Source organism: Micromonospora sp. DT43, from assembly GCF_049841645.1.
GTDB lineage: Bacteria > Actinomycetota > Actinomycetes > Mycobacteriales > Micromonosporaceae > Micromonospora.
The window spans coordinates 717,492-811,950 of sequence record NZ_JBNCKR010000002.1 but is presented as its reverse complement, the minus strand read 5'-3'; the positions used below and the strand labels follow the sequence as shown (position 1 = coordinate 811,950).

The window sequence follows — 94,459 nt, the reverse complement described above, 5'->3', positions numbered from 1 at the left end:
CACGGGCGATTGGCGCAGTGGGAGCGCGCTTCCTTGACACGGAAGAGGTCACTGGTTCAAACCCAGTATCGCCCACCAGCTGGACAAGTAGGTTGAAAGGCCCGTTACCGAATCTCCGGTAGCGGGCCTTCGTCTATTCGGTCGTAGCCCACCGGCCGTCTACTCGCCAGCGCGGAGCACCTCGCTCAGCCGGTCGCGCCGCCGCAGCGCCGACTCGACAGGTACGACAGTGCCGGCCGCCGCCAACAGCGCCACGCTCAGCAGGCCGAGCAGCCACCACGGCAGGACCGGGCCCGGGTCGGCGGCTTGGCCGGTGACCAGCCGCAGAGCGAGTGGGCCGAGCAGCAGGCGTGCGAGCAGGGCCCCGAGGAGCGGGCCGCACACGGCGGCGACCACGGCCGGCGGCAGCAGCTCTCCGGCGGCGACCCAGCGGGCGTCGCGTGGCCGGAGGCCCAGGGTCCGCAGCCGGGTCAGGGTCTGCCACCGCTCCGACGCGCCCGCGGCGGCGGCGAGCGCGAGGCCGAGCAGCCCCAGCGCCAGCAGCACCGCGGCGGCCGTCCACGTGAGCCGCAGCAGCCCCTTGGTCAGCGGCGCCATCCGCTGCCCCCGCAGGACGTCCGCGCGCAGCACGACGTCGGCAGCGACGTCGCTGTTCGACACGGCCCCAGCCGCGCCGGGGCCGCTCACCCAGACGGTGTTCGGAACGGCGGGCAGCCCGGCGTCGGCGAGGGCTGCGGCGTCCACGATGACGACGTCGCCGGCACCGCCGACGGAGGGAGCGGTACCGACCGCGGCGAGCTGGATCGCCGGGCCGTCGTCCCGGAGTAGCTGCAACCGCGTACCGGTGCGCAGCTCGCCGTCGCTCGATCGGACCAGCGCCGGGATCTCCCCGGTACCGGGACCGGGTGCCGTGAGCCGGGCCAGCGCCGGCGCGTCGGGCAACGGGGTGGTGGCCAGCAGGCGCTGAAACGCGCCGGCGTCCACGATGACCAGGCGTGGGGCGAGCGGTGTCGATTCGGTGAAGACGCGCGCCGAGTCGGTCACCCGGGCGGCGACGACCTGGTTTACCCCCGGAGCGGCAGCGATGCGCTCGGCGAGTGCGGGCGTGGTGGCGTCGGCGTCGGCGCTGACGTCGAGGCGGGCGTCGGCGCCGACGGTGCTCCACGCGCCGTCGGCCAGTCCTCGGGTGACGGTTGCGCCGAGGATGAGCGCGAACGACGCGAGCGCCGTGCTGCTCACCAGAGTCAGCAGCGGCAGCGCGCGCCCGGCCGTGGTCGCTGCCCGGGCGGCGCCGAACACGGCCAGCGGGCGGCGCGAACGCAGGGCCTGTCGGAGCGCGAACCGCGTACCGAGGGGCAGCAGCCGGAGCAGGACGAGCGCACCGACGAGCGTGCCCAGAGTGAGGGCGCTGATCGGCAGGATCAGGTCGCCGGTCAGCTCACCGGTCTCGCCGTCGGGGGCGACGGGCAGGAGCCCGCGCTGGTGCAGTGCGCCGAAGGCGGCGACCGCGGCGATTCCGACGGCGGCCTCCACTGCCGCGCGGCGCAGCTGGCCGGTGACCCGGATCCAACGCCGAGCGGCCGGGTTGGCGGGTTGACGCCGGTCGCGACTCGCGCGGGCGGCGACGAGGGTGCCGAACGCCGGCCCGGCGACGGCACCGGCCAGGATCACGGGAACGGCCCAGGTCCAGGAGACGCCCGGAGCGGCTGCGCCAGCTAGCGCGAGCCCGACGGCGGCGGCCGACAGGGACAGCACCGCGGACTCGACGAGCAGTTCCGCGCCGACGTCAGGTAGCGCCGCTCCACGCTGCCGGGCGGCGATCAGGGCCGGGGAACGGCGGCGGACCAGCAGGTCGGCGGCGAGCAGCAGGACCAGCACCGTGGCGGCCAGCACCCCGGTGAGCAGGACGGCGGCCTGTGTGAGAACGGCGCTGATCCGGGCACGGGCGTCGCGCAGCGCCGTGTCCAGCTGCGATTCCCACTTCAGGGACTCGTTGCGGTCGCCCGAGGATCCGGAGGTCGCCTTGAGCTTGACCACCTGACTGGCGAGCTCCGCGGTGGTGTCCCAGGTCAGCGCCTCGGGCCGCGGGGCGAAGTGGACGGTGCGCCGCAGTTGGTCCTGATCGACGGCGAGTCGGGCGTCCGGTAACGACTCACGCGACAGCAGGCCGCCGTAGCGGGTGGTCCCCACGCCGTCGACGCCGGGCAGGGGGCTCAGGAGCGACGGGGCGAGCCGCCAGGCGGGGTCGGCGCTGTCCGCGGGTCGGTAGATCCCGCTGACCCGGACGTCCTTGTCGCGTCCCCGTCCGTCGCTTAAAGGGATCCGATCGCCGGTTCCGAGGTGGAGTGCGGCGGCGTCCGCCTCGGAGAGGCCGATCTGCACCGGCCAGGGCGGTCCGCCGTAGGGCGTCTCGACGTACTCGTCGGGGCGAGTGGCGCCGGGTGCGCTGCCGGCGACCCAGGTCACGGCCGGGCCACCGAGGTCACTGGCGAGGTAGGTGAACTGGAAGGTACGCGGCGCGTTGCCGTCGGTGATGTGCAGGATCGGGCCGTCGACGACGGCGATGGGCGGGAGGAGCGTGGCGTCCAGGTCCGGTCCGAGCGCGTGGGACGCCCGGGCACGGAAGGTGTCGACGTCGTCGGCGAGGCGGGGTGCGCGGACCCGCCCGCCGGTCGGGCCGTCGTCGCGTTCCCAGTCGGCGTGCACGAGGACGTTCGAGTCCTGGCCGGCGCGGCGGACCGTGTCCTGGACGGCGTTGTCGGCGGCGGCGCGGAGCAGCGCCGGCGCGGCTCCGGCGAGCAGCGCCACGGCCGCGATGACGGCGGCGGTGAGCAGCAGCGGCCCGGCGTCGGTTCGGCCCCGGCCGCGGATGCTGGGCCAGTGCGGCGCCGGCCATCGGCGGGTCAGCCACCGTTTCACGGCGCCACCCGCAGGTGCGCGGCGTCGGCCCGGCGGACCTGCACGGTCACCACGACGGTGACCGCCAGCAGGCATCCGACCAGCAGTACGGCGAGCAGTGCGGCCTCGGCCGGCCACGGCCAGTGCGGTTGGGCGGCCGGGACGGGCGCGGCGCCGCTGTCGGAGCGCACGAGCAGGGGAGCGACGATGCGGGTGGCGAGGGCGCCGACTGCCGCGCCCGTCGCGAGGAGGGGCAGCAGTACGCCGGCGTGCTGGCCGAGCAGGACGGCCCGGATGCCGCGCCGGGACATCCCCAGGCCGCGTAGCCGCGCCACCTCGACGGCGCGGAGCTGTAGATCGCAGGTGACGTGCAGGACGACACCGGCGAGCAGCAGCAGGGCCGCGGCCGGGACGATAAGCCGGAGCGCGATCGGCAGCCCTGCGCGCAGTGGGCCGCTGGTGAGGCGGGCGGTCTCCGCCTCGCGGGCCGCGACGCTGCCCAGGTGCAGGGCGGTGGCCCGCTCGGCGGCGCCGCCGGCGGGGTGACCGACCCACCAGGCGTCGACCGGGAAGGTCAGGTCGCCGGTGACGGCGCGTGCGCGGGACAGTGTGTCCAGGTCGGCCAGGACGGCGACGGCGCCGGGGGCGGACGGTACGGCCGGCACGACCTCGGTGACGACGATCGGGACGGGCGTGATGCCGACCGTGACGCTGAGCTGGCTGCCACGGTGGGCACCGACCTCGCTGGCGAAGCGGGCGGAGACGGCGACGGGCACCGGGCCGGGGTCGGGGAAGGCGGTGGCGACAATGGTCCGGGCGGCGTCCTCGGCGCCGCCGAGGTCGACTGTCGCGGCCATCCGCAGCGCGGTTCCCGCGGGCGTGGCGGACAGGCCGACGATCAGGTCGCTCACCTTGGTCGGGACCGGGGGCGCGGACGTGGCGGTCCAGGCCGATCCGTCGGGGGACCTCTCGGTCGACAGCGTGGGCGGCACGGTGAGTGTGACGGCTACGGCGACGGGTGCGCCGATCGCGTCGGAGGTGACCGGCAGGGCGACCGCCACGAGGCGCTGCCCGTCAGCAGTCGCGCAGGCCGGTAGGCGGACCTCCTGGCCGTCGAGCGGTACGGCGGGACCGGTGCAGGTCGTGCGGAGGCCGCTGGCGTCCTGCAGCAGCAGCCGGGGTGTCACGGCGAGCGGGGTGTCGCTGGCGGCGGTCCCGCTCAGGACGAGTGGGGCGTCGGCCGGAATGGCGATGCCGGTGACCGGGGTACGTGGTGCCAGCGTGGCGCCCACGGCCGACCATCCGCGGTCGCCGTCCAACCGCCCCCGTAGCAGCGCGTCGGCGCGGGTGGTGTCGACGGCGACGAGGCGCGGCGGTTCGCCGGCGGTGCCGAGCCACTGACCGACTGTGGTGCCACGGTTGAGGGCCGGACTCACCGCCCCCGCGGTGGCGGCGCTGACGTTCGCGCCTTCGCCGGCCACCGGCGCCGTGCCGAGGGTGAGTGCCAGATCGGTGCCGACGGAGAGCGCGGCCTGGTCGCGCTGCGACTGGTGCCACGTGTCGTCGAAGGCGAGGCCGAAGGTTCCGGCCGCGCAGGCCAGCCCGACGAGCAGCCCGGCGGCGACCGCCTGGGGCCGGCGGGCGCTCTCGGCGACCGCCAGCGGAAGCGCCAGCCCGCGGGCGCGGTACGCCAGCCGGTCGACGCCGCGCAGGGCGGGCAGTACGACCCGGAGCGCCAGGGCGGCGCCCGCGGTGAGCAGCAGCGCCGGCGCGAGCACCCGAACCGCGTCGGCGCGCGGGCTGGCGGCGGTGGGCTGTGCGTACAGCTGCCACCATCCGGCGGCGGCGAACACCGCGAGCATCAGGTCGGCACCGGAGCGGGCCAGTAGTTCGCGGCGGGTGCGTCGGTCGCCGGGTGCCGGGACGGTCCGGATCGCCAGGACGGCGAGGACGGCGGCGAGCGCCAGCGCGCCGCCGGTGACCGCGAGGACCTGGACACCGGTGATCGCCGGCGCGACGGTCAGGCCGGCGCCGTCCAGCGGTGGCAGGTGGGTCAGACCGGCGTGCAGGGCCGACGAGGCCGGAATCGCGAGCGTGGCGGCGACGGCGGTGACGAGCCCGGCCTCGAGTGTGGCGGTCGCGGCGAGTTGGCGACGGCTGGTGCCCAGGGCGGAGCGCAGGGCGGTCTCGTCGGCGCGGATGCCCGCGGTCAGCCGGCCGGCGAGGACGAGCGCCGTCGCGGTCAGGACACTGCCGAGGGCGGCGATGGCGAGCACGACGGCGGCGGTGACGTGCCGTTGGTCGTCGGCGGATCGCAGGGTCGCCGGCAGGTCGGAGGCGACACGTGCGAGCTGGACGCGGTCGCCGAGGGTGCCGGCCAGCCGGCGGTCGGCACCGTCGACCGCCCCGGCGACGGTCTCCAGGTCGCGGCGGTGGGGGTCGGACAGGTCCGGATGGGCGGTGATCTCCATCCGGTCGACTGTGGAATCGGTGGTGACCAGGTCGGCGAGGTCGACGAGGAACGGGCCGTAGGCGTTTACCGGTTGCAGGAAGCGGCCGTCCCGGTAGCCGATGGCGGAGCCGGCCGCGGCCAGGGGATCGCGGTCCCAGCCGCGCCCCGGCAGCGGCCGCACCACACCGACGACTGTCACGTCGACGGCCGGGACGGGGGCGTGGGCCAGTTCGGTGCCGAGGCGCACCCGGCGGCCGGGGGTGAGGCCGAGCAGGTGGGCGGTGGACTCCAGCAGCACCGCGTCGCCCGGGTGCTGTGGCCAGCGCCCGGTGACCAGCTCGGCGCGGGTCGGCAGGTCGTCCAGCCCGGACAGGTACGCCTGGGGCGCAACGGTGGTGCCCGGGGCGAGCGCGGGCGGCAGCGCCCGCAGCACCGTTGACGCCCGTGCGCTTGTCGTCACCGGGAACGGTGCGAGCGCGGAGGCCACGACGGTGCGGGTGTCGGCGGCGACGGACGCCGCGTCCCCACCCTCGACGGTTCCGGTGTAGACGGTCACGTCGACGGCGGCGGGGGCGGCGCGGGCCATGGCGACCTCCAGCGCCCGCTCGGCGGTGCGGGTGCTCAGCAGGGTGCAGGTGCCCAGCAGGGTCGCGCCGATCGTGACGACCCCGAGGAGGGCTGCCAGCAACGGCCACTGTGCGCGGGTACGCCGGCTGACCAGCCTCAGCATCGTCGCGTCACCGGGCGTCCGGCAGAGGCTCGCGCGGCTGCCCGGCAGCCTGCTCGTCGAGGTGCCCGTCGTGGATGCGGATCACCCGGTCGGCCAGGGCCATCATCACCGCGTCGTGCGTCGACACCACGACTGTGACACCTTCGGATTCCACTATCCCGCGCAGCAGGGCCATCACCGACAGGCCGGTCTCGGCATCCAGTTGCCCGGTCGGCTCGTCGGCGAGCAGGAGCTGGGGCGAGGCGGCCAGCGCGCGGGCGATCGCCACCCGCTGCTGCTGGCCGCCGGACAGCTCGGTCGGCCGCTGCCGGGCGTGGTCGGCCAGGCCGATCAGCTCCAGCAGCAACTCGACCCGCCGCTCGCGCTCGGCCGGGGCGACGCGGGCCAGCCGCAGCGGGGCGGCCACGTTCTCCGCGGCCGACAGCACCGGGATCAACCCGAAGCTCTGGAAGACGTACGACACCTTCTCGCGCCGCAGCCGGGACAGGCCGTCCTCGTCGAGCGCGGTGACGTCGGTGTCGCCGACGTGCACGGTGCCGGCGTCCGGGCGGTCCAGGCCGCCGAGAACGTTGAGCAGGGTGGTCTTGCCCGAGCCGGACCGGCCGACGAGCGCCACCATGGAACCGGCGGCCACGTCGAACGACACGCCGCGCAGGGCATGGACGACTGTCGGCCCGGTGCGGAAGCGCCTGTGCACACCGCGTACGCGAAGCAGCGGCTCGCCGCTCATTCGCCGCTTCCCGAGTCGGGGTGGATCGTGATGTGGTCGGTTTCCAGGGCCAGCCGGACCCGTCGGGTCAGGGCCAGCGCCTGGCGGAAGTCTCGGGGTACCTGGACGCGCCCGGCCCTGTCCATCACGGCGTACTCCTCGGCGATCGTGTGCGTGTCGCCCTCCGCGTCGGTGGTGGTGCGGCGCAACACCTCGCTGCTGGTGCGCCCGTCCCTGATCGCGACGGTCCGTTCGACCTGGCCGCTGACCTCCGGGTCGTGGGTGACCACGACAACTGTGACTCCGTAGCGCCGGTTGACGTCCCGGAGCACGCCGAAGACCTCCGCGGACGTGGCGGCGTCCAGCTCGCCGGTCGGCTCGTCGGCGAGCAGGATCCGCGGCTGGTTGGCCAGCGCCACCGCGATCGCGACCCGCATCTGCTGCCCGCCGGAGAGTTGCCCGGGACGCCGATCGGCACAGTCGGCGACGCCGAGGCTGTCCAGCAGCTCGGCCGCGCGCTCCCGGCGCTCCTCCTTCGCGGTACGGGCCGCCGTCATGGGCAGGTCCACCATCTCCCGTGCGGTCAGGTAGGGGATCAGGTTGCTTGCCGTCTGCTGCCGTACGAACCCGACGGTGCGCCGCCGGTAGTCCACCCGGTCCGCGCGGGACATGGCCAGCAGATTCCACCTGTCGACGCGGACCCGCCCGGCGGTGGGGGAGTCGATGCCGGCCAGGATGGAGAGCAGCGTCGACTTGCCCGACCCGGAGGCGCCGACGATGGCGACCAGCTCGCCGCTCTCCACGGCCAGGTCCAGGCCCTGCAACGCCTGCACCTCGATCGAACCGGTCTGGTAGATCCGCACCAGGTTTTCGCAGACGATGAGCGCGTCCCGGCCGAACTCGGGCGCCCGCGCGGTGGGTTGCGGCAGGGACAGCGGTGTACGGGACATTCCCTCTCCGTCCGCATGCGTCAGCGGCCTTGATTGCCGTGCTGACGCAGATTGAAGCAGCTTCGCGTATCGGCGGCTCCGTCGACCATGCCCCTGCCGGCTTTCCTGCATCCTGGGCGAGGGTCTGGCGGCGCAGGGGACGGCGCCGCCCGGGTACCGGGGTCGCCCGGTCGACGTCTACGCGGTCGCCGAGAGCAGAGCCTCCGCGAGGTCGGTGCGGGCGCTGAGCAGCGTCCGGCCCCGACGGTGTGTCACCACCAGACCGGCCGCGCGCAACGCGGTGAGGTGCTGGGAGACGCCGCCGGGTGACATCCCGCTGCGCCGGGCCAGCTCGGTGGTGCTCACCGGCCCGGTCAGTTCGGCGAGCAGCCGGGCCCGTCCGCGTCCGAGGACGGCGGCCAGCGCGTCCGGGACGCCGTTCGGCCGCTCCCAGAGGGTGCCCAGTCCGCGGGCGGGGTAGGCGAGCTGCGGCGCGTCCCCGGTGGACACGCTCAGCACCGACGGCCAGACGAATACCGACGGGACCAGCACCAGGCCCGGACCGTCCGCGACGTCCGGGGCCAGGCAGTGCCGCTGCGCGACGAGCAGGGTGTCGCCCTCCCACCGGACCTGCCGGTGCAGGTCGTTGAGGAGAACCGCCGCGCCGTCCTTGGCGAGCAGGCGCGCGCGTGCGGTCACGTCGGCGTCGAGCAGCAGCCGCAGCCGTGGCCAGTGCGGGGCCAGGGCGATCCGCCAGTACGTCTCGATCTCCGCACTCAGCCGGCGCAGCCCGGCCGGCGGGTCGGCGTACAGGGCGGAGAGCGCAGGCGTGCGCTCGCCCGGGTACAGGTCCAGGTGTGCCCGGACGGTGTCGGCCGGGGTGGCGCGCAGGGCGGCCAGTTCGGCGGCCAGGTCCGGGATGAGGCCGACGGGCGGCGGGGTGAGGAAGTCGGCCAGGTAGCCCGGCGGGGCCGGCACCAGCTGCCAGAGCAGTGCGTCGTCCTCCTCGATCACTCCCGTCTCGGCCAGCGGTTGTCGTACCCGGCGGACCCAGGGCAGGTGGACGGCGTGGTCCCCGGGGTCGCGCAGCACCCGGACGCTCGCGACGACCTCCCACAGGCAGGAGACGGCGAACCGGATGCGGGCGACGGCGCCCGCCGACATGCTGATGGCGACCACGGCACTCCCGTTGGTTTCAGCTGGCGCTAAAACATTACCGGCGGCCGCGGGGCTGGCCGAGACTTGCCGCGTGAGCGAACACCACACCCGAGCCGAACTCTTCCGATCCCTGCACACCCCCGGGTCGCCCCTGGTCCTGGTCAACGCCTGGGACGCCGCGAGCGCCCGCGTCGTGGCGGCCTCCGGCGTCCGCGCGGTGGCCACCACCAGCGCCGGCGTCGCCTGGAGTCTCGGTGCGCCCGACGGTGACATTCTTGGCCGCGACGCGGCCGTGGACCTGGTCCGCCGGATAACCGTCTCGGTGTCGCTGCCGGTCACCGCGGACATCGAATCCGGGTACGGGGAGACACCGGCGGAGGTCGGCGTGACCACCCGAGCCGTGCTCGACGCCGGCGCCGTCGGCGTGAACATCGAGGACTCCCACCGTACGGACGGCCCGCCGCTGCGCGACGTGCCCGACCAGTGCGCCCGCATCGGCGCGGCGCGGGGCGCGGCCGACGCGGCGGGTCTGCCGCTCTTCGTCAACGCCCGGATCGACACGTTCCTCAGTGGCGCCGGGGGCATCGACGAGACGGTGGCCCGGGCCGCCGCCTATCTCGCCGCCGGCGCGGACGGCATCTTCGTGCCCGGCGTGGTCGACCCGGTGACCATCCGCGCGCTGGTGCAGGCGGTGCCGGCGCCGCTGAACGTCCTCGCCGGGCCGGGTGCGCCGGCGGTGGGGGAACTGGCCCGACTGGGGGTGGCGCGGGTGAGCCTCGGCTCGTCGATTGCGCAGGCCGCGTACGCGGTCGCCCGCCGGGCGGCGGACGAGGCCCTCGGCACGGGCACGTACGGCGCACTGGCCGACGCCCTCGACTACGGCACGCTCAACGCCCTCATGCGCTGAACGGGCGGGCCAGGTCGGGCTCGGAGCCGGCGCCTCCCGTGGCGCGCGGGGGGCCAGGAAGACGACGGGCCGGCCGCCTCTGTCGAGGTGGCCGGCCCGCGTTCGCGTGCTTCGCCAGTTCCGTCGGCGGTGGCCCATGCTCGTGTCACAGCGGCGGGGCGATGTCCCGCCGCTCCTCGACCCGGCGGTACTCCACCGGCTCCTCGACCCGGCGGTACTCCACCGGCTGCTCGGTGGCGACGGGAACCGCCTGGCGACGGCGACCCCAGATCAGCGTGGTCATGATCAGGCCGAGCACGCCGGCCCCCATCAGGATCCAGCCGACCACGTCGAGGTTGATGCCGCCGACGTTCGCGTCGAGGGCGAAGGTGAGGATCGCGCCGAGCGCGATCAGGAAGATGCTGGTGCCGATACCCACGACAGCCTCCTTCGGGGGGTGTGGTGCGCTGTCGAGAGCTCTCAGTACCCCGGCGGCGACCTGCGCAATCAGCGCGGTCCAGGGTCGCGTGCCCGCCGATCTTGGCATCGGGTAGAGTTTGCCGCGTCGCCGACGTTCGTCGGGGACGTGCGGACGTAGCGCAGCTGGTAGCGCATCACCTTGCCAAGGTGAGGGTCGCGGGTTCGAATCCCGTCGTCCGCTCGCGATCCGCCTCGACGGGCCCGAGTGCCCGGGTCGGGCGGAAACCACGGGCGATTGGCGCAGTGGGAGCGCGCTTCCTTGACACGGAAGAGGTCACTGGTTCAAACCCAGTATCGCCCACCAGGGACAACGGCTCGTCATCGACATCGGTGGCGGGCCGTTCGCGTGTGACACCGCTCGGACGCCCGCCAGCAATACCGGTGGCGGGGCGGTGCCGCTCGTTGCGACACTCGGTCCCGTGCGAGAGCCGGACCGCTTCCGAGCCGCCGTACGCCTCTGGGCGGCTGGCGGTCCCGATGCGGCGACCGCTGCCGGCGTGGCCCGCGAACTGGCCACCGGCCTGCGCGCCGTCGTGCTCGTCGAGGGGGTCAGCGACCAGCGCGCGGTGGAGGCGCTGGCGGAGCGACGGCGTCGCGACCTGGCCGCCGAGGGTGTGTGCGTGGTGCCGCTCGGAGGGGCGATGAGCGTCGGTCGGTACCTGCGGCTCTTCGGGGCGCACGGCCTCGCCGTGCGCGTACGAGGGCTGTGCGACGAGGCCGAGGAGGGCTTCTTCCGACGGGGCCTGGAGCAGGCGGGGTTCGGCGTCGGCCTGACCCGGTCGGCGATGGAGGTGCTCGGCTTCCAGGTGTGCGTGACCGACCTGGAGGACGAACTGATCCGGGCGCTCGGCAGCGACGGCGTCGAACGGGTCATCGCGGAGCAGGGCGACCTGGCCCGGTTGCGGGTCTTCCAGAACCAGCCCGCCCAGCGTGGACGGTCGCTCGAGCGGCAACTGCGTCGCTTCCTGGGCACGATGAGTGGCCGTAAGGCCCGGTACGCGGGGGCGCTCGTGCGGGCTCTCGAGCCGGGCGCCGTGCCCCGCCCGCTGGACCGGCTGCTCGCCGGCTGACGGCCCGAACCCGGCTGACCGCCCGAACTCGGCTGACCGCCCGAACTCGGCTGACCGGCCGAACCCGGCCGACGGCCCGAACCCGGCTGACTGGCCGAACCCGGCTGTGCGATGGGCCTCGCCCCCTGGATTCTGCCGAGGGCAGATCCGCTCGCGGTGAACAGGAGCACCGCCCGCCGCCCCGATCCGGCAGGGTGGAGCACATGAGACTGCTGGTGTTGGGCGGTACGGGTTTCGTCGGCGGCGCGACGGTCACCGAGGCGGTACGCCGGGGCTGGTCGGTGACGGTGTTCAACCGGGGGCTGCACGGGTCGGTCCCACCCGGCGTACACCGGTTGCGGGGTGATCGGACCACGCCCGACGGCCTGGCCGCGCTGGCCGGCGGCGAGTGGGACGTGGTGGTGGACACCTGGGACGGCGCGCCGCGCGCCGCCCGCGACGCGGCCCGCGCGCTTGTCGACGGGGTCGGGCACTTCGTTTACGTGTCGAGCGGTTCGGTCTACGCCGACCCGGTGGTGCCGGGCTCGGACGAGGCAGCGCCGGTGGCCGACGGCGATCCGGACGCTGTCGACGGCGACTACCAGCACCTCAAGGCCGGGGCGGAGCGGGCGGTGCGGGAGGTCTTCGGGAACCGTGCGCTGATCGCCCGGGCCGGGCTGATCCTCGGTCCGGGGGAGGACATCGGCCGGCTGCCCTGGTGGCTGAACCGGATCGCGCGGGGCGGCGACGTACTCGCCCCCGGCCCGGCCGAGTTGCCGATCCAGTGCATCGACGTGCGCGACCTGGCCAGCTGGATGCTGGACCAGGGCGAGCGGGGGCAGGGCGGCACGTTCAACGCGATCAGCCGTCCCGGGCACTCCACGATGGGCGAACTGCTCGACGAGTGCGTGACGGTCACCGGTTCCGACGCCCGGCTGCGGTGGACCGACCCCGAGCCGATCCTCGCCGCCGGCGTGGAGCCGTGGAACGACCTGCCGATCTGGTTGCCGCTCGGGCATCCGTACCGCTGGCTGCTGGAGCGGGACACCAGCCGGGCCCACGCGGCGGGGTTGACCTGTCGGCCGGTGGCCGACACGGTGGCCGACACGTGGCGGTGGCTGCGGGAGGTCGGGGCCGTCCCGCCGCGCGCCGGCAGACCCGGCCGCGGTTCGGTCGGCCTGGACCCGGCCCGGGAGGCCGCGCTGCTCGCCGCCGCCGAGCCGGCGAGCTGAGCTCATCGAGGATCCGCAGGCGGTCAGCCGCGGCGCGCCGGGTGGTCCAGCACCTCGTCGACCGCCCGGCGTGGGGTCGGCCGGCCCGGCTGGCCGTACCCGATCCGCAGCACCATCTGCGGCGTGCCGAACCGCCCCAGCGACAGCCGCAACTGCTCCCGCGCGGTGGGCACCTCGATCGGCTGGGACAGCATCGACACGCCGAGCCCGGCGTCGGTGGCGGTGAGCAGTACCCGTTGCAGGGCCTGGCCGGCGACCACCTGGTCCACGGCCGTGTTACCCAGGGAGCCGAGCACCCCCACCAGCGGTTCGGGCTCGAAGTCCCGCCCCGGCGCCCGGTCGCGCCCGCCGAAGCCACGCATCGGCAGCACGTCCTGCGGCTCGTGCCCGGGGCCGCCGGCCGAGGCGGGTACGCCATCGGGTGTGGGCTCGTGGCGTAACCACCACTGGCGTTCCGCCCGGTAGGCGGGGTCGCGCTCCAGCACCCGGTGCGCGCTGCGGGCGATCTCGCCGAACGCCGTCACCGCGCTCACCCCGATCAACAACTCCAGCCAGCACTGCTCGGCGCGGGCCGCCTCGGCGAGGTGCCACCGCGCGTCGGCCGGCACCGGGTCCGGCCAGAACGGCAGCCGGTTGCTGAACCGTCGGGGGATGGCCGCGTGCAGGCTCTGCTCGGCGGGGGTGGGCCGGCGCGGGATGTCCGGCACCAGCCGGGCCAGCAGACCCGGCTCGGCCGGGTCCGGGCGCAGTCGTACCCGGGCGGGGACGCCGGTCACGGCCAGCGCGAGCCGCAGGTTGAACAGGGCCGCCCCGCAGGCGATCCGTACGCCCCAGCCGCTCGGGTCGGTCGCCGGCAGGCGCCGGGTCGGGTCGGCCAGCACGTCGATCCCGCCCTCGCGCAGCCGCAGCCGCCACGGCTGGGAGTTGTGCAACGACGGTGCCCGCACCGCGTCTCCGGCGGCGGCCCACAGCTGATCCGCGGTGTAGCCGATGTCCATGGCGGTGCTCCCTTCCCGGGTGTACTGGCGCGATGCTGCCGCCATCCCCACCGTCCCCCGCCAGGGGAATGTCGAGCAGGGCCGGACGTCCCGACCCGCCGGGCCCGACCGCCCCTGCCTGCGAATCCAGCCCGGCGCAGTCCAGTCGGTGAGGGGGTCCGCTTCGGGTCGGGACCTTCGGCCCGTGCGCCTGGGCCAGTGGCGCGGGTAGAAACGAGTAATGATCCGCGTCTTCCTCCTCGACGACCACGAGGTCGTCCGCCGTGGCCTGGCCGACCTGCTGCAGAGCAGCGGCGACATCGAGGTGGTCGGCGAGTCCGGCTCCGCGCAGGAGGCGTCTCGCCGCATTCCGGCGCTGCGGCCCGACGTCGCGATCCTCGACGCCCGGCTGCCCGACGGCAACGGCATCGACGTGTGCCGCGACATGCGGGCCGTCGACTCGTCCATCAAGGGCCTGATCCTCACCTCGTACGAGGACGACGAGGCGCTGTTCGCCGCGATCATGGCGGGGGCCGCCGGGTACGTGCTCAAGCAGATCCGCGGCACCGACCTGGTCGACGCGGTGCGACGGGTGGCGGCCGGGCAGTCCCTGCTGGACCCGGCGATCACCACCCGGGTGCTGGAACGCATCCGCAACGGCGTCGAACAGCCGCGTGAGCTGAAGTCGCTCACCGAGCAGGAACGGCGGATCCTGGAGTACGTGGCGGAAGGGCTGACCAACCGGGAGATCGCCGGAAAGATGTTCCTGGCGGAGAAGACCGTGAAGAACTACGTCTCCAGCGTCCTGGCGAAGCTCGGCCTGGAGCGTCGCACCCAGGCCGCCGTCCTGGCCACCCGCCTGCTCGGCAAGACCACCTGAGCCACCCCCGTCAGTCGCGCAGCGGCACCGACCAGCACAGCTCGGTGCCACGTGGCCGCACCGGGCGGATCGTGAACGCGCCGCCCAGGCGGTCGGCCCGTTCCCGCAGGTTGATCAGGCCACCCCGGGCGGCGGCCTGGTCGCAGCCCACCCCGTCGTCGGTGACCGTCACGCTGACCTGCCCGCCGTCGACGCGTACGGCCACGTCGACGTGGGTGGCCTGCGCGTGGCGGACCGTGTTGGACAGCGCCTCGCGCAGCACGGCGGTGAGATCCGGACGGATGGCGTCCGGCACCGCGCTGTCCACCGGGCCGGTCACCTCCAGGTGCGGCTTGAAGCCCAGCGACTCGGCGGCCACCTCGATCGCCTCGCTGATCTCGGTACGCAGCGCGGCGGTCATCGGTGTACGCAGCTCGAAGATGGTCCGCCGGATGTCGCGGATGGTCGCGTCGAGGTCGTCGACGGCCGCGTTGATCCGCTTGGCCACCTCGGGGCGGGCCACCGGCGCGGCGCTCTGCAGTTGCAGGCCGGTGGCGAAGAGCCGCTGAATCACCACGTCGTGCAGGTCACGGGCGATCCGTTCGCGGTCCTCCAGGACCACCAGCAACTCCCGCTCCTCCTGGCCGCGGGCCCGTTCCATCGCCAGTGCCGCCTGCCCGGCGAAGCTGCCGAGCAGCGCCACGTCCTCGTCGCTGGCGTTGCCGCCACGCTCCGGCCGGTGGGCCACGATCAGCACGCCGTGCAGCGTCTCGGCGGTGGCCAGCGGTGAGATGATCGCCGGCCCGGTGTGCAGCAGCGCCGGCCACGGTGCGGCGTGCGCCAGGTCGTCCACCTGGTCGTGCCGGCCCTCGGCCAGGGCCGCCCCGAAGCTGGTGTCGGCGGCCGGCAGGACCGTGCCGACCAGCGCCCGGACCCGTTCGTCCGCGCCGTCGACCACCTCCACGGTGAACTCCGCCGTGTCGGCGTCGTACAGCAGCACCAGAGCCAGCTCCGCCTCGGCGACCTCCCGGGCCCGGCGGGCGACGAGCGCCAGCGCGTCGGTGCGGCGGACCTCGCCGAGCAGCACCGTGGTGATCTCGGCGGTCGCGGCGAGCCAGCGTTCGCGACGGTGGGCCAGCGCGTACAGGCGTGCGTTCTCGATGGCCACGCCGGCAGCGGCCGCGAGCGCGACGACGATCTCCTCGTCGTCCTCGGTGAACTGCGCGCCCCCCTGCTTCTCGGCCAGGTAGAGGTTGCCGAACACCTGCTCCCGGATGAGCACCGGCACGCCCAGGAAGCTGTGCATCGGCGGGTGGTTGGCGGGGAAGCCGTAGGAGCGCGGGTGCTGGGTGATGTCGGGCATGCGCAGCGGGCGGGGCTCGTCGATGAGCAGGCCGAGCACGCCCCGCCCGTGCGGCAGGTCGCCGATCTGCGCGTGTTGCTCAGCGGTGATGCCGTGCACGATGAAGTCGTGCAGCAGCCGGTCCGGGCCGACGACGCCCAGCGCGCCGTACCGGGCGCCGACCAGCTCGCAGGCCGCCTGCACGATGCGTCGCAGGGTGGTACGCAGATCCAGGTTGGTGCCGATGCCGACCACCGCGTCGAGCAGCGCCCGCAGCCGCTCCCGGCTGGTCATCACCTCGCCGACCCTGTCCAGCATCTCCTGGAGCAACTCGTCGAGGCGGACCCGCGACAGCGGGCTCAGCCCGAGCGACGGCGTCACCGGGGATTCCGGGCGGGGCTGCGGGACGCTGCTGGTCACCGCGCGATGGTATCGCTGGCGCCTCTGTTCACCAGATCCGTCAGCGCACCGCGGAGGTGTCGACGACCTGTTCCGCGTCGAGCCGCGGGGTGTGCGGCGGGCCCGCGTGCGCCGGGTCCGCGATACCCAGGCGCAGCACGATGTACGGGAAGCCGATCCCGGCGAGCATCTGACGCAGGGTCTGCCGGGTGCCCGGGACCTCCACCACCGCGCTGAGCGGCACCACCGACACGCCGAGTCGGGTCGCGGTAAGCCAGGCGGCGGAGAGCGCCTCACCGGCGCGCAGCCAGCTGTCCCGTTCGTCCTCGTCGCCGTGCAGCAGCGCGTACACCGCCGCGCGGTCGTGACCGGGGCCGACCGGCAGGCTGCCGGCGCGGCCGAAGTCACGGGCCGGCACTGTGGTCTGCGGCGGCTGCGCGGGCAGCACCTCGGCTGGCAGGCCGGTGCCGGTGCCGGCCCGGCTGGTCCAGTACGCCAGCTCGGCGCGCAACTCGGGATCCTCGGCCTCGATCGTGTCGGCGTGCCCGGCCGTTGCGGCCAGCTCCAGTACCTGGTCGCGGTCGAGAATCTGGAGCCGGCCGCCCTCGGCGGTGACCGCCCGGGCGATCTGGCCGATCGCGTCGGTCGGCACCGGCTCGTCGCTGACCGGCCGCCGGTCGGTGTGCCGCACCGACATGCACTGCACCATCCGCATGGCGTCCGGGTCGGCCTCGGTTCGGCTCAGGTCGGTCAGCCTGGCCAGCAGGTCGGTGTCGCCCGGGTCGGGCAGGCGCTGCACCACCGTGCGCCAGCCCTCGGCGGCGAGCGCCAGGCGGGCGTGGTGCAGGGCCGTGCCGCAGCTGATCGCCAGCAGCCGCCCCTCCGGGTCGCCGGCCGTGAGCTGCCGGTCGGCGACGGTCCGTAGCTCCAGCGCGTCGGGGAGCACCCGCCACCGCCACGGCTGCGTGTTGTGCACCGACGGGGCGTGGCCGGCCGTGGCGGCGGCCGCCGCCAGCGCCGCGGTCAGCTGACTGTCCTGACTCATGGTCACCCTTCCTTGTCCGCCATCGTGCTCGGCGGCGGTCGCGAGGTACGTCGTCGATCCATCCTGCGGCTCCGGCGCGCACGGCGCAGGGGAGCGCGGCTCCGGACCGGCCGGTTTCAGCGTTCCCGAACCACCGCGACAGGGCAGCCGGCGTGCTGGATCACCTGCTGGCTGACCGAGCCCAGCAGCATCCCCGCCAGGCCACCCCGGCCGCGGCTGCCGACCACCACCAGCTGCGTCGACCGGCTCGCCTCGATGAGCAGCGCCGCCGGGCTGCCTCCGACCACGTCGACGGTCATGCTCAGCTCGGGATACGTCCGCCGCCACGGCTCCAGCGTCTCCTGCACGGCCGCCTGCTCGTCCGGCACGCCGGCCGCCCCGCCGGGGCCGGGCGTCCACGCGTGCAGCACGCGTAGCGGCACCCGCCGCTGCGCCGCCCGTTCCGCAGCGAAGCCGAGCGCCACCAGCGACGGCTCCGAACCGTCCACACCGACCGCCACTGGGGCGTCCGGCCCGCCTGCCGTTCCGTCGCGGACCACCACGACCGGGCAGTGTGCGTGCGCGGCGACGGCCACCGCCGTCGACCCGGCCAGCAGCCCGCCGAACCCGCCGTGGCCGCGGCTGCCGAGCACCAGCAGCCCCGCGTCGGCGGAGCGCTCCTGCAACACCAGGGCGGGCGGCCCGTCGTACACCTCGCTGGTGATCGTCACGCCGGGATGCGCGGCGGAGGCGTCCGCCGCGGCCTTGCGGACCAGGTCGTCGGCCTGCCGCCGGGCGGTGTCGTCCGGCCAGACGCCGGGCGCCACGCCCGGACCGACCCAACTGGCCACCGTCAGCCATTCGAAGACGTACGCCAGCCGCACCGGCTGGCCGCTGCGCTCGGCCTCGGCCAGCGCCCAGTCCAGGGCCACCGACGCGTCGGTGGACCCGTCGTAGCCGACCAGGATCTCCGCGTCCCGCACGTCGTCCTCCTCAGGGGTTGGTCGGGTCGGTCTCGCGGACCCAGCGCCACTCGGCGACCCGGGGGTCGTCCTCGCCGTGCTCGCGGGTGTAGTCGCGGGCGGCCTGGCGGGCGTCGACCATCTGCTGGCGCAGGTGCGCGGCACGGGCGCCCAGGCCGGGCACCCGGTCGATGACGTCGATGACCAGGTGGAACCGGTCCAGGTCGTTGAGCATCACCATGTCGAACGGGGTGGTGGTGGTGCCCTCCTCCTTGTAGCCGCGCACGTGCAGGTTGTCGTGGTTGGAGCGGCGGTAGGTGAGGCGGTGGATCAGCCACGGGTAGCCGTGGTAGGCGAAGATGACCGGCCGGTCCGCGGTGAAGATGGTGTCGAACTCGTTGTCCGGCAGGCCGTGCGGGTGCTCGGTGTCCGGCTGCAGACGCATCAGGTCGACCACGTTCACCAGTCGCACCTTCAGCTCGGGCAGGTGCTCGCGCAGCAGCTCGGTGGCGGCCAGCGTCTCCAGGGTGGGCACGTCGCCGCAGCAGGCCAGGACGACGTCCGGTTCGCTGCCGCCGTCGCTGCTGGCCCACTCCCAGATGCCCAGCCCCCGGCGGGTGTGCTGGATCGCCTCGTCCATCGTCAGCCAGTTCGGCGACGGCTGCTTGCCGGCCACCACCACGTTTATGTAGTGCCTGCTGCGCAGGCAGTGGTCCATCGTGGAGAGCAGGGTGTTGGCGTCCGGTGGCAGGTAGACCCGCACCACCTCGGCCTTCTTGTTGACCACGTGGTCGATGAAGCCCGGGTCCTGGTGCGAGAAGCCGTTGTGGTCCTGGCGCCACACGTGGCTGGACAGCAGGTAGTTCAGCGAGGCGAGCGGCTGCCGCCAGGGGATCGCCCGGGTCACCTTCAACCACTTGGCGTGCTGGTTGAGCATCGAGTCGACGATGTGGATGAACGCCTCGTAGCTGGTGAACACGCCGTGCCGGCCGGTCAGCAGGTAACCCTCCAGCCAGCCCTGGCACAGGTGCTCGGAGAGCACCTCCATGACCCGCCCGTCGGGGGAGAGGTGGTCGTCGCCGGGGACCGTGGCGCCCATCCAGGCCCGGTCGGTCACCTCGAAGGCGGCGCCCAACCGGTTGGACGCGACCTCGTCCGGGCCGAACAGTCGAAACGACTGCGGGTTGGCGGTGATCACGTCGCGGATCCACGGGCCGAGTACCCCTGTCGCGCCGGCCATCGGCTGACCCGGCTCCGGGACGTCCACGCCGTAGTCGCGGAAGTCGGGCAGGGTCAGGTCACGCAGGACCACTCCGCCGTTGGTGACCGGGTTGGCGCTCATGCGCCGGTCGCCGCGTGGTGGCAGCGTCCGCAGCTCGTCGACAGGCGCGCCGGTGGCGTCGAACAGCTCCTCCGGCCGGTAGCTGCGCAGCCATACTTCCAGCTCGGCCAGGTGCGCGGGGTTGTCGCGGACGCCCGACAGGGGCACCTGGTGCGCCCGGTACGTGCCCTCCACCTGGGTGCCGTCGACCTCGCGGGGGCCCGTCCAGCCCTTCGGTGTCCGCAGCACGATCATCGGCCAGCGGGGCCGCTCGACGACGCCTGTGGAGCGCGCCCGGCGCTGGATCGCGGCGATCTCGTCAAGCGCCCGGTCCATCGTGGCGGCGAGCGTGCGGTGCACCACGGCCGGATCGTCACCGGACACCACGTACGGCTGGTAGCCGGAGCCCCGCAGGATGCCGAGCAGGTCCGCCTCGGGGATCCGGGACAGCACGGTCGGGTTGGCGATCTTGTAACCGTTGAGGTGCAGGATGGGCAGCACCGCGCCGTCGCGGGCCGGATTGAGGAACACGGTGGAGAGCCAGCTGCCGGCCAGCGGCCCGGTCTCCGCCTCACCGTCGCCGACCACGCAGGCCACCACGAGGTCCGGGTGGTCGAACGCGGCGCCGTAGGCGTGGCTCAGGGCGTACCCCAGCTCGCCGCCCTCGTGGATCGAGCCCGGCACGTCCGCCGCGACGTGGCTGGGGATGCCGCCGGGAAAGGAGAACTGTCGGAACAGCCGGGCCATCCCGGCCTCGTCGCGGGCCACGTCGTGGTAGCGCTCGGACCAGGTGCCCTCCAGCCAGGTGTTGGCCACGATGGCCGGGCCGCCGTGCCCGGGGCCGGTGACCAGCATGGCGTTGAGGTCGCGGGCGACGATCACCCGGTTGAGGTGGGCGTAGATCAGGTTGAGCCCCGGACTGGTGCCCCAGTGCCCGAGCAGCCGGGGCTTGATGTCCTCGGGGGTCAGCGGCTCGCGCAGCAGGGGATTGCCCAGCAGGTAGATCTGCCCGACGGTGAGGTAGTTCGCGGCACGCCAGTAGGCGTCCAACCGCCGCAGCTCGTCGTCGGTGAGTGCGCGGTGCACGTCGAGAGCGGTGTCCATGATGCTGCCTCTCGCGGGTAGGGGGTGGATGTCCGGCGTCCAGCATCGCCGCTGCCGACGCGGCGGGTCAGGGCCGTTGGTCCCGGGCGGGGCGGGCGTCGGGCCCGGTGAGCGGCATCTCGGCCAGGCCGCGTACGACCACCACCGGGGCGGGGGAGTGGTAGAGCAGGGACTGGGCGACCGCGCCGAGCATGGCTCGTCCCGGTTCGTCGCCCCGGGCGGCGACCACCGCCAGCTGGGCCGACCGGGACGTGTCGACGAGCACCTGCCCGGGGTCACCGCGGACGACCCGGCACTCGGTGGGAACCCCGGTGTGCCGGTCGGCGTGGCGGGCCAGGGCCTCACTGAGCTGTTCGGCGACCGCGTCGGTGTCCTCGTCGCTCTCCACCACCCGTAGCGCCACGAGGCGGGCGTCGCGCCGGAAGGCGCACTCCACGGCCCAGCGCAGGGCGAGGTGGGAGCTGGGTGAGCCGTCCACCCCGACCAGGACCGGGCCCTGCGGCGGCGGTTCGCGGCGGACCACCAGCAGCGGGCAGTCGGCCCGCGCGGCCAACTGGACGGCGGCAGTCTCGGCCGGGACGCACTGGCCGCTGCCGGCCATTCCGCTGTCGCCGACCGCCAGCAGGAAGGCCGTCTCGGAACGGCGGATGAGGGTGGGCAGCAGGCCGCTCTCGACGATCTCGGCTCGCACGGTCAGACCCGGTTCGACCTGGTGGGCAAGCTGGGCGGCTCGGGTGATCAGGCTCTCGGCCCGGTCCCGGGGCGCGGCGACGGTGTCCGCCGTGAAGGCCGCGTGCCAGTCGAAGGTGTGCACCACGTGCAGGGGCCGGCCGTGCCCGGCGGCCTCCTGCGCGGCCTGCTCCACGACCGGAAGGTCACCGTCCGAGCCGAGGCCGACAAGCACCTCCGCGTCGGCGGATGCCGCCATCCGATATCACCTCCCGGGCGTCGCGCCCGGCACGACCGCGCTCTCTCCTGACCGAGGGTAGTCGCGTGGGCCTGGCGGCGGGCCGGTTCGGGCCGCAGCCTTCGGTGGTCGGGCGCACCAGGGGTTCGTCAACAAAGGTTGACAAAAGTGGGGCTGTCAACGTATGTTGACGACATGAGTCAGGCGACGGAACTCGCGGCGGCAGCCGGCAGCACCGACCCCCGGGTCGGGCTGCGCGCCGTCCGCGCGCTGCGCCGGCTGCTCGAGCGACTCGAGGTGGTCCAGGTGGACAACGCCCGCCGACAGGGCTGGTCCTGGCAGGAGATCGCCGACGCGCTCGAGGTCAGCCGGCAGGCGGTGCACAAGAAACACGCTGGGCGACCGGCGGTCAACTCATCCTGGGAGGCGTGATGTTCGAACGGTTCACCGACCGGGCGCGCGGCGTGGTGCGGCAGGCGCTGGAGGAGGCGCGGGCCGAGGGCCAGCGGCCGGTCGGCACCGAGCACCTGCTGCTCGCCCTCCTCGCCGACGAGGCCGGCCTGGCCAGCCGGGTGCTCACCGACGCCGGGGTGCGCGCCGACGACCTGCGCGAACGGGTCCGGCGGCACACCAGCGGCCCAGGCGCCGGGCTCGGCGACGCGGACGCGGAGGCGCTGCGCGAGATCGGCATCGACCTGGCCGCCATCGTGGCCCGCATCGAAGAGTCCTTCGGCCCCGACGCGCTGCGCGAGGCCGTGCCGGCGCCGCGCCGCCGCTGGAGGCGTCGACGCTACCTGGGCGGGCCGTTCTCGCCCCGGTCCAAGAAGGCGCTGGAGCTGTCGCTGCGGGAGGCGCTGCGACTGCGCCACAAGCACATCGGCACCGAGCACATCCTGCTCGGGGTGCTGCGTGAGGGCCACGGGCTCGGCGCGCTGGTGCTCACCGAAGCGGGCATCGACCTCGACGATCTGCGCCGACGGGTGGAGAGCGCGCTGCGCGCGGCGGCGTGACGGACACGTACGCGTTGAAACCTGTCTGTGGCACTTCCGACGCCGGCCGGGCACCGGGTCGCTGAAGGCGGCCCGGTGCTGCACACTGGCGCCGTGGATGCTGGACAGGACAGGCGCCCCTCAGGTGGCGACGGCGGGCTGCGCTCCGCCGTGGTGGTCAACCCGTCGAAGGTCGACGATCTCGACGAGCTGCGCCGCACCGTGCACGACGCCCTGACCTCCGCCGGCTGGCCCGAGCCGCAGTGGTTCGAGACCACCGTCGACGACCCGGGTCGGGGCCAGACCGAGCAGGCCGTCAAGGCGGGCGTCGACCTGGTCTTCGCCTGCGGCGGCGACGGCACCGTGATGTCCTGCGTCAGCGGGCTCGTCGGCACCGACGTGGCCCTCGCCGTGCTGCCGCAGGGCACCGGCAACCTGCTCGCCGCCAACCTGGGCCTCTCCACCGACCTCGCGGCGGGGCTCCAGGTCGCCGTCGAACGCGGCCGCCGGCTGCTCGACGTCGGCGCGGTGGAGAACCAGTACTTCACAGTCATGGCCGGCATGGGCTTCGACGCCAAGATGCTCGAAGCCACAAACGAGACCACCAAGGCCCGTATCGGCTGGCCGGCGTACGTCGTGGGCGCCGCCAAGCACCTGCGGGACCGGCCGATGCGGGTGCAGATCCGCATCGACGACCGCCCGCCGGTGCGCCGACGTGCCCGCTCCGTGCTGATCGCCAACGTCGGCCGGCTCCAGGGCGGCGTCCGCCTGCTCACCGAGGCCGAACCGGACGACGGCTGGCTCGACGTCGCCGTGCTCACCCCGCGCAACCTGCGGCACTGGCTCGCGCTCGGCTGGGCGGTGGTCCGCCGCAACGGCCAGGTGCCGCAGATGGAGGTCTTCCGCGGCCGCCGCGTGATGGTCACCAGCAACCGGGCCCAGCCCCGGGAGCTGGACGGCGACCTCATCGCGCCGAATCGACACCTGCGGGCCGAGATCCGGCCCAAGGCGCTCTGGCTCTGCGTCCCGCAGCCCGAGGACGCCCCCGACCTGGCCGTCGACGCGCAGGGCGCCGGGGAGCGGGGCGAGCAGCTGATCGAGGAAGCACGCCGTGAGTAGCACCCGGATCGTGCCGGAGACCCGGCTGATGGCCAACGAGGAGCTGTCCGCCGACGACGCCTGGCACACACTGCGCCGCAAGGGCAGCTGGCACCTGCTGCGCGACGCGTTCATCCGGTTCCGCTACGGCGACGGCTTCAGCCACTCGCGGGCCTTCGCGTTGCAGCTCTGCCTCGCCGTGGTGCCGTTCCTGATCGCCCTCACCGGTCTGATCAGCGAGCTGGGTGTCGAGGAGGGCGGCCAGGTGGTCGCCGACACCGTGCTGGCGCTCACCCCCGGCCAGAGCGCGCAGGTGGTCGGCGAGCTGCTCGGCGAGGGCGAACGCGTCGAGGACGCCGGAGAGTTGGCGCTCACCCTCGGTCTGCTCACCGGGCTGGTCGCGCTGACCACCACGATGGCCCAGATCGAGCGGGGCGCCAACCGCATCTACGGGGTCGAACGGGACCGCCCGGCGTTGCGGAAATACCTGCGGGCGGCCGTGCTGGCCGTCACCGCCGGCCTGCCCGCGCTGGCCGGCTTCCTGATCCTCGTCGGTGGCGGGGCGATGGGCGACTCGGTCCGCAGGCACTACGAGTGGGGTGATGTCGCCAACGGCATCTGGGACGTGGTCCGCTTCCCGCTGAGCCTCGGGCTGACAGTGCTCGCCGTGGCCGTGCTGTTCCGACACGCGCCACGCCGCAACCAGCCCGGCCTGTCCTGGCTGTTCTTCGGCGCGGGCATCGCCACGGCCCTGTGGTGGCTGGCCAGCCTGCTGCTCGCCGCGTACGTGCGGTTCAGCGACGGCTTCGGCCAGACCTACGGCGCGCTCACCGGCATGATGGCACTGCTGCTCTGGGCCAACCTCACAGGCATGGCGCTCTTCGGCGGGCTGGCCTTCGCCGCCCAACTGGAGGCGCTGCGCATCGGCGCGGAGGAGCCGGCGCAGCCCGACCTGTGGGAGCCCGAGGCCGACCGCGTCGAGCTCGTCGACACCGGGGACATGACGGCGCTCTGAGCGCCGCCGGGTGTACGCCTGACCCGGATCGGGTACAGCGCCTCGCCAGGTACGACAAGGGAGGTGCGGGGTGACCGCGGTCAAAGAGGTGGCTCGGCGTCCGATAGGTCATTTCGCCGAACGGAGCATCGTCGGCCTGGTGGCCGTCACCGGCGCCGGGGTGGCCTTCGGGCTGTTGTTGTTACTCGTCCGGGTGCGGTGGAGCCCGTTGCAGGACGCCGACCACTCGGTCGCCGAGTGGTTCAACTCGCTGGTGGCCCCGCACCACCCGCTGGTGACCGTGCTCCAGGCGGTGACCGACCTGGGCGGCCGGCCGATCCTCATCTGGCTGGTCACCATCGCGGTGGTCGGGCTGCTGATCCGACGGCAGCCCCGGCTGGCCGTCTACCTGATCATCACCGGGGTCGGTGGGCTGATCCTCGACCCGTCGCTCAAGACCCTCGTCGGCCGGCTCCGCCCGGTGGTGGACATCCCGGTCGCCAGCGCGCCGGGCAACAGTTTCCCGAGCGGGCACGCGCTCGGCTCGTTCGTCGCGTACGGGGCGCTGCTGCTGGTGTTCCTGCCGGCGATGGCGCCGCGCTGGCGCAAGCCCGCGATCGTCGGCGTCGGCGTGCTGGTGGCGCTGATCGGGCTGACCCGGATCGCGCTGGGCGTGCACTTCGTCTCCGACGTGCTGGCCGGCTGGCTGCTCGGCGCCGTGTGGCTGGGCGTGACCGCGTACGCCTTCCGGCTGTGGCGGCGCGAGCGCGGACGGCCGGTGCCGCCGCTGAGCGAGGGGCTGGAGCCGGAGGCGGGGCACGACATCGCCCCCGCACCGGCCGAGGAGCACGTGCTGGGGCACCCTCGCTCGGCGGTGGCCGAGCTGCTGGTCGGCTGGGTGCTGGTGTTCGGTGCGCTCTACGGCTTCGGCACGTACGTCAGCTACTACGCCAAGGGCACCTTCTTCGACACCCTCGACACCGACGTTCCCCGCTGGTTCGCCGACCGGCACACCGACGTGCTGACCGACGTGAGCTGGTGGTGGAGCAAGTTCGGTGACACCCACGCGATCCTGCTCATCTCGCTGGTGTTCTGCCCGCTGGTGCTGGCGGTGTGGCGGCGGTGGCGGCCGGTGCTGTTCGTGGCGCTGGCGATGGTGGGTGAGCTGACCCTCTTCCTCGCCTCGGCGCGGGCGATCGACAGGCCACGGCCCCCGGTGGAGAACCTGGACGGGCAGATGCCCACCTCCTCGTTCCCGTCCGGGCACATCGCGGCGACGATCTGCGTCTGGCTGGCGATCACCCTCATCGTTTTCCCGCGTACCGACCGCTGGTGGCGGTGGCTCTTCGTGGCGCTGGCGGTGATCATGCCGGCCGGGGTGGCCACCTCACGGATGTACCGGGGGATGCACCACCCGACCGACTTCATGGGCGCGATCCTGCTCTCCGCCCTCTGGATCGGGCTGCTCTACCTCGTGATCCGCCCGAACGCCGATCTGAAGGAGGGCAACCAGCCGGCCATCGAGTCGGAGGACGTGGACACCCTCGACGACGAGCTGGCGCGCGCCGGCCGAGCCGACTGAGCGCCGTCGTGCTGCGGGTGCTGACCTGGAACATCCGCACCGGCGGCCGGGACCGTGGCGGCGCCGACCGACTGGATCAGGTGGTCCAGGTCGTCAACCAGCAGGCGCCGGACGTGCTGGTCCTGCAGGAACTGCGCGGCTTCGACTCCGACGCGCTGATGGCAGGCGTGGCGGGCCGGGTGGGGATGACGCCCCACCTGGCCCGGTCCTGCTTCGGGCAGCCGGTGGCGGTGCTGGTCCGGCCGCCGTACCAGGTCCTCGCCGCGGGGGCGCTGCGCCGGCCGTTCCACCACGCCGCCGCCCGCGTCGTGGTGTCCACCCCGGCCGGCCCCCTCACGGTGCTCGGCACCCACCTCTACCCGTACTCCGGGGGACGCCGGCGGATGGAGGTCGACTGGCTGGTGGCGGCGACGCGCCGCGCCCCGGGGCCGCTGACGCTGCTCGCCGGTGACCTCAACTCGCTCGACCCGACCGTCGACCACACCGAGCGGCTGGCCGGCATGCCGGCCCTGTACCGGCGACGGCACCTGCGTCGGGGCGGCCGCGGCGTGGACACCCGGGCGATCGCCCGGTTGCTCGCCGCCGACCTCGTCGACCTGTGGCCGTCGTCGAACGTCGGAGCGCCGGAGGCCGACGGCCTGACCGTGCCCACCCGGTTCGGCGGTGCCGAGTTCGCCGGGATGCGGCTGGACTACCTGCTCGGCACCCCCGCCGTGGCCGAGCGCGTGCGGGGCTGCCGGGTGATCCGCGGCGCGGCCGCGGACACGGCCTCCGACCACTATCCGCTGCTCGCCACGCTCGACCTGGGCTGACGCCTCCAGCCCGGACGTTGCCGACCACAACGGTTGGCGCGGTCCGGTTACCGTGCCCACCGTGACCGACCGCCCCACCGTTCGCGCGCCGCTGCCCACGCCGCGACCCGAGCACCCGATCGCGCCGACAGTGGCGCGTCCGGTCTGCGACCTGTCGGCCCCGCACACGGCGGAGCCGGCCGCCGTCGCGCTCCCGCTGGTCGCGGCCGTCGCGCGTGGTGTGGCGCTGGTCGTGGTGCTGCCGGTACGCCTGCTCTGGGAGCTGATCGCGGCGGCCGGCCGGCTCGTGTACCGGAGTCTGCTCAGCCCTGCCGGCCGGTTCCTGCGCCGCTGGCTGCTGTCCCCGCTGGCCTGGGCGGTGCACCGACTGCTCTGGCTCCCGCTGGTCTGGGGAGCGCGCAACCTGCTCTGGCTTCCGCTGCGGTGGGCGGCCCGTACTCTCGTCTGGCTTCCGTTGGTCTGGCTGGGACGAGGGCTCGCCTGGGTGGCCAACAACCTGATCTGGCGTCCGCTGGTGTGGCTGGCGTACGCGGTGGCCTGGGCGGCCCGCACGCTGGTGTGGGCACCGCTGGTCTGGCTCGGCGGGGTACTGGCCGCGGTGGGATCGGCGCTGGGGCGGGCGGTCCGCTGGCTGGTCTGGGCACCGCTGCTCTGGTTGGCCCGGGTGGTGCTCCGTCCGCCTCTGGTCGGGCTGGGGCGCGTTCTGGTCTGGCTCGTCGATCACCTGGTGGTGCGGCCGGCGCGGTGGCTGGGCGCGGCACTTCGACCCGCCGGCCGGCTGGTGTGGCGGGGTGTCGGCATGCTCGCCGGGGCGCTCGGCGTCGCTCTCGTCGGCCTGGTCCGAGGCATCTGGTGGGTCGTCGTGCGGGTCGGCCGGTTGGTCGTCGCCGCGCTTGTCGGCGCCTGGTGGACGGCCGGCTGGCTGCTGCGGCTGCTCCACCGATCGGTGCTGCGTCCGCTCGGGCGAGGGCTGCGCTGGTTGTGGCGGCACACCGTCCGCCCGCTGGTACGGGGTGTCCGCTGGGCCTGGTCGGCCACGGTCGTGCCGGCGGCACACGCCGTGCGGGCGCTCTGGCGGGCCACCGTCGCACCCTCGGCGCGATGGATCCGGCGCTCGGTGCTCGATCCGGCCCGGCTGGCCTCCCACGAGGTGCTCGGCGCGCTGGGCCTGCGTCGCTGACCACCGAGTCGCCCAGGTGCGGACGGCTCAGAGCACGACGTTGAGCAGGACTGTCAGCACCACCGAGGCGACGATCGAGAAGAGGATCATCAGGAGGCAGCCGAGGCCGCCGCCGAGGGGCCGGATCTCCGTGTTGCCGAAGCGCATGGGTGTCACCTGTTCACGAGAGTCGGGGCAGGGAGCTGGCGGATCGCGTCCGCGACCGCCGTCGGGGCGGTGGTCACCACGTTGTGCGCGGCCCGGGGGACGACAGTCAGGCCGGCGTCCGGCACCAGCCGGGCCACCTCGGCCCGCCACGCGGCCGGCACGACCGGATCACGGGCGCCCGTGACGACCACTGTCGGCGCCGTGATCCGGACCAGGTCGGCCTCGATCGCGTTGTGCACCGAGTGCGACAACGTCGCCAGGACCCGCCAGGGTCGCGCGTTCCAGACGTCGCGGGCCAGGATCGGCGCCTGCAACGGCGACTCGCGCAGGACGTCCACCAGCCATCTGCCGAACTGGGCCCGCCGGGACCGGGCGGCCGGGTCGGTGGTCGGCCCGGCCAGCACCAGCGCGCGTACCGCCTCCGGGTGGTTGGCGGCGAGCGCGGCGGCCACCTCGGCGCCGAACGAGTGCCCGAGCAGGCAGACCGGCGGCAACCCGTACGCGGCCAGCCAGGCGGCCAGGTGCGCGGCGTGCCGGCGCACGTCGTACGCGTTGCGGGGGTGCGCTGTCAGACCGAAGCCGGGCAGGTCCGGTGCGTACACCTGATGGGTTTCGGCGAGCGCGACGGCCAGCGGGGTGAGGTAGCGGTGCGAGACCGCCAGGCCGTGCACCAGCACCACGGGTGGGGCGCCGGTGCCGGGGTCCGGCCCACGCCGGGTGTGGGTGCGCAGCCCGTCGACAAGCCGCCACTCGCTGGTCAGGCCGGCGGCCGGCCGGGGAGCGGCCATGGCGAGCCGCAGCTCGGCCGGCCCGAATCGTCCGGCGGGCGTCAACCTCACAGCTGGCGCAGCCGGGGCAGCAGCTGCTCCTGGGCCCAGTCCAGGAACATCGGCTGGGTCTCGCCGCCGACCTGGACGATCGCCACGTGCGTGAAGCCGGCGTCGACGAACTTGCGGAACGCCTCGACATGCGCGTCCACGTCCGGGCCGCAGGAGATTCCCTCGGCGACGTCCTCCTCGCGGACGAACTGGGTGGCGGCGGCGAAGGCATCCGGGTCGGGCAGGTCGGCGTTGACCTTCCAACCCATGCCGAACCAGCGGAACTGGTCGTGCACGATCTTGCGGCACTCGGCCTCGTCCGGGCCGTAGCAGATGGCCACCTGCCCGTAGCGGGGTTGGCCGACGCCGCCGGCGTCGTCGTACATCTCGATGATGTGCCGGTCGGGCTCGGTGGAGACGAGACCGTTGCCGTACTCGGCGGCCAGGGTGGCGGACTGCCGGCCGGAGGCGGCGATGGCCATCGGCACCGGCCGCTCGGGGCGGTCCCAGATGTAGGCGTCGGGCACGTCGAAGTGGTTGCCGGAGAAGGTCAACGTCTCACCGTTGAGCAACGGCCGGATGATCTGCAGCGCCTCCTCGAACATCTCGTGGCGCTGCTGCACGTGCGGCCAGCCGCCGACGACGTGCTCGTTGAGGTTCTCCCCGGCGCCCAGACCGAGGGTGAACCGCCCGTCCGAGAGCGCCCCGATGGTGCTGGCCTTCTGCGCGACCACGGCCGGGTGGTAGCGGCGGATCGGGCAGGTCACGAAGGACATCAGCTCCGCGCGGGTGGTGGCGTGCGCGACCGCGCCGAGCACCGACCAGGCGTACGGGGAGTGGCCCTGGGCGTCGAGCCAGGGAGAGTAGTGGTCAGAGATCACCAGCTGGTCGAAGCCTGCCGCCTCGGCCCGCACCGCGTGGTCCACCAGTTGCTTCGGACCGGCCTGCTCGCACATCAGGGTGTAGCCGACGCTCACCATCCTGGTATCTCCTTCTCGCCGACGGTTCGTCCCGAGATACCCAGGTCAGCTGCGGTCAACCCTCACGTCCGGTTCGGCTGGCCGATCCTTGACGGATGTCGGCGACCCGCCTACGGTCGTCTTAACCGGTTAAGACCTACGGTCTGGCGCACATCCTGTGGTGGGGATGACCGCCCCGTGACGGCCCGCGTCCGCGCGGGCCGTCACGGCTGTCTGCGGCCCTGACCGAGCTACTGAACCGGTTGCGATGACTGGTCCATCCACCTACGCTGATGCGAGCGTCGCTGGGAGTCGGGCGGCGGTTGTCGGGCTGCAGCCGCCTTCCCCTGTCAGTCCCACCCCTGTCGGGCATCGGGGGTCCTCCCTGAGGAAGGCCATGAAGACTCGACTCTCCGCCGCCGGCGCGGCCCTGCTCGCGCTGCTCCTCACCGTGCTGGCGTTCGGCCAGCCGGCGCACGCCGCGGCCGGCTTCTCCGTCGCGGGCGGCAAGCTGTACGACGCCAACGGCACCGAATTCGTCATGCGCGGGGTGAACCACGCCCACACCTGGTATCCGCAGCAGACCAGATCGTTCGCCGACGTCAAGGCACTCGGCGCGAACACCGTGCGGGTGGTGCTCGCCAGCGGCGACCGGTGGACCCGCAACACCAACGCCGACGTCGCCAACGTCATCTCGCTGTGCAGGGCCAACCGGTTGATCTGCGTGCTGGAGGTGCACGACACCACCGGCTACGGCGAGCAGAGCGGCGCGATCACGCTGGACCGGGCCGTCGACTACTGGCTCAGCCTCGCCGACGTCCTCGCCGGCCAGGAACGCTACGTCATCGTCAACATCGGCAACGAGCCGTACGGCAACCAGAACTACGGCTCGTGGGCCACCGACAACGCCAATGCCATCAAGCGGCTGCGGGCCGGTGGGCTGACCCACACCATCATGGTGGACGCCCCGAACTGGGGGCAGGACTGGTCGTTCACGATGCGGGACAACGCGGCGTCGGTCTTCGCCGCGGACCCGGCCCGCAACACGGTCTTCTCCATCCACATGTACGGCGTTTTCGACACAGCCGCCGAGATCAGCGACTATCTGGGCCGTTTCCGTGCGGCCGGTCTGCCCATCGTGGTCGGCGAGTTCGGCTTCAACCACTCCGACGGAGACCCGGACGAGGACACCATCCTCGCGTACAGCCAGGCCAACGGGATCGGCTGGCTGGGCTGGTCGTGGAGCGGCAACGGGGGTGGCGTGGAGTATCTCGACATGGCCACCGCGTTCAACCCCGCCAACCTGACCAGTTGGGGGCAGCGGATCTTCAACGGCACCAACGGCATCCGGCAGACCGCCCGCGAGGCCAGCGTCTTCGGCGGCACCACGCCGCCGACCACGCCGCCTCCCACGACGCCCCCGCCGACCACGCCCCCGCCGACCACGCCTCCGCCGACCACGCCTCCGCCGACCACGCCTCCGCCGACCACGCCCCCGCCCGTCGGTGGCTGCACGGCCAGGTACACCGTGCTCAACCAGTGGCAGGGCGGCTTCCAGGCCGAGGTACGGGTGACCGCCGGCGCGACGGCGATCGCCGGCTGGACCGCGCGGTGGACCCTCGCCAACGGCCAGAGCGTCACGCAGTCCTGGAACGCGACGGTGACCAGCAGCGGATCCACTGTCACCGCGCGCAACGTGGACCACAACGGGCGACTGGCGGCCGGCGCAACGGCGAGCTTCGGCTTCCTCGGCGGCTGGTCCGGCACCAACCCCACGCCTCAGGTGAGCTGCACCGCCAGCTGACAGAACCCCGGCGGGGTGGCCGGGTTCGCACGGACCCGGCCACCCCGCCGGTCAGAGCAGGGTCAGACATAGCTCATGTTGAATGGATTTGGCAAGACCTGGTGTTGTGGGATCCTCCACATTTCGCAGGGCAGTGGGCCACGTGATTGATCCCTAAGGTGAGGATGCGGTCGCTTTCCGGTAACCGCTCAGCCCGCAGGGGCCACGGGGGTCCTAGATGTACGACTGTGCACAGTCGTGCCCACGATCGACGGGCACGACCCGTTTCACCGCGCCCGGAGCCAGTGCGCCCGATCCCGGGAGCCGGCCAGATGAGCGTGGCACGGCGTGTCCTCGCCGCGCTGCGACGCACGTCGTCACCGACACCGGAACGCGCCGCGCGGCGTCCCTGCATTTCGGTCCAGAAGGGATCATTGGTGTCATCGTCTTATAGGCGGCGAGCAGCCCAGGCGGCTCTGCTCACGGCAACCCTGGGGGCGGGGCTTCTCCATGCCTCGTCGGCTCAGGCCGTGACCGGAGGTACGCCAGTCACCGACGGGTCGTTCGGCTTCGTCGCCAAGGTCGACGTCGGGTCGACGGAGCGTTCGTGCAGCGGTTCGCTTGTCGACCCCTGGTGGGTGCTGACCGCCAAGACCTGCTTCAGCTTCGATGGTCAGGCCGTGGTCGCGGGCAAGCCCACCAAGCAGACGACTGTCACCGTCGGGCGACCCAACCTCACCGCCTCGACGGGCGCGGTCGTCTCCGCCTACCGGATCGTGCCGCACCCCGACCGTGACCTCGTTCTCGTGCGGCTGTCCCAGCGGGTCGACGTGACCCCGGTGGCGTTGGGCGCCGCACCGGCGGTGGGCGAGCAGCTCACCGGTGCCGGCTACGGCCGTACCGCCAGTGCCTGGGTTCCCGACCAGTTGCACAGCGGTTCGTTCGGTGTAGCGGCGGTCGGGGCGTCCACCCTCAACATCCTGGGTAGCGGGCAGACCGGAATCTGCCGCGGCGACCTCGGCGGCCCCACGGTCCGTGTGGTGAGCGGCAAACCGCAACTCGTCGGGGTGCACCACAGCTCGTGGCAGGGCGGGTGCCTCGGTGAGACGGAGACCCGCCGCGACGCGGTGGACAGCCGGGTCGACGACCTTGCCTCGTGGTTCGCCGCCACCATGCCGCAGGGCCCGGCGACCGATGCGTACGAGGACATCAACTTCCTCTACACCTACGACGCGGGGGAGACCGCCCCGATCACGTTCCCGGCGACCTCGACGGGCGGGTTCTCGGGCCCGATCGGTTCGTGGAAGAGCACCGAGAAGCGGTACAACCGCGACCGGATCAAGGTGTTCAACAACGACTTCGACGGTGACGGCATCAAGGACCTTGTCGCGCTGTCGACCGACGCCAGCGGCAACTTCGCCATCGACACGTTCATCACCCAGGCCGACGGCAAGTACGCCGCGCCGCTGCGTTCCTGGACGGCAGTGCCCACCTGGGGTCACCTGTCCAGCATGAAGATGGCCTCCGGTGACTTCAACGGCGATGGCCGTGCCGACCTGACCGCCTTCTACGGCTACAACCTCGGCGACGGCGACGAGGCGTGGATCAACTGGATCGCCCGTCCGGACGGCGGCTTCGACGCCCCGGTTGGAGTGTGGCGGGCGTCCACCTTCGGCGACTGGAAAAGCGTGTCGGTCTTCGCCGGGGACGCCAACGGGGACGGCCGGGACGACGTCAGCCTCTTCTACCAGTACGGGCCCAATGCCTCGCTGTCCATGGCGATCATCACCTGGCCGGGTCAGACCGACGGCAAGTTCGGCGAACCGTACTACTCCTGGACCACGCCGCAGGACAAGAAGTTCGGCTCGCTCTCGTCGATGAAGCTGATGGATGGCGACTTCAACGGCGACGGTCGCGATGACGTGACGGTTCTCTACAACTACGGCGGCAGCAGCACCGCTCTGCACACCTGGACCGCCGCGGCGGACGGGAAGTTCAACGCACCGGTGAGGACCTGGGGGTCGACCACCTACGGTGAGTTCGGCAGCATGAAGCTGGCCGCCGGTGACTACAACGGCGACAAGCGCGACGACCTGGCCGTGCTGTACAAGTACCCCGACGAGGGGCTTGAGCTGCGCACCTTCACCTCGACCGTAAGCGGGGGCTTCAACCCGCCGTTCGCGTCCTGGCTGAACCGACCGCGCACCTTCGGTTGGTGGTCGAACATGCGTTTCGACGGCGAATGATCATCTCTGTGTGACAGCGGATCCCCCGCCTCTGGAAGAAAGGAGGCGGGGGATCCGCTCAGTGCTCCCCGGTCAGGTTCACGATGACCACCCCCGTGATGATCAGAGCGATGCCGGCGAGCTTGACCAGCCCGACCGACTCGCCCAGGAACACCGCGCCGATCGCCACGATCGCCGCGGTGCCCAGACCCGACCAGAGGGCGTACGCGACACCGACCGGTATCTCCTTGACGGCCTGGGCCAGCAGGAGGAACGCCAGCGCATACCCGGTCAGGCATCCCAGCGTCGGCCAGAGGCGGGTGAATCCGGCGGTGCTCTTGATCAGGCTGGTCGCCAGAACCTCGGCGAGGATGGCGATCCCCAGCAGCACGTACGCCATGCGGCTCCCTCGTCGTTGATGATCGCGTCGGACAGTAAATCTTGGACACTTTCCGTTCCGTGGGCGGGCCGTGTGAACGGAAACTGTCCAAGATTGCCAGCTTCGGCCAGTCGGCCCTGTCGTTACGGGAGGTCGGCCGGTTCGGCCGCTAGTCGGACGGCTCGCATGGTGAGGTAGCGCTGTTCGGGAAGGCTGCTGGTGCGCGCGGCGGCGGACCGGTAGTCCGCGATCGCCCGCTCCCGGTCGCCGGCCATCTCGTACAGGTGCGCGCGGGCGGCGGCGAGCCGGTGGTGCCCCGCCAGCCGGGGATCGGCGTCCAGCGCGTCGAGGGCTGTGAGGCCGGCTGCCGGTCCGTGCACCATGGCGGTCGCCACGGCCCGGTTGAGTGCCACCACGGGGGTGCCGGCGAGTCGTTCCAGCACCTCGTACAGCGCCAGGATCTGCGGCCAGTCGGTCGCCGCGGTGCTCGGCGCCTCGTCATGCAGGGCGGCGATGGCGGCCTGCACCTGGTACGGGCCGACCGGGCCGCGCGGCAGCGCCCGGGTGACGAGTGCGATGCCCTCGGCGATCGCCACGGCGTCCCAGCGACCCCGGTCCTGGTCGGCCAGGGAGATCAGCTCGCCGGAGGGGCCGGTCCGCGCCGAGCTGCGCGCCTCGGTGAGCAGCAGCAACGCCAGCAGCCCGGCCGTCTCGCTGTCGTCGGGCAGTTGCGTGTGCAGCGCGCGGGTCAGCCGGATCGCCTCGGCCGCCAGGTCGACGCGGCGCAGGGCCGGGCCGGCGGTGCTGGTGTGCCCCTCGGTGAAGATCAGGTAGAGCACCTGCCGGACGGCGGCCAGCCGGTCGGCCCGCTCCGCCTCCTCGGGCATCCGAAACGGCAGTCCGGACGTGCGGATGCGCTGCTTGGCCCGGCTGATCCGCTGGGCCATTGTCGCCTCGGGCACCAGGAACGCGCGGGCTATCTCGGCGGTGGTGAGTCCGCCGACCGCGCGCAGGGTCAACGCGACAGCCGATGCGGGGGCGAGCGCCGGGTGACAGCACAGGAAGAGCAGGACCAGGGCGTCGTCCCGCTCGGCTGTCAACTCCTCGTCCGCTGCCGGCGCGTACTGCCTGTCGTCGGGATCCCGGCGGGCGGCCAGGTCCTCCCGGCGGCGGCGGGCCTGCTCGCCGCGGATCAGCTCGATCATCCGGCGGTAGCCGACCTGGATCAGCCAACCGCGCGGGTTGGCCGGCAGCCCTTCCGCCGGCCACTGGGTGGCGGCGGCGAGCAGCGCCTCCTGGACGGCGTCCTCGGCGGTGGCGAAGTCACCGAACCGGCGGGCGAGCACGCCGAGGACCTGCGGCGCCAACTCGCGCAGCAGGTCCTCGATGCGGGGATCGGTGGTCAGCCCCTCACAACTCCTCGGTGGGCGCGCACATCACCGGGTGCACCTCGATCGGCATGTTCAGCGGCCGGCCGCCGGGGCCGGGCGCGGTGGAGATGTACGCGGCCAGCTCCACCGCCCGCTGCGGACTGTCGCAGTCGACGATCCAGAAGCCGGCGAGGAACTCCTTGGTCTCGGCGAACGGCCCCTCCGTGACCACAGGCGTTCCGCCGTCGCCGGCGCGCACGATCCGCGCCTGCTGTGGACCACCGAGACCCTCCGCGCCGACCCACTCGCCGGCGGCGGTGAGCTTGTCGTTGACCTCGCCCATGAACGCGATGTGGGCCCGGACCTCGTCCGGGGTCCAGGTGTCGATGCTCGGGAAGTCGGTCCCGCTGGCGCTGAACTGCATCAGCAGCATGTACTTCATGGTTCGCCCCTCACCTCCGCGCACCGTCCTCGGTGCTCTCACCCTGAGGTAGAAGCACGCGGCGCAGTTCTCGACACTCCGGCAAAAGAATTTCTAGCCGACCGCGTCGACCTCCAGCACCAGGCTCTGCTCCGGGTGCAACGCGGGCAGCTGCACACCCACCCGGGCCAGCGCCGCCCCGCTGAGCGTGACACCGGAGGCCAGCCACGGTGGCGCGGACCGTTCGATTGTCGCCGGGGCGGGTACGTCCGCCACCTGTCGCACCCGGTACCGCCGGGCCGGGTCGAGGCCGGGCAGTCGTACCGCGCCGGGGACCTGCGCCACCGAGGTGGTCAGCCGGGTCACCGCGTACACCGCTCGGGTGTTGTCGTGATCGATCACGCCGTGCGCCCAGACGGCCGGGTCCGGGTGGTCGACCCGGACCACCCGCCCGGCGTGCAGCAGTGGGCGCAGCCGCTTGTGCAGCGCCACCCAGGCGGCCAGCTCGGTCTGCTCGGCGGCGCTGATCGAGGCGATGTCCCACTCGATGCCGTGGTGGCCGAACAGCGCGGTGGCCGCCCGGAAGCCCAGGTCGTGCACACGGTGGGTGGTGTGCGAGCGCTCCGGGCCGATGTGCGTGCCGATCAGCTCCGGTGGCAGCAACAGACCGGTCCAGCGTTGGATGCTGAGCCGTTCCAGGGCGTCGTTGCAGTCGCTGGCCCAGACCCGGTCGGTGCGGGCCAGGATGGCCAGGTCCACGCGGGCGCCGCCGGACGAACAGCTCTCGATCTCCACGTCGGGATGGCGGCGGCGTAGCTCGTCGAGGAGGCGGTAGACCGCCAGGGTCTGCCCGTGCACCCCCGGGTGGCCGTGGTGCCCGGCCTCGGTGAGGTCCCGGTTCTGGTCCCACTTGAGGTAGCTGATGCCGGGATGCTCGGTGAGCAGCGCGTCGAGCCGGTCCCGCACGTGGTCGTACGCCTCCGGGCGGCCCAGGTCGAGCACCTGCTGGTTACGCCAGGCCGGGGGGAGCCGTCCCGGCACGGCCAACACCCAGTCGGGGTGCGCGCGGAACAGGTCGGAGTCGGGGTTGACCATCTCCGGCTCCACCCACAGCCCGAACTGCAGGCCCCGGCCGGTCACGTGGTCGATGAGCGGTTGCAGACCGTCGGGCCAGACGCCCTCGTCGACGTACCAGTCGCCGAGGCCGGCGGTGTCGTCGCGCCGACCGCGAAACCAACCGTCGTCGAGCACGAACCGCTCCACACCGATCTGCGCGGCCCGGTCGGCGAGGGCCCGCAGCCGGTCCAGATCGTGGTCGAAGTAGACGGCCTCCCAGACGTTGAGGGTCACCGGGCGGGGGGAGCGCGGGTGCCCGGGCCGGGCCCGCAGGTGCGTGTGCAGCACGTCGCTGAGCCCGTCCAACCCGGCGTCGGACCAGACCGCGTAGAGCAACGGCGTCTCGTACGACTCGCCGGGGCCGAGTCGGACCTCACCGGGGGCCAACAGCTCGCCGCCGCCGAGCGTCGACTCGCCTGTGGGCCGGCGCTCGGCGACTGTGACGTGGTCGCCGCTCCACGCGGTGTGCACCCCCCACACCTCACCGTGGCCGAACCCGAACCCGGCGGTGCCCGCCACCAGCAGCAACGTGGCGTCGTGGCCGGTGCGGCCGTGCCGGCCCTCGCGGACCCAGGCGCCCTGCTGCCAGCGGTGCCGCTGCGGGGACCGTTCCCGACACCACCGACCGGTCAGGTCGAGCAGTTCGGTGGCGACTGCCGGTACCGGCAGCACAGGCGTCAGCTCCCGTACCTCGTAGGCGCCGTCACCGTCGTTGCGCAGCCGGTGCCGGACGGTCAGCAGGCCGTGCGGGTCGAGCATGATCTCGCTGGTCACTCCCAGACCGGCGGCCGGGTCCGACGCCCGCACGGTCAGCAGCGCCGCGCCGGGCCCGTCGTCGTTCACGTCCAACCCGTCGAGGCGGAAGGAGGTGGACCAGTCCCGTCCGTCGCGGTGCCCGGCCAGCCCGGGGCGGCCACTCCACCCCGCGCTCGCCTCCGGCAGCAGGGACAGCACTGGCGGCTCGTCGAAGCTGCTCGGCACCACGGGTGGCACTGTCGCGTCGGCGAGCTGGCGCAGGGCGTCGTCGTCGAGGTCGCCGACGTCGCCACCCCAGTGCACGACGCGCGGCAGCCCCGGGCCGCGCGCGTCGAGCACCAGGCTGGTCCGCGCGCGGCGCAGGTGCAGGATGGTCATCCCTTCGAGGCTCCCAAGGTCAGGCCCCGGACGAAGTGCCGCTGGAGCATAAAGAAGATCACCAGAGTGGGGATCGCGACGAGCACGCTGCCCGCCGAGACGAGGTTGTTGTCGGTGAAGAACTCGCCGCGCAGGTTGTTGAGCGAGCTGGTCACCGGGAACTTGTCGCCGGTACGCATGAGGACGGTGGCCCAGAAGAACTCGTTGTAGATCCAGGTCACCTCCAGGGTGGCGAGCGCTGCCAGGGCCGGCCGGCACAGCGGCATGGTGACCTGCCAGTACTGTCGCCACACGCTGGCCCCGTCGACCATCGCCGCCTCGTACAGGTCGCGGGGCAGCGCCTTCATGTAGTTGCTGAGCACGAAGACGCAGAACCCGCACTGGAACGCCACATTGATCAGGATCAGGCCCCAGTAGCTGTCGTAGAGCAGCTCCGAGTCGCTCATGAACTCCGGCAGCGGCACCTCGGTGAACAGCCGGAACAGCGGGATGAGCAACGCCTGTTGGGGCAGCAGGTTGGCGGCGGTGAACACCCCGAGCAGGACAAGATTGATCTTCCAGTTGAACCGGGCGATGACGAACGCCACGCAGGAGGCGAGGAGGAGCGTCAGCAACACCGCAGGCACGGTGATGTAGACCGAGTTGAGGAAGTGCTTGCCGAACTCCGCCGTCCGCCAGGCGGTGACGTAGTTGTCGAAGGTCCAGCCGCCGAACGAGACGTAGCCGTTGGCGGCCGTGTACTCGTAGGAGCGCAGCGAGGTCAGCACGGCCCAGGCGATCGGGAAGATCCAGGCCAGCGACACGACGATGAGGAAGCCGTGCAGCAGCAGCCGCGCCGGGGTCAGCTTGCGCCGGCGGACCGGGATGTCGGTGTCGTCCTCGGAACGCCGGGTCACTGTCGCGGTGCTCATTCCCGGTTCTCCCTCATCACGGTCGCCAGGTAGATGGTGATGAAGACAAGTGAGACGACCAGCATGATCGTCGCCAGTGCCGAGCCGAAGCCGATCCGGCTCGCCTCACCCACCACGTTCTGGGTGACAAGCGCGGAGATCAGCTCCAGACCGTTGCGTCCCTTGTTGACGACCCAGACCAGGTCGAACGCCCGCAGCGACTCGATCACGGTCACCACCAGCACGATGATGTTGATGGGCCGCATGACCGGGAACACGACGCGGAAGAACGTCCGGCTCTCCGAGGCGCCGTCGACGGCGGCTGCCTCCCGCAGCGACGGGTCGACACCCTTCAGGCCGGCCAGGTAGAGCAGCATGATGTAGCCGACGTGCCGCCAGCTGGACGCGATCATGACCGCCCAGATGTTGACGCTCGAGTCGCCGTACCAGTCGACGTTGCTGCCGAAGACGGCGTTGATGAGCCCCTGGTCGCGGGAGTAGAGCAGCTGCCAGACGAAGCCGATCAGTGCCAGTGAGAGCACCACCGGCAGGTACAGCGCGGTCTGGTAGAAGCGGCTGCCGCGCAGTTCCTTGTCGAGCAGGACGGCCAGGAACATGCCGAACGGGGTGGCGACCACGAACAGCACGGCCAGCCAGAGCAGGTTGTGCTGGATCGCCGGCACGAACGGCGGGTAGATGTTCACGACGTCGCTGTAGTTGCGAGCGCCGACGAAGTCGATCTCGTTCAGTGGGCCGATGCCGTCCCAGTCGGTACCGGAGAGCACCACTGTCGCCAGCGCCGGCAGCCAGACGAAGGCGGTGACGAGCAGCAGCGGGACGAGCACCATCAGCGTGATGACCACGCGGTCGGTGCGGGACAGGAGCCGTAGCCGCCGGCGACGACCACCCGTTGAGGTGGTCGCGGCCGGCGGCGGAACGGCGCGATCCGCTTGGATCAGGGGCAGGTCGGACACGATGTCCTCCCCCTTCCGCCGTCAGTCAGTGAAGATCGACTTCTTCTGGTTCTCGATGGACGAGGTGAGACCGTCGATGTCCTTGGGGTTCTTGATGAACTGCTGGATCGCCGGGATCATCACCGTGGAGGCGAAGTCCGGCCGGGTGTCGCGGTCGAGGAACTGCGCGATCTCGGTGGCCGACCCGACCAGCTCTGCGGCCTTCTTCTGCAGGGCGGTGTAGCCGCTGACGTCGGCGCCGGTGTTGGCGACCAGGGTGGTCGGGTCGCTCTTGACCGTGATGTCCGCAGCGGTCTTGCCGCCGAAGTACTCCATCAGCTTGCGGGCGTTGTCCTCGTTCTTGGGCTTGCGGGCCATCATGTAGCCGTCGATCGGGGCGTCCAGGGCCTTCGCGCCGATGGACGGGTCGATCTCCGGGAACGTGAAGAAGTCGAGGTCGCTCTGCTCGTCGTTGCTGAACTGCTGACCGACGAACAGACCGAGCAGGTACATGCCGCTCTTCTTCTGCTGCAACGACTGCGCGGCCTCCTGCCAGGTGCGGCCGAGGCTGTCCGGCTGGTGCAGGGGGAGCAGGCCGGCCCAGGTGTCGAAGACCTTCTTGACCTTGTCGGAGGTCCAGGCCTCCTTGCCGGCCATCAGGTCGACGTGGAACTGGTAGCCGTTGATCCGCAGGTTGAGGATGTCGAAGGTGCCCATCGCCGGCCAGCCGTCCTTGTCGGCGAAGGCGATCGGAGTCAGTCCGTCCTTCTTCATCTGCGCGCCGAGCGCGGTGAACTGGTCCAGCGTGGTGGGTACCTGGTAGCCGTGCTGCTGCCAGACCGACTTGCGGTAGAAGACGGCCCACGGGTAGTACGACGCCGGAACGAAGTACTGCTTGCCGTCGTCGCCGGTGGACGCCTTCTTGAAGGCGTCGGAGTAGCCGGAGATCTTGCCCCACACGTCGCTGATGTCGCTGGCCAGGCCCTTCTGCGCGAAGAAGCGCATCCGGTAGCCGGCGAACCAGGTGAAGACGTCGTCCGGCTTGCCCTGGAGGTAGTTGTTGATGTTCTCCTGGAACGTGTTGTGATCGACCGTGTTCACCGCGACCTGAACGCCCGACGAGGTCTTGAACCCGTCGGCGACCTTCGCGAGGACGTCCTTGGGCTTCGGGTCGGACTGGTTGGATCCGAGCGACACGTCCTTGCTGGACCCGCCGCCGGAGCCGGAGTCGTCGCCGCAGCCGGCGAGCAGGCCGGTGCCGAGCAGCGCGCCCGTGCCGGCCGCGCCGGCCAGCAGTGACCGTCGGTTGATGCCGGCGACGGAGGGCGGTACGAGCCGAGCCAGGTACTCGGCTTGGGATCGGGGACGGGACATCTGTGCCTCCTGCGGATGAAGAGGTGCTACGCCCGAGGGCCGTCAGGGTGGTGAGGAGCGGGTCCGGCCTTGGAAATACGCATCGTGATCCACCGAGAATCCACATTGGCGAACACGATCGGCCAGTGGGGCCTCAAGCTACCCCTCCGTAGGCCGCTGTCAAGAGGGCCGTTCGCCTCCGATAACCCACTCGTGATACGGCTGTTACGTGGTAAACGTTGTAAAGAAAGTCGATGTTGGAACCTGTTGACTTCGGTGCGGCGGCGGGTGCACCCTCACCTGTCATGCGGCGATGGCAGGGGAACGGCATCTATTTCGGCGGCGACTACAACCCGGAGCAGTGGCCCGAAGAGACCTGGTCGGAGGACATCGAGCTGATGCGCCGGGCCGGGGTCAACCTGGTCTCCGTCGGCATCTTCTCCTGGGCTCTGCTGGAGCCCGCCCCAGGCCGGTTCGAGTTCGGCTGGCTGGACCGAGTGCTGGACCTCCTGCACGACGGCGGTATCCAGGTCGACCTGGCCACCGCCACCGCCAGCCCGCCGCCCTGGCTGGCCCGGGCGCACCCGGAGATGCTGCCCCGACAGGCCGACGGCACGATCCTCTGGCCGGGCGGCCGGCAGGCGTACTGCCCCAGCTCCCCGGTTTTCCGCGAGCGCTCCCTGGAGCTGGTGCGCGCGGTCGCCGGCCGGTACGCCGAGCATCCCGCAGTGGTCATGTGGCACGTCTCGAACGAGCTGGGCTGCCACAACGCGCACTGCTTCTGCGACGTCAGCGCCGATGCGTTCCGGCGGTGGCTGCGGGAACGCTACGGCGACCTGGATCGGCTCAACGACGCCTGGGGCACGGCCTTCTGGAGCCAGCACTACGGCGACTGGGCCGAGATCAACCCGCCGCGCACGGTGACCGCCTTCGCCAACCCCACGCAGCAACTCGACTACCTGCGCTTCTCCTCCGACGAGCTGCGCGCCCAACTGCGCGCCGAACGCGAGGTGCTCAAGACGCTCGTCCGCCAGCCGGTCACCACCAACTTCATGATCGGCATGGGCGTCAAGCACATGGACTACCAGTCCTGGGCCGACGACGTGGACCTCGTGTCCAACGACCACTACCTGACCGCCGCCGACCCGCAGGCGCACCTCGGTCTGTCGCTCGCCGCCGACCACACCCGGGGCGTCGCCGGCGGCGATCCGTGGCTGTTGATGGAGCACTCCACAAGCGCCGTCCAGTGGCAGCCGCGCAACGTGGCCAAGCTGCCCGGTCAACTCCGCCGCAACAGTCTGGCGCACGTCGCCCGCGGCGCCGACGGCGTGCTGTTCTTCCAGTGGCGGGCCTCCCGGGCCGGCGCCGAGAAGTTCCACTCCGCGCTGGTGCCGCACGCCGGGCCGGACACCAAGGTGTTCCGCGAGGTCTGCCAACTCGGCGCCGACCTCAAGGCCCTCGCCGAGGTACGCGGCAGTCGGGTGGACGCGGACGTGGCCATCCTGTTCGACTGGGAGGCGTGGTGGGGAGTCGAGCTGGATTCCCACCCCAGCGCCGACATCCGGTACGACGACCGACTGAACGCCCTCTACCGGGCCCTCTGGCGGGCCGGCGTGACCGCCGACATCGTTCACCCGTCGGCCGACCTCAGCGGCTACCGCCTGGTCCTGGTGCCCACCCTCTACCTGGTCCGGGACGCCGACGCCGACGCGCTGCGCCGGTTCGTCGAGGCCGGCGGCACGGCTGCCGTCACCTACTTCAGCGGCATCGTGGACCCCGACGACCACATCCGGCTGGGCGGCTACCCGGGCGCGTTCCGGAACCTGCTGGGCGTACGGACCGAGGAGTTCTTCCCACTGCGCGAGGGCGAGCGGGTCCGACTCGACGACGGCAGCACCGCCGACGTGTGGACCGAGTGGCTGCACGCCGACGACGCCGAGGTGCTGACGTCGTACACCGATGGGCCCTTGCCGGGTGTGCCGGCGCTGACCCGGCGGCCGGTGGGCGCGGGTGCCGCGTGGTACGTCGGCACCCGCCTCGACGAGCAGGCCACCGACCGGCTCGTCGCTCGGCTGCTCGACGAGGCCGGCGTCCGCCCGGCGGCGCAGGCACCGACCGGGGTGGAGGTGGTACGACGGCGCGACGGCGAGCGGAGCTGGCTGTTCGTCATCAACCACACCGACGAGGAGGTACGGCTTCCGGCGCACGGCGACGAACTGTTGACCGGGACCCGGTGTGCCGGTGAACTGACCCTGCCGGCCGGTGAGGTGGCGGTCGTCCGTGAGGATCGGACCTGATTCCGACGACAGTCACGGTACGAAGGAGGTTCCCCCCATGCTCGCCCAGCAGCGGCAGACCGCCATCCTCGATCTGATCCGGCAGCGCGGCGGCGTGCGGGTGAGTCACCTGGTCAGCCGGTTCGGTGTATCCGACATGACGATCAGGCGTGACCTGGAGGCGCTGGCCGAGCGCGGCCTCGTGGACAAGGTCCACGGCGGCGCGACCCTCGCGGGGCCGGGCTCGGCCGAGGAGCCCGGGTTCGCCGCGAAGTCGATCCGCCAGCAGGCCGAGAAGCGGGCCATCGCCGAGCGGGCGGCGACGATGGTGGAGCCGGGGATGGCGATCGCGCTGTCCGCCGGGACGACCACCGCCGCGCTGGCCACCCTGCTCTCCGACGTGCACGGGCTGACCGTGGTGACCAACTCGATCCCGGTGGCCGACGCGCTTTACCAGAGCCCGCGCGCCGACCAGACCGTCGTGTTGACAGGCGGCATCCGTACGCCCTCGGACGCGCTGACCGGCCCGGTGGCCGAGGCCGCGATCAGCGCGCTCAACGTCGACCTGCTCTTCCTGGGTGTGCACGGGATCAGCCCGCGTACCGGCTTCACCACGCCGAACCTGCTGGAGGCCGGCGTCAACAGGTGCCTGATCGGCGCGGCCCGCCGGCTCGTGGTGCTCGCCGACCACACCAAGTGGGAGACGATAGGCATCGCCACGATCGCCCCGCTGGAGGCGGCCGACGTGCTGATCACCGACCGGGGGCTGCCCACGGACGCGCGTACCACGATCGGCGAACAGGTCGGCGAACTGGTAGTCGTGGAGACGTGATCCTCTCGGGTTCCTGGAAGTCGGGGTGTCCTCTTCGGCGGGACACCCCGCCTTCCAGGAACCCGAGTCGATCAAGCGCTGTCGAACCACGGCACTTCACAGCCACCTCACAGGGGTACTGGATAGGGTGCCCGTCGAGTCAACGTCCGACTCCAACACAGGAGTTTTCGATGGTCTTCAAGAAGATGTTGAGCGCGTTCGGCGTGGGTGGTCCGAGTGTGGACACCGTGCTGACCAACCCCAACACCCGGCCCGGTCTGACCCTCGACGGTCAGGTCAACCTCGTTGGCGGTGACAGCCCGGCGGCCATCGAGCAGGTGGTGATCGGCCTGGTCACGCGGGTCGAGGTCGAGGGCCACGACACGGAGTACGCGGGCACCATGGAGTTTCACCGGATGGCCGTGAGCGGCGCGTTCCAGCTCGCGCCCAAGCAGGAGCTGTCGATCCCGTTCCAGCTCCCGGTGCCGTGGGAGACCCCGATCACCGACGTGTACGGCCAGCGTCTGCACGGCATGACGATGGGCCTGCGGACGGAGCTGTCGGTGGCCCGCGCGGTGGACAAGACCGACCTGGACCACGTGGCGGTGCACCCGCTGCCGGTGCACGAGCGGATCCTGGAGGCGTTCCAGCGGCTCGGTTTCCGGTTCAAGCACGCCGACCTGGAGCGCGGTCACATCCGGGGCGTACAGCAGACGCTGCCGTTCTACCAGGAGATCGAGTTCTTCGCCGCCCCGCAGTACGCGGGCACGATCACGGAGGTCGAGCTGACCTTCGTGACCAGCCAGCGTGGTGTCGAGGTGATCCTGGAGTGTGACAAGCGGGGCGGCTTCCTCAGCGCCGGCCACGACGCGTTCGGCCGCTACCAGGTGTCCCACGCCGACGTCGACCGCGTCGACTGGGCGCAGGTCGTCGACGGGTGGCTGCGTGAGACGACGTCGCGCTACGGCAGCCTGCGCTCCCAGTACGGCCACGGCCACGGTCATGGCCGCGGGCACGGCGGTATGGGCGGCATGGTGGCCGGCGCGGCGCTCGGTGTCGCCGGCGGGCTGGTCGCCGGCGAGCTGATCGAGGACGCCTTCGAGGGCGACTTCGGCGGCGACTTCGGCGATTTCGGCGGCGACGAGTAAGCGGTCCACACACGACGGCAGTGGCCTCCGGGAGAAGTCTCCCGGAGGCCACTGTTCACGTGCGGCGGCGTCAACGCCCGCGCATGCTCCGCTCCCTGCCCGACCGGCGCTGAGAGCCGGCCTTCGACAGGCCACGGCTGACCAGGTAACCACCGGTCAGGATGGTCAGGAACAGCCAGGCCCGGTTCGGGTCGTTGATGTTCAGGCCGTTCGCTGTGGTGCCCTTCCAGAACGCGGCGATCACCACGAGCGCGACGGCAGCGGCGTAGACCCAGAATTCCGTCGTCAGGAACGCCTGCTTGGTCTCCGTACCCGGCGACGGCATCGGGTCTCGGTGCCCGTCGCGCATTGCCGGCATCTGCTGCGTCTCCCGCATCGAAGCGGGGTTCTGCACGTCCGACATCGGCCGGTTCATCGGCCGGGTGGAAGCAGCCTGCGTGCTCATCTGGTCCTCCTCAGGATGCGATGAGTCGTACCTGCGTTCCCTCGCCCCGCTACCGCGTTTCGGCCACGGCACGGTTCGCGTTCTCGGCGGGGACACCCCCCGACTACCCGAGGCCGCCGACCAGGTAACACGTCCTCCGCCGGGAAAAGAATCCGCGGCGGCCGGGCCGGCTGGTCACCCGGACGGGCAGTGCCCAGAGCGGCCGATCACGCCGGATGTCCGGTTCCCGGTGGGCGGGCGTACTGCGGGTTTGACCGACGGGTCACCGGGCACGCAGTCAGTTCCACAGCTTCTGCGAGGTGATGAACGTGCGTGAGGACGACATGCGGCAGGACGCCGCCCGGCAGGCCGAGAACCGGATCGCCGGCGGCGTGTACGGCGAGGGCGCCCTTGACGAGGTGACGCTGCCCCGTACCGACATCGAGAGCCAGATCCAGCGAGACGACCCGTTCGACCCGGCGAAGGAGCGGATCGATCCGCAGGTGCTGCGCGACGGCGGCCCTGTCGGCGGCCAGGGCGCGGTGACCACCACCGGCGGCACGGCCGGCCCGGCCAGCGTGCGTCGGGTGGCCCGCCAACCGGAGCGGCACCCCGGCAAGGTGGCCCCGACGACGACCGGGGACGCCACCACGGGCGGTCTGAGCACCCCGATGGGCGGCGGCACCAGCGACCAGTCCACGTCGGCGACCGGGCCGGCGAAGTCCATCAGGGACAAGGCCGGAGACTGACGCGTTGCGGCGCCCCGTTCTCGGGGCGCCGCACGCCTCCCGGCCCGTCGATCACGAGGTGGGCGGGGGCTTCGATCACTCGGGCCCCCGCCAACCTCATGATCAACTGGCGGGGCGTAGGACGCCCAAGCGCTGGGTGGCCCGGGTGAGAGCGACATACAGGTCGCTACGCCCGCGCGGCGACTCGGCCACCATCCGGTCCGGGTCGACCACCAGCACCGAGTCGAACTCCAGCCCCTTGGCCTGCGCGACAGTCAGCACGACCACCCGGCTCTCCAGCTCCGGGTGCTCGCCCACCGTGGCCTCCGGAAGCGCCGCGGTCAGCGCCGTGCCGAGCGCGTCCACTCGGCTTGCCGGCACGATGACGCCGAGGCGACCCTCGGCCAGCCCGGCGGCCTCACGCGTCGCCGCCGACACCAGCTCCGCGGGGAGCTGCTCGTCGGGCACCGCACGGTCCCACGGTGGTACGCCGCTCTCGCGCACCGAGCGCGGCGGTCGCAGCGCCGGATCGATCAGGGTCAGTACGTCGGCGGCGACCGCCATGATCTCGGCCGGCGTGCGATAGCTGACCGTCAACTCGGTCAGCCGCCAGCGCTGCGCCACGTAGGGGGCGAGGGCGTCGGCCCAGGAGGGCGTCCCGGCGAGCGCGCCGGTCTGCGCCACGTCCCCGACGATCGTCATGGACCGGCTCGGGCACCGGCGCATCAGCAGCCGCCACGCCATCGGTGACAACTCCTGCGCCTCGTCCACGATGACGTGGCCGAACGCCCACGTCCGGTCGGCGGCGGCGCGCTGCGCGGTGGTCAGCCGGTCGGCCTCCTCCTGCCGCTCCAGCAGGCGGTCGGCGTCGATCAGGTCGGTCACGCCGAGGATCTCACCGCCCTCGGCCTCGTCCTCGACGTCGATCGAGCGGGAACCCCGGGCGATCTCCAGCACGCCCTCGGCGTACTCCCGCTCCATCATGCGGATGCGGTCCCGGCGGGCGGCGGCGGCCCGCTCGTCCTCGCCGAGCAGCTCGGCGGCCTCGTCCAGCAGCGGCACGTCGGCGGGCGTCCAGCCGCCCGGCTCGCGATGCAGCCGGGCCCGCTCGGCGTCGGTGAGCATCGGCGTGGCGGCGGCGATCCGGTCCGGGTCGGCGTACAGGTCGGCGAGGAGGCGCTGCGGGGTGAGCACCGGCCAGAGCCGGTCGAGGGCGGCCTCGATCTCCGTCTCCTCGCGCAGCTCGCGGCGGATCTCGGCGCGGTCGGCCTCGTCGAGCAGGTTGTCCCCGCCCAGCGGGTCGGCGCCGATCCGCTCCGCCACCTGGTCGGCGAGCGCGTGCACGATCTCCACGTCGAACAGCGCCCGCGCCAGATTGTGCGGCCGATCGGTGCGGCGTACCCGGTCCCTGGCGGCGCGGACCGTCTCCGGGTCGAGGGTGAGCACCTCCCGCTCCACCTCGATCTCCAGCGGCTCGTCCGGCACCCACTGCCGGTCCCGCACGGCAAGCGCCAGCACCTCGGCGAGCACCGCGCGGCCCTTGAGCGCCGCAGTCTCGGCCGGCTCGACGCGCTGGGCGCTCACCCCCGGAAACAGATCACCCTGGGTACGCAGCAGCACGCCCGTCTCGGCAAGCGTGGGCAGCACCTGGGAGATGTAGCGCAGGAACGTCGCGTTCGGGCCCACCAACAGCACACCTCGGCTGGACAGCTCCCGCCGGTGTGTGTAGAGCAGGTACGCCGCCCGGTGCAGCGCGACAGCCGTCTTGCCGGTGCCGGGGCCACCCTGGACCACCATGACGCCGGGCAGGTCGGCGCGGATGATCCCGTCCTGTTCGGCCTGGATGGTCTCCACGATGTCGCGCATCCGGCCGGTCCGACCGGCGTTGAGGGCGGCGAGCAGCGACGCCTCGCCGGTCAGCTCCTCGTGCCCGCCGGGGGAGGCGCTGTCGATGTCGAGCACCTCGTCGTTGAGCCCGGTCACCTTGCGCTGGCGGGTGCGCAGGTGCCGCCGCCGGCGTACGCCCTGCGGGTTGGCGGCGGTGGCGAGGTAGAACGGACGCGCGGCGGGGGCCCGCCAGTCCATCAACAGTGGGTCGTAGTCACCACTGGTGTCGAAGATCCCGATCCGGCCGATGTAGCGGCGGGAGTCGTCGTCGCCGTCGAGCCGGCCGAAGCAGAGGCCATTCTCCACGGCGGAGAACTGCTCGACCTGGTCGGCGTACATCGCCACCGAGCTGTCGCGCTGGGAGCGATCCTGCAGGGTGCCGCCGGTGCTGCGCAGCGCGTCGGTGAGCCGGTGGGCGGCCTGCTCACGCAGCCCGTCCAGCCGGTCGTAGAGCATCGAGACGTACTCCTGCTCGCGGCCGATCTCGTCGTCGAGCGGCAATTCACCGGTACCGCCGGAGTGCCTTGACAAGCCGTCTCCCTAAAGATTAGAATGTCTTGCAGGAACGGCTTTTATGCCGTTCTTTTTTGTGCCCTCGAAGTGTCCTCGAATTGTTGAAGATAGCGCGGTCCGCCGGCTGTCACCAAGCCGACCGGCCCGATTCCTGTCACACAACGAGGAACGCCGGGCCGACCATCAGGTCGACCCGGCGTGGGAGCTTCGAGGCGTCAGCCGCGAGCGACCTGGTAGAGCCGCTCGGGAGTGACAGCTCCGGCGAGCACCCGACCGTCGTCGGTGAGCAGGACGCTGAACAACTTGCTGGTGAGCAGCCGGCCGCTGCCCCAGTCCCCACTGACCGCGGGCAGCCCGCCGAGCAGCTTCGACACGTCCGCGGGCGGCGCGGCGCCGGCAGGCGCACCGGCGGCCGCCCTGCCCGGGGTCTCGTCGAGGCGCGCGACCAGGACGGTGGCCCAGCCCTCGCCCACGGCACGCACCTGCGGGTTCCCGCCCCGCGCGGCCTGCGCCGGCGGCTTCTCAGCCGTCTTCTCGGTCTCCTCGGTCACGGTCGCTCCGGGCGGCGGGTTGAAGGCGAACTGGTCGGCGTCGGGATGCCGGTAGTCGACCTGGGTGAAGGCCATCTCGAACGCCGGCTGGTCGCTGCCCTTGGCGAGCACCTCGAAGCGCAGCGGCACGTGCTGCTTCGCGTCGATCGCGATCCGCAGCTGGTGCACCAGCGAGTCACTGTCGCGCGGCTGGAGCACCAGCTCGTACGCGTCCCGCCCGGCGACGGTGGCCGAGCGGCCGACGCTTACCTCGGTGCTCGGGTCGATCGCGCCCAACGCCAGGTCGGCGGCCTCCTGTGGGGTGGCGGGGAGACTCGGCGTCGCCGCGTGACCCGGCTTCCCGGTCGTGCGCGCGTCGCCAAGCGTGCGGTGGCGCGCGGTGTTGCCCCGGCTCTCCCAGGTCCACACGTCCCGGCCGTTGCGGATGACGTCCTGCTCGCCGAGGGTGTCCAGCAGCGCGACGCGCTGCCGATCCGGGCCGGAATACCAGACCCGCAGGGTGTGCGTACCGGTCAGCAGTGTCGTCAGGTCGTTGCCGGGAATCAGCCCCACCAGCGGAGGCAGACCGAGGTCGGCGCGCTGCACGACAGTCCCGGACAACCCCTCCAACTGGGAGGTCTGAAGATCCACCAGGAGCTGGGCGGCGGTACGTGGCGGCAGGCTCGGCTCCGCCTCGGCGGCGAACGTGCCGACTGCGGCGCCTCCGCCGATGACGACGACACCGGCGGCAGCCGGGACCAACCAGCGCAGAACGGGACGGCTTCTCAGGACGGACATGGTGGCACCTCCTGCCCGACATCCTGCCTCCTCGGCCCTGTGAAGGCGCTGAGGACGCCGGCTTTGACCCGGGTGGCACCCTTGAGGCGTGCGGGTGTTGGTGGTGGAGGACGAGGCCCGGCTGGCGGCTGCCCTGCAACGCGGCCTGCAGGCGGAGGGGTTCGCGGTCGACGTGGCGGCCACCGGTCCCGCCGGCCTGGACGCGGCGCGGCACGGCGAATACGACGCGATGATCCTCGACGTGATGCTTCCCGGGCTGTCCGGCTACGAGCTGGTCCGCCGGCTGCGCGCCGAGCGACACTGGCTGCCGGTCCTGATGCTCTCGGCCAAGGACGGCGAGTACGACCAGGCCGACGGCCTGGACTGCGGCGCCGACGACTACCTGACCAAGCCCTTCTCGTACGTGGTGCTGCTGGCCCGCCTGCGAGCCCTGCTGCGCCGGGGAGCGCCGGAACGTCCGACCGTGCTGAGCGTCGGCGACCTGCGGCTGGACCCGGCGCGCCGACGGGTGACCCGCGCCGACGCCGAGGTGGCGTTGACCGCGCGGGAGTTCGCGTTGCTGGACTACCTGATGCGTCGCCCCGGTCAGGTTATTTCCAAGATCGAGCTGCTGGACCACGTGTGGGACGCCAGCCTGGAGACGGCACCCAACGTGGTCGAGGTGTACGTCGGCTACCTGCGCCGCAAGCTCGGCCGGGACCGGCTGGAGACCGTCCGGGGCGCCGGCTACCGGTTGGCGACGTGACAACGGCCGACCCGCTGGGCGGCCGCCGGTTACCCGGATGGGGCCTGCGCAGGCTGGGTCTGCGAGGACGGCTCATGGCGCTCGGCGTGGTCGGCCTCACCGTGGGCCTTGCCCTCGGCGGTGCGGTGCTGCTGGGCGCGCTCGGCTTCCTGCTCCAGCGCACGGTGGACACCGAGGCGTTCCGGACTGCCGACGCCGTCGCCCTGCTCGCCGCCGAGGACGCGCTGCCCGACCCGCTGCCGGTGGCCGGTGGGCAGGTCCGGGTCCAGGTGATCGACGCGCAGGGTCGGATCCGGGCCGCCTCGATCGACGCGGACCGGCTGGTTCCGATGGTCCGCCCCGAGCGGTTGGACGCCGGTCACCGTCAGCGTCTGGTGGTGCCGGCTGAGCGGGCCGGGCTCGCCGGCCCGGTTCGGGTGGTCGCCGTACCCGCCGGCACGGCAGCCGATCCGCTCACCGTCCTGGTCGCCCGGTCGATGGCCGACGTCCGGCAGGGCACGCACGTGGTACGGACCATCCTGCTGGTGGCCTTCCCGCTGTTGGTGGCGATCCTGGCCGGGGTGGCGTGGCGGGTGGTCGGTGCGACGTTGCGGCCCGTGGAGGCGCTGCGTCGAAGCGCCGAGGAGATCACCGGCCGAGCGGCGGGTGGCCGCCTGCCGGTGCCCGCCTCTGCCGACGAGATCCATCGGCTGGCGGTCACCCTCAACGGGATGCTGGACCGGTTGGAGTCGGCGCGGACCCGGCAGCGGGCCTTCGTCTCGGACGCGGCACACGAGCTGCGCAGCCCGCTCACCAACATCCGCACCGAGCTGGAGGTGGCCCAGCGGCTCGCCGACCGGACGGACTGGACGACGGTGACCGTCAACCTGCTCGCCGACACCGAGCGGTTGAGCCGGTTGGTCGACGATCTGCTGCTGCTGGCCCGCCTGGACGAGATGCCACCGGCGCGGGGGACCGGCCCGGTCGACGTGGGCGCGCTGGTGGCCGAGGTCGCCGCCCGTTATCCCTCACCGCCGGTGCTCCTCGTGCCGGCGTCGGGCCCGCTGTGGACGGCAGGAAACGCGGCCGAGCTGCGGCGGGTGCTGTCGAACCTCGTCGACAACGCGGCCCGCCACGCGCGGGGCAGCGTGATCCTCACGGCCGAGCCGCACTGGGAGGCCGCGTACCACCTGGTGACGGTGACCGACGACGGCCCGGGGATTCCGGCTGCCGACCGGCAACGGGTCTTCGACCGGTTCACCAGGCTGGACGACGGCCGGGGCCGCGACGACGGCGGCGCGGGCCTGGGTCTCGCCATCGTGTGGGAGCTGGTCCGCCGCGCGGGCGGCACCATCACCCTGACCGACGCCGACGGCCGGTCGGGGCTGCGGGTGTGCCTGCTGCTGCCGGCACTTCCGCCCGAGGGCGAGCGGGGACCGGCGGTCCACAGACCATGACCAGGGTGGTGGGCCGGTCGGGAGGTCAGCGGCGGCGGGTGCAGACCTGGTTGGCGCTTGCGACGGTGTCGGTGGACCAGACGACGGCCACGGTGAAGCAGTAGTCGTTGGCGCGGTTCAGCGCGTAGACGATGTAACTGTCGGTGCCCGCGGGCAGCGTGGCGATTGCCGTCTTCTCCTGCCCGGCCCGGCCGGCCGAGACCACGACAGGCCCCTCGCCGCCGGCCGGGTACGTCCAGCGCAGAGCGATGTTGTCCCGGTTGTCGCGCAGGCTCACCGCGCCGGGCGGGGTGCCGGGTGCGGCCACGGGCGGTGCCGTGCCATCCGGACCGGTGCCACCGCTGGTGGCCGGCGCGCCCGTGCCGGTCGGGCCGGCGCTGGGGGAGCCGTTGGTCGGCCCCGGCAACGGGTCGTCCCCGTCGCCGACCCGCGCCACCCCGGCGATCACCGCCGCCGTGCCCAGCAGCACCACGACCACGCCGGCCACCAGCACCGGCACCAGCCGGTTGCGCGGCGGTGTCGGCGCGCGGTGCACGGGCACCGGCAACAGCCGGGACGGCGTGTACGGCTCCAGTGGCGCGTACGGCGGGGCCTGTTGATCCGGCTGGCCCGACGCGCCGGGGCGGTGCAGCCGGTAGACGCCGTACGCCTCTTCGCTGCCGGTGAACCCGGCCACCGATGGGGGCACCGGCCCGACGGTGGGGTGCGGGGCCGGCTCGTCGTATGGCGGGTCCGGCGGCCAGTGGAAGCCCGACGACCCGTCCGGCTCGTCGGCCGGGACCCGGGGGCTCGGCACCCCGCCGACCCCGTGCGAGGCCCATGACTCGTCGTCGCGGTAGGCCGGAGCGGGCACCTCCTCCTCGACCTGGCGCGGCGGGGGCGCGGGTGGGTAGTAGGCGGACTCGACCGGCCGGTCGCTGTGCGGCGCGGTACGCGCGGCCGGCACCACCGGGGCGTCCCGGTCGGCTGGCGCGTCGTCCGCGCAGACGTGGTCCGGGTTGGCCGCCGCCCGGGCGAGAGCCGCCACCTGCAGAGCCAGTGGGTCGTCGGCGGCCAGGTGTTGCCGGCACAACTCGCGGGCCAGCGCCAGGTTGTCGTGCGCCTCGGCGAACTGCCCACAGTCGCGTTGCATGGCGCCGAGCCGGGCCAGCATCTTGATGCCGCTCGGGTGACCGTCGCCGTACACCTCGCGGTGCAGCTCCCAGGCGTCCTGAAGGCGGTCGCGGGCCACCGTGCACTGGCCGCGGGCGTACTCGACGGTGGCGAGGTCGGCGTGCGCGGCCAGCACCCGCAGCGACTCGGGGCCGTCCTGCGCGGTCAGCTCGATGATGACTTCCTGGTAGAGCCGGGCGGCCCGGGAGTGGCTGCCCACCCGGTGCAGCACGGCGGCCAGGGTGGCCGCCGCGGCAACCGTGCGGGGGTCGGAGCGGCCGTGCAACCGGGTGGTGGCCGCGTACGCGAAGGCGGCCCAGCCTCGGGCGGAGTGCGGCTCGCCGAGGGCGACGAGCACCCGCGCCTGGAGGCTGGCCGCCTCGGCCAGCTCGGGTGTGGCGTTGGCCGGGCTGGGGTCGGCGTCGGTGAGCGCGTCGGAGAGCAGCCGTTGCGCACCTGCCACGTCGCCAGTGGACACGAGGTGGTGCGCCTGGTCAGTCAACTCGTCGAAGCCGGAGGACACGCCCCATCGTGCTCATCCGACGACGGTAAGTACAAGACCCGCGCCGGTGCCGATCGGTCAGGATCTGGTCAGGTGCTCGGCCAACGTCTCGCTGATCCGGCGCAACTGGTCGACCTGGGCCGGGCTCAACGCGTCGAACAGGTGTCGTCGTACCCCCTCGACGTGGCCGGGGGCCGCGGCCGCGAGGATCGCGAAACCCTCGTCGGTGAGCACCGCGATCTGCCCGCGCCGGTCGGTGGGGCAGTCCTCGCGGCGCACCCAGCCGGCCGCCTCGAGGCGGGCCACCGCGTGCGAGAGCCGGCTGCGCGACGACCCCGCGGCCTCGGCGAGGTCGCTCATCCGTAGTTGCCGACCCGGGGCCTCGGAGAGCCGCACCAGGATCTCGTAGTAGGCGTGCGGCATGCCGGCATCGCGTTGCAGGTCACGGTCGAGCGTGTCCATCAGCGCCCGGGAGGCGGCGAGGAACGCCCGCCAGGTGCGCTGCTCGTCGGGGTTCAACCAGCGGGTCATGACGGCCATCATACCCGCAATGGTTGAACGCTCAACTAAATGGCGTTAGACTCGGGTCATGGGTATCCACCGGCTCAACCACGCGGTCCTCTACGTCAGTGACCTCGCCCGCAGCGTCGCCTTCTACCGCGACGTGCTGGGCTTCCGCCCGGTGGCGATGACCCCGGACGGTTTCCGGGGCGCCACCTTCCTCCAGGCCCCCGACTCCACCAACGACCACGACCTCGGCCTGTTCGAGATCGGCGCGGCCGCCGGGCGATCCACCGCCGGCCGGGCCACCGTCGGGCTCTACCACCTGGCGTGGGAGGTCGACACCCTCGACGAGCTGGCCGCCACCGCCGAGCGGCTCGCCGCCGCCGGGGCGCTGGCCGGCACGTCCGACCACGGCACCACCAAGAGCCTCTACGGGCAGGACCCGGACGGTCTGGAGTTCGAGGTGGTCTGGCTGGTCCCGGCCGACCGGCTGGACGACGGCGCGCTGGCCGCCCGCAAGCGCATCGGCCGGCTCGACCTGGCCGCCGAGCGGCAGCGCTACGGCGGGCAGACCCGCGGTGGCGTGGGGATCTCCGTCCCGGCGTGAGCCGGCCATAGGGTAGAACGGACCGATGCCGACCAACCGGACCACCGACTTTCTCCGTGAGCTGCTGGTCCGCCAGGTGGCGACCTGGCTGCCCGCCGCCCTGCACCGCTCGCGGCGGGCAACCGTCGCGTTGGCCTGGGCCGGTGCCGACGGCGGCGGAGCGGAGGCGGTGCTGCGGGTGGTCGCCGGCCACGCCGCCCAGGTGCGCGGCCGCCAGGTGACGGTGCTGGTGCTTGCCGACGACGCCGCCGACCTGCCGGTCCGGCTCGGGCCGATCGAGGCGGAGTTGCCGGCCGAGGTGACCGTGCACCTGCTGCCCGGCGGTCCGGACCGGCTGCCGGTCGCGGTGAAGGCCGCCGGCGCGGCCGGGTCGCCGCTGTTCTGCTTCCTGGACCTGCCCGGTGAGGTGCCCCCGCCGCTGCTCGGTGCCGCCACCAACGGCCGCACCGGCGAGGTGCTGCTGCACGCCGGCAGCACCGCCCGCGCGGCCCTCGTCGCCGCCGGGTTTCCGCTGGTCGCCGAGGTGGCATTGGTGCTGGCGGCCGACGCGACAGCTGACGCCGCCGGCGTCGTCGCGTTCGGCAGCCGCTCGGATCGGAGCCTGGAGGCGGTCCGTGAGGCGCTGTGGACGGTCGGGGCGGAACTCGGTGTGCGTTACCGGGACCCCGCCGATCCGGCGGCCCCGCCGGTGGACGTGGCGGGGGAGCCGGCGCTGGAGCCGCTGGCCCGCCAGTTGCTGGCCGAGCTGCGCCGGGGCGGGCCACGGCCGGTCACCGAGCTGCGCCGGCACACCCTCACCGCGACCGTCTACCGCGCCGCCGACGCCAACCAGGCGCTCGCCGACCTGGTCAACACGGGCGACGTCCGCCGCGAACGCGACACCGGTCGGCTCGCCGGCGACGAACTCATCACCCCCACGCCCTGAGCGGCCCGGTCCCTCCGCGATCGTGCGCCCATGCCTCGGCGCAAGGGGTCTTCCACGCGCAACGTCGACCGAGAGCGCGATCGACGAGGCCAGGACGGTGCGGGGTTGGCGGCGCAGACGCCGAGCGGGGTGCCGGTGAATCACCGGCACCCCGCTCGACTCCCGGGACGCTACGACCGGGACTTGTCCTGCTTCCAGGACAGCGGACCCGGCAGGTCGACACGGTGTGCCCGGGCCTTCGAGTTCCAGGACCAGCGCCCGATCTTGATGCTCCACGAGGAGAAGCCGTTCTCGGTGAAGTTCAGGATCAGCGGACCGATCTTCTTGCGCTTGCGAAACATGAGGCCCATCGGAGGACTCCCCTCGTCACCGTTCCCTGCCGTGTCGAGATCGAACATTCCCGGACGGGCGAATTCCGAAACCCTCTCGGCGTCCCCGGTGGACGGTAGCGAGACACGGCTGGGCAACTCCTATCCACCAGATAGGTCTTGCGCGGCGGTAAACACTGCTCGGGGCAGTTCCCAACATCGGCACCGATGGAAGTCCCACCTTCTGGAAGGCCGTTGACCTGTCGATCCCACCAGCGGCAGCATGGGGTCATGTCGCAGCGGGATGACCTCCTCCTCATCGCTTGCGTGCACGTCGACCTCGTCCGGCACGCGAGCGCGCTCTGTTGAGCTGAGCGGTTCTCCCGGCTCGGTTCCGTCGCCGCACCCTCACCGCTCGCCCGCTCACCGCGGAGCGGCGTGCCTCCGGGCACCCCACCCGGGTGCCCTGCACACCCATCGTGCGACAGATCAGGAGACTCCTCATGTCCCCACCCCGACGTGGCCCTCTGCGTACCCTCGCGATGACCCTGCCCACCGGCACGGCCGCCAGCGGCCTGCCCCGACCGGCCAGCTCGTACGCCGCGCCGCCCCTGGCGTCGGCATGACCACCGTGGAGCGTCCGGCCACGGACGCCGCCGAGCTGCGACCGGTGGACCGGAACCTGTTCCGTGCGGTACTGCTGCGACAGGGCACGAGCGTCACAGTCGTCACGGCGGTGGCCCGGGCCACCGATCCGGCCCGCCTGGGCGGGATCGGCGCGCCGATCCGGGCCGGGTTCACCGCCACCTCGTTTACCTCGGTCTCGGTGGAGCCGCCGCTCGTCTCTTTCCGCCTCGACGTGGCGTCGTCGAGCTGGCCGGTGCTGGCCCGCGCCGAGCACGTCGCGATCCACCTGCTGGCCGCGGCGCAGCGGGAAGCCGCGACGGTCTTCGCCACCGGTGGCATCGACCGGTTCGCCGCCTACCCCGACTGGACACCCGGCCCGTTCGGGGTGCCGCTGCTGACCGGGGTGCTGTCCCGGCTGCTCTGCCGGGTGGTGCACCGCGTCCCGGCCGGGGACCAGACGCTGGTGATCGCCGAACCGCTCGCCCTGAGCGACGGCGGCGACGGCCGACCGCTGGTACGCCACCAGGGCGGCTACGCCACGGCGGTGCCGGCATGACCGCGCCCGCCGCGGCCGACCTGTTCGCGTTGGACCGGGCCGCCCAGGACCTGCTGTTCCGGGCGGCCCGCACGGCCAACACGTTCACCGACGAGCCGGTCACCGATGCCCAGGTCGCGGCGATCCACGACCTCATCCGGTACGGGCCGACGGCGTACAACGGGCAGCCGCTGCGGGTGCTGTTGCTGCGCTCGCCGCAGGCGCGGGCCCGGCTGCTGCCGCACGTGTCGTCGAGCAACCGGGCGAAGACGGCAAGCGCCCCGCTGGTGGCGGTGCTCGCCGCCGACGTGGACTTCCACGAGCGGCTGCCCGAGCTGTACCCGCACCGCCCGCAGGCCCGCGACTGGCTCGCCGACCGGGCGGCCCGCGCCGAGCAGGCCCGCTTCAACGCGACCCTGCAGATCGGCTACCTGCTGGTGGGCGTACGCGCCGCGGGGCTGGCCGCCGGACCGATGGCCGGGTTCGACGCCGCAGGGGTGACCCGGGAGTTCTTTCCCGACGGACGGCACGAGGCACTGCTGCTGATGAACGTGGGCCACCCTGGCCCGGACGCCTGGCGCGATCGGCTGCCCCGCCTGCCCACTGCCGACGTCATCCACACCCTGTGACAGGGGTCAGCGGGGCTCCCACGCGTCGGGCAGTGCGGTGAGCCTGCGGACGTGCGCGGGCAGCCGCCCGCTGACGATCTCGGCGAGGCTCACCTCGTCGACCACCCGCCGGACGGCGGCGCGTACCGCGACCCAGAGGCCAGGCAGGTTCTCCGCCGCCCCCTCGTAACGGGTCTCCTCCGGGCGCAGGCCACGTACCCCCGCGAGGGGGCCTTCCACCGCGCGCAGCACCGCGCCGACGGTCACCTCGCGGGGCGGACGGGCGAGGGTGTAGCCCCCCTCGGCACCGCGCTGGGCGCGCACGATGCCGGCCCGGCGCAGATCGGCCAGGACCGCCTCCAGGAACTTGCGGGGCATGTCCTGCTCGGCGGCGATGGCCTGGGTGGACAACAGCGAGGGGTACGCGGCCGCGAGGCTCAGCGCCGCCCGTACCGCGTAGTCGCCGCGCGCGGAGATCTGCACCTCGTCATCATGCCCGCCCGGTGCCGCCGCCCGACCCACCGGGCATCCCCGACCGCGTGGCGTGACCGCCGTTGGCCGGGTCGGCCGAAGTGCCGGAGCGGAACCGCCCAGCGTTGGCACCCGTCGGCTCGACCGCCGGTCGGGGTCGGACGACCCGGCCGGCGGGCGGCTGATCGCGGGCAGCGCGGAACGCGCCGGGGCTGACCCCGATCTCGCGTGTGAAGAAGCGACCGAAGTTGGTCGGCTCGGAGAAGCCGAGCTCACGGCCGATCTGCGCGATCGGGTGGTCGCTCGCGGCGAGCAGCCGGGCGGCCTGCAACGCGACCCGCTCGTCGATGACCTGTTTGGCGCTGCGACCGGTCTCGGCCAGGCAGGCTCTGGTCAGGGTCCGCACCGAGCAGCCGAGCGCGGCGGCGTAGTCCTCGACCCGTCGGGTCACCTGGTAGCGGTGCTCGACCTCCCGGCAGAACCGCTGGAACGTCTCGACCTCCGGCCGGTGCCCGGACCCCGCTGCACCGGGCAGCGCCAGTCGCAGCAGGAGCACGGCGAGCTGGTGGCGCAGCAGCGCACGACCGGCGGGGCCGGCGCTGTGCCGCTGGCAGTCCACAGCCAACTGGCTCACCTCGTTGATCACCGCGTCCTCGTCCTCACCGGCCAACTGCCGCCACGTCTGCGGTGCGTCCGGGTCGACGGCCAGGCCGTCCAGCGCCCCGGCGGTCCAGCCGACCACAGTCGCGTCGAACTGCGGGCCGGCGCAGCGCAGCACCTGACCGGCGCGAACCCGCAGCAGCGTCCCGGGTCGGCAGGGCAGCATGTGGAAATCCAGTTCGGCGTCGCCGTGACCCCGGGTGGTGAGGATCAACAGCTCCCGCTCGACGAGCACCGGACGCCGCCAGCCGGGGTCACCGGCCAGGTCGGCCAGCGCGAAGGTGGAAATCTCGTCGGGTACGGGTGACGCCGTTCCGATCGATGGCGCGGGGGAGGGATCGGTGGAGACCATCGTCTGCGACGGTAGCCCGAACCGCAGGTCACCGCATCCCGATCTCCGTGGCGGCGTCGAGGCTTGTCGCGATCCCCGCGGCCGGGCTACGTTACCCGGCGGTAGCGCTGTGCGGTCCGTGGCCCGCGTGGCGTCCGCCGTCCGCCCGACCGCCCGGCGGACCCGCCGACACGCGATGGGATGGGCATGACGCAGCTGTTCTCGGTCGAAGGCAAGACGGTCCTGGTCACCGGCGGATCGCGGGGGATCGGGCTGATGATCGCCCAGGGCTTCGTCCGGGCCGGCGCCCGCGTGATCATCTCGTCCCGCAAGGCGGACGTCTGCGCGACGGTCGCCGAGGAACTCTCCGCCGAGGGCCACTGCGAGGCGATCCCCGCCGACCTGGGCACCGACGCGGGCGCCGAGACGCTTGCCGCCGCCGTCCGCGAGCGCGTCGATCGTCTGGACGTTCTGGTCAACAACGCGGGCGCCACCTGGGGCTCACCGTTGGAGGACTACCCGGAGGCCGCGTTCGACAAGCTCTGGGCGGTAAACGTCAAGGCCGTCTTCCGGCTCACCACCGCGCTGCTGCCGGCGCTGCGCGCCGCCGCCAGCGCCGACGACCCGGCCCGCGTGATCAACATCGGGTCCATCGACGGCATCCGGGTGCCGTCCATGGAGGTGTACGCCTACTCGGCCACCAAGGCCGCCGTGCACATGCTCACCCGCGGCCTCGCCCACCAACTGGCCGGCGAGCAGATCACCGTCAACGCGATCGCGCCCGGCCCGTTCGAGAGCAAGATGATGGCGTTCGCCCTGAACGATCCGGCGAGCCGGACCGCGATCGAGCAGCAGGTGCCGCTGGGCCGCATCGGGCGCCCGGAGGACATGGCCGGCACCGCCATCTACCTCTCCTCACGGGCCGGCGCGTACCTCACCGGCGCGGTCATCCCCGTCGACGGCGGTATCACCACGCACGGCTGATCTGGGTCGGTCGGCCCCGGCTGGGCGGCGCCTCCGGCCGACCCGGGTCGGGCTGCCCGCGTACCCCCGGGTATGCCGGAGCCGCGCGGACTCGGCAGATCCGCGCGGCCCCGTCTGGCCGGTTTTGCCCGTTCGGGCGGTGCTCAGCGACCGGCGAGCAGCCGGTTCACCGCCGTGTCGACGTCCAGGTGCTCGGCCTCACGGCCGCGCGGGACGACGACGTACGTCCGTCGAAGGAAACGCACCAGGACGCTGCGCGGCACCTCGAAGAGGGCGTTGCCGTCCGGTGACGAGAGGGCCAGCGCGACGAAGTCACCGCGCGGTGTGGCCCAGGGCCAGACCCGCACATCGCCGATGCCGGCCGGTTCGTCCAGGCCGGTGACCAGAAGTTCGCGAGCGAACGACCAGCTCACCGCCTCGCCCCCTGCCGATTCGGCATGGAACAGGACATGGACCGCATACGGGTCAGCAGGGTCGTAACGCAGACTGGCACGCACCGGCAAGGCGGTGGCGTCAGGTGCGACGAGCCTTAGCGACGTCTCGACCTCTACGGTCGTCGGTCGGATGACACTCATGGACGTTCTCCCCCCGGCACCGCTGCGGAACGCGCGTGTCCCGCTTTTCCCATACTCAGGTGCTACTCCTGGCTACGCTCCGCCATACGCTGACTTCACCCAGTGGTGGGAAGGGGGACGGAAAGGCCGCGTGAATGTGAGCATTCAGGTAGGATTTCCGGTTCTGCCCAGTGCGTGATTCCGCCCGGCGTCGGGTGGCTCAGTCGTCGACTTACTCCGGTAACGTCCAGTCGGCCGTTGCAGTGACGGGCCCGAGCGACACTGGGGGGTGAAATGGTCACGAACCGATCCTCAGTGGATCCGGTGGCCGCGCCCGGTCCGCCGAAAGTCGCGGTCCGAGCAGCCGAAAAGCGGGGGTACGACGTGCCGATGGAGCAACCCGAGCGACCCGGACGGTCGACGCCCGACGCCGGCCGCCCCGGCGGGGTCACCGTCGTCGGAGAGCCGCCCCGGCGCCCACGCTGGCGGGACCGCGTCTCCACGACCCTCGACCTGATCCGCGCCAACCCCACCGGCCGGATCGCCCTGAAGATCTTCATCGCCATCGCTGGCGCGCTTGTGGTCACCATCGGCATCGCCCTCATCCCGCTGCCCGGGCCGGGCTGGCTGCTCGTCATCGCCGGCCTCGGGATCTGGGCCGTCGAATACCACTGGGCCCGCCGGCTGCTCGGCTTCACCCGTCGACACGTGCACGGCTGGACGCAGTGGGTGACGCGACAGTCGCTGCCGCTGCGCTTCGTGCTCGGTGCCGTCGGCCTGGTCTTCGTGGGCGTGGTGGTCTGGCTCTCCCTCAAGCTCAGCTTCGGCGTCGACGTGGTGGCCGAGGCGATGCGGTATCTCGCGACGCACTGACCCCGGATTTCCGGTCCGGTTCCACGATCGGGTAGAGTCAGGGGCGCTGAGGGCGATTAGCTCAGTGGGAGAGCGCTTCGTTCACACCGAAGAGGTCGCTGGTTCGATACCAGCATCGCCCACTCTCAGTTTGTGCAGGTCGGAAGCCCGTTACCGGAGTCATCGGTAACGGGCTTTGCGGTATGTGCGGCTTACGTTGGGAGCAGATTGGGAGCAGCGCGGCTGGTGCTCGGTTCGGACCAGCATCGACTCGCCCGGTTGAGTGACCTGATTTGCGGTCCCGAGTGAGGCCTGCTGGCTAAGCGATGTCTCGTAACTCGATGCAGGCGTTGCTCGCCACCGGTTTCCGGTCAGCTGAACAGAGCGATGTCGTGCAGGTGGGCGATACCGGTTGCGGTGAGGGCCAAGGTCCGGGCGGCGCGACGGTAGTCGCGTAGGGATCTTGTAGGTCTTGAGCCGGGCCAGGGCATGTTCGACACGGGCCCGGACTTTGCGATGCCTGGCGTTGTGGTCCTGCTTCCACTCGGGTAACTCGCTGCCGTCACGGGGCTGCGATACTGCTGACGCAATCGGTGAGCGTGCAGAACGCATCCATTGACCGTCTGGGGTGTCTCTCAGGATGCGACTGAGGAGCGCAGGTCTTCTACGGCCTCCCAAAGCTGTCGTTCACGTTCAGGGTCGTAGGACTCCTTGGACGAGCGCTCCACTCGTGTGCGATCGATGTAGGAACCGGAAGGTGCCGGGACGCGTCCGAGCGCGACGTCGGCGAGGCGCTGGCCGGCGACTCTCTGGCTCGACGCCATCGGGGTCAGCGTCATCAGTGGCATGATCCGCCGCCCCACGAACCGGACAGCTGCGCCTGCATCGCGGCTCAGGCCGGTACCGGGCACGAATCCAGGGTTGTAGCCGACAATGTCGACGCCCTGCGGCAGGCGTCGTGCGTACTCGTGGATGAGGTAAATCGCGGCGAGCTTGCTGGTGGAGTAAGCCGTCCCTCCCGCCGTGACAGAGTCGGCCTCCGGGAACGCGCGGATGCGGGCCAGGCCGGCCGGATCCTGCCAGGACGGCGCGGGCATCATTCCCGCGTTGTGGCGGAAGTCGCCGAAGTGCGCGTCGCTGACGGTGAGGACGATCCGTGACGGCACCTCGAATCGATCCTGCAGAAGGCGGAGAAGGACGTGATTGGCGAGCACGTTGACGGCGAATGTCGCCTCGAATCCGTCCGGGCTCTCTGTGACGTTGTTCGTGTAAAGCAGGCCGGCGTTGCCGATGAATCCGCGCAGCGGCGGCAGATCTCCTGTATCGAGCCGTCGGATCAGCTCGTCAGCTGCTGCGCGGACGCTGCCCATCGACAACAGGTCCGTCGGGATCGATGTCACGGCGCGCCCGTTGTGGCGGAGCTGGGAGGCGAGCTCGTTTCCCGTGGCGCCACGGGCCAGGAGCACGAGGTGCGCCTCAGGGTCGCCGTCAAGGACGCGCTCGACGGCGACGCGGCCGAACCCGCGAGTCGCGCCGGTCATGACGATGGTGTGGGCCACAGGGTTCTCCCTTTGTTGAAGACTCATGCCCGCCTCTAACTATATGGCGTAAATTTACGCTGTATATCGAAGGTAACGCCTCGTTGCTTGATCGTCAACCGCACCCTTTACGAGATATAGTGAGCCTCATGTCACCCCGACCCCCGGCCGCCGAGCGACTCGATCACGACGAGCTCCTGTCCACAGCCCTCGCCATCGCGGACGCGGACGGGCTCGACGCCGTCACGCTGCGCCGGGTCGCTGCGAGCTGGAACGTCACTCCCATGGCGCTGTACTGGCACTTCAAGAGCAAGGACGCCCTCCTCGACGCGCTGGTCGAGCGGATCCTCGGCGAAATGGAGCTGACCGCCGACAGCGAGCCCGACCTGCCTACGGTGATGGCGGCCCTGCTGCGTGTCCTGCGCGCGCACCCCGCCCTCGCCGAGATCGCACCCCTCCGCTTCATGCGCACGGACGCCGGCATCGATCTGGCCGAGCGGGTCATCGGACTGCTGCGCGCCGAGGGGCACTCGCCGGTGGCCGCAGCGCAGCTGAGCATCTTCCTGCTCAACGCGTTGATCGGGTTGGTGATCCGCCAGCCGGGTGAAACCGCCGTCGCCGACCCGGCCCGGCGGGAGTCCCTGCTCAACGCCAAGCGCGCGCGGCTGAAGTCACTCTCCCCGCAGGACTACCCCCACCTGACCGAAACCGCCGACTTCTTCCTCGGACTTCCCGACGAGCAGGAGTACTACCAGCGAGGCCTGACCATGCTCCTCGACGGGGTACGACTCACCTGAACAGGCCAGCACGGGAATCGAGTTACGAGACATCCCTTAGTACGGGACGGCTGAGCATTCAGAATGAGGGGTGGTAGGACGTGACGGGCCTCATCGGTGACCGCGTCGACGTTCCGGCCCTGCGGATCGAGACGCTCCATGCTTTGGCATGTGGGGCCGTCTCGGTCGCGGCCGTGTTGGCTGTCGGGCTGTGGACGGTCGACCAGGACTGGACGATGTCAATAGGTCCAGTGTTCATCTCCCTCGCCGCGTCACTCTGCGCCGCAGGTGTCATCGCGGCGTTGTCACCGGTGCTACGGACGTTGGTGGTGCGACGACGGGGACTTGGAGTCCATCTGACGCATGTCCTGGTGCCGATCCTGCTGGTAGTCCTGATTCCGGTTGGGGTGGCCATCGGCGGGTCGGTGCGCGACCGGTGGGAAACCACCGGCTACTGGGCTGTGTTTGCGTTGTGTGTGCACCTCGCGTTGGCGTTGGCGACTCGTCGGCGGCTGCCGGGCGTGGCCCGAGTGGGCGCCGTGCTCGCTGTGGTGGCCATGTTCGTCGCCGTCGTCGGCATCGAGCGCGTCAGTCAACTGCGGTGGCGAGTCGACGATTTTCGCGGTCTCGGCGTGCCGCTGGTCGTTCCGGAGATCCCCGGCTTCGAACTGACGGACGCGTATCCCGGCCAGCCGGGCCATCCGGACCTCTTTCTCGAGCTCTCCGATCGACCAGCCAGGCCCTACGGCCGTACGGTCACCGTACTCGTCCAGAGGACGGCGGGCGCCGGCTACCCGACCTCCGGAAGGGTGTCCTGCTGGGGGCGCGCGGACGACCGACTCGTGTCCAGCGACGTGGGCCTGGTCTATTGCCTGGCGGAGAAGGGGTTTCAGATGCACATACGACCCGATCCGCAAATGCCGAGCCTCGCGCCGCTGGCACCGCAGGTGACCCTTCGACGGGTAGAGGCACAGCAACTTGCTGAACTGCCCGGAACCGACTGGCAGCACTCAGTTGGTTGGACGACCGACTGAGAATGTCAACGCCGGCTGAACCTTGGCCCCTCTGTTCCGGCCGGATGTCGACCCCCTCGCTGGTTGTTGATGTTCAGTCGTTGGTCTTGTTGGCCGCGGGGTCGCGGCCGAGGTCGCGGTCCTTGAACCGGTAGCTGCCGCCTCGCGGGCGGCGACTTCGCGTTGCAGGCAGGTTGCAGGCAGGCAGCGAGGAATTCCTCATGCGTCCACGACTCGGCCCGGGCCCGCTCTGTCAGGCGTTCGACGGAGGCGGCCAGGGACGGCGCCTTCAGGGCGCGGCTGAGGAACGCGATCTCCGAGGCGACGTTGCGGTTGGCCTTGGTAGCCATCACGCAGCCACCTCAGCGTCCAGGCCGAACAGGCGGTCGTAGTCGCTCAGCGGCCGGCGATCGACCTGGGCGTCGACGGCGGTCGTCGGCTTGTGTTGGGCGGCGACGCGCAGCTCCGCGGCGGCTTGCCGGTGGGCGAGGTCGGTGGGCCTGATCGTCGCCGCCGGTTGCGCCGGTAAGCAGCCTGTTTGGTGTGCCGGGGGTTGGGCCGGCGGTTCGGGCCCCTTCGGCCGTTGAACCGAGCCGTCCGGGCCGAACCGCAGACGTCCACACCTGACCAGCCACAACCGCAGTCACCAACCCGACAGTTGGTAGCCCGGCGAACAAGATCCAACCAACATCAACGAGCCAGCAACCACGTGGGGAGCACGCCTTGACCGACCCGTACCACACTCAGCAGCCGCAGCATTCCAACCAGCAGGAGGGCACCGGCTACCCGCCGCAGCAGTACCAGCCCGGCCAGGTCGGCGCCCACGATCCCGGGTTCGGCTATCCCGGGCAGGCCGTGCCGCCGCAGCCGGCCACGTCGAGCCGTAAGCCGCTCATCGTCGCCGCGCTCGCTCTCGCTGCGGTTCTCGTGCTCGGCGTCGGCGGCTACGCCGTCTACGACGGCCTCATCCGCGAGGACTCGGGGATCGCCGCCTGCAAGGCGATGGCCGACGGCAAGCAGATGGACGGCAAACCGAAGTCGGCGGATGACGACAAGTTCACGGAGGCCGAGTACCGGGAAGCGCGGAAGATTTTCGAGGATTCGCGGAAGCCGAAGATCCGGGAGCACGGGACGGCGCTGATCGACATTCTGTGGCAAGCGCAGGGTATGGAGGACGGTGGGGGTGCGTTGGCGCTGATCGGGCCGATGGGGACGCACGTGTCGGGATTGCAGACGGCGTGCGCTGACGAGGGGTACATCGTGAAGCTCGACTAGCTGATTTCGTGGTGGCCGGTCGTCTCGTCTCGACGGTGGGGGCGGCCGGCTTTTTCGTGTCGTCGACCAGACCGGCATTGATACGGGAGTCGGGCACCGTCACCGACCTCGTCGACGACTTGACCCGGGAGTACCGCACCGGCCGCCGTAAGGGTGAGGCCAACATCCTGGCCATGCTGGACGAGATCGAGCAGCCGTCCGCGCCGCCCGCCCACGGTCGTTCGGGTACTGCCCAGCAACGGTGTCCAGGACACGGCGAGCGCCGCCGAGCAGAGTCTCAGCAAGTACCTCAACTGCAACGCTACGACGCTCGCCGAGGTGCGATGGGAGCCCGAGGAGTGCGTCACCGCCCCGCCGGTCGGCCCTGACAGCCGCCACCGACGGTGAGGACCGGCTGCCGTACCTCAGCTCCACCCAACCGGGAGGGACTCTTCTCGCCCTCGGCCTGGAGATCTTCCTCGCCCTGGTACCCACCGCACTGCTGCTGGCCCTGTTGGCAGGGGTGGGACGGGCCGTCGGCACCGGACCAGCTTTCGGACGCTGACCGTGCTGCCTGATCACGGCGGTCGCGGTTCTGCCGTACCTGTTCGTGGGCTGGCTCGTCTATCTGGTGATCGAGATCCTCGGACAGCTCCTGGTCGTTGCCGCCGCGCTCCGGCACGCGGACGCGCTGCGGCCGTCACCGCCCTCCTCGGAGTAGTCGCCGATGGCCGGGTGGGATCCGTTGCCTCGTGGCGGCGCAGCAGCAGATGGGAGGCTGCGGGTTGCGCGCGGTAATCAGCTAGCCACAACGGGCCGCCGGACTGCCGGCGGCCCGTTGTGTTTCAGGATCGGTGCGCGGGGTCAGCCTTCCCAGGTGACGGGGGCGGTATAGCAGCGCTGCCAGCCGGACGAGGTCGATCCGTTGTAGTACAGGTCTACGCAGACTCGCCCCTGGGCGCCGTCGGCGCTGGTGTATCCCGCCCAGTTGTCCCACCACAACGCGATTGCCGTCCCGGCCTTGTTCAGGGCGCCTTCGCAGGTGAAGGTGTTGCGAGGGCCTTCCCACGTCGAGGTCGAGTTCCAGTACCGCAGGATCAGCCAGCCTGTGATCTTGCAGCCGGTGGCGGACGTCGCGTTGGCGCCGAACATGACGTTCGTTCTGAGGGAGACGTGGTCGTCGTAGAGAGAGACTTTCGTGGCGAGGCTGATCGCGGTCGGCCCGTTTACTGTGCCGCCGGCCAGGTACGTGTCCTCACGAGACTGGGCGAGCGCCGGGGCGTTCTGGGTCAGGATCACTGACCCAGCGACGAGGACGGCAACGGCGGTCCTGGCAAACCACTTTTTAAGCATACGAAGGCCTCTCCGGGTGACGGATCGGGCGGGTGATATTGATCAACCTACCTACTCGGGCTCCCGACGATCGGTACACAAGGGAGGACAGTGAGTGAAATCCTGGTAGCCGATGAGTACCGGGAATGGGGCGGCGCTGATCGCTCGCTCGCCGAGTAGCCATCGGCGCACCGGTCGACGAGCGATCAGCAACAGCCGCTCCCACCAGGTGTGGGTGTGCACCCGGCGCCGACGGCCGATGAGCCTGGCCGCGACCCCGAGCGCTGTGCATTGCCGCCGCCGGGCTCGTTGGTGCGAGTCCGCGGTGTCACGCCCCGGCCATGACTGTCAGAATCGTCGATAAGAAGCCGGTTCGCGGAGGCGAGGAGAAGGCATGAGTGACTGGAACGACAAGATCATCGATGAGTTTCGCGCCAACGGCGGCCAGGTCGGCGGCCAGTTCGCCGGCGCGCCGCTGCTGCTGTTGCACACGGTCGGCGCCAAGAGCGGCGAGCCTCGCGTGCACCCGATGATGTACCAGAAGGTGGACGGCGGCTACGCCGTGTTCGCGTCCAAGGGCGGCGCGCCCACCAACCCTGACTGGTACCACAACCTGCTGGCTCACCCGCATACCCACGCGGAGATCGGTACGGACAAGGTCGAGTTGGTCGCCCGAGTTGCCACCGGGACCGAGCGGGAACGGATCTGGAGTGCGCAGAAGGCCGCGTATCCAGGCTTCGCCGACTACGAGCGGAAGACCAACCGCCAGATCCCAGTCGTGGTACTGGAACCTGCGCCGTAGGCAGAGGCCGCACGGGCCACGCCGCTGATCCGGCGCAGTGTTCGTTGGGGACGCTCTTCAACCGATCGGTTCATCTGAGAGCTGTTGCGCTGCGCGAGGCCACCCGGCTCCGCGAAGGCGGCAGGGCACATTCCACGCGGAAACGTCGACGGTCGGATGGTCGCCAAGCTGAACCCGCGACATGCCGCAGGTTTCGATCAGCAGACCTGGAGCGAACACCGCTCCGCTACACGGCGTTGTTGCTGTGCGGACGCCGTGCGCGAAGGAACGCGGTGGCCATCGTGCGCCGCGTCGGCGTGCCGGCTGCGGCCAGGGCGGTCATGTACGTGTCGAGGCGCTCGCGTTCGTCGTCGGTCAGGGCGGCCGCGGTCGCTTCGCCGTACGTGGGGACCAAGGGGTTGGGCGCCACGCGCTTGAGTGTCTCCCAGTCCTCGATGGGGTCGGCGGGCACGTCGACCTGGGCGCGGTAGTCCAGTTCCACCGCCTCGAAGCCGGCGGTCACCGCCCAGTCGACGATGTCACGCTCGTCGAAGTCCATCATCGGTCGCATGGTTTCCTCGGTGGTGCCCCGGTAGACATCGCGTACCTTGGCGACCAGGTCGTGCACGGGCGCAGTGCCCACGCCGAACAGATCGTCGGGCCGAAGCCGCATCGCAAAGCTGTTGATGGGCTCGAACAGGGAAATCCGTCCGCCCGGCCGCAGGACCCGGAAGAACTCCGCGAAGGCGGCGGCCTTGCGATCGGAGTAGATGAGCACCGACCGAGTGGTCACGACGTCGACAGAGGCGTCGGCGATTTCGGCGAGATCATCGGCGGACGCGACGACAAAGCTGCACCGCCGGTCGTCACCGGCGGTGCGCCGGCACTCGTCGAGCACATCCAGTGAGACATCGCTGAAAATGACATGACCGTCCGGGCCGAGTCGATCCAGCGCGCCGAACCCGATCAGTCCCGTCCCGCAACCCACGTCGAGGACCACGTCGTCGGCCGCCAGGTCAGCTCCCTCAAGGACGCGGTCACGAAACGCCGCCACATCTCGGGCGTTGCGGGCGCGCAGGCTCGCGCTGTTGCCGTCCCGACGGGTCAAGAGCCACTGTGCCCACTTGTCCGGTGCCACCGGGTCACCGTAGCCCGGACGCGTTCACTGACATTCGTATACCGGCCTTGACCACGGCGCTCGGATCAGTGCGCACCGGATGCCGAATTGATGACAGGGACATCGATGTCTGTCGAGTTGTTAGACTGCCGTCGGTGAGGGATAACCGGCGTATTCGTGGAGTGATGTTTGACGCCGGAGGTGTCCTGACGCGACCGATCGGTGGTCGGTGGAATCCCCGGTACGACTTCGAGAGCATCGTCGAGGCGCATCACCCTCAAGTGAGGGAGAGCCTGTTTCCCCAGGCCATCGAAGTCGGGCAGCGCTTCCTAAACGCGACAACCGCGACGGCGAATCGCACCGACTATCACCGGACGGTGCTGGCGGTGCTCGGCATCGACTGCCCATCGGAGCAACTGCTGCAGCAGTTGGAGGCTCCGGCCGCAGGGCCTACCATCGAGCTCTACCCCGACGTTCGTGGCGTCCTCGACCGGTTGAAGCTGTGGGGCGTTCGCATGTCGATCGTCTCCGACAACTGGGCCGGCTTGGAGGCGACGTTCGCCTGCCTGGACATCCAGCACTACTTCGAGGGCTTCGCGATCTCCGAGGTCCTCGGCTGCCGTAAGCCCGACCCGCGGATGTATGCCGAGGGTAATCGCTTACTCGGCCTCGAGCCGCACGAGTGCCTGTTCGTCGACGATGACCCGCAGCTCGTGGTCGCCGCCAGGGACCTCGGCTATCACGGCGTCACGCTCGATCGAGATGCGGAGCGCAGCACCGCGAGCGATGTCATCGTGTCGTTGAACGATCTCCTCCCCGTCATCGAGGCAACGCGGGTCGCCGACAGCACTCGGTGAACTGCGTCAAGACCGGACGCCCTAATCCGCAGCTGACAGGGCGCCGTGCCGATGCTTCCAAGCGACCAAGCTGGCCGTGGAGGCCACCACCGGTAACAGCAAGGCGCAGGGTGAACCCCGGGTTGTCGGCTGGGACGGTCGTCGTGCAGCGATGGATCGGGCCGCGGCGGTAGGCGGGCAGGGCTCTGAACCGCGGTGGCAGCCGACTCCGAGCCATCCGATGGTCACGCGCCGGGGTCATTGGCCGAGTTGGGTGGCCATCCGGCGGCGCAGCGGCGGCATGGCATTGGTGGTACGCAGTGTCGCGCGGAGCGCGGCCCTGGTCAGGCGGTTGGTGGTGCTCGCCTGGCGCGCGTTGCGCAGCGACTGTCGTACCGCAGCGAAGCCGTAGTTGAGCATCTGATGTTCGTAGTCGTGCAGTGCCGGCAGCATCGCGGTCGTGTCGGCGTGGACCTCGGTGAGCTTGCCGCACAGCAGGGCGGCGTCACGCAGTGCCGTATTGGCGCCTATCCCCGCCATCGGTGTCATGTTGTGGATCGCGTCGCCCAGAAGGGTGACTCGTCCGGTCTCCCAGGCGTCGACGGGAGTGGCACTGCGCACTCGGATGGCGTTGATCGTGTCCGGGTCGGAGCCGGTGACCACTTCCCGCAGCGCCGGTGCCCATTCGACAGTGCGGTCCAGCACGAGGCGTTGAAGGTCCGTTCCGGAGAGGGACTCGACGGTCTCGGCCGGGAAAGCAGTCGCCGCGTCCGTGTAGCCCCAGAGGAGGTAGGCAGTGGCGTTGTCGAGCAGGAACTCTTCCGGCGGAGCGATCACCTGCGGGCCGGGGTGCCACACCGCGGTGAAGAAGGATCCACGGCTCTTCGGGATCACGAGGTTGACGTCCTGGGTCAGCACTCTGGGCAGGGTGGCGTCGGCGAGGCGATGTTTGCCGGCGATCGTCACGACGCCGGTGTCGACGCGTCGCGCGTGGGGGAGTAGCTGGCGGCGTACTCGTGAGTTGGCGCCGTCGGCACCGATGAGCACGTCGGCGGTGGCCGTGCCGCCGTCGGTGAAGTAGGCGGTCACCCGCTCGTCGGTCGTAGCCTCATAGTGCGTGAACTCGTGGTCCAGCCGCACCACGTCATCCATGCCGGACAGCAGCACCTCGCGCAGGCTGATCCTGCTGACGCCATAGTGCCGGCTTTCGGGAGCGAGGGCGGGCGTGATCTCCTCGGCGGTGAAGCGGAGTAGATCGTCGAGCCGTTCGGTGGTGAAACCGAAGCCGCCGGTGTCGGTTGAGACGGTGTCGAGGAAAGCCTGCCAGGTGGCGGGCGGTAGGCACGCGTGCAGCGCTCGGCTGCCGTTCGGGTTGATGTGGATGCGGTAGCCCTGCAGCCAATCGGTGCGGGCCTTCGTGCGTTCGTGGACGGTCACCGACACCCCGGCGCGGCGCAGGCCCTGGGCCAGGCACAGGCCGCCGATCCCGGCACCAATGATCATGACTTTTGGTGTGTCCATGCGACGACTATCACGCAACTGCATGTCACTGTCAATCAAACAGTTGATTAGGGTATCTGCCCACGTGATCGTGTTACGGTGATCTTCATGGGCAAGCCTCGCCGGTCCCCAAGTGGTGAACAGCGCAAACGCGATCCCGAGCGCACCCGCGAGCGCATCCTCGACGCGGCGTTCATCGAGTTCAGCGAACATGGCTTCGCCGGTGCTCGGACCAGCGCGATCGCTGCTCGCGCCGGCATCAACCAGCAGCTGATCTCGTACTACTTCGACGGCAAGGACGGCCTCTACCGGGCCCTTCGGCGCAAATGGGAGACGACCAACGGCGCCGCCCGACCGGACCGGCCGTTGGCTGAGATCGTGAGCGGGTTCCTCACCCCCGGTGAGCCGCAGCGGTCGTGGGCGCGGCTGCTCGCCTGGGAGGGGCTCACCCGCGCCGAGGCACCCACCGACCCGGATGCCGACCCGGTGACCGACGCCTACTTCGCCGCGATGGTCGACGACATGCGCCGCCGGCAGCAGGCCGGTGAGCTCGCCGCCGATTTGGACCCCGCGTACGTCCAGGTGCTGCTCTTCGCGGCGACACTGGCGCCGACGGTGCTGCCCCAGATTGCCCGCCGGATGACCGGTCTCGCCGCCGACTCACCGGAGTTCCTCCACGCCTACGCCGAGCAACTACGTCGCGTCATCGCCCGTCTCGCCGAACCGGTCTGACGCCCACTCATAAAGCGTGCGCGCTCGGTCGCCGGGTCTTCAACGAGGTCGCTGCGACCGAATGCTCACCGACGTAGGTCACAGGCGATCCCTCTGACCTGCGGTGATGCGGTCCACCGGCGCGGCGCGACCTCCCAGCGAAAGGCAAAGTGGTCAGGTAGCGCTGTTTCCAGGATGGCTGACGCCGGCCGACGGAGGTTGCGCCGGGTGCCATCCAGCCCGGCACGGGTCTGCGGCCGGTCAGCAGCGTGACCGGCGGAAACGCCCCGCCACTACTCCGGAACCTCCGTCGGTCGGCCGCGATCGGGTCATTATCCGCCAGCCCGGAACTTCCGTCCCACGGCGATCGACCAACGATGCAGCAACAACCATCGGAGGAAGAATTCATGGCTACCATCAGCTCGCGCCGACGCTCGGCCATTGCACTCGCCACCGCCGCCGCGCTCGTGGCGGTCGGCGCCGCAGGGTGTGGGTCGTCCGACTCGCCGGCTTCCGCGCAGCCAAACCCGTCGGCATCGGCGAGCACCGCCGCTGGCGTGGTCACGATTCGTGACCCGTGGGTCAAGGCGACCGACAAGGGCATGACGGCAGCCTTCGGGACCCTGGTCAACGACGGGGACACCGATGTCACGGTGACTGGTGCCACGACCTCACTGTCGTCGATGGAGCTGCACGAGATGGCCATGAAGGACGGCAAGATGGTCATGCGGCAGAAGCAGGGCGGCATCGTGATCAAGGCCAGGAGCACGCATGCGTTGGAGCCCGGTGGCGACCACCTCATGCTGATGAACGTCACCAAGCCCGTCCAGGCCGGCGACGAGTTGACCTTTACCCTGACCTTCGCCGACGGCAGGACACAGCAGTTCCGCGCCGTCGCCAAGCCGTTCACCGGCGCGCAGGAGAGCTACGCCCCCGGCCACGGCGAGCCCATGCCCGGGATGAGCGCCACGCCGGGGATGAGCATGAGCCCGGCATCGTGACCGGGACTTCACCCGTCCGGCCGCTGAGCAGGCGTGGCCTGCTCACCGACGGCGCTCTCGCCGTCGGGGGAGCCGTGGTCGGCGGTGCCGTGACCACCATGACGCGTACCGCCGGGTCCGCGCGACCGGACGTGGTCGCCGCCGACACGACGCCGGTGGCGGCCGTCGGCGGCCTCATCGAGCCGTTCCACGGCACCCGGCAGGCCGGGGTGTCCACCGAACCACAGGCGTACGCGTCGTTCGTGGCACTGACCCTGCGCGACGACACCGACCGGGCAGCGGTGGGTCGATTGTTGCGGCTGCTCACCGACGACGCGGCCCGGCTCACCCAGGGCCAACCCGCGCTGGCCGACACCGAGGCCGAGCTCGGGCTGCTGCCGGCACGGCTGACCGTGACCTTCGGCTTCGGCCCCGGTTTGTACCGTGCCGCCGGGGTCGACGACAGGCGGCCGGTGTCGGTCACCGAACTGCCCTCGTTTCGCATCGACCGGCTCCAGCCAGCCTGGTCCGGTGGTGACCTGCTGCTCCAGATCTGCGCCGATGACCCGATCACCGTGGCGCACGCCCAACGCGTCCTGATCAAGGACAGCCGGCCCTTCGCCACGGTGCGGTGGGTCCAGCATGGCTTCCGGCGCAGCCCCGGTGTCGAGCCGGGCGGCCATACCCAACGCAACCTGTTCGGTCAGCTCGACGGCACCGCCAACCCCCGACCCGGGTCGCCCATGGACACCGCGCTCTGGGTCCCGGACGGCCCGGCGTGGCTGCGCGACAGCACCACCCTCGTCGTACGGCGGATCAGCATGAACATGGAGACCTGGGACCTGCTCGGCCGGACCGACCGCGAAATCGCCGTCGGTCGGCGGCTCGACACCGGCGCCCCGCTGACCGGCACCGCCGAACGCGACGAACCTGACTTCGCCGCCACCGGCCCGGACGGCCTCACCATCATTCCCGACTTCTCCCACCTGACCCGCGCGCATGTCACTGAGGACCGGCTGAAGATCCTGCGCCGGCCGTACAACTACGACGGGGTGCCGACGGCGGAGGGTCACGCGGACAGCGGGTTGATCTTCACCTCGTACCAGGCCGACATCGCCCGGCAGTACCTGCCCATCCAACGCCGGCTGGCCGACCGGGACCTGCTCAACGAGTGGACCACCCCGATCGGTTCCGCCGTCTTCGCCATCCCTCCCGGTTGTCAGCCCGGGGGATGGGTCGGCGAGCAGGTGCTCGGATGATCACGCCAACCGGAGTTTCGTCATGACCGTGCAGTCGTTCCGCCCCACCGCCCTCCGGCTGGGCGCGGCGGTCCTCGCCGTCCTCGTGGCGGTGCTCGTCCCGGTCAGCCCCGCCTGGGCGCACAACACGCTCCGGTCCTCGGCGCCGGGCCAGGAGTCGACCCTGTCCAGGGCCCCTACCGAGATCGTGCTCGAGTTCGTTGGGCGGCTCGACCCCCCGTTCACCACCATCGTCCTCACCGACGCCGCCAGGCGGAAGATACCCACGGGTGCCCCGGTGGTCGGCGGGGCGAAGGGGTCGGTCCAGGTGACCGAGGCACTGCCCAACGGCACCTACACCGTCGCCTACCGCGTCGTCTCCACCGACGGGCACCCGGTTCAGGGGTCGTACCCGTTCACGGTGGCCGACCCCAATTCCAGCGCCCCGCCAATCGTCAGCACGACGACCAACGAGCCGTCCGCCGCCGCGTCGATGCACGGCGACAACGGCCCGGGCGCTGGCGTCCTCGTGGCCGGCGGCGCGCTGGCCATCGTCGTCGCGGCGGTTGCCGGGCTGCTCTGGCGGCGAGCGAACCGTCGATGAGCAGACCGCTCTCGCGGTCGCGCCACTCACCACCTGACAGGTCAAGGTCAACACGTGTCCGACACAGATTCCCGGCAGCTCGCCGGCGATGATCCTGGTAGCGCCCAGCCCACAGCCGCGGCCCCAGCGGGGCCGGCCGCCGCGACGTCCACCGGCCGACCCCGGTCGACCGCGTCTACGGTGCTCGACTGGATCCTGGCCAGCCATCACCCGCGATCCAGCGGCGCTATGCCGTCTGTAACCACTCCTCGACCACGACGAGGTCGGCGTCGGTGAGACCGGAGTCGGAAGCGACACGGTGGAGCAGCGCTCGCCCTGGGTGGTGCGCGGCGACCCAGGATCGGTCAACCTCGGTGATCTCGTCGTCGACCCAGACGAACGGGCGTCCCGCGGCAGTCTCGACGAGGGCCGGCGTCTTCCAGTGCAGCTTGGCAGTCCAGTCGTCCTCGGAGAAAACCGGATCGTCGATGTCCGGCAGCTCACCCATGTCCACCACCGGCAACGTGGGCAGGCCGAGCAGTGGCGCTATCACCTCGTTCGCATCCTCCATCCACGCCGTCGCCCACATCAGATCGCAGGGCAGCGCCAACAGACGCGGGCCGTGTTCAAGCGTCAATCTCGAAAGGTGCGGATTCGACGAGTTCTGCCACTTCGCGTTCCACTCCGCGAGGGTCGCCGGTTGTTGCACCCCGCCCGCGGGCAGGAGTGTTCCGTCGACGTCGAGGAACACCACCGGACGGACGTCGTGATCAGTCATGGCGGCATCCCAGCCTTCAGCAGTCGAGGGAGTAACGGGCAGTCGGAACAACACCCTCGCACCAGTAGTGCTGGCGTTGGAAGCAGGCCGACGGATCTACCCGAGCAGCGCCGCCGTGGCGGCCAGGGTGGCCAGCGACAGTGTCGTGGTCGCCACCACCGCCCGGTTGGCCACCGCCTCGCCGACGCCGTACTCCTGGCCGAAGATGAACGTGTTCTGCGCTGTCGGCAGGCCCGCGCACACCACCACGGCGAGCAACTGCGGCCCGGACAGGTGCAGGGCCAGCCCGGCCGCGTACGCGATGACCGGCTGTGCGACGAGCTTCAGCGCGGTGATCACGGCCAGCTCGCCCAGCCCGCCCAGCCCGCCCAGCCCGCCCAGCTCGCCCGGCTCGCCCGGCTCGCCCGGCTCGGTCGGCTCGGCCCGCGACGGCGTCGTGCGGTGCAGCGACGCGCCGAGCGCGACCAGGGCGGCCGGAACCGCGGCGCCCGACAGCAGGGTGAGCGGCGCACCGGCCGCCGACGGCAGGTGCAGGCCGGTAGCCGAGCACGCGACACCGAGCAGCGACGCCAGGATCACCGGGTTGCGTACCGGTAGGGAGGCGATACGGCCGACCCGTACCCGGCCGGCCGGGTCGCTGTGCCGGTCCAGGGCGACCAGGATCACGGGCGTCACCACCAGCACCTGCAGTAGCACCACCTCCGCCAGGAACGACACGTTGCCGAGAACCTGCGTTGCGATCGGGATGCCGAGGTTCGCCGAATTGACGTACCCGGCGGCCATGCCCCAGATCGGTCGCTCGCCCGGCGTACGACCGAACAGCCGGCTCGCGCCGACCCACCCGAACCCGACGACCGCGGCCGTGCTCATCCCGAAGGCGAGCAGCGAGCGGCCGGCGAATCCGGAGAGCGGCATTCGGGACAGGGCCAGGAACAGGGCGGACGGCATCGCGAGATGGAACACGAATCGGCCGAGCACCGACGCCGCCGCCTCGCCCAGCAGGCCCCAGCGACAGGCCGCGTAGCCGATCGCGGTGAGGATCCAGACCGGTACGAACGCCGACACCAAGCTCATACGGGCGTCACCGGCGGGCGGGCGTCCGGGGCGTACGAGTCGAGAAACCCGGCGACGATTTCCCCCTGGGCGAGGTACGTCGATCCGGAAGCCACGCGTCCAGCCTCGCATCCCGTCCGGACCGAACTGACCCTCACGGTGGCGTGCCGCCGGGACGCGTCAATTCGGTGAACAGGTCCGCGACATCCCGTAGGCGCGGGTGACGGCCGAAGGGGCGGGCGGCGGCGAGGAACTGGCGAGTGCGTTGGTAGACCGATTCGAAGCGGTACTCGGCGGTGCGGCTGAGCGCTTCCAGGGCCAGCCCGGCAGCCTGGTCGAGGTCGCCCGCCACGGCGTGGGCCGTGGCCAGATCGAGGCGGCTGAGCGCTTGCGGACCGCGCAGCTGCGCCGCGTCGAAAGCCGCGACGGCGGCGGTGAGGTGGTCGATGACGCCAGTGGTGTCGCCGAGGACCAGGTAGGCCGTCGCCGCGTTGGCGGCGGCCCGGGTCGGACAGTACGGGCCGAGGGTCAGGCTGGTGCTGACCTGCCCAGCGGTGTGGTGTTCGGGCAGCAGGGCGAAGGCGCGGTCCACGGCCTGGTGGACGCCCCGGCGGTCGCCGAGGTGGGCGAGCGCTCGTGCCTGCCCGTTGATCGTGAGGCGAATGAGGTGCGGGCCGGCACCGGCGTGACGTAGGCCGTCTTCGGCGTAGGCGAGGGCGTCACGGTGCTCGCCTGTGTAGTAGGCGATCAGGCTCTGGGTGGCACGGGCCCAGGCCTGCGTGTCGGGTTGCTGGGCGGCGTGGGCGAGGTCGAAGGCTTCGGCGGCGTAGGCGCGCGCGACCGGGAAGGCGCGCAGGTCCAGGGCGAGGGCGGCGAGGAGTCCGGACAGGTGGGCGGCGGCGGTGTAGAGCCGGGCGCGTTGCGGTGGGTGCTGCCGTGCCGCCATCAGCTGGTCGACGCTTCCCCGCAGCGGACGCAGCCGGGACACGAGCGTGGCCGGCGGGAGTCGTTCGTTGTCACCGATCGCCTGCCGCACTTCGTGCTCCAGGTGCGCCAGCCGCGCGTCGTCATCGGCCGTCAGGGTCAGCGCGGACCGCCGGGCGATGATGCGCCCCTCGTGCTCCCACCACGCGGCCGCCGCGCCACTGTCGTGAGCAGTATCGGGGTCAGGGGGTGGGGGCGCCGGGCGGTGGCGGTGTTGATGGGCCAGGTTGGCGATGCGGTCGTACTCGGCGGTCAGCACGCCACCGGTGCGCAACACCGCGTCGCAGCGGGACCAGAAGGACCGCTCGGGATGTTGGCGGCCGGTCTCGGTGTTCGCCACCGAACTGCGCCCGTACTGCACGAGCCGAGCCAACCCGTGCTGGGTGTGACCGGCGTCCTTACGCAGGCGGGCGAGGTGGCGACCGAGCGCGCGGCGAGCGGCGGCGATCTCGTCATGGTCGGCCATCGCTGCCACCCCCGGTGCCGCAGTCACGATGAGCCGACACCGTAACTGCTCCCGGTGACACTTCTGACCCCGTGGACTCCCGTGCGCAGACGCCTGCGGGTGACGAATGCCCAGCTCACGCCCCTGGCCCCAACCGAGTGGGGCCGCGGCGCGTACGTGGTCGGAGTGGTGTCGGAGTTGTGTCGGCATCTGCCGACAATGTCGGCGCACGGCGCTGCGGGCGTGTCGACCGGCCGGCATCCTACGGTCCCTGCATGCCCACCGGGCTCACCTTCGGGAGGTACCGCCATGCCGAGAACCGACCACTCCGACCGCACGCCCGCCCGTACCGCACCACCGCCGCGGGATTCGGTGCTGCCGGAGCTGCGGGAGGTGTGGTGGGAGACAGGCGTTCGGGCGCGGGCGCAAGCCGGCCTGTTCGCCGTCTTCTCCGAACTGCCGCGGCTGGTCTGGGCCGCGCTCGTTGTGAGTTGGCGCGCGGACCGGGCACGGACGTCGGTGGTGGTGGCGACGACGGTGGTCGCGGGGGTGCTGTCCGCGTTCGGGCTCCTGGCCGCGCAGCGGGTGCTTGTGGAACTGTTCGCCGGCGGGCCGACCGCCGACAAGGTGGTGGCCGCGCTGCCCGCCCTGGCCGCGCTCGCGGCGGCCACCGCGCTGCGCGCCGGCATGGCCACCGCGATGGGGTACGCGCAGAACGGCCTCACCCCGAAGGTCGACCGGGAGGTCGAGCGAGGCCTGTTCGAGGTAACCACCGCCGTGCGGCTGGAGGCATTCGACGCCGACGCGTTCGCCGACGACATGGAACGCGCTTCCCGCGGCGCGAACTCCACCACCGGCCTGGTGCAGGCGTCGATGAACCTCCTCGCCGGCCTCGCCGGAGTCATCGCCGTCGCCGTCGCAGTCGTACTGGTCCACCCGCTGCTGCTGCTCGCCCTGCTCGTGGCGACCGTGCCGAACGGGTGGGCGTCGCTGCGGGCCGGGCACCTGCGCTACCAGACCTACGCCGCCGGGTCGGTGCGACGCCGCCGGTTGTGGCTGCTGCACCGGTTGATGGCCGAGCGCGACTCCGCCCCCGAGCTGCGCTCCTACGGGCTGCGCGACTTCCTGCTCGACCAGTACGACCGGGTCATGAGCGTCGAGACGAGGATCCAACTCGCCCTGGCCCGCCGGGTCACCACGACCACCACCGTCGGCGCGATGCTCGGCGGAATCGCCACCGCCGTGGTCTACGTCCTGCTCGGCCTGCTGCTCATCGACGGGCAGATCCCGCTCTCTGCCGCCGCGACCTGCGTGATCGCCGTCCAGTCCGCGCAACGCTCGCTGGCCGTGGTGACGTTCCAGGTCGACCGCGTCTACACCGAGGGGCAACACTTCCGCGACTACACCGGCTTCATGACCCGGGCCGCCGACTACCTGCCACCGCCCTCGGAACGGGTCGTCGGGGCGCCGGTGACGGAGCGACTGCGGGAGATCGCCGTCGACGCGGTGAGCCTGTGCTACCCCGACCGCGACACCGCCGCCGTGGACCGGGTCACCCTCACCATCTCCGCCGGGCAGACCGTGGCGTTCGTCGGGGAGAACGGCTCCGGCAAGTCCACCCTCGCCACCATGATCGCCACCCTCCGCACTCCCACCAGCGGCACCATCAGCTACAACGGACGGCCCAGCGACGACTGGGGCACCGAGGCGGTCCGAGCCAGGATCGGCGTCGTCACGCAGGAGTACCACAAGTGGCCGTTCACGGCCGCCACCAACATCGCGATCGGCGATATCAGCACCACGGCGGAGCAGGACCGGATCGAGGCCGCGGCCGCCCGAGCGGTCGCCCACGACATGATCACCGCCCTGCCCCAGGGGTACGAGACGCTGCTGGACCGGACCTTCGCCGGCGGGCAGGACCTCTCCGGCGGGCAGTGGCAGCGCATCACCGCCGCCCGGGGATTCCTGCGCGACGCCGACGTGCTCATCATGGACGAGCCGTCCTCCGCCCTCGATCCCCGCGCCGAGGACGCCCTGTTCCAGGCCATCCGCGACCGGCAGGGAGGCGGCATCACCATCCTGATCACCCACCGGCTCGCCAACGTCAGGCACGCCGACCGCATCTACGTCCTGCACGACGGCCGTCTCGTCGAAACCGGCACCCACGACGAGCTCATGAGCGCCCATGGCCGGTACGCCGAACTGTTCACCCTGCAAGCCGCCGGCTACGACCCCACCACCGTGCACACTCCGACGCTGCCCCGCCAGCCCGCCTCCGCCTGAAGGACCACCGGATGGACACGCCACACGCCACCGATCTCGCGCCAACGCTGGTGATCATCCGCGGCAATTCCGGCAGCGGAAAGACCACTACCGCCCACGAGGTCCGACGCCGCTACGGACGCGGGGCTGCGCTGCTGGGGCAGGACTACCTGCGCAGAACCCTGCTTCGCGAACACGACAGCGCCCACATCGACCCGGTGGCCCCGAGGTTCATCACCGCGACCGCCCGTACCGCCCTCGACCTGGGCTACCACGTCATCCTGGAAGGCACCCTGCACACCGAGCGCTACGCCGCCGTGCTGCACCAGCTCATCGACAACCACCGCGGTCCCGTCGCCGTGTTCTACCTGGACGTGTCCATCGACGAGACCATCCGCCGCCACCTCAACCGCGACGAACCAATCCCGGTCACCCCGGACGAGATGCGCCGCTGGTACGCGCACCGTGACCTACTCGACGTTTCAGGGGAAACCATCATCCCCGAACCCCACACCTTCGAGCAGACGGTCACCACGATCCTGCAGACCAGCGGCCTCATCTGCGCCACACCACAAACGCCGTGCCCACGACGCTGCCGGCACTGCGCCCGCAAGTCCGACACCCCTGCGGCGGCTGCGACGACCGGATGACACCCGATGACAGCCGCAGCAGTCAAAGGTGCCCTCGCACACGTGGGGTGCTGCTCAACCGCTCTCTCCGAAACCACCCCGAGGCACGGATGTAGGCCGTTTGGGACGCTCTACCGCCACACGTCGCAGATCGAGAAGCTCGCCGGTGAACTCGCGCGTTGATGGCCGGGGCCGGACGCGCAGGGGCTGGCGGCGGCTGGTGTGCAGGCGTCAGCTGCCGCGCAGAATCTGGTCCCGGTACTGCTGGAAGCCGTGCCAGCCGGCGGTCAGGGTGGGCTCGCCGGTCAGGAATTCGCCTGTCGCGATGTCGAGAGCGCGACCACCGACCGAGGCGACGATCCGCGCGATGACGGCCAGAACGTCGTCGCCGCCTCCACGGACGTGCAGCATGATCGAATCAACGGGGTCGTGCGACCCGATGTTGAGTTCGATGTGCCAAGTCGGGCCGACCAAACGCCCCCACTCAGGATCCGAGAGGTCGAGGTCCCGGAGGTTTTCACGTAACCACCGTCTGACATCCGGTCCGGTTCCCAACGGCGGTGGATTGAAGTCCTGGGGAAGCTGGTCGACCGACCTGGCGTCGGCCGGGGCGTCGAAGACAAGAACGTCCCAACTCATGGCGTCCTCCGGCGCGCTCAGCCAACTCGGGCAGTTTACTCATGGTCGTTGCATCACGAGCCGCCTGCAATCCGCTTCTGCCACCGACAGTACGGGGCCATCAATCGCAGCAGGGTTACTCGAACCATGCTCTTTTACAGGCGAACGTGAGGTTGAACGACGCTGAAGAGATCTCGAGGGCCTTGAGAGATTTTTGGTCGGCGCTGCGTGCCGCCTCAGCCTCCTCGACCTTCCTGAGCAGTACGGCTCCGCGTTGGGTCACAAGGTTGACGCCCGAATGAACTGCTGCCTCGGCTAGTTGGAGTATCAGAGTGCCTTCGTGAGAAGGCCGGCCTGCTGCGCCGGAGACGCGTCGGCCGGTGCGGGGTCGGCGGCGACGAGCGCCGAGGTGGCGTCTGCGTCGATGGCGCGGGCGTCCCACGATCAACGCGCTCGTGGCCCCGGCACTAAGCTGGCGGGAGCCATCAGACGTGAACGAAGGAAGCCCATGGCCCGCCCCTACAATCCGGGACCGAAGCAGTTCGTCTTCGCTGTCGGTGATGGCAACGATCAACAAGTCTCCGTGGGCGACCCGCAGGAGGCATACGTAGCGTTCTCTGCGTTCTTTCGCAGCCGAGACTCGGACACCTACACCATCAAGGATGAACCGGCGAGGCAGAGTTTGGTACTCATGCCGCGTCGGGGTCTGATCTCTCGGATCAAGGACGCGGACCAGCCTCGATCGGAACACCTCCAGGTCGACAGGGCCAACCGCTACCTTCCGAGCGCGATGCTGTTCTTCGAGAAGGGATACACCGGCCTCGACTACTTCGGTCAGTGGTTCTCCGACCTCTCCGAGCTCGATGCGTCACCGGAGGTCCGCGGTGCCGCCCGCGCCGCCACGATGACGACGGAAGCGGCGGCGATCGGAGAGATCGCTCGGATCTGGGCGGCCTCGGGCAGCGTCGACCCGAGCGATCAGCACTACGTCTTCTTCGACTCGTGCGATGTGGACGATGTCCGAGCCGAACGAGCGGAACTGCTCCAGCTGATCGAATTCCTCGGTCTCGAACGAGTCGACGCCCCGGCCGGGGCCGCCGGGGGCGAAGTCTGGGTGGGCACCGATCCACGTCTCGACGTCGAATGTGCACGGTGGTCGTGAACAGGTCCCGGTCGGGGAAGCTCAGCGCTCACCCGCGACGGCTGGCGCGATCTGGTCCAGGTGTGCGCTGACGGTGGCCTTGGCGGTTGCGTTCGAGGTCCGGCCGGGGCGCAGGAGGGCGTGCAGGATCACGCCGTCGACGAGGGCGTAGAGACGCTCTGCTTCGACCCTCTGATCGAGCCCGGGCCGGAGTGCACCGGCGTCGGCCAGTCGCCCGATCATTGTGGTGAAGGCGTCGGTGAGGCGTTCGTCGATGTCCTTGCGCAGGCCGGCCATGGTCGGTTCGACGACGGCGCGTGCCGTGAACGCGAGCCACACTTCGCACTCGCCGCGCCGTGGCCGGTCCAGTGGCAGCATCTCGTCGATCATCGACCGGACCACCGCACGCTGGTCGCCCGTGGTGTCCACGGCTCGGATCCGCTCCTCGATCCGCTCTCCCACCAACCGTAGGGCGAATCCGAGGAGTTCGGACTGGGTGGTGAAGAAGTGGCGCAACGAACCCATAGACAGGCCGGCCTCGCGCGCCACGTTCCGCACCGATGCCTGCTCCAGCCCGTCGCGCGTCACGATCCGCCAGACCGCTTCGGCGAGCTCGGTCCGTCGGGCCTGCGCATCCACCAGCTTCGGCACCACTTTTTATAACACACTCGTGCTACCTTCTTGCTGCTAACACAACTGTGCTAGATAACGGGGGCGTCGGTGTCACGTCGAGAACACGCCTGGCTCGCGGCAGCGGTGGTCGGCTGGATCGCACTCAATGGCGCGGTGCTGCTCCTCGCGCCTGGCAACGCCCCCTTCGACTGGCCGGCGCAGCACGACCCGCCGTCCGGGTCCGGTCAGGTGATCGCCGCTCAGGCCACCCTCGTCGAGTTGGTACTGCTCGCCGTCATCGCATACGCGCTCACCCGTGGTCGACCCGCGCCGGTGATCGCCGAGCGCGCACCGACGTTCCCCACCGCTCGCCGTGAAACAGGGCTCGTCCTGGCGTACGGCGTCCTCGCCCAACTTGGTGGCCTGCTCATCGGCCGAGGGCTCGGCTGGCACCCGATCGGCTTCCACCTGGCCGGTACGCTCGTCGGTACCACGGACCCGGTCGGGCCCGCCGAGGCGCTCGGCTGGGCCGCGTACAACGTCGTTGTCTACGCGCTGTTGCCGCTCCTGTGGTTCCGGCGGCGTTACACCGCCCACCAGATGTGTCTGCGCTCGGCGGATCGGCGCGGCGATGCCATCCTCATCCTCGCCGTGTTGGTCCTCGAATCGCTCGCGCAGTGGGTGGTGCTCGGCCACGCGTTCGCGGGCCTGACCCCGGGTCAGCTCGCCGCCGGAGTGCCGCTGACATTCCTGCTGTACATGGCGGGCACGGTGCTGCCCACTGTCATCTTCGTGCAGAGCATCCTCGTTCCCCGGTACGCCCGTCTGACCGGCTCCACCACCGCGACCCTCGTTCTCGGCGGCCTGACGTACGCCGCACTGCACCTGTTCGAGGGCTGGGGCAGGTTCGGGTCACCGCGCGAGGCCACGCTGACGATCCTGTTCGTCCTTCTCATCTACACGCTGCCCGGCGCATTTAAGACCTGGCTCACCGTACGGACCGGTAACGCCTGGGTGCACGCGTGGGCGTACCACGCCCTCGCGCCACACACGATGCACGACACCGGGTTGGTAGTTCGGATCTTCCGCCTCTGAAACGGCGCCGGCGATGACCACGACACCACGGCGTTTCATGGCTCGTGTGCGTACCGATCAGGGTTTTGCGGTTGTCGTCACGAAACCCGTGCTGCGCGCCGGTAGGCGCTCGGGGTCATGCCCAGCTGCGCGTGGAACCGTCGGCGCAGGTTGACCGCCGAGCCGAGGCCAACGCGTGCCGCGATCACCTCGACGGACAGATCCGTCTGCTCGAGCAGGGTGCGTGCCTCGGCCACTCGACGCGACAGCAGCCACCCACCAGGGCTCGTGCCGACATGGCGGGCGAAGCGCCGGGTCAGCGTGCGTGACGAGACGCCTACGTGCGCGGCCATGGCGTGCACGGACAACGACGTCCCGAGGCGCGTGCCGGCCCACTCGAGCAGTCCGTCGAGCGCGTCCCCCGCGGACGGAGGGGACGTCTCGCGGTGCGGCGGCATCGCCATGTGCTGGGCGAGGAGGGCGGCATGAGCCGCTCCGTGGTCCTGATGGACCAGGTGCAGGCACAGATCAATGCCGGCGCCCGCACCGGCGCTGGTGGCGACGTCACCGTGGTCCACATAGAGCCGGTCCTGCTCCACGCGGACCCGGGGGAATTCGCGTCGTAGTTGCTCGGCGCGTCCCGGATGGGTGGTGGCCGACCGGCCGTCCAGCAGGCCCGTGCGGGCGAGGGCGAACACTCCGGAACAAATCGTCACCAGCCGCGCCCCGCGCGCGTGCGCCCGCAGCAACGCGCGGTGCACCCGATCCGACAACGGCGCCTCGACGGGGATCCAACCCGGGATGAGCACGGTGCCTGCGCGCTCCAGCGCGGACAGGTCGCGCGACACCGACATCGCGTACCCGGCCGATGTCGGCACCAGCCCGGGCGTCTCCGTGCACACCTCGAACTCGTAGTGCTGGGGCACCCCGGCCCGTCTCGTGCCGAAGACCTCGACGGCACAGCCGAGCTCGAACGTCGACTGCACCGGCCGGACCAGAGCCACGACACGATGCATGGCAGGAAAATACCCCACGCTGTCCGCACGGGCTCTGGGCTGCTGTGATCACCGACCGCACCCTGAGAGGTATGCATCCCGAGATCCTCGCGCAGGAGGGCTACGCCTTCGCCCGCGTTGACCAGGCACCCATCCAGGAACTCTTCCCCGGGGTCCGGCACCGCCCGCTCTGGACCGGCCCGAATGGCGCGCACGCGGGCGTACTCGAAATGGACCCGGGTAGCTCCTGGCCGCGCCGCGACATCCACGAGCCGGGCCCGGAGGAGGTCTTCGTGATAGCGGGCACCTTCCACGACGGGGCACGTGACCATCCCGCCGGGACGTTCCTGCACGCCCCGGCCGGTTCCTGGCACGTGCCCGCCACCACCAGCGGTTGCACTCTGTTCCTCTTCTACCCCGCCGGCTAGTACGGCCGTTCGTGCCGCCCGCAGCCGGGCTGACCGGGGCATGTGCGGGCGTTGGTGCTTCGACCGTTCGAAAGGCACCAGCTACGAGGGGTAGTCCGCAGGCTCTGGCGTCGGTGCGTCGTCGGGGCGTTGGTGGCGAGCCAGCGTGGTGATCGCCCGTTCCAGGTGTTCGGTGAACGTATTCCGTTCGTCGGCGGTGAAGGCGGCGGCCAGGCGTTGCTCGACGGCGAGTGCGGCCGGGTCCGCTCGGCGTATCAGGTCGGTTCCCTCGGCTGTCAGTCGGGCGACCCGTACGCGCTGGTGGAGCGGCGACGCTGCTCGTTCGATGAGCCCCTTCCCTTCGAGGTTGGTGAGCACGGTGGCAATGGTTTGCGGGGTTACCAGGCAGGCGCGGGCGAGTTGCGCAGCCGATGCTTCCGAGGACTGCAGCAGGACGAGCAGGACCGCGTACTGCGGGACGGTCAGGTGGAACTCTTGCAGCACGCGCGTCTTCTCGGCGATCAGCGCCTGTTCGGCGCGTTTGATGACGAGGCCGAGCCGTTTCATCTCAGTACCGGGTGCCGACGGCGGTCGGTGCGGCGTCGAGCTCCGCGAGGTCGGCTGCGGTGAGCGTTACGTCGGCGGCGCCGACGTTGTCGGCGAGATGGCCGAGCCGACGCGTACCCGGAATGGGAATGACGTGCGGGCCCTGCGCCATGGTCCAAGCGATCGCGACCTGCGCGGGAGTCACGCCGTGGCGGGTGGCGACGGCGCGTACCGTGTCGACGATGCGGACATTGGCCGCGCGGGCCGCGCTCGTGAAGCGGGGGTTGCCCGCGCGCAGGTCGCCCTCCTCGAACTGGGTGGTGGTGTCGATGGCACCCGTCAGAAAGCCTCGGCCGAGCGGCGCGAACGGCACGAACGCGGCACCGTTCGCGGCACACCAGCCGACCACGTCGCCGACGTCGATCGCACCGCCGCCGGCGATGGCGGGTGCGGATGCGGATGCGCCCGTGGGGGAGTGTCCGAGTGCCTCGCGGGTCCAGAGCGACAGCTCGGACTGTATGGCGGTCACCGGGTGCACCGCGGCCGCGGCGGCGGCCTGCTGGACGGTTACCTCCGACAAGCCGAGGTGACGGACCTTGCCCGCGCGGACCATGTCCGCCATGGCGGCCCAGGATTCGGTCAGCGGCACGGCGTCGTCGACGCGATGCAGGTACCACAGGTCGATGTGATCGGTGTTGAGGCGCTTCAGCGACGCGTCGACGGCGGCGCGTAGGTGGGCGGGTGACCCGTCGCGATACATGCTCTTGGCAGGAAGGTCGTCGACCACCAACCCGGCCTTGGTCGCCAGGAACACCGTGTCGCGCAGGCCGGCCAACGCCTCGCCGACAAGCGTTTCGTTGTGGCCTGCGCCGTAGACATCGGCGGTGTCGATGAAGGTGACACCGCCGTCGACGGCGGCGCGCACCACGTCCCGCGAGGCGGCATCGTTCCGCGTGCTCTCGGCGTACGCCCAGCTCATGCCCATGCAGCCCAGACCGATCGCGCCGACGTGGCGTCCGGTGGCACCCACCTCGCGTGTCCGCATGTTCGACACCTCTCGAATAGCAGTACTCTGTCATTCGGCAGCCTACTACCAAGGAGTGGCTATGGCATCGGCCCTGATCCTCATCGACCTGCAGTGGTGGGTTGTCGAGCGGTACGCACCCGATGGCGGCATGGCGGCGGCGCGGGCCGCGGAGCAGGCACGGCAGTCGTTCCGGGCGCCCGGCGATCTTGTCGTCCACGTGCGGCACCTTGCCCTTGACGGCTCGGACGGCGGGCCGGACGCACCGGCAACACGATTCGTCGACACGGTGACTGTCGGGGACGGCGAGCCGGTCGTCACCAAGCACGACCGCAGCGCGTTCGCGGACACCCAGCTGGACGGCATGCTGCGCGACCATGCGGTCGACGATGTCGTGCTGGCCGGACTGGTGACCGAGGGTGGTGTCGCGAGTACCGCCGTCGACGCGCTGCGGCTGGGATACCGCGTCTCCGTGCTGCTGCCGGCGATCGCCGGGAACACACCGGAAGGACACCGCAACACCCTCGACGACCTGCGCGATCGAGGCGTGACCCTCCAGGACCGGATGTAGGCACATTCGGCCATCGCCCGCTGGGGTCCGCGGCCGGCGCGGCACCAGCTGAGAGGGTGCTCGGCCCAAGGTCAACATCCCCGGATGGAGTACTAGGCTCGGGGGATGTCCGAGCGCCACCGCCTTCCGCTCTGGGCGGGACGCACGGCCGCGCTGCTGGGCATCGTGCTCGTCGCATTCACCCTGCGCCAGGCGGTTGCGACGATATCGCCGATCCTCGGCGACATCCGGGTGGACATCCCGATATCGAACATCGGCGTCGGGCTGCTCGGCACGTTGCCGCCGATCCTGTTGGCGGCATCCGGGTTCATCGCGCCGCGCGTCGCCCGTGGCTTCGGCCTCGACGGCGGCATCGTGCTCGCGCTGCTGCTCATGACCCTCGGCCATCTCGTGCGCGCGTTTGCCCCGGGCTTCGCGGTGCTGCTCGTCGGCAGCGTCGTCGCGCTCGCCGGTACGGGCATCGGAAATGTGCTGCTGCCGCCGATCGTGCGGCGCTACTTCCCCGACCGGGTAGCGCTGCTGACAGCCGTCTACGTCTGCGTCGTGGGCCTGGGCACGGCCGTGCCCGCCGCGGTCGCCGCTCCGGTCACCGAGCAGACCAGCTGGCGGTTCCTGCTCGGCATCTGGTCGGTGACCTCGGTAGTCGCGCTCGTTCCGTGGCTCGTCATCATCGCGCGGGAGCGCCGCCAGCGACTCTCGGATGCCGTCCCCGTTGAGTCCCCGCCCCCCGCCCTCGTCACGCGACTGTGGCGGTCACGCGTTGCCCTGTCGATCACCGTCGTCTTCTCGACCAGCACGATCTGCACCTACGCGGCTTTCGCGTGGCTGCCCGAGATCCTCGGCGACATCGCCGGCTCGACGCCGACCGAGGCCGGTGTGCTGCTCGCCGTCACCGGCATCATCAGCGTGCCCGGCGCCTTCATCGCGCCCCTACTCGTCGCGCGGCTGCGCAATGTCGGCTGGCTGATCGCCGCAGGTGTCGCGAGCTTCCTGTTCGGCTACCTCGGCCTGCTGCTCGCACCCGCGACACTCACACTGCTCTGGGTGCTGCTCATCGGCTCGGGGTCCATCCTGTTCCCGGTCTGCCTCGTGCTCATCAACGAACGCACCCGAACGCAGGGTGGCACCGTCGCGCTGAGCGGCTTCGCCCAGGGGGTCGCGTACGCGCTCGGCGCGCTCGGTCCGCTGCTCGTCGGGTTGCTGCACGACGCGAGCGGCGGGTGGACCCTGCCGCTGCTGTTCCTGCTCGCTGTCGTCCTCGTGGCGACCATCCCGGCGATCACGCTTGCAAGGCCCGCTTTCGTCGAGGACGAGCTCGCCCGCTGACGCACCGCGACCGCTCGCCATGGCGATCATCGACGCCTGCCGCTACGATCCGATTTCAGAAGATTACTCAGCGTTGATGTGTGCTGTCCGTGGGCCCTGGACGCTGGCAAACCGGCGCAGCTCCGAACGTGGCGCCGGCCTGAGGATCACGCCGTCTCGACGAAGGGAATCCGGATGACGGAGAGCGCGCAGACCACCGAGAGCCGAACCGTTCCGCCCGCGCGGCCGTACCCGTTCAGCGTGCCCGACCGCCTCGTCGTCGATCCCACCTATGGCGAGCTGCGCGAGAACGAGCCGATGACCCGGGTGAAGCTCCCCTACGGCGAGGAGGCGTGGCTCGCCACCCGGTACGAGGACGTCCGTACGGTCCTCGGCGACGTGCGGTTCGGCCGCGCCCCTGCCGTTGAGCGCGACGAGCCCAGGCTCACCTCGCGCCAGCAGTACAGCGGCATGCTGACCATGGACCCGCCCGATCACACTCGACTGCGCCGGTTGGTGGCGAAGGCGTTCACCGCACGCCGGGTGGAGGCGCTGCGCCCCCGAACCCAGGGGATCGCCGACGCGTTGGTCGACAACATGGTCCGGCTCGGTCCTCCGGCCGACCTGGTGGAGCACGTCGCCACGCCGCTGCCGATCCAGGTGATCTGCGAGCTGCTCGGCGTCCCGTACGCGGACCGTGACCGTTTCCACATCTGGTCCGAGGCGATCGTCTCGACCACCTCGCTGCCCACGGAGACGATCCAGGAGTACCTGAACAATCTCTGGGGCTACATGGGTGGCCTGGTCGCCGAGCGCCGCCGCGAGCCGGGAATCGACGACCTGCTCGGCGCGTTGGTGCGGGCCCGCGACGAAAATGAGGACCGACTCAGCGAGACCGAGCTGGTGGAGCTGGCCGGAGGGCTGCTCGCGGCCGGCCACGAGACCACGGTGACCCAGATCCCCAACTTCGTCTACGTCCTGCTGCACAACCCGGACCAGCTCGCTCGGCTGCGAGCCGACCCGTCACTGGTGCCGGCCGCGGTCGAGGAACTGCTGCGGTACGTGCCGCTCGGCGTCGGTTCCTCCTTCGCCCGGTACGCCAAGGAGGACGTCGAGGTCGGCGGGGTGCTGGTCCGAGCCGGTGAGCCCGTTCTCGGCTCGCTGTCGTCGGCGAACCGGGACGGCACGGTCTTCGCCGACCCGGACCGCCTGGACCTCGGCCGCGAGCAGAACCCGCACCTGGGCTTCGGGCACGGCGTACACCACTGCGTCGGCGCGCAGTTGGCCCGTATGGAGTTGCAGGTCGCCGTCGCCACCCTCGTGACCCGCCTGCCCGGCTTGCGGCTCGCCGTACCGGAAGCCGAGCTCAAGTGGAAGCGCGGCATGTTGGTGCGGGGCCTGCTCGGCATGCCGGTGGCCTGGTGAGTACCGCGTGGCGGATCGGGGTGGACGCGCGCCGCTGCATCGGCACGAGCATCTGCGCCGGTACCGCGCCCGAGCACTTCCGCCTGGTCGGCGGCCTGTCCGCGCCGCTGGCCGACGTCGTCGCCCCGACCGAGGTCATCCTCGCCGCCGCCGACTCGTGCCCGGTGGAGGCGATCACGGTCCGCGACGCCACCGACGGCCGGCTGATCGCGCCGCAGGAGTGATCCGGAAACGAGCCCGGCGATCGAACCGGCGTTATAGGCAAGAAGGGGGGAAGCTCGGAATATCCATTGCCATCCGATCAGCACCGCGGCTACCTTGAATGAGCAAGGCAGTCCCGACCAACCCAAGGAGTTCCCCGTGTTGCAGCACGCCTACACCGAAACCACGCGGCTCATGCCGCGCGGCGGCGTCGTGCTGCCCTCGATCGGGCGAGCCCACGACCTGTGCGCGAGTGAGCAGAACTGGAAGCCGGGGTGGCGGCGCGAATAGCGCCAGCGCAAGCTGCGAAGCCGCCCACCCCGACAGGGACAGGGCGGCTTTCTCGTTTACTGGAACAACTTCACAGGGGCGTAGCTCAACTGGTAGAGCACCGGTTTCCAAAACCGACGGTTGCGGGTTCGAGTCCTGCCGCCCCTGCTTCTCGTCCCGGCTGCGGCCGGCGGCGTCGCAAATTCTCAATTACACAGTGGATGGCATGAGCAAGACCCCGGCCGGCGCCGGCAATGGGCCGGCCGGGGGACCACCTCCGGGACGAGGGGGACGGCTGACCCGCTCGCTTTGGGAGCGAGAGACACGGGGTTCGACACCCCGGTCCCGGACCATGGGGTCGTAGCCGAAGGAAACGTTGGCGGCGATCGTGGGCGCACGACCGCGATCACCGCCGGCTCCATGGGCCGTTGGAGCAAGCTGGCAGCTCACCTGGTTCTCAGCCAGGAGGTTACGGGTTCGAGCCCCGTACGGCCTACGCACGAACAATGCCATGCGGTCGTGGTGAACTTGGCGGACACGTCGGTCTTCCAACCCTGGCCAGCGCCGGGACCATGCCGACGTAGCTCAGTGGTAAGAGCACCCGACTGTCGATCGGGGGGCCGCGGGTTCGATCCCCGTCGTTGGCGCGCATGAAGGGTTGGCCGAGTCTGGTCGATGGCGCCGCGTTGCTAGCGCGGAGCGGGTGACACCGCCGGGAGTTCGAATCTCTCACCCTTCGCCAAGCCGTCGTAGCTCAGCGGTTAGAGCACCGAGCTGATAACTCGGGGGCCGGAGGTTCGATTCCTCCCGTCGGCACGCAGCACGCAATGCCCCCGTAGCTCAGTGGATAGAGCACGAGATTACGGATCTCGTTGGCGCTGGTTCGATCCCAGTCGGGGGCTCTTTCGGGATATGGCGCAGTTTGGTAGCGGCACCTGACTGGGGGGCAGGGGGCCGTCGGTTCGAATCCGGCTATCCCGACGTCCTTTACCCCTCACCATGCGCCGTTAGCTCAGTTGGTAGAGCTTCCGACTCTTACTCGGAATGTCGCAGGTTCGATCCCTGCACGGCGCACCAGACCGCCCCGCTAGCTCAGTGGGAGAGCACCGGTTCGACAGACCGGGGGCCGCTGGTTCGAATCCAGCTCGGGGCACGCAACGCGCGTTCGGCTACGGGTTAGGCCGCGAAGCTTTCACCTTCGTAGAACGGGTTCGAGTCCCGTACGCGCGACCATTCCGGTGTCGCCCAGTCGGTAGGGCAACGGACTGTTAATCCGTCAGGCGCTGGTTCGATCCCAGCCACCGGAGCCACGCCCGTGTAGCTCAGCGGAACGAGCGCCCGGCTCACACCCGGGAGGCCCCTGGTTCGAATCCAGGTGCGGGCACTGGCCTTCGGGCCGCAGTTGTGGCTGTAGCTCAATGGCAGAGCGGCGGGTTGTGGCCCCGCAGATGCCGGGTCAGTACCGGTCAGTCACCCCAGGGGAGTGCGCCACCGATGGTGAGGTGGGCCGGGTTGTAACCCCGGTGCGTTCGCGCTCAGGGAGTTCGAATCTCTCCACTCCCACGCATGCCCGCGTAGCTCAGGGGACAGAGCACCAGCTTCCGGAGCTGGGTGTCGGGGGTTCGATTCCCTCCGCGGGCGCTTCTGCCTGGTCGTGTGCCCGAGTGGTCAGGGAGCGGTCTGCAAAACCGCGCACACCGGTTCGATCCCGGTCACGGCCTCAACTGCCATCCACTGTGGAAGCAGAAGTCCGTGCCGTCCCGTCGCGGGATCGCTCGGACCGCCGCTGGAGAGCAAGGGGGCCGGGGCGCGGCAGCGCCCCCGCCCCCACCCCTCGGCGCCCCCCGGGGGGGGCGGGGCACGGGTGTCTCAGGGCACCCGCAGCGTTTGCCGGTGAGGGGGAAGGCCGTTGGGGCGGGGTTG

The 94,459-nt window shown here is 71.3% G+C and carries 87 protein-coding genes, 21 tRNA genes and 2 pseudogenes; 66 read left to right on the top strand and 44 right to left on the bottom strand.

Annotated elements, in window-relative coordinates; all coding sequences use genetic code 11:
• Positions 1 to 3: 3 nt before the first annotated feature.
• Positions 4 to 78: transfer RNA gene (locus tag ACLQ26_RS07795), tRNA-Val, on the top strand.
• A gap of 81 nt (positions 79 to 159) precedes the next feature.
• On the opposite strand, the gene ACLQ26_RS07790 is transcribed toward ACLQ26_RS07795, so the two are convergent.
• From ACLQ26_RS07790 to ACLQ26_RS07770, 5 genes are all read right to left on the bottom strand, one after another.
• Positions 160 to 2,919 carry an FtsX-like permease family protein gene (locus ACLQ26_RS07790; protein ID WP_425743763.1) on the bottom strand — a complete coding sequence of 920 codons (2,760 nt, stop codon included), beginning with the start codon at positions 2,917 to 2,919 and terminating at the stop codon, positions 160 to 162.
• Positions 2,916 to 6,080 (bottom strand): FtsX-like permease family protein, encoded by a 3,165-nt coding sequence (locus ACLQ26_RS07785; RefSeq protein WP_425743762.1) that lies wholly within the window; start codon positions 6,078 to 6,080, stop codon positions 2,916 to 2,918. The genes ACLQ26_RS07790 and ACLQ26_RS07785 overlap by 4 nt, the downstream gene beginning before the upstream one ends.
• Before the next feature lie 7 nt (positions 6,081 to 6,087).
• Complete coding sequence (locus ACLQ26_RS07780) at positions 6,088 to 6,810, bottom strand: ABC transporter ATP-binding protein (protein WP_425743761.1); 723 nt, start codon at positions 6,808 to 6,810, stop codon at positions 6,088 to 6,090.
• Positions 6,807 to 7,739, bottom strand: coding sequence for an ABC transporter ATP-binding protein (locus ACLQ26_RS07775; protein WP_363682444.1), 933 nt, complete (start codon positions 7,737 to 7,739; stop codon positions 6,807 to 6,809). Before ACLQ26_RS07775 ends, ACLQ26_RS07780 begins: the two co-directional genes overlap by 4 nt.
• Positions 7,740 to 7,916: 177 nt before the next feature.
• On the bottom strand, positions 7,917 to 8,897 hold the full coding sequence (locus ACLQ26_RS07770; protein ID WP_425743760.1) for a helix-turn-helix domain-containing protein: 981 nt from the start codon (positions 8,895 to 8,897) through the stop codon (positions 7,917 to 7,919).
• 70 nt (positions 8,898 to 8,967) lie between these two features.
• Here ACLQ26_RS07770 and ACLQ26_RS07765 point away from each other — a divergent pair, with 70 nt between their 5' ends.
• Positions 8,968 to 9,783, top strand: a complete 816-nt coding sequence (locus tag ACLQ26_RS07765) for an isocitrate lyase/PEP mutase family protein (RefSeq protein WP_425743759.1) — start codon at positions 8,968 to 8,970, stop codon at positions 9,781 to 9,783.
• A gap of 145 nt (positions 9,784 to 9,928) precedes the next feature.
• Here the strand turns inward: ACLQ26_RS07765 and ACLQ26_RS07760 are convergent, their stop codons facing one another.
• Positions 9,929 to 10,201, bottom strand: coding sequence for a DUF6458 family protein (locus ACLQ26_RS07760; RefSeq protein ID WP_425743758.1), 273 nt, complete (start codon positions 10,199 to 10,201; stop codon positions 9,929 to 9,931).
• 149 nt (positions 10,202 to 10,350) lie between these two features.
• On the opposite strand from ACLQ26_RS07760, the gene ACLQ26_RS07755 reads away from it, so the two are divergent.
• From ACLQ26_RS07755 to ACLQ26_RS07740, 4 genes are all read left to right on the top strand, one after another.
• Positions 10,351 to 10,423: transfer RNA gene (locus ACLQ26_RS07755), tRNA-Gly, on the top strand.
• 48 nt (positions 10,424 to 10,471) lie between these two features.
• Positions 10,472 to 10,546, top strand: a tRNA-Val gene (locus tag ACLQ26_RS07750).
• Positions 10,547 to 10,661: 115 nt separating this feature from the next.
• Positions 10,662 to 11,312, top strand: coding sequence for a TOPRIM nucleotidyl transferase/hydrolase domain-containing protein (locus ACLQ26_RS07745; RefSeq protein ID WP_425743757.1), 651 nt, complete (start codon positions 10,662 to 10,664; stop codon positions 11,310 to 11,312).
• Between the two features lie 203 nt (positions 11,313 to 11,515).
• Positions 11,516 to 12,523, top strand: coding sequence for an NAD-dependent epimerase/dehydratase family protein (locus ACLQ26_RS07740; protein ID WP_425743756.1), 1,008 nt, complete (start codon positions 11,516 to 11,518; stop codon positions 12,521 to 12,523).
• A 23-nt stretch (positions 12,524 to 12,546) separates the two neighbouring features.
• Here ACLQ26_RS07740 and ACLQ26_RS07735 read toward each other — a convergent pair whose 3' ends face one another.
• A complete protein-coding gene (locus ACLQ26_RS07735; RefSeq protein WP_425743796.1) occupies positions 12,547 to 13,521 on the bottom strand; it encodes an Acg family FMN-binding oxidoreductase in 975 nt (324 codons plus the stop codon).
• A gap of 220 nt (positions 13,522 to 13,741) precedes the next feature.
• Between ACLQ26_RS07735 and ACLQ26_RS07730 the strand changes: the two genes are divergently transcribed.
• Positions 13,742 to 14,380, top strand: a complete 639-nt coding sequence (locus ACLQ26_RS07730; protein ID WP_425743755.1) for a response regulator — start codon at positions 13,742 to 13,744, stop codon at positions 14,378 to 14,380.
• Between the two features lie 10 nt (positions 14,381 to 14,390).
• Here the strand turns inward: ACLQ26_RS07730 and ACLQ26_RS07725 are convergent, their stop codons facing one another.
• From ACLQ26_RS07725 to ACLQ26_RS07705, 5 genes are all read right to left on the bottom strand, one after another.
• Positions 14,391 to 16,064, bottom strand: coding sequence for a GAF domain-containing protein (locus tag ACLQ26_RS07725; protein WP_425743795.1), 1,674 nt, complete (start codon positions 16,062 to 16,064; stop codon positions 14,391 to 14,393).
• Between the two features lie 97 nt (positions 16,065 to 16,161).
• Complete coding sequence (locus ACLQ26_RS07720; RefSeq protein ID WP_425743754.1) at positions 16,162 to 17,145, bottom strand: Acg family FMN-binding oxidoreductase; 984 nt, start codon at positions 17,143 to 17,145, stop codon at positions 16,162 to 16,164.
• Positions 17,146 to 17,261: 116 nt separating this feature from the next.
• Positions 17,262 to 18,107, bottom strand: a complete 846-nt coding sequence (locus ACLQ26_RS07715) for a universal stress protein (protein ID WP_425743753.1) — start codon at positions 18,105 to 18,107, stop codon at positions 17,262 to 17,264.
• Positions 18,108 to 18,117: 10 nt separating this feature from the next.
• Positions 18,118 to 20,511 carry a phosphoketolase family protein gene (locus tag ACLQ26_RS07710; protein ID WP_425743752.1) on the bottom strand — a complete coding sequence of 798 codons (2,394 nt, stop codon included), beginning with the start codon at positions 20,509 to 20,511 and terminating at the stop codon, positions 18,118 to 18,120.
• 67 nt (positions 20,512 to 20,578) lie between these two features.
• Complete coding sequence (locus tag ACLQ26_RS07705; RefSeq protein WP_425743751.1) at positions 20,579 to 21,439, bottom strand: universal stress protein; 861 nt, start codon at positions 21,437 to 21,439, stop codon at positions 20,579 to 20,581.
• Between the two features lie 174 nt (positions 21,440 to 21,613).
• Between ACLQ26_RS07705 and ACLQ26_RS07700 the strand changes: the two genes are divergently transcribed.
• The 7 genes from ACLQ26_RS07700 (at position 21,614) to ACLQ26_RS07670 (ending at position 28,073) form a co-directional block, all read left to right on the top strand.
• Positions 21,614 to 21,850, top strand: coding sequence for an HTH domain-containing protein (locus ACLQ26_RS07700; protein ID WP_007457155.1), 237 nt, complete (start codon positions 21,614 to 21,616; stop codon positions 21,848 to 21,850).
• Positions 21,850 to 22,428, top strand: a complete 579-nt coding sequence (locus tag ACLQ26_RS07695) for a Clp protease N-terminal domain-containing protein (protein WP_425743794.1) — start codon at positions 21,850 to 21,852, stop codon at positions 22,426 to 22,428. Before ACLQ26_RS07700 ends, ACLQ26_RS07695 begins: the two co-directional genes overlap by 1 nt.
• A 93-nt stretch (positions 22,429 to 22,521) precedes the next feature.
• The gene (locus ACLQ26_RS07690; protein WP_425743750.1) at positions 22,522 to 23,526 is read left to right on the top strand and encodes a diacylglycerol/lipid kinase family protein; all 1,005 of its coding nucleotides are present in this window, start codon (positions 22,522 to 22,524) and stop codon (positions 23,524 to 23,526) included.
• Positions 23,519 to 24,520, top strand: coding sequence for a YihY/virulence factor BrkB family protein (locus tag ACLQ26_RS07685; RefSeq protein ID WP_425743749.1), 1,002 nt, complete (start codon positions 23,519 to 23,521; stop codon positions 24,518 to 24,520). Before ACLQ26_RS07690 ends, ACLQ26_RS07685 begins: the two co-directional genes overlap by 8 nt.
• A 70-nt stretch (positions 24,521 to 24,590) precedes the next feature.
• The gene (locus tag ACLQ26_RS07680) at positions 24,591 to 26,081 is read left to right on the top strand and encodes a phosphatase PAP2 family protein (RefSeq protein ID WP_425743748.1); all 1,491 of its coding nucleotides are present in this window, start codon (positions 24,591 to 24,593) and stop codon (positions 26,079 to 26,081) included.
• Between the two features lie 8 nt (positions 26,082 to 26,089).
• Entirely contained in the window at positions 26,090 to 26,893 is an 804-nt protein-coding gene (locus ACLQ26_RS07675; RefSeq protein ID WP_425743747.1) for an endonuclease/exonuclease/phosphatase family protein, read from the top strand.
• A 61-nt stretch (positions 26,894 to 26,954) separates the two neighbouring features.
• Complete coding sequence (locus ACLQ26_RS07670) at positions 26,955 to 28,073, top strand: hypothetical protein (RefSeq protein ID WP_425743746.1); 1,119 nt, start codon at positions 26,955 to 26,957, stop codon at positions 28,071 to 28,073.
• A 152-nt stretch (positions 28,074 to 28,225) separates the two neighbouring features.
• On the opposite strand, the gene ACLQ26_RS07665 is transcribed toward ACLQ26_RS07670, so the two are convergent.
• Positions 28,226 to 29,059 carry an alpha/beta fold hydrolase gene (locus ACLQ26_RS07665; protein ID WP_425743745.1) on the bottom strand — a complete coding sequence of 278 codons (834 nt, stop codon included), beginning with the start codon at positions 29,057 to 29,059 and terminating at the stop codon, positions 28,226 to 28,228.
• The gene (locus ACLQ26_RS07660) at positions 29,056 to 30,018 is read right to left on the bottom strand and encodes a TIGR03557 family F420-dependent LLM class oxidoreductase (protein WP_425743744.1); all 963 of its coding nucleotides are present in this window, start codon (positions 30,016 to 30,018) and stop codon (positions 29,056 to 29,058) included. The genes ACLQ26_RS07665 and ACLQ26_RS07660 overlap by 4 nt, the downstream gene beginning before the upstream one ends.
• Positions 30,019 to 30,394: 376 nt before the next feature.
• Here ACLQ26_RS07660 and ACLQ26_RS07655 point away from each other — a divergent pair, with 376 nt between their 5' ends.
• Positions 30,395 to 31,801, top strand: a complete 1,407-nt coding sequence (locus tag ACLQ26_RS07655) for a cellulase family glycosylhydrolase (RefSeq protein ID WP_425743743.1) — start codon at positions 30,395 to 30,397, stop codon at positions 31,799 to 31,801.
• 509 nt (positions 31,802 to 32,310) lie between these two features.
• Positions 32,311 to 34,026 carry a trypsin-like serine protease gene (locus tag ACLQ26_RS07650; protein ID WP_425743742.1) on the top strand — a complete coding sequence of 572 codons (1,716 nt, stop codon included), beginning with the start codon at positions 32,311 to 32,313 and terminating at the stop codon, positions 34,024 to 34,026.
• A gap of 58 nt (positions 34,027 to 34,084) precedes the next feature.
• On the opposite strand, the gene ACLQ26_RS07645 is transcribed toward ACLQ26_RS07650, so the two are convergent.
• The 7 genes from ACLQ26_RS07645 to ACLQ26_RS07615 all read right to left on the bottom strand — a co-directional run bounded on the left by ACLQ26_RS07645 (position 34,085) and on the right by ACLQ26_RS07615 (position 41,642).
• On the bottom strand, positions 34,085 to 34,405 hold the full coding sequence (locus tag ACLQ26_RS07645; protein WP_425743741.1) for a DMT family transporter: 321 nt from the start codon (positions 34,403 to 34,405) through the stop codon (positions 34,085 to 34,087).
• 122 nt (positions 34,406 to 34,527) lie between these two features.
• Positions 34,528 to 35,790, bottom strand: coding sequence for an RNA polymerase sigma factor (locus ACLQ26_RS07640; RefSeq protein WP_425743793.1), 1,263 nt, complete (start codon positions 35,788 to 35,790; stop codon positions 34,528 to 34,530).
• A 4-nt stretch (positions 35,791 to 35,794) separates the two neighbouring features.
• Positions 35,795 to 36,196, bottom strand: coding sequence for a YciI family protein (locus ACLQ26_RS07635; protein ID WP_425743740.1), 402 nt, complete (start codon positions 36,194 to 36,196; stop codon positions 35,795 to 35,797).
• 93 nt (positions 36,197 to 36,289) lie between these two features.
• Positions 36,290 to 38,425, bottom strand: a complete 2,136-nt coding sequence (locus ACLQ26_RS07630) for an alpha-galactosidase (protein WP_425743739.1) — start codon at positions 38,423 to 38,425, stop codon at positions 36,290 to 36,292.
• The gene (locus tag ACLQ26_RS07625; RefSeq protein ID WP_393295103.1) at positions 38,422 to 39,336 is read right to left on the bottom strand and encodes a carbohydrate ABC transporter permease; all 915 of its coding nucleotides are present in this window, start codon (positions 39,334 to 39,336) and stop codon (positions 38,422 to 38,424) included. Before ACLQ26_RS07625 ends, ACLQ26_RS07630 begins: the two co-directional genes overlap by 4 nt.
• The gene (locus tag ACLQ26_RS07620; RefSeq protein WP_266250827.1) at positions 39,333 to 40,289 is read right to left on the bottom strand and encodes a carbohydrate ABC transporter permease; all 957 of its coding nucleotides are present in this window, start codon (positions 40,287 to 40,289) and stop codon (positions 39,333 to 39,335) included. The genes ACLQ26_RS07625 and ACLQ26_RS07620 overlap by 4 nt, the downstream gene beginning before the upstream one ends.
• A gap of 21 nt (positions 40,290 to 40,310) precedes the next feature.
• Positions 40,311 to 41,642: an ABC transporter substrate-binding protein gene (locus ACLQ26_RS07615; protein ID WP_007457188.1), complete on the bottom strand. Its 1,332-nt coding sequence runs from the start codon at positions 41,640 to 41,642 to the stop codon at positions 40,311 to 40,313.
• Between the two features lie 284 nt (positions 41,643 to 41,926).
• On the opposite strand from ACLQ26_RS07615, the gene ACLQ26_RS07610 reads away from it, so the two are divergent.
• From ACLQ26_RS07610 to ACLQ26_RS07600, 3 genes are all read left to right on the top strand, one after another.
• Positions 41,927 to 43,918 (top strand): beta-galactosidase, encoded by a 1,992-nt coding sequence (locus ACLQ26_RS07610; protein WP_425743738.1) that lies wholly within the window; start codon positions 41,927 to 41,929, stop codon positions 43,916 to 43,918.
• Positions 43,919 to 43,955: 37 nt separating this feature from the next.
• Complete coding sequence (locus ACLQ26_RS07605) at positions 43,956 to 44,729, top strand: DeoR/GlpR family DNA-binding transcription regulator (RefSeq protein WP_425743737.1); 774 nt, start codon at positions 43,956 to 43,958, stop codon at positions 44,727 to 44,729.
• A 170-nt stretch (positions 44,730 to 44,899) separates the two neighbouring features.
• Positions 44,900 to 45,856 carry a sporulation protein gene (locus ACLQ26_RS07600; RefSeq protein ID WP_425743736.1) on the top strand — a complete coding sequence of 319 codons (957 nt, stop codon included), beginning with the start codon at positions 44,900 to 44,902 and terminating at the stop codon, positions 45,854 to 45,856.
• Positions 45,857 to 45,926: 70 nt separating this feature from the next.
• On the opposite strand, the gene ACLQ26_RS07595 is transcribed toward ACLQ26_RS07600, so the two are convergent.
• Entirely contained in the window at positions 45,927 to 46,214 is a 288-nt protein-coding gene (locus ACLQ26_RS07595) for a hypothetical protein (protein ID WP_393295670.1), read from the bottom strand.
• A gap of 395 nt (positions 46,215 to 46,609) precedes the next feature.
• Between ACLQ26_RS07595 and ACLQ26_RS07590 the strand changes: the two genes are divergently transcribed.
• Positions 46,610 to 47,029: a hypothetical protein gene (locus ACLQ26_RS07590; RefSeq protein WP_363682491.1), complete on the top strand. Its 420-nt coding sequence runs from the start codon at positions 46,610 to 46,612 to the stop codon at positions 47,027 to 47,029.
• Between the two features lie 102 nt (positions 47,030 to 47,131).
• Here ACLQ26_RS07590 and ACLQ26_RS07585 read toward each other — a convergent pair whose 3' ends face one another.
• Positions 47,132 to 49,426 (bottom strand): HelD family protein, encoded by a 2,295-nt coding sequence (locus ACLQ26_RS07585; protein ID WP_425743735.1) that lies wholly within the window; start codon positions 49,424 to 49,426, stop codon positions 47,132 to 47,134.
• A gap of 197 nt (positions 49,427 to 49,623) precedes the next feature.
• Positions 49,624 to 50,736: a LolA family protein gene (locus ACLQ26_RS07580; protein WP_425743734.1), complete on the bottom strand. Its 1,113-nt coding sequence runs from the start codon at positions 50,734 to 50,736 to the stop codon at positions 49,624 to 49,626.
• Positions 50,737 to 50,824: 88 nt separating this feature from the next.
• Here ACLQ26_RS07580 and ACLQ26_RS07575 point away from each other — a divergent pair, with 88 nt between their 5' ends.
• Both ACLQ26_RS07575 and ACLQ26_RS07570 read left to right on the top strand, forming a co-directional pair.
• The gene (locus tag ACLQ26_RS07575) at positions 50,825 to 51,481 is read left to right on the top strand and encodes a response regulator transcription factor (RefSeq protein WP_425743733.1); all 657 of its coding nucleotides are present in this window, start codon (positions 50,825 to 50,827) and stop codon (positions 51,479 to 51,481) included.
• Between the two features lie 74 nt (positions 51,482 to 51,555).
• A complete protein-coding gene (locus tag ACLQ26_RS07570) occupies positions 51,556 to 52,917 on the top strand; it encodes an ATP-binding protein (RefSeq protein ID WP_425743732.1) in 1,362 nt (453 codons plus the stop codon).
• A gap of 25 nt (positions 52,918 to 52,942) precedes the next feature.
• Here ACLQ26_RS07570 and ACLQ26_RS07565 read toward each other — a convergent pair whose 3' ends face one another.
• Both ACLQ26_RS07565 and ACLQ26_RS07560 read right to left on the bottom strand, forming a co-directional pair.
• Positions 52,943 to 54,592: a tetratricopeptide repeat protein gene (locus ACLQ26_RS07565; RefSeq protein ID WP_425743731.1), complete on the bottom strand. Its 1,650-nt coding sequence runs from the start codon at positions 54,590 to 54,592 to the stop codon at positions 52,943 to 52,945.
• Between the two features lie 57 nt (positions 54,593 to 54,649).
• Positions 54,650 to 55,111 carry a MarR family winged helix-turn-helix transcriptional regulator gene (locus ACLQ26_RS07560; protein WP_363682937.1) on the bottom strand — a complete coding sequence of 154 codons (462 nt, stop codon included), beginning with the start codon at positions 55,109 to 55,111 and terminating at the stop codon, positions 54,650 to 54,652.
• 49 nt (positions 55,112 to 55,160) lie between these two features.
• Between ACLQ26_RS07560 and ACLQ26_RS07555 the strand changes: the two genes are divergently transcribed.
• Together ACLQ26_RS07555 and ACLQ26_RS07550 are read left to right on the top strand one after the other, a co-directional pair.
• A complete protein-coding gene (locus ACLQ26_RS07555; protein WP_425743730.1) occupies positions 55,161 to 55,682 on the top strand; it encodes a VOC family protein in 522 nt (173 codons plus the stop codon).
• A gap of 25 nt (positions 55,683 to 55,707) precedes the next feature.
• Positions 55,708 to 56,607, top strand: coding sequence for a hypothetical protein (locus ACLQ26_RS07550; RefSeq protein WP_425743729.1), 900 nt, complete (start codon positions 55,708 to 55,710; stop codon positions 56,605 to 56,607).
• Positions 56,608 to 56,777: 170 nt separating this feature from the next.
• Here ACLQ26_RS07550 and ACLQ26_RS07545 read toward each other — a convergent pair whose 3' ends face one another.
• Positions 56,778 to 56,957 (bottom strand): DUF4236 domain-containing protein, encoded by a 180-nt coding sequence (locus ACLQ26_RS07545; protein ID WP_007457220.1) that lies wholly within the window; start codon positions 56,955 to 56,957, stop codon positions 56,778 to 56,780.
• A 461-nt stretch (positions 56,958 to 57,418) separates the two neighbouring features.
• Here ACLQ26_RS07545 and ACLQ26_RS07540 point away from each other — a divergent pair, with 461 nt between their 5' ends.
• From ACLQ26_RS07540 to ACLQ26_RS07530, 3 genes are read left to right on the top strand one after another with little or no spacing between them, the layout of a single operon-like run.
• Positions 57,419 to 57,541: a hypothetical protein gene (locus ACLQ26_RS07540; protein ID WP_425743728.1), complete on the top strand. Its 123-nt coding sequence runs from the start codon at positions 57,419 to 57,421 to the stop codon at positions 57,539 to 57,541.
• Positions 57,538 to 58,098, top strand: a complete 561-nt coding sequence (locus ACLQ26_RS07535) for a flavin reductase family protein (RefSeq protein WP_425743727.1) — start codon at positions 57,538 to 57,540, stop codon at positions 58,096 to 58,098. The genes ACLQ26_RS07540 and ACLQ26_RS07535 overlap by 4 nt, the downstream gene beginning before the upstream one ends.
• Entirely contained in the window at positions 58,095 to 58,706 is a 612-nt protein-coding gene (locus tag ACLQ26_RS07530; protein WP_425743726.1) for a malonic semialdehyde reductase, read from the top strand. The genes ACLQ26_RS07535 and ACLQ26_RS07530 overlap by 4 nt, the downstream gene beginning before the upstream one ends.
• Positions 58,707 to 58,712: 6 nt before the next feature.
• Here ACLQ26_RS07530 and ACLQ26_RS07525 read toward each other — a convergent pair whose 3' ends face one another.
• Positions 58,713 to 59,168: an RrF2 family transcriptional regulator gene (locus ACLQ26_RS07525; RefSeq protein WP_425743725.1), complete on the bottom strand. Its 456-nt coding sequence runs from the start codon at positions 59,166 to 59,168 to the stop codon at positions 58,713 to 58,715.
• 7 nt (positions 59,169 to 59,175) lie between these two features.
• Positions 59,176 to 60,168 (bottom strand): helix-turn-helix transcriptional regulator, encoded by a 993-nt coding sequence (locus ACLQ26_RS07520; protein WP_425743724.1) that lies wholly within the window; start codon positions 60,166 to 60,168, stop codon positions 59,176 to 59,178.
• A gap of 186 nt (positions 60,169 to 60,354) precedes the next feature.
• Between ACLQ26_RS07520 and ACLQ26_RS07515 the strand changes: the two genes are divergently transcribed.
• Positions 60,355 to 61,131: an SDR family oxidoreductase gene (locus ACLQ26_RS07515; RefSeq protein ID WP_425743723.1), complete on the top strand. Its 777-nt coding sequence runs from the start codon at positions 60,355 to 60,357 to the stop codon at positions 61,129 to 61,131.
• 143 nt (positions 61,132 to 61,274) lie between these two features.
• On the opposite strand, the gene ACLQ26_RS07510 is transcribed toward ACLQ26_RS07515, so the two are convergent.
• A complete protein-coding gene (locus ACLQ26_RS07510) occupies positions 61,275 to 61,706 on the bottom strand; it encodes an SsgA family sporulation/cell division regulator (RefSeq protein ID WP_007457244.1) in 432 nt (143 codons plus the stop codon).
• Positions 61,707 to 61,979: 273 nt separating this feature from the next.
• Between ACLQ26_RS07510 and ACLQ26_RS07505 the strand changes: the two genes are divergently transcribed.
• Together ACLQ26_RS07505 and ACLQ26_RS07500 are read left to right on the top strand one after the other, a co-directional pair.
• Complete coding sequence (locus tag ACLQ26_RS07505) at positions 61,980 to 62,558, top strand: TIGR02611 family protein (RefSeq protein WP_425743722.1); 579 nt, start codon at positions 61,980 to 61,982, stop codon at positions 62,556 to 62,558.
• A gap of 50 nt (positions 62,559 to 62,608) precedes the next feature.
• A tRNA-Val gene (locus ACLQ26_RS07500) sits at positions 62,609 to 62,680 on the top strand.
• Between the two features lie 228 nt (positions 62,681 to 62,908).
• Here the strand turns inward: ACLQ26_RS07500 and ACLQ26_RS07495 are convergent.
• Together ACLQ26_RS07495 and ACLQ26_RS07490 are read right to left on the bottom strand one after the other, a co-directional pair.
• Positions 62,909 to 63,110 (bottom strand): annotated as a pseudogene (locus ACLQ26_RS07495) (IS5/IS1182 family transposase); the annotation flags it as partial.
• 62 nt (positions 63,111 to 63,172) lie between these two features.
• The gene (locus ACLQ26_RS07490) at positions 63,173 to 64,096 is read right to left on the bottom strand and encodes an SDR family NAD(P)-dependent oxidoreductase (protein ID WP_425743721.1); all 924 of its coding nucleotides are present in this window, start codon (positions 64,094 to 64,096) and stop codon (positions 63,173 to 63,175) included.
• A gap of 128 nt (positions 64,097 to 64,224) precedes the next feature.
• Here ACLQ26_RS07490 and ACLQ26_RS07485 point away from each other — a divergent pair, with 128 nt between their 5' ends.
• On the top strand, positions 64,225 to 64,872 hold the full coding sequence (locus ACLQ26_RS07485) for a TetR/AcrR family transcriptional regulator (RefSeq protein ID WP_425743720.1): 648 nt from the start codon (positions 64,225 to 64,227) through the stop codon (positions 64,870 to 64,872).
• A gap of 80 nt (positions 64,873 to 64,952) precedes the next feature.
• On the top strand, positions 64,953 to 65,885 hold the full coding sequence (locus ACLQ26_RS07480) for a hypothetical protein (RefSeq protein ID WP_425743719.1): 933 nt from the start codon (positions 64,953 to 64,955) through the stop codon (positions 65,883 to 65,885).
• 173 nt (positions 65,886 to 66,058) lie between these two features.
• Here ACLQ26_RS07480 and ACLQ26_RS07475 read toward each other — a convergent pair.
• A pseudogene (locus ACLQ26_RS07475) lies at positions 66,059 to 66,214 on the bottom strand (IS21-like element ISAau2 family helper ATPase IstB); the annotation flags it as partial.
• A gap of 373 nt (positions 66,215 to 66,587) precedes the next feature.
• Here ACLQ26_RS07475 and ACLQ26_RS07470 point away from each other — a divergent pair.
• Positions 66,588 to 67,139: a hypothetical protein gene (locus ACLQ26_RS07470; RefSeq protein WP_425743718.1), complete on the top strand. Its 552-nt coding sequence runs from the start codon at positions 66,588 to 66,590 to the stop codon at positions 67,137 to 67,139.
• Between the two features lie 843 nt (positions 67,140 to 67,982).
• Here the strand turns inward: ACLQ26_RS07470 and ACLQ26_RS07465 are convergent.
• Positions 67,983 to 68,417, bottom strand: a complete 435-nt coding sequence (locus tag ACLQ26_RS07465; protein ID WP_425743717.1) for a hypothetical protein — start codon at positions 68,415 to 68,417, stop codon at positions 67,983 to 67,985.
• A 427-nt stretch (positions 68,418 to 68,844) separates the two neighbouring features.
• Here ACLQ26_RS07465 and ACLQ26_RS07460 point away from each other — a divergent pair, with 427 nt between their 5' ends.
• Positions 68,845 to 69,252 (top strand): nitroreductase family deazaflavin-dependent oxidoreductase, encoded by a 408-nt coding sequence (locus ACLQ26_RS07460; RefSeq protein WP_425743716.1) that lies wholly within the window; start codon positions 68,845 to 68,847, stop codon positions 69,250 to 69,252.
• Between the two features lie 226 nt (positions 69,253 to 69,478).
• On the opposite strand, the gene ACLQ26_RS07455 is transcribed toward ACLQ26_RS07460, so the two are convergent.
• Positions 69,479 to 70,369, bottom strand: coding sequence for a class I SAM-dependent methyltransferase (locus tag ACLQ26_RS07455; RefSeq protein ID WP_425743715.1), 891 nt, complete (start codon positions 70,367 to 70,369; stop codon positions 69,479 to 69,481).
• 134 nt (positions 70,370 to 70,503) lie between these two features.
• On the opposite strand from ACLQ26_RS07455, the gene ACLQ26_RS07450 reads away from it, so the two are divergent.
• A complete protein-coding gene (locus ACLQ26_RS07450; protein WP_425743714.1) occupies positions 70,504 to 71,205 on the top strand; it encodes an HAD family hydrolase in 702 nt (233 codons plus the stop codon).
• 237 nt (positions 71,206 to 71,442) lie between these two features.
• Here ACLQ26_RS07450 and ACLQ26_RS07445 read toward each other — a convergent pair whose 3' ends face one another.
• Positions 71,443 to 72,897: an FAD-dependent oxidoreductase gene (locus ACLQ26_RS07445; RefSeq protein WP_425743713.1), complete on the bottom strand. Its 1,455-nt coding sequence runs from the start codon at positions 72,895 to 72,897 to the stop codon at positions 71,443 to 71,445.
• On the opposite strand from ACLQ26_RS07445, the gene ACLQ26_RS07440 reads away from it, so the two are divergent.
• The 4 genes from ACLQ26_RS07440 to ACLQ26_RS07425 all read left to right on the top strand — a co-directional run bounded on the left by ACLQ26_RS07440 (position 72,793) and on the right by ACLQ26_RS07425 (position 76,217).
• Positions 72,793 to 73,416, top strand: a complete 624-nt coding sequence (locus ACLQ26_RS07440) for a TetR/AcrR family transcriptional regulator (RefSeq protein WP_425743712.1) — start codon at positions 72,793 to 72,795, stop codon at positions 73,414 to 73,416. The two genes, ACLQ26_RS07445 and ACLQ26_RS07440, sit on opposite strands and share 105 nt — an antisense overlap.
• 386 nt (positions 73,417 to 73,802) lie before the next feature.
• Positions 73,803 to 74,396, top strand: a complete 594-nt coding sequence (locus ACLQ26_RS07435; RefSeq protein WP_425743711.1) for a copper chaperone PCu(A)C — start codon at positions 73,803 to 73,805, stop codon at positions 74,394 to 74,396.
• Positions 74,397 to 74,419: 23 nt separating this feature from the next.
• On the top strand, positions 74,420 to 75,634 hold the full coding sequence (locus tag ACLQ26_RS07430) for a Dyp-type peroxidase (protein ID WP_425743792.1): 1,215 nt from the start codon (positions 74,420 to 74,422) through the stop codon (positions 75,632 to 75,634).
• Positions 75,635 to 75,656: 22 nt separating this feature from the next.
• Complete coding sequence (locus ACLQ26_RS07425) at positions 75,657 to 76,217, top strand: copper resistance CopC family protein (protein ID WP_425743710.1); 561 nt, start codon at positions 75,657 to 75,659, stop codon at positions 76,215 to 76,217.
• Positions 76,218 to 76,443: 226 nt separating this feature from the next.
• Here the strand turns inward: ACLQ26_RS07425 and ACLQ26_RS07420 are convergent, their stop codons facing one another.
• The 3 genes from ACLQ26_RS07420 to ACLQ26_RS07410 form a co-directional block, all read right to left on the bottom strand.
• A complete protein-coding gene (locus tag ACLQ26_RS07420) occupies positions 76,444 to 76,974 on the bottom strand; it encodes an HAD domain-containing protein (RefSeq protein WP_425743791.1) in 531 nt (176 codons plus the stop codon).
• A 96-nt stretch (positions 76,975 to 77,070) separates the two neighbouring features.
• The gene (locus ACLQ26_RS07415) at positions 77,071 to 78,048 is read right to left on the bottom strand and encodes an AEC family transporter (RefSeq protein ID WP_425743709.1); all 978 of its coding nucleotides are present in this window, start codon (positions 78,046 to 78,048) and stop codon (positions 77,071 to 77,073) included.
• Positions 78,049 to 78,181: 133 nt separating this feature from the next.
• A complete protein-coding gene (locus ACLQ26_RS07410; RefSeq protein WP_425743708.1) occupies positions 78,182 to 79,477 on the bottom strand; it encodes a helix-turn-helix domain-containing protein in 1,296 nt (431 codons plus the stop codon).
• A gap of 288 nt (positions 79,478 to 79,765) precedes the next feature.
• Here ACLQ26_RS07410 and ACLQ26_RS07405 point away from each other — a divergent pair, with 288 nt between their 5' ends.
• Positions 79,766 to 81,739, top strand: coding sequence for an ABC transporter ATP-binding protein (locus ACLQ26_RS07405; RefSeq protein WP_425743707.1), 1,974 nt, complete (start codon positions 79,766 to 79,768; stop codon positions 81,737 to 81,739).
• Positions 81,740 to 81,750: 11 nt separating this feature from the next.
• Positions 81,751 to 82,368 (top strand): AAA family ATPase, encoded by a 618-nt coding sequence (locus ACLQ26_RS07400; protein WP_425743706.1) that lies wholly within the window; start codon positions 81,751 to 81,753, stop codon positions 82,366 to 82,368.
• A gap of 210 nt (positions 82,369 to 82,578) precedes the next feature.
• On the opposite strand, the gene ACLQ26_RS07395 is transcribed toward ACLQ26_RS07400, so the two are convergent.
• Positions 82,579 to 82,986: a hypothetical protein gene (locus ACLQ26_RS07395; RefSeq protein WP_425743705.1), complete on the bottom strand. Its 408-nt coding sequence runs from the start codon at positions 82,984 to 82,986 to the stop codon at positions 82,579 to 82,581.
• 487 nt (positions 82,987 to 83,473) lie between these two features.
• On the opposite strand from ACLQ26_RS07395, the gene ACLQ26_RS07390 reads away from it, so the two are divergent.
• Positions 83,474 to 84,127 carry a hypothetical protein gene (locus ACLQ26_RS07390; RefSeq protein WP_425743704.1) on the top strand — a complete coding sequence of 218 codons (654 nt, stop codon included), beginning with the start codon at positions 83,474 to 83,476 and terminating at the stop codon, positions 84,125 to 84,127.
• 21 nt (positions 84,128 to 84,148) lie between these two features.
• Here the strand turns inward: ACLQ26_RS07390 and ACLQ26_RS07385 are convergent, their stop codons facing one another.
• Positions 84,149 to 84,757, bottom strand: coding sequence for a TetR/AcrR family transcriptional regulator (locus ACLQ26_RS07385; RefSeq protein WP_425743703.1), 609 nt, complete (start codon positions 84,755 to 84,757; stop codon positions 84,149 to 84,151).
• 69 nt (positions 84,758 to 84,826) lie between these two features.
• Between ACLQ26_RS07385 and ACLQ26_RS07380 the strand changes: the two genes are divergently transcribed.
• Positions 84,827 to 85,813, top strand: a complete 987-nt coding sequence (locus ACLQ26_RS07380) for a hypothetical protein (RefSeq protein ID WP_425743702.1) — start codon at positions 84,827 to 84,829, stop codon at positions 85,811 to 85,813.
• Between the two features lie 77 nt (positions 85,814 to 85,890).
• On the opposite strand, the gene ACLQ26_RS07375 is transcribed toward ACLQ26_RS07380, so the two are convergent.
• Positions 85,891 to 86,808, bottom strand: a complete 918-nt coding sequence (locus ACLQ26_RS07375; protein ID WP_425743701.1) for a GlxA family transcriptional regulator — start codon at positions 86,806 to 86,808, stop codon at positions 85,891 to 85,893.
• 71 nt (positions 86,809 to 86,879) lie between these two features.
• On the opposite strand from ACLQ26_RS07375, the gene ACLQ26_RS07370 reads away from it, so the two are divergent.
• Positions 86,880 to 87,215 carry a cupin domain-containing protein gene (locus tag ACLQ26_RS07370; RefSeq protein WP_425743700.1) on the top strand — a complete coding sequence of 112 codons (336 nt, stop codon included), beginning with the start codon at positions 86,880 to 86,882 and terminating at the stop codon, positions 87,213 to 87,215.
• Between the two features lie 81 nt (positions 87,216 to 87,296).
• On the opposite strand, the gene ACLQ26_RS07365 is transcribed toward ACLQ26_RS07370, so the two are convergent.
• The gene (locus tag ACLQ26_RS07365; RefSeq protein ID WP_425743699.1) at positions 87,297 to 87,761 is read right to left on the bottom strand and encodes a MarR family winged helix-turn-helix transcriptional regulator; all 465 of its coding nucleotides are present in this window, start codon (positions 87,759 to 87,761) and stop codon (positions 87,297 to 87,299) included.
• 1 nt (position 87,762) lies between these two features.
• A complete protein-coding gene (locus ACLQ26_RS07360; protein WP_425743698.1) occupies positions 87,763 to 88,785 on the bottom strand; it encodes an aldo/keto reductase in 1,023 nt (340 codons plus the stop codon).
• A gap of 61 nt (positions 88,786 to 88,846) precedes the next feature.
• Between ACLQ26_RS07360 and ACLQ26_RS07355 the strand changes: the two genes are divergently transcribed.
• From ACLQ26_RS07355 to ACLQ26_RS07250, 22 genes are all read left to right on the top strand, one after another.
• Positions 88,847 to 89,335, top strand: coding sequence for a cysteine hydrolase family protein (locus tag ACLQ26_RS07355; RefSeq protein ID WP_425743697.1), 489 nt, complete (start codon positions 88,847 to 88,849; stop codon positions 89,333 to 89,335).
• Positions 89,336 to 89,440: 105 nt separating this feature from the next.
• A complete protein-coding gene (locus ACLQ26_RS07350; protein ID WP_425743696.1) occupies positions 89,441 to 90,661 on the top strand; it encodes a CynX/NimT family MFS transporter in 1,221 nt (406 codons plus the stop codon).
• A gap of 174 nt (positions 90,662 to 90,835) precedes the next feature.
• Entirely contained in the window at positions 90,836 to 92,065 is a 1,230-nt protein-coding gene (locus ACLQ26_RS07345; protein ID WP_425743695.1) for a cytochrome P450, read from the top strand.
• Positions 92,062 to 92,289, top strand: a complete 228-nt coding sequence (locus tag ACLQ26_RS07340) for a ferredoxin (RefSeq protein WP_425743694.1) — start codon at positions 92,062 to 92,064, stop codon at positions 92,287 to 92,289. Before ACLQ26_RS07345 ends, ACLQ26_RS07340 begins: the two co-directional genes overlap by 4 nt.
• A 136-nt stretch (positions 92,290 to 92,425) precedes the next feature.
• Positions 92,426 to 92,557: a hypothetical protein gene (locus ACLQ26_RS07335; RefSeq protein WP_425743693.1), complete on the top strand. Its 132-nt coding sequence runs from the start codon at positions 92,426 to 92,428 to the stop codon at positions 92,555 to 92,557.
• 74 nt (positions 92,558 to 92,631) lie between these two features.
• A tRNA-Trp gene (locus ACLQ26_RS07330) sits at positions 92,632 to 92,704 on the top strand.
• Positions 92,705 to 92,813: 109 nt separating this feature from the next.
• Positions 92,814 to 92,889: transfer RNA gene (locus tag ACLQ26_RS07325), tRNA-Pro, on the top strand.
• A 69-nt stretch (positions 92,890 to 92,958) separates the two neighbouring features.
• A tRNA-Glu gene (locus ACLQ26_RS07320) sits at positions 92,959 to 93,032 on the top strand.
• Between the two features lie 78 nt (positions 93,033 to 93,110).
• A tRNA-Asp gene (locus ACLQ26_RS07315) sits at positions 93,111 to 93,183 on the top strand.
• A 5-nt stretch (positions 93,184 to 93,188) separates the two neighbouring features.
• Positions 93,189 to 93,278: transfer RNA gene (locus tag ACLQ26_RS07310), tRNA-Ser, on the top strand.
• A gap of 1 nt (position 93,279) precedes the next feature.
• Positions 93,280 to 93,352, top strand: a tRNA-Ile gene (locus tag ACLQ26_RS07305).
• A gap of 13 nt (positions 93,353 to 93,365) precedes the next feature.
• A tRNA-Arg gene (locus tag ACLQ26_RS07300) sits at positions 93,366 to 93,438 on the top strand.
• Between the two features lie 4 nt (positions 93,439 to 93,442).
• A tRNA-Pro gene (locus ACLQ26_RS07295) sits at positions 93,443 to 93,517 on the top strand.
• Positions 93,518 to 93,537: 20 nt separating this feature from the next.
• A tRNA-Lys gene (locus ACLQ26_RS07290) sits at positions 93,538 to 93,613 on the top strand.
• A gap of 4 nt (positions 93,614 to 93,617) precedes the next feature.
• Positions 93,618 to 93,689: transfer RNA gene (locus ACLQ26_RS07285), tRNA-Val, on the top strand.
• A 5-nt stretch (positions 93,690 to 93,694) separates the two neighbouring features.
• Positions 93,695 to 93,769: transfer RNA gene (locus ACLQ26_RS07280), tRNA-Glu, on the top strand.
• Position 93,770: 1 nt separating this feature from the next.
• Positions 93,771 to 93,846, top strand: a tRNA-Asn gene (locus tag ACLQ26_RS07275).
• Position 93,847: 1 nt separating this feature from the next.
• A tRNA-Val gene (locus ACLQ26_RS07270) sits at positions 93,848 to 93,920 on the top strand.
• A gap of 20 nt (positions 93,921 to 93,940) precedes the next feature.
• A tRNA-His gene (locus tag ACLQ26_RS07265) sits at positions 93,941 to 94,014 on the top strand.
• A gap of 1 nt (position 94,015) precedes the next feature.
• Positions 94,016 to 94,099, top strand: a tRNA-Tyr gene (locus ACLQ26_RS07260).
• A gap of 5 nt (positions 94,100 to 94,104) precedes the next feature.
• Positions 94,105 to 94,177, top strand: a tRNA-Arg gene (locus ACLQ26_RS07255).
• A gap of 9 nt (positions 94,178 to 94,186) precedes the next feature.
• Positions 94,187 to 94,257: transfer RNA gene (locus ACLQ26_RS07250), tRNA-Cys, on the top strand.
• The last annotated feature ends 202 nt before the right edge of the window (positions 94,258 to 94,459 follow it).

Bases quoted from the DNA above. Each gene is read 5' to 3' on its own strand.
- ACLQ26_RS07785 (WP_425743762.1), bottom strand. From the start codon at position 6,080: ATGCTGAGGCTGGTCAGCCGGCGTACCCGCGCACAGTGGCCGTTGCTG.
- ACLQ26_RS07780 (WP_425743761.1), bottom strand. From the start codon at position 6,810: ATGAGCGGCGAGCCGCTGCTTCGCGTACGCGGTGTGCACAGGCGCTTC.
- ACLQ26_RS07775 (WP_363682444.1), bottom strand. From the start codon at position 7,739: ATGTCCCGTACACCGCTGTCCCTGCCGCAACCCACCGCGCGGGCGCCC.
- ACLQ26_RS07740 (WP_425743756.1), top strand. From the start codon at position 11,516: ATGAGACTGCTGGTGTTGGGCGGTACGGGTTTCGTCGGCGGCGCGACG.
- ACLQ26_RS07735 (WP_425743796.1), bottom strand. From the start codon at position 13,521: ATGGACATCGGCTACACCGCGGATCAGCTGTGGGCCGCCGCCGGAGAC.
- ACLQ26_RS07730 (WP_425743755.1), top strand. From the start codon at position 13,742: ATGATCCGCGTCTTCCTCCTCGACGACCACGAGGTCGTCCGCCGTGGC.
- ACLQ26_RS07720 (WP_425743754.1), bottom strand. From the start codon at position 17,145: ATGAGTCAGGACAGTCAGCTGACCGCGGCGCTGGCGGCGGCCGCCGCC.
- ACLQ26_RS07710 (WP_425743752.1), bottom strand. From the start codon at position 20,511: ATGGACACCGCTCTCGACGTGCACCGCGCACTCACCGACGACGAGCTG.
- ACLQ26_RS07705 (WP_425743751.1), bottom strand. From the start codon at position 21,439: ATGGCGGCATCCGCCGACGCGGAGGTGCTTGTCGGCCTCGGCTCGGAC.
- ACLQ26_RS07700 (WP_007457155.1), top strand. From the start codon at position 21,614: ATGAGTCAGGCGACGGAACTCGCGGCGGCAGCCGGCAGCACCGACCCC.
- ACLQ26_RS07695 (WP_425743794.1), top strand. From the start codon at position 21,850: ATGTTCGAACGGTTCACCGACCGGGCGCGCGGCGTGGTGCGGCAGGCG.
- ACLQ26_RS07660 (WP_425743744.1), bottom strand. From the start codon at position 30,018: ATGGTGAGCGTCGGCTACACCCTGATGTGCGAGCAGGCCGGTCCGAAG.
- ACLQ26_RS07655 (WP_425743743.1), top strand. From the start codon at position 30,395: ATGAAGACTCGACTCTCCGCCGCCGGCGCGGCCCTGCTCGCGCTGCTC.
- ACLQ26_RS07645 (WP_425743741.1), bottom strand. From the start codon at position 34,405: ATGGCGTACGTGCTGCTGGGGATCGCCATCCTCGCCGAGGTTCTGGCG.
- ACLQ26_RS07635 (WP_425743740.1), bottom strand. From the start codon at position 36,196: ATGAAGTACATGCTGCTGATGCAGTTCAGCGCCAGCGGGACCGACTTC.
- ACLQ26_RS07630 (WP_425743739.1), bottom strand. From the start codon at position 38,425: ATGACCATCCTGCACCTGCGCCGCGCGCGGACCAGCCTGGTGCTCGAC.
- ACLQ26_RS07625 (WP_393295103.1), bottom strand. From the start codon at position 39,336: ATGAGCACCGCGACAGTGACCCGGCGTTCCGAGGACGACACCGACATC.
- ACLQ26_RS07615 (WP_007457188.1), bottom strand. From the start codon at position 41,642: ATGTCCCGTCCCCGATCCCAAGCCGAGTACCTGGCTCGGCTCGTACCG.
- ACLQ26_RS07610 (WP_425743738.1), top strand. From the start codon at position 41,927: ATGCGGCGATGGCAGGGGAACGGCATCTATTTCGGCGGCGACTACAAC.
- ACLQ26_RS07605 (WP_425743737.1), top strand. From the start codon at position 43,956: ATGCTCGCCCAGCAGCGGCAGACCGCCATCCTCGATCTGATCCGGCAG.
- ACLQ26_RS07600 (WP_425743736.1), top strand. From the start codon at position 44,900: ATGGTCTTCAAGAAGATGTTGAGCGCGTTCGGCGTGGGTGGTCCGAGT.
- ACLQ26_RS07595 (WP_393295670.1), bottom strand. From the start codon at position 46,214: ATGCCGGCAATGCGCGACGGGCACCGAGACCCGATGCCGTCGCCGGGT.
- ACLQ26_RS07580 (WP_425743734.1), bottom strand. From the start codon at position 50,736: ATGTCCGTCCTGAGAAGCCGTCCCGTTCTGCGCTGGTTGGTCCCGGCT.
- ACLQ26_RS07570 (WP_425743732.1), top strand. From the start codon at position 51,556: ATGGCGCTCGGCGTGGTCGGCCTCACCGTGGGCCTTGCCCTCGGCGGT.
- ACLQ26_RS07560 (WP_363682937.1), bottom strand. From the start codon at position 55,111: ATGGCCGTCATGACCCGCTGGTTGAACCCCGACGAGCAGCGCACCTGG.
- ACLQ26_RS07555 (WP_425743730.1), top strand. From the start codon at position 55,161: ATGGGTATCCACCGGCTCAACCACGCGGTCCTCTACGTCAGTGACCTC.
- ACLQ26_RS07550 (WP_425743729.1), top strand. From the start codon at position 55,708: ATGCCGACCAACCGGACCACCGACTTTCTCCGTGAGCTGCTGGTCCGC.
- ACLQ26_RS07545 (WP_007457220.1), bottom strand. From the start codon at position 56,957: ATGGGCCTCATGTTTCGCAAGCGCAAGAAGATCGGTCCGCTGATCCTG.
- ACLQ26_RS07540 (WP_425743728.1), top strand. From the start codon at position 57,419: ATGTCCCCACCCCGACGTGGCCCTCTGCGTACCCTCGCGATGACCCTG.
- ACLQ26_RS07535 (WP_425743727.1), top strand. From the start codon at position 57,538: ATGACCACCGTGGAGCGTCCGGCCACGGACGCCGCCGAGCTGCGACCG.
- ACLQ26_RS07530 (WP_425743726.1), top strand. From the start codon at position 58,095: ATGACCGCGCCCGCCGCGGCCGACCTGTTCGCGTTGGACCGGGCCGCC.
- ACLQ26_RS07520 (WP_425743724.1), bottom strand. From the start codon at position 60,168: ATGGTCTCCACCGATCCCTCCCCCGCGCCATCGATCGGAACGGCGTCA.
- ACLQ26_RS07515 (WP_425743723.1), top strand. From the start codon at position 60,355: ATGACGCAGCTGTTCTCGGTCGAAGGCAAGACGGTCCTGGTCACCGGC.
- ACLQ26_RS07510 (WP_007457244.1), bottom strand. From the start codon at position 61,706: ATGAGTGTCATCCGACCGACGACCGTAGAGGTCGAGACGTCGCTAAGG.
- ACLQ26_RS07505 (WP_425743722.1), top strand. From the start codon at position 61,980: ATGGTCACGAACCGATCCTCAGTGGATCCGGTGGCCGCGCCCGGTCCG.
- ACLQ26_RS07485 (WP_425743720.1), top strand. From the start codon at position 64,225: ATGTCACCCCGACCCCCGGCCGCCGAGCGACTCGATCACGACGAGCTC.
- ACLQ26_RS07460 (WP_425743716.1), top strand. From the start codon at position 68,845: ATGAGTGACTGGAACGACAAGATCATCGATGAGTTTCGCGCCAACGGC.
- ACLQ26_RS07440 (WP_425743712.1), top strand. From the start codon at position 72,793: ATGGGCAAGCCTCGCCGGTCCCCAAGTGGTGAACAGCGCAAACGCGAT.
- ACLQ26_RS07445 (WP_425743713.1), bottom strand. From the start codon at position 72,897: ATGTTCGCTGAACTCGATGAACGCCGCGTCGAGGATGCGCTCGCGGGT.
- ACLQ26_RS07435 (WP_425743711.1), top strand. From the start codon at position 73,803: ATGGCTACCATCAGCTCGCGCCGACGCTCGGCCATTGCACTCGCCACC.
- ACLQ26_RS07425 (WP_425743710.1), top strand. From the start codon at position 75,657: ATGACCGTGCAGTCGTTCCGCCCCACCGCCCTCCGGCTGGGCGCGGCG.
- ACLQ26_RS07420 (WP_425743791.1), bottom strand. From the start codon at position 76,974: ATGACTGATCACGACGTCCGTCCGGTGGTGTTCCTCGACGTCGACGGA.
- ACLQ26_RS07415 (WP_425743709.1), bottom strand. From the start codon at position 78,048: ATGAGCTTGGTGTCGGCGTTCGTACCGGTCTGGATCCTCACCGCGATC.
- ACLQ26_RS07410 (WP_425743708.1), bottom strand. From the start codon at position 79,477: ATGGCCGACCATGACGAGATCGCCGCCGCTCGCCGCGCGCTCGGTCGC.
- ACLQ26_RS07405 (WP_425743707.1), top strand. From the start codon at position 79,766: ATGCCGAGAACCGACCACTCCGACCGCACGCCCGCCCGTACCGCACCA.
- ACLQ26_RS07400 (WP_425743706.1), top strand. From the start codon at position 81,751: ATGGACACGCCACACGCCACCGATCTCGCGCCAACGCTGGTGATCATC.
- ACLQ26_RS07395 (WP_425743705.1), bottom strand. From the start codon at position 82,986: ATGAGTTGGGACGTTCTTGTCTTCGACGCCCCGGCCGACGCCAGGTCG.
- ACLQ26_RS07390 (WP_425743704.1), top strand. From the start codon at position 83,474: ATGGCCCGCCCCTACAATCCGGGACCGAAGCAGTTCGTCTTCGCTGTC.
- ACLQ26_RS07375 (WP_425743701.1), bottom strand. From the start codon at position 86,808: ATGCATCGTGTCGTGGCTCTGGTCCGGCCGGTGCAGTCGACGTTCGAG.
- ACLQ26_RS07370 (WP_425743700.1), top strand. From the start codon at position 86,880: ATGCATCCCGAGATCCTCGCGCAGGAGGGCTACGCCTTCGCCCGCGTT.
- ACLQ26_RS07365 (WP_425743699.1), bottom strand. From the start codon at position 87,761: ATGAAACGGCTCGGCCTCGTCATCAAACGCGCCGAACAGGCGCTGATC.
- ACLQ26_RS07360 (WP_425743698.1), bottom strand. From the start codon at position 88,785: ATGCGGACACGCGAGGTGGGTGCCACCGGACGCCACGTCGGCGCGATC.
- ACLQ26_RS07355 (WP_425743697.1), top strand. From the start codon at position 88,847: ATGGCATCGGCCCTGATCCTCATCGACCTGCAGTGGTGGGTTGTCGAG.
- ACLQ26_RS07350 (WP_425743696.1), top strand. From the start codon at position 89,441: ATGTCCGAGCGCCACCGCCTTCCGCTCTGGGCGGGACGCACGGCCGCG.
- ACLQ26_RS07345 (WP_425743695.1), top strand. From the start codon at position 90,836: ATGACGGAGAGCGCGCAGACCACCGAGAGCCGAACCGTTCCGCCCGCG.